Origin of the sequence: Undibacterium sp. MH2W, from assembly GCF_049340215.1 — a bacterium.
Lineage (GTDB): Bacteria > Pseudomonadota > Gammaproteobacteria > Burkholderiales > Burkholderiaceae_D > Undibacterium.
Window position 1 is genome coordinate 1 of the sequence record NZ_JBMPPA010000012.1, and the last position, 84,964, is coordinate 84,964.

Genomic DNA, 84,964 nt, shown 5'->3' on the forward strand with positions numbered 1-84,964 from the left:
CAGATCAGGTATCAGACTGAAGCGCTCAGGCTTAGACGCTCACCATCAGTCGCTTGTCAGTCCCGCATCGTTATGACACTTGGCGTTCAAAATCCAAATCCCACAGCCTCCAATCCTCAGATTCTCAATCGCTCTGACGACCAAGCACTAAGCCACCATATCTTCAACCACGCAGCATTTATTCGTTGAATCCTCCCTCATCCCCCAATTTTCAATTTTTCACGCATTTTGAGAGTAAGTTACCACATCCCATCCACTCAGTCATTCATTGACTAACGTAACACATCCACCGCTTCTTTCGTTCCTGTGCACACTCTTTGACGATCTACTTTAAAGACGTTCACTTCATCGTTCAGCTTTCAATTTGCTGATACCGCTCAGTGAGACTAATCATTCTTTACTTGAATTGGGGGCAATATTAATTCGACCTCATCTTCTAAATCGCCTCGATCGATCAAAAGTCCCACCATTCTTAAACCCTGGCAGTATGGTGTACGTCTACCAATTGCAAAAAATCCACAAACGAGTCGATATTGGCGAGGATTTTATTGAAACTGTAACTCTTTGTCGAAAAGAAAATTTCTGCTTAGTCTCAACAATAAGATATCTCATTTTTCTAAGTAAAAAACGCTTACATCTTCCTCTGGCGACCAGCTGCTCCAATATCGATCTCTCGATATACTAAGTACTGTTACGTAACAAAAAACGGCATTATGTATATTTAAGTATTGCCCTGTCCTGATGATAGTCATAGCTCTCTTTTGTTATGAGCATATTGGGCATTCGTAGTCTTGAAATGAAAGGAGGGAAGCCAGGTAAATAAAATCTCATAAATGTAATTTTGCAAGCCACACAAAAGCAAAAATGGTGTGGATATGCTCGGTAAATTGGCAATTGAAATTAATCATTTTTTATTTAACATTTCTATTAGCGGACCAGCTCGGGTAAGGAACGATTCGTATTGTTTTCCTTTATTCGATTTATAAAAATTTATTGGCAAAGGAGATATGAAACATGTCGAAAATTGCAGTATTGGGAATGGGTGCGATGGGATCTCGCATGGCGAAGGCACTAATTGAGGCGGGACATGTCGTCCATGTTTACAATTTAGTACCGAGTGCATGTGATCCATTGGTAGCCATGGGAGCAATCGCATTTGAAACTCCTAGGCTGGCCGCGAAAGGGGTTGATTTTGCTATTGCTATGGTCTGGGATGATCTTGCATCTGCGAGAGTTTGGCTGGATCCAGAGATCGGTGCGTTGCAATCGATGGAGCGGGGATCAATTGCACTTGAATGTGCAACACTGACAGTCGAACACGTCGCTAAGTTATTAAAGGCAGCAGATTCACATGGCATTGAATTTGTTTCCGCCCCAATGTCTGGCTCTTTACCAGAGGCGGAAAACAAAACCTTGATTTTCACCGCGGGCGCTAAGTCAGAAATCTTCAATAAAGTTGAGCCAATTTTATTGGCAATGGGACAGAAAATAAACTATGCAGGCGATCCTCTTGATGGTGTCTCATTGAAGTTGGTCATTAATAGCAAACTTGCCCTCGAGTACGCAGCGATGGCGGAAATGGTCGCATTTTTAGTTGCTTCGGGTAAAGATGCCAAGAGATATCTGGATATTGCCGCATCCACAGCACCTTTTTCCGCCAGAGGTGTAAGGGAAGCTCGCTATATGTTGGATGGTAACGAAACCGTTCGGGTAAAGATTAGTCAACTGGTCAAAGACTCGTCGAATCATATCGCGCAATGTAAGTCTCATGGTATTGCATGTCCAATGACAGAAGCTGCGCATTCTGTGTTTAAAAATGCTTGCGCCGAGGGGTACGGTGAGTTGGATGCAGCAGCCTTGGCGCGAATCTATCAGGTTGCGCATGCGCATCCTCAAGCAGCGTGATTAACTTCAAACTAGTCTGAAGCTGATTAATGCGTGTGGAGATTGTCAACGCTAGGCCGTTTCAAAAGCATAATAATAAGGGGAAATCTTCTCATATCAGTATCTCTACGGCGGTCTAGATGTATTCCATTTATACCTAGAGAATGATGGTGATACTCATTCTTTAATACCTGACTTTTTGAAAACCCCAAGCTGATGCACGTAGTAAGTGAATCTAATTTGATGGGCAAAAAATAAAGGAGACAAGATGTTCGCTACACCTTCACGACAAGAGCAGATTAAACAGTTAGAGAATGAATGGAAGCAAAATAGTCGTTGGAAAGGGATCGTTAGACCTTATTCCGCAGAAAGAGTGATTTCGTTGCGGGGGTCATTGCAACTTGAGTGTACCCTTGCTCGATACGGAGCCGTAAAGCTGTGGGATATGTTGCAGACCAATCCATATCTGAATAGCTTGGGAGCTTTAACTGGTAACCAGGCGGTTCAACAGGTAAAAGCAGGATTAAAGGTCATTTACTTATCGGGTTTGCAGGCTGCTGCTGATGGTAATAGTAACGGGCAGATGTATCCTGATCAATCCCTGTATCCAGTTGATTCGGTACCGAAGCTTGCAAAAAAAATTAACGCAGCTTTGAAACGTGCCGACGAGATACAGTGGAGTGAGGGGCGAACGGAGATAGATTTTTTTGCGCCAATAGTTGCTGACGCAGAAGGCGGTTTTGGTGGCGTACTAAATGCATTTGAGCTCATGAAGTCGATGATTGAAGCAGGTGTTTCAGGTGTCCACTTTGAGGATCGACTTGCTTCCGTAAAAAAATGTGGACGTATGGGAGGTAAGGTACTTGTACCTACTCGGGAGGCAATCTCAAAACTTGTTGCTGCTCGACTGGCATCTGATGTCATGGGAGTGCCAACGATTTTGATTGCACGGACTGATGCAGAATCAGCGAGCTTGATTACGTCTAATATCGATAAATACGATATGTCATTTTTAACAGGAGAGCGGACGGTCGAAGGATTTTATCGAAGTCGCGCTGGTATAGATCAGGCGGTTTCTAGAGCACTCGCTTATTGTCCTTACGTGGATATGGTTTGGTGTGAAACTGAGAAGCCTGACTTAGATTTTGCAGAAGAATTTGCACGCAGAATACATGCACAGTTTCCGGGGAAAATGCTCGCCTATAATTGTTCCCCGTCGTTTAAATGGAAAAAAAATCTCGACGACGCAACTATTGCTAGGTTTCAGCAAAGTCTCGGGGCGTTCGGTTATAAATTTCAGTTCATTACTTTAGCTGGTTTTCATAGTTTGAATCAGTCAATGTTCGAACTTGCTCATGGTTATGCAAGACGTCAAATGTGTGCTTTTGTGGAACTTCAAGAACGTGAATTCGAATGGACGCGTAAGGGTTTCACTGCTGTAAAGCATCAAAGTGAAGTTGGTACAAGTTATTTCGATTTGGTGACGACCACGATAGAAGAACATGTATCTATCACATCCCTGCACGGATCAATGGATAACGAACAGTTGTTTGAAGATGACGCGTTAGTTTAAATAGTATGTAGTGAGGGCGCGACTTTCGCCCTCACTACATAATCGTTTCGCGGCATATTCGTTTTGATATTTTTCGTATTGCCTTAATAAAAGTGATTTAACGTAAGTACATAAATTCATATAAAAAGAAAAGTTATTGTGTGTCGAATGAAGAGAGTTTTATTTTTGCAGTCGCGAGGTCATACGTTAATTGAAGTAATTATATCTATCGGAATACTAACCATTGGTATTATTGGCGCAATTCATCTTCAGTTAGCCTCTATTCGGGCTGCTCGACACAGTCATTTCTATTCAACAGCAGTCACATTGGCATCTGAACTAACTGAAGAGATTCGATCGAATAGCGATCAGGTTGGATCTGAAAATACCATCGAGCTTTATAGTCACATCACCTTCGATGCCAAACTTGATAGTTCCTCTTCCTCATTACCATCCGGTCATTGTTACAGCTCTTCAGCAAACTGCACCTCATCTATGTTTGCCGGCGCATTTATTTCAGATTGGCTTAAACGTGTCGCTCTCGCTTTACCTGCCGCGAGGGTAGTCGTTTGCAATGACGACGATCCATATGATGCCGCAAAAAATGCGTTGAGATGGGAATGTACGGGCGGCGATAAGGATAATTTAGTGATCAAAATCGGTTGGCAATCGACCAGCGACGATGCATTAACGTCTGAACAGAGGGGGCAAGTATTTCCCCTGTACGCGGCGTCTGTTTTATCTTTTGGCAAGTGAGTATGACGATGGCAATAAAGAGCGCTCACGCATATCAAGTTAATTTTGTTATGCAAGCAGGCATAAGTATCGTCCAGCTGATGATCTCAATCGCATTAGGATTATTGGTCTTGCTTATTGCAATGGCGATGGTTGTAACAACGAAGGTAGCTTTTTCACTTCAAACTGACCTCAGCGATATGCAGGAATCTTCTACTTTTGCCATGGATAATATTGCTCGCTCTTTACGACAAGCGGGTTATCTTAGCTATGATATCTCCGGTACTTCTCAACTATTATCAGCGACTGCGAGCCCAGACATCATTGGACTGGATGCTAGTAGCTTGAGTGCGACGACGACAGACATTTCAACTGTGTTGAAATCAACGGTTAATTCTAGTGATGTCCTAGCAATCCGTTTCTTTGGTGCGGGGAATACTAAAAATGGTGACGGTACGATTCTTAACTGTGCAGGTTTCTCTGTGCCTGCTCCGTTGAGTTCAGAGACTGCAGACGAAGATCGTGGTTGGAGTATTTATTACGTCGCTGAAAATTCAAACAAAGAGCCAGAACTTTTTTGTAAGTATCAGTCAATTAATTCCAAAAGTGGAAATATGAGCTGGAGTGCACAAGCAATTATTAAAGGTGTTGAATCATTTCAGGTTCTCTATGGAATTGATGTGCCAGTGAGTGAATCCAGAAGTATCAAAAGATATCTCAATGCAAATGAAATCAATGCGATGGACGCAGGTTTAGTGTTAACAGGTAATACTTCGATAGAAAAAAGTGCAGACTTAAATCGTAAGACGTTTTGGAAAAAGGTAAATGAAGTGAGGGTGGCGATGTTACTTAGTGGTGAAGCTGGCACCCGTAGTGATTCACTGACGACTACCTATCATTTGTTTGGGGAAGCGTACGCAGCGATCGCTGGTGAAACTGATAAGGGAACGTCGATCAAGGAGATCGACCTGCCTCTTGAAAAGCGAAACCGCTTGAGAAAGGTATATGTCACCACGGTTGTTTTAAGAAATAACTGTGCTGTAGATCCAATTCATCAGACTTGTTTGGCGCCGGTGTAACAAGGGCGTTATGGAATATTGCAAGAAAATCGAGTTGCGGAAGAACATGTCCCTCTCGCCACTTACTATTCGTGAACGAGGTTTTACTCTTGTCATTACCTTAGTGATGCTGATCGTTATTTTGCTATTGAGCTGCTCACTTGCTTATTTGGCTTTGCAGTCGGAGCGGGCAGCGCGTAGCGGCAGTGATCGTTTAATAGCCTTAGCGGCAGCAGAAGCAGCTTTAAGGGATGCTGAGCGAGATATTGACCCTGAGGTGACCGGTGAACGAAGTGCAATCTTTGATGCTTCTTCAAATTTGTATTTTGAAGAAGGATGCGCTAAAGGTGACGGTAATATTTATCAAGGATTATGTCTACCGTCTGCATCTGGGCGTCCACCCATTTGGCTTTCTGTCGATCTTGCCGCTAACTCATCAGACTCGGCTAGCGTCCAATACGGACGATTTACTGGACAAAAAATGGAAACCGGTAGGGGGGTGTTCACCTCTAAATTGCCACGGTACCTCATTGAAATAATTCCAGACATTGAACCAGGTCAGCGAGCGGATATGCGTTCAAAATTTCTTTTCAGAATTACAGCAATTGGCTTTGGCTCTGATCCAAGTACGCAAGTCGTTTTACAAAGTATCTATAGAAAGGTCGCAACGTCGTTATGAAATTCAGAATAGCATTATTAATGTGTAAGTTTCTAAAGACGATTCAGTGGCGCTATTTTTGTTATTTTATTTTTGGCGTTGGACCATCTTGTTGTGCTTTTGCTGGGCCGCCGTTAATTCGCTTGCCTGACGTGCCACTTTACTTTGGCTCGGCCTATGCCCACCCCAACTTACTTATTGACCTTTCAATCGATCTTTCTTCAGTACGGGCTGCGTATCGCAATGCCGATGATTACAGTAGAGCGGTTACGTATCTTGGTTACTTTAATTCGAAGAAATGCTATCAAAATGGTGGGATAAAGCAATTTGCTCTCGTGAGAGAGAATGGAGAATTTACGAGCGATGTTCAAGGTGGATTAACGAAATTTGGTAGTTGGTCAGATTTACAAAATGGCTATTTCTATGCAATAAAAGACGCAGATAGTAACTTTGAATGCGGAGGTGATGCATTCAGTGGAAACTTTATGAACTGGGCTTCGACCTCAAATTTAGATATTTTGCGCTTGGCATTCACTGGTGGCGATAGGGTCGTCGATAACGCTTCACAAACTGTGCTTCAACGCGCATTTTTACCTGCTGATTTTTATAACTCTTCTTTATTCGTAAAAAAAGTTCTTAGCACTACTCCTGGGAAAAGTGCCCCTGAACATGTCACTCCCTATAAAGTGCGCCAACTGTATATCTTCAATTGTGAAAATAGGGTCATGTTCAGCGATAGTGATACAGCAAGTAATTGCACGGCACAACGGACCTTTCCCACTAATAATTCGAAAATAGATACAAAACTCATTGTTTCAAGTGATCGGACACTTGGTGAATTTTTAGTACGTGTACAGGTTTGTGATGCGACAGAGAGCGTTGCTAGAATGGACTTGTGTGCGCTATATCCAAGCGGTAGTTATAAACCTGTTGGTAATATTCAGCGCTATCCCAATTCTATGCGATACGGGGTTTTCGGTTATTTACTTGATTCCGCAAAGACCCGCTACGGTGGTGTTCTTAGAGCACCATTAAAATATGTTGGTAGCACTCAGTTTCGAGCAACAAATAGCTTTTTCCCAGAGCAAAATAACCGGCAAGAATGGGATTTAAATACAGGAGTTTTCCTCGTAAATCCCGAAAAGGATCTCAATGGGAATAGTGGGGTCATCAACTATATTAACAAGTTTGGACGTCGGGGTAGATACAAGTCCAATGATCCACTAAGCGAGCTTTTCTATGAGAGTATCCGCTATTTACAGGGAGTCCCCGCGACGCCGGCTAGTACAGATGGTATGACTGCAGATATGCGAGATAACCTACCGGTCATTACAAAATGGATTGACCCTATTGAAGCGTCTTGCCAACGAAATTATGTCGTCGTTATCGGCGATGCGAATACCCATCAAGATACTTATCTGCCAGGAACACTGTTAGCCGGCGCAAATCGTCCTCGCCGACCAGCTGAGATGATGCAGAAAGATGCGACAGGGAATTTGAAAGTCCCGCCATTTGACGTCGGTCTGCAAACAGGTCTTGTCGCTTCTATGGAGTCCGGCCGGGCATTTGGCAATTCATTTCCTGTTTCTGAATTGGCGAATATTGCTAGCTCGTCTATTGGTGTTGATGCAGGCACCTTCTATATAGCGGGAACCGCGTATTGGGCGCATACGAACAATATCCGACTTGATAAACCAGTCAAAGTGTCTACATTTGCGATCGACCTCGATGACAATGGTAACGGAGAAATAAACAATGTCAGCCGAGCGCAGATTGCTCCGCGCCGATCTCAACTTTATCTTGCTGCTAAATATGGCGGGTTCAATGATGTCAATGGGGATAAAAATCCATTCAAAACTAGGACTAAAGATGGGGTTACTGTTTTTAATAACGATGAGTGGGCGAGCGAGAGCCAATTGGACCCGAATCACTTTTTCCTTGCAGGAGAGCCTCGCCAATTAATTGGCGCAGCAAACGCAATATTTCGCGAGATCGTAACATCTGGAGGAAGTCTCTCAAAAATAGGCATTTCATCAACCGCTGCGAGCGGCAGTCCTTTTATCTATGTCCCTGGGTTTTCTGCAAATAAATGGTCGGGTAAGCTATTGAAGAAAAAACTTGAACCTAGCGCTAGCGAATCACTTTGGGATGCAGGGGAGATATTAACTGGGAATTCGAATAAGAATATCGCGGCGATACCAAGTGTGGAAGATCGAAATATATATACGTCACTGGTAACTTCAGGCAGCTTACTCAAGACGGTACCGTTTCTGTGGAATGGTGGAGTTAACTTCAGTCCGACAGATCAGCTTATATTGAACACTAACCCACACAGCGGCCAATTGGATTATCTTGGTCCAGAGCGGATTAATTTTTTGCGGGGTGATAGAAGTCTGGAGATTGAGGGTGATTCACTGCCTCAATCAACGACACTTTTTAGATCCAGAAGTAGTGTGCTTGGCGACATTGTTAATAGCGCACCCGTGTATTACGGTCCGCCAGCTAAGCACCTTTCTGCGCTAGGTTATTCAAATTTTTACCGCCGCTATCAGAAAAGAAAAAGTGCCGTATACGTCGGCGCGAATGATGGATTTTTACATGCATTCGATGCCGATTCGGGTAAAGAATTATTTGCTTATGCGCCAAATGCGTTGCTCTCTAAACTATCCGCTTTAACAGATCCTGTTTATAGCCATACAGCATTCGTTGACGGTCAAATTGAGGTGAAAGATGTCCAGATAAGAGAGGAGTGGAGAACTATATTGATCTCAGGAATGGGCAGTGGAGCAAAAGGTATTTTTGCCCTCGATGTGACTGAACCTGATAACTTTTCTGGAGGATGGGGAGCATTATGGGAGTTCACGGATAAAACGGATAGTGATATGGGCTATTTATTATCTGTTCCTTTAATAGCAAAGTTTCGTGTTGGTGGAGCGCAAGGCTCCCCTATTTATGCAAACTACGCTGTAATTTCGAGTGGCTATAATAATTACGGAGAGGTGTCAGGGAGCAGCGGTCAAGGTGCGATATTTCTTTTATCCCTTGATAAGTTGCCTAGTGAGCCATGGGTATTAAATGTCAATTATTTTAAGCTCTTGACACCAATTAAAGACACAACGAAGCCGAATGGACTAACCGCGCCCAATATCGCCTATGGCGTAGATGGTGCTGTTGAGCATCTGTACGTGGGAGATCTACAAGGGAATGTATGGCGATTTTCTTCTTTAGGTACTTCGATCAGTCATTTTAATCATGTGCCGATTCGTGTCTTTACGGCTAAGTCACGGACGGGACAAGCGCAGCCTATTACAGTGCAACCTCAGATCGTTCATGCGCCTGGCGGAGGATATATTTTGCTATTTGGTACAGGAAAGTATCTAGAGGAAAGCGATCAGTATCCGTCTGACTACGGTGAAAATTCCTATTACGCTATTTTCGATACGACATTCAACGCAGATGTCGTGACAGGGAGGGAGCAACTGACGCCCCGAGTAGCAACACCGTCTGGTAACGGGTTTAACATTTCAGGAAAAGACTTCACTTATGGTGTTAAGTCACCTAAATCAAAAGGTTGGTATCTTGATTTCCCGAAATCTTCAACGACCGGAGAGCGTATCCATCATGATTTGCCTGGAGTGGTTGCGGGAAATTCCTATGTCTTCAATACAATGATGCTCAATGGCGAATCTTGCGATGTGGGCGGCGGCAGGAAATACGTCGTCGATCTTTTATCTGGCTTGAGCGATACAGAAACTGGTTACCTTTCGTCGATAGGACAGATGAGTCGACCTATAGCGATCAATATGGCGACAACAGTGAGTCAGCGTAGCCCAACCGGAGCACGCAGAGCCACGACAACATACTCACAATACAATCAAGGAATAGTCGGAAGTGAGATGACCCCCTTGTCTGATGTCGTCACTCGCGCTGGGCGCTTGAGTTGGGTCGAAATAGGCAATTTTAAGGAATTACGTAAAGCGACTTTGGTTGAAAAAAATCAGCGTTGAGCGTGATGTTATTTTTCGACTCTTAACACTTTCATCATTCTTTCTACATTAATGTTTCACTATCGACCCCCGTGATTTGAATATGATTTTTTAACTATAAGCCATGTACTGTTATCGACATAAAATAAATAAAAAAAGTGCCATAGGAACGACGCTTCCTGTTTCAAGATTGAAGGGGGTTAGTCTTATTGAACTGATGTTCGCCATTGCGATTGTCAGTATTTTGAGTACAGTCGCCTATGCTTCATACCGATCCAGCATAACAAAAGCAAAACGTGTCGAGGCAAAGAGTGCGATATTTAAAGCGATGCAGCAGGAGGAACGATTTTTTACTCAAAACAATCGCTACGCCAATTTTGGGAGAGAAAGTTCGGATCCAAATGCTGCTGCATTCAAATGGTATTCCGGTGAAACTGAGTCTAAAAGTAGCTACGAATTACGTGCTTTACCTTGCAAAGATGATGAGGTGCAACATTGTATTGAAATCACCGCAATACCTGGAACAACCAATGTCGATGCACGTTTTCACGATGAAGAATGCGGCAGTTTTTCAATGACAAGCACTGGACATAAATCATTTTCTGGCGCTGGAAATAAGGAACACTGCTGGTGAATTTTTTTACTCTAAAGCGAGTAAATCAACGATTGAGTGGAGTATCACTCATTGAGCTATTAGTGTGCTTATGCATAATGTGTTTACTAGTGACGCTCGGTTTGCCAAGCTTTTCGCACTTGATTCAGAGACAAAAATTGAAAGCGACGGCAACCGAGTTTTATGCTGCAGTAAATCTCACGCGAGCGGAGGCGATCAGGCGGTGCGCGCAGGTCAGTCTTATTGCCCTCGATCACAAAGACTGGAATTCTGGCTGGAAAATTATTATTAACGAATCTGATGAACCTAGTAGTAATGATCACATTCTTTTTCAGCATGAACCACTTACAGATACGTATCAGATAACGCACAATTTTACGGATTCTTCACAGACCTACATTTCGTACTCAGGACAAGGTCGTAGCAGAACAAATCTGAGTAGTCAGCAACCTCTCGCCGGTACGGTATCGATGACGTTAGGAGAGATGACGAAAAGAATCAAAGTGAATTTTCTTGGACGCGCTCGCCTGTGTGATCCGACGACTGATATAACTTGTAACGATAGTCAGACAAATAATTAATGCGATGACGTCAAATGAATGCGATTGATGGCGACTTTACTTTGACCTGATCGAACACGGATTGACACTCGTTATCCGGCTATTTTTCTTTAAAGCGCTGATTCAATTTATTGTGTCTGTTTGCTCAGTACAATCAGGTTGCTTTATAGATACGAAATCAAACGTACCCTTCCCAACTCTTAGTGGTAGTTGATGAATGCCACCATGCTAAAGCACATTTGTTGCTTATGTGGTCATTTATGTCACAATAGCTTTGTTTCCTATACCAGCGGTAAATGCGTTAATCATCGCGTCGACTGGCTTAATTGAGTCGGTGTAATGCGGTCAATGCCAACGTGTTGATGAGGCGCTTTCGGTCAAGGGCATTTCTCTTTGTCTTTTCTTTCGTTTTTATGTAGGCACCCATGTCGCCAATGATTAAACCAGGCCTGATTATTTTGCATGGTAACCAGCTCGAAGACCTGCAGGCCGCCGTTTTTACGTGGATTTCCCAATATCCGCTTAATCCACTTGAAAAAGATATTTTCCTTGTGCAATCCAATGGTATTGCGGAATGGTTAAAAATTTCTTTGGCTGAAAATGTAGGGATTTATGCCGCGAATCGGATTGAGTTACCCGGGCGATTTTTGTGGACCGTTTATCGCAGTATGTTAGGGCGGAGTCAAATACCGTCGAGCTCTTTCCTCGATAAGTCACCACTCACTTGGCGACTCATGCGCTTGCTGCCGGAATTGTTGAATGAACCGGATTTTGTCCCTCTAAAAAACTACCTTTTACAGGGTGATCCAGAGCGCCGCTTACAATTAGCAGCGCGATTGGCTGATTTGATCGATCTATATCAGATGTATCGTTCAGATTGGCTCATGGATTGGAGTCAGCAAAAGGATGTTCTTTCACGCGCTAATGGTGATGTCATAGCACTGCCAGATGATCAGCGATGGCAGGCAAAATTATGGCGTGCGATCTTGCAGGATATCCCCGAAGAAGAAAGGCAACTTGGACGTGTTAACGTTCATCGGCGATTCATTGATGCGATCATGTCGGGCGATGCACCACAATCCTCTCTACCTAGGCGCGTCATTTTGTTTGGTGTTTCGGCTCTGCCAAGGCAGTCACTGGAGGCATTGTCAGCTCTTTCTCGCCATACACAAGTAATTCTCGCTGTTCCCAACCCTTGTCAGTTCTATTGGGGGGATATTATTGATGGTCGAGATCTTTTGCTTGCAGAGCATAAGCGTCAGAAACAACGTCGCGGGATAGACTTATCAAGTATTCCCATGTCCGAACTTCATGCGCATAGCCATCCTTTACTTGCAAGCTGGGGGAAGTTGGGACGTGACTTCATACGGATGCTGGATGAGTTTGATCAGGAAGAGCAGACGAGGGAACGTTTTTCTAGTCTAAAACTTGATTTGTTTACTGAGGGTGAGGGAGATCATCTACTGAGCCAAGTTCAGCATGCCATTCGGGACTTGTTGCCACTGAACGAGCATCCTGGTGCAGTCATCGATCAACATGATCAGTCGATCGAGTTTCATATCGTACATAGCCATCAACGGGAGGTAGAAGTTTTACATGATCGCCTATTGACGCTCTTAGCGTCAGAGGGCGAGAGTCAATTAGCGCCGAAAGAAATCGTTGTGATGGTGCCGGACATCACGACGTTTTCGGCTTCAATTCGCGCTGTTTTTGGTCAATACAAAAAGAATGATCGTCGATTTATTCCCTTTGAAATTGCGGATGCATCTGACAGGAAGAATAATCCTTTATTAATCGCAGTCGATTGGCTTCTACACTTACCGCAACAACGTTGTTTGCAGAGTGAAATTTGTGATCTTTTGGATGTGCCTGCTTTGGCTGCGAGCTTCGGGATTGATGAGGAAGATCTCCCAACAATAAAGCACTGGATACAAGGTGCTGGTATCCGCTGGGGATTGGACTCTCAGCACCGAGGGGCTCTTGGTTTAGGTGCTGCTGGAGAGCAAAATTCTTGGTTATTCGGCATCGAGCGGATTCTTCTTGGCTATGCCGTTGGCGCTTTCTCTGATTATCAAGGGATCGAACCTTATCCAGAAATCAGTGGGCTCGATGCCCCGCTGGCTGGCGCGCTGGCAGAATTTATTACCACATTGATTGAATGGAGGTCATTACTGACGGTATCTCGCTTGCCGGAAGACTGGGCAGAGATCGGGCGCAAGTTATTGGATGTTTTCTTTATTGCATCGACAGAAACGGATCGTGTCGTGATTACACGTCTTCATGAGAGCCTCGCTCGGTGGACGGAATTTTGCGATCAAGCACAGTTCATCGAAAGCATACCATTAGCAGTATTCCGAGAGGCTTGGTTGGGTGGTTTGGATGAAACAACCTTGAATCAGCGTTTTATCTCCGGCGGTGTGACGTTTTGTACTTTCATGCCCATGCGTGCTTTGCCTTTCCGTGTGGTGTGTTTGTTAGGGATGAATGAGGGAGATTTTCCACGCAGAGCCAATAAAGTCGACTTTGATTTGCTGGCTCTGCCGGGAATGGCACGACCCGGAGATCGCTCGCGTCGGGATGATGATCGCTATTTGATGCTGGAAGCACTACTGTCGGCGAGGGACAAGTTGTATATCAGTTGGGTAGGCAGAAACATCCGAGATAATTCTTTCCAGCCACCTTCGGTCTTAGTATCGCAATTGCAAGACTATTTATGCGCAGGATGGAAGTTCGATTTATCTTTGCACACGACAGATCACCCGCTTCAACCTTTTAGTGCTAGATACTTTTTTGCGTCGCCCTTGCATCAGATCACTTATGCCATTGAGTGGGGGGCTGCGCATGGCGTCGGCCTCGAAAATCCTTCTGATCATGCAGCAGTGTTAATGACCGAAGAAGATGTACCACCGTTTGAAATCGAGCCCGATTTTCGTCTTAAGTTGAGTGAATTGGCGCGTTTTGTTAAGCAGCCTGTCGCCTATTTTTTTCAAAAGCGATTGAATGTGCATTTTGGCCAGCAACAACTTGCTGGCGATGATGAAGAGCCATTTAGTCTTCATGCACTTGACGAATATCAGTTAGCTGAGCGTTTGATTCTTGCCAGTGCTTCTGACGGGCCAGAAAGTGATGTTGAGAATTACTTGCGCACGAAAACACAAGTCTTGATGAGGGAAGGGTTGCTACCGATCGGATTAACGGGACACACCTTTCAAGAAAAATTAGCAGCAGAGCTCACGCCTGTTCTGGCGGAATATGGGCGATTGCAACAGCTTTTTCCAGCCGCTGCTGATAAAGTACCTTTTCAATTTGAACATCAGGGTATTGTTTTATCAGATTGGATTGATCACCTCCGGTTCGAGGTGCCTAAGGCATCTGAATCTGTTATGCTAAGCTGCCTCTTGCAAACGGTCAGTAAAGTTCTCGATAAAGCAGACAATATTCGTCCCGAAAAACTAATCGATGTATGGATTCGCCAGCTAGCCGCGTCTCAGGCCGGATTGCTTATGACAGTTTATCTCGTCGCGCGTGATGTCACCGTTGTCGTACCTCCACTCGACCCGAATGAATCTACTCAACATCTCGCGACATTGATGATGCTATGGAAAAAGGGATTGGACCAGCTCTATCCCTGTGCATGTAAAACAGCATTAGCGCTCATCACTGATAAAAATCCGCAACAGGTTTATGACGGTAACGTGAATATGGACGGAGAAGTGAAGAGTCCCTATCTTTCTCGTGTGTGGTCAGATTATGCCGCACTGAGTGCGCATCCAGATTGGGAGTCGAGTGCCAAAAATTTATATCAGCCCTTATACGATTGGGCTCGTCAACTCCAAAAAATACCGTTTTCAACGTCCAATACGCACTCGTTAGATGCCGGAGTTTCACTATGAGTCAGACGCTTTATCCTATCTCGTTTCCGCTCTTTGGATCGCGGCTCATCGAGGCGAGCGCTGGTACTGGAAAGACATGGACGATTGCTGCGCTGTATTTACGTCTCGTTCTGGGGCACGGTGGTGATCGCGCTTTTAGAAAGAGTTTGCTTCCTCAAGAAATTTTGGTGATGACGTTCACTCGTGCAGCAACGAGAGAGTTAACAGATCGTATCCGCCAACGACTCTCTCACGCAGCTGCGTATTTTCGCTCGCAAGAATCAGCAACGCCGGACACGGGTGATTCGTTTTTAGATGAGTTGCTCGAAGCATATCCAGATTCGACTGCGCGACAGCAGGCTGCATACCAACTTAGTCACGCAGCCGATGCGATGGATGAAGCGGCTATTTTCACGATCGACGCGTGGTGTCAGCGCATGTTGCGTGAGCATGCCTTCGACAGTGGTAGCTTATTTGATGAAGAGCTGCTTTCTAATGAATCTGCAATGTTAGAAAATGCGGTGAGAGACTATTGGCGTCAGCAAGTTTATCCGCTGAATCGACACGCGTTGAAAATCGTCAATGAGACATGGAAAGATGTAAATGCGTTACAAGAAGCGGTGAAGAAATTATTGCCTCACGCGAATTTAATCCTGTTGGAAGGGTATATTTCTTTAGCTGCACTGATCGCAAAACATGAAACGGAAACAACACAAATTCTTGCGCCGATCAAAGCGGAATGGCGTGGCATTACCGATCAAATAACGACTTGGTTTGCAGAGCAAAGAGAGAAAGCGCCGAAGCAATTTAATGGTAATAAAATGCGTCCTGCGACTTTGCAGAAGTGGTTGGATGCCTTAAAGAATTGGACGCTCAATCCAACTTCGATTTGGCCGGAATACTTTGCAAACATGGCAGAAAAGTTGAAGCCAGAGAGCCTCATTGATGCCTGTAACAAAGGCTATGAGATTATCGTTCCTGATTTTTTTAGACATTTTCCTCAGCTGCAGCACCAACTGGAGCAAATAGACCCCATGTCGCATGTGTTGTATCGCCATGCGGTAACAGCTATTTCTGCCAGCATTGACGTATTAAAATTGCAGCAGAAACAGTATGGATTTAGCGACATGCTATCTCGCCTCAAACAGGCGTTGACGGGAGTGAACTGCGTAACTATGCGCGAACGAGTGATTGATCAATATCCAGTAGCGATGATTGATGAATTTCAAGATACGTCACCCGATCAATATGCGATTTTCGATGCACTCTATCATGTTGAAGAAAATCCTCGCGACATCGGTCTTTTCCTCATCGGTGATCCTAAACAATCTATTTACGGCTTTCGTGGTGCGGATATTTATAGCTACCTAGCTGCCCGTAAAGCGACGGAGGGACGCCATTATCTGCTCGGCACGAATTATCGCTCTACCGTTGGGTTAGTTGACGCTGTGAACCGTGTGTTTGATTATGCTGAGAGCGCATCAGCCAACCCAATGCACGCTGCTGGCGCCTTCCATTTTCGATGTGAGGATAATGACCCTGTTCCTTTTGAACCGGTCAAGGCAAATGGGTTATCTTCACAGTTGAGGATGTTTGACCCCGCAACGCAGTCATCCAAGGTAGCGCCGCCACTACAACTTTTGTATGCGAATAATGGCAAGGAAAACAAAGAAGATGCATTGCATTTCTTCGCACAGCATTGTGCGCAATACATCGTTGAGCAACTGAACTCTCCAGATGCGGGCTTTGAAAAAGAGGGAGGCTTTGAACGCCTAAAGCCGGCCGATATTGCTATTCTGGTGAAGGATCATCATGAAGCGACGGCGATTCGTAGAGCACTTCAGAAGCGTGATGTCGCGAGTGTCTATTTGTCGGACAAAAATTCTGTTCTTCAAAGTGACGAGGCGCACGATATCCTTCGGTGGTTACAAGCATTTGCAGATCCCATGGACCCTGAGCTAGGACGTGCACTCTTCGCGACTAAAACGGTCATGATGCATTTAGCAGAATTGATCGATCTTGTGACAGATGATCTCGTTTGGGAATCACGTCTTGAGCAGTTGAAAGAGTGGCATAGCGTTTGGCAGCGACAAGGAGTACTCGCAGCGATTCGACGCTTTATTTTTGATCTTGCATTACCAGAAAAATTATTACAAACGGTTGGCGGGGAACGACGGTTAACCAATGTGCTCCATGTCGCAGAATTGTTAGAAGCAGCGAGTGAGCAACTGGATGGTGAGCGTGCTTTGATTCGGTGGTTTGCGGAGCAAATTGCCGACGAGGCAAGCAGTAGTGATGAACACATCTTACGCTTGGAGAGCGATGCAGATCTCGTCAAGGTCATTACTATTCATAAGTCGAAAGGGCTTGAATATCCTTTGGTTTTTCTGCCATTTGCAACTTCTACCAGAGTAGTAAAGCGTCCTAAGCAGTTGTTTTTTAAGTACACAAACGCCGATGGACATCCGATGATCGATCTACATTTATCCGATGCGGCGCAAGCGGCTGCGGACGAGGCACGGCTTGAAGAGGAACTGAGATTACTATACGTTGCTTTGACCCGCGCTTCACATGGATTATGGTTAGGTCTATCTTCACACTCGAAAAGCCTGCATGCATCTGCCTTTGGTTACCTGTTAAACGGCGGCAACGCACTGGGAGATGAAGAGCTGCCTGATGCGCTCAGTGCACTGGTGGGAACGTGTGCTGGTATTGATGTGTCGTTGTTAGAAAACGAAGCACAATGCAGTCGTTATGTTGATACAGTACCGCGTTATGCACTTGCCTCCTGTTCTCCATATGATAGTCAATTTGATCGCAATTGGTCAGTGACTAGCTTTTCATCGATCGTTAGAAACATGCAGCAAACTTTTTCTGTTGCACGATTGGAAGACAATAAATTATTTGAAGATGAAGAGATATCACCTCCTGAGTCATTGGAAACATTGGCATGGCATCGTTTTCCACGAGGCGCCATTCCAGGGCAATTCCTTCATGATCAATTGGAATGGATCGCAAATGAAGGTTTTTGTATCGTCTCTGAGCGTAATTTTATTGAGCGTCTTGGTAAGCGTTGTGCACGGGCTGGATGGGATCATCATCTCAATGACATCGCGGAGTGGCTCGTTCACATCGTCAATGCCAGACTTATACCAGTTGGCGCCTCCTTGTTGGATATTGAGCATCTCATTCCAGAGATGGAATTTTGGTTTCCTACTCGCTCTGCACCAGTGAAAGAATTGGACGCACTATGCCGACGACATTTTCTCAATGATGCTCTCAGACAAACGTTAAGCGAGAAGACACTCCATGGGCTCTTAATGGGATTTGCTGATCTTGTTTTTGAACATGAAGGTAAATATTGGGTGTTGGACTACAAATCAAATTCAGTGGCAACAGATGACCATGGTTACCACGATGCTGCACTGGCATCCGCGATGGCATCACATCGATATGATGTACAAGGCGCAATCTATATGTTGGCGTTACATCGATTGCTACGATCGCGTCTTGGTGACGATTACGACCCAGATCAACACATGGGCGGGGCAGTTTTCTTCTTTTTGCGCGGTATCTCTAACGAAGCGACCCATGGCTGTTACCACCTTCCTGCTACCCGTTCTTTTTTAGAAGAACTTGATCAACTTGTTAGCGAGCAGGAGGATTGCAAATGAAAACGAGCGCTGAACTCATTGCGGATATCCAACTACTTGTGGAACAAAAGCACTTGCGTACCCTCGCGCTTGCCTTCGCCCGTTTTATGCGCGATTTGGGAATGAGTAATGTTCACCAGATTTTCTGCGCTGCGGTACTTACCGAAATTGAAGCGAGAGGGCATATTTGTCTAAACCTCGACACTTTTGTGCAAGATCCATGCACACTGCTCGATTGGGAGCCTGCGGTGTGGCAAAAACTGAGTAGTGACTTTGCGTTTCCAAAGACGAAGGAGGGATGGATACTTGCCCTCAGCGCAGGGGAGTTTATTTATGTTGCTCAAACGCATAAGAATCAGGCATCGGAAGACTTTTTATTCGACCTCGCTACAGAAGATCAGCGCCAGGTCATGGTATTACAAAATGACCGCTTATATCTCAGACGTTACTGGCGAGATGAGACGCGCGTCGCGGAATCAGTTCGCCGTAGAGCAAGTTTGGCGACTGATGTGAAGGCAGAGGAGGTTCGTCGCTGGCTTGATATCCTATTCGCCGCAGAGGATGGCACGGATAAAGACGTAACTGATGTCGATTGGCAAAAGCTAGCCTGTGCGATTGCTGTCCGCAGCCATTTTTCTATTATCACTGGTGGTCCTGGTACAGGAAAAACCTACACCGTTGCACGCTTGATTGCATTGATGCTTGCTTTGAGCCATCACCCAGAGCGGCTACGCATTGCGCTCGCGGCACCAACAGGTAAAGCCGCAGCGAGATTAAAGCAGTCTCTGGATAAGGCTTTAACCGGCCTCGCTCAAAAGCTTGGAAGTTCTTTGCCAATGAAAGAAATGAGCTCTCGCATTGGTGCTGCGCGCACACTCCATAGTCTTCTTGGTGCTCGCCCTGATACCCGCCGCTTTCGTCACCATGCGGGAAACCAACTTGATATTGACGTGCTCGTTGTGGATGAGGCCTCCATGATTCATCTGGAAATGATGGCCTCTCTTCTCGATGCTCTACCGGATCGCACCGTGTTGGTACTGCTTGGAGATAAGGATCAATTAGCCTCCGTTGAGGCTGGCGCTGTTCTGGGTGATTTATGCGGTCGCGCTGAAGAGGGCGGATATACGCCGGAGACACTGTCGTACCTTACCGAAACGACAGGCGAGGTGGTTGCCGACATGTTTGCGGGTGACCGAGGTGCCATTGCTCAACAGACCGTGATGCTACGCAAGAGTCGTCGATTTAGCAGTGCAATTGGTGCCTTAGCCCTGGCAGTCAATGATGGCAATATAGAAACGGCAACATCGTGCTTTGATCAAGGTGATGAGACATTGCAATGGATGGTGCATGCAAAACAAGCGCAATTACTTATGCTGTGTTGCGACGGCAGGTCAGGCGCTGAGGGTGGATATAGTGCCTACTTAACATTGATTCAAGACATGCCTGAGCAAATCTCGACGCACAATATCGATCGATCAGCTGAAATCGAAGCGAATTTCAATCAATGGGCTACGTCGGTTTTGGTTGCTTTCGATCGGTTCCGGGTCTTATGCGCGCTCAAAGAGGGTGAATGGGGTGTTAATGGATTAAATACTGCCATCGAGCAAATGTTGCAAGGGCGTGGACTTCTCAAGCGCGATAGCGACTGGTATCGCGGTCGACCGGTGATGGTTACTCGCAATGATTACAATAATCAAGTGTTTAATGGTGATATCGGGCTCGCATTGCCGGATGTTCATCGTCACAAACCGATGCGTGTCTATTTTCATGAAGGTGATCGGTTGCGTAGTATTCTTGCGTCCAGACTGAGATATGTTGATACGGCTTATGCGATGACAGTGCATAAATCTCAGGGATCGGAATTTTCTCATACCGTGCTGGTGTTGCCACACGACTCCTCACCAGTTCTTACTCGTGAGTTGGTGTACACCGGTATTACACGCGCGCGTGACGCCTTCACACTGGTGAGCCCCGTCAACCAGATCTGGCGCAAAGCGTTGTCACTTAAAACCCAAAGGGAGAGCGGGTTGATGTCTGTATTGCATGTTTCCGAGCAGAAGTAATACCTAGACGACATGTTTTGCGTGTTTGATACAACATCTGTGATTTGTTACGTTGGCTCAACATCAATAAAAGATAAAAATCAGCACGAAATGCGCCAAAATAGCGGGATATTGGCTGGATAACGCCTCAACACTGAAAATTATTTGAAAGAAGTTGTAAAAATTGTAAATTTTCTAGGCGCAAGGCATTTGCAATACGTTGTTTTAATTATAAAATGACACGCTGTGCGAATCCAGCATGGACATCAGTTGTATCAGCTCAGTTATCAGGGATGTAGATGACGTGTATCAACACTTAGCAATTCCCTTTAGTTGCGCCAGGTAAAAAAGAAGATAACGAGAATATGAGTAAAAATAACACCACACTGATTAATGCCAACAATAACGGTATGCCACGCCATATCGCGATTATTATGGATGGCAATGGTCGGTGGGCGACGAAGCGCTTTTTGCCGCGTTTTGCCGGCCATGCCAAAGGGGTTAAAACAGTTAATAAAGTCGTCGAAGCCTGCGTAAATCGCGGCATCGAGTACTTAACTCTTTTCGCTTTCAGCTCTGAGAACTGGCGCCGTCCTCCAGATGAAGTCTCGTTGCTGATGCAACTCTTCAGGAAAGTATTGATTGGCGAGATCCGTAAAATGGGCGAAAACAATATTCGACTCAAAGTGATCGGCGATCTCAGCAAGTTTGACAAAGATCTGCAAGAGCTAGTTCGCACGGCAGAATCCGAAACCGCAGCCAACACTGGTCTGACACTCACTATTTGCGCTAACTATGGCGGTCGGTGGGACATTATGAATGCGTGTAGTAAATTAATCGCCTCGGGTGTCAAGCAAGAAGACATCACCGAAGACCAATTAAGCTCACATTTAGCAATGGCATACGCGCCAGATCCGGATATGTTGATCCGTACCGGCGGTGAAGCACGCGTTTCCAATTTTTTGTTGTGGCAATTGGCCTATTCCGAGTTTTATTTTACCGATACCTTTTGGCCTGATTTTGGTGTCGATGCTTTGGACGAGGCGATTGTTTCGTTTCAAAAAAGAGAGCGTCGTTTCGGTAAGACCAGCGAGCAAGTGCAAGCGAAATAAGCGCGTGTCTGCAGAGTGGCGAGGGCTTAGCTACTCTGCTGTGAGTACTATGTATTCGTGCAGGCTTCATTGGAATGGTGTTTCAGCAATGATAGCAGGAGCGTTTGTTCATCAGCCTGTCATACGAGGTCAGTATGATAGGGAGGAATAAAAAGTAATGGCCGGTTTAAGTGCTATACTGAGTGTTCATTAATTGAACGCATTTTATTTTTTGGTGACAGTCTGAGCGTTGTCCTGCTAACCCTTTTAATTTGAGCATATAGGTGCTCGATTGCTTAGTGGGTCGTGGGCAATCATTGAAACAGGTCTGTCGGATCAGTAAAGAACAAGCATTGGATGCAAGCAAGCATGTATCGCCGACAAATTGATGACGAAGATGCGTATCTTGAAGTGATGCGCTTGCTGGAGACAAACCCACACATGTCTCAGCGTGAAATCGCTGCTGCGTTGGGTGTGAGTTTAGGTAAAGCCAATTACTGCCTCAAAGCCTTATTGGATAAGGGTTGGCTGAAAATGCAAAATTTTCAAGGTAGTAAAAATAAGCTGGCTTACGCCTATTTATTGACGCCAAAAGGCATCATAGAAAAAAGCGAAATCACAGCGCGTTTTTTAAAAAGAAAAATGCATGAATATGAAAACTTACGCTCGTTGATTGAAGTGTTGCAGGCCGAGGTCAAACAAAAGTAGTTTGAAAAAAAGCAAGCGTACAAAGAAGGATAAAGTGAATGTTAAAAGTATCTCCAGTAATCTTGTGTGGTGGCTCCGGAACTCGCTTATGGCCGTTGTCGCGGTCTGGTTTTCCTAAGCAGTTTCTAGTTTTATCTGGAACAACAAGTTTGTTTCAGCAAGCGGTTGAGCGCGTTAATGCGATCGCAGCAGATGATATTCAAATCGCTGAAACGCTTGTGGTAACTAATGAAGAACATCGGTTTTTAGCGCTCGATCAATTGCGAGAGTTAAAAGCAGTAAGCGCAACCTTGTTACTTGAGCCTGTTGCACGGAATACAGCGCCAGCACTGACACTCGCTGCCTTGCGCGCAGTCGAGCAAGGTGAGGATCCTATTCTTGTCGTTACCCCTGCCGACCAAACCATTACCGATCCAGTTGCCTTCACCTTAGCGTTGCAGCACAGCACTCGCGCTGCTGCAACTGGTGCAATCGTCATTTTGGGAATTACGCCAACTGCCCCTGAAACAGGATACGGGTACATTAAACATCAAGGTGACGTAAAGACGTTTGGCGAATACAGCGTGGCACAGTTTGCGGAAAAACCGGATGCAGGGACAGCGCAACAATATCTCGATAGTGGTAACTATTGCTGGAATAGCGGCATGTTTGTTCTGCGTGCGAGCTCTTGGTTAAAGGCATTGCAGCTTTTCCGACCAGATATCGCAACAGCGACTCAAAACGCATGGAATGAACGTACGTCTGATGCGCAATTTATTCGTCCCGGTAAAGCGACTTTTGCCAATATTCCAAGCGAATCGATTGATTATGCAGTGATGGAGCAATGTCCTGGTTCAGAGATAGCCATCAATATGGTGCCTCTCGCTGCGGGTTGGAATGATCTCGGTGCTTGGGATGCGGTCTGGCAAGTTGGTGTACAGGATGCCAATGGTAACGTGATGCAAGGTGATGCATTTCAGGCTGACACGACCAATAGTCTCATTTATGCATCAAGCCGCTTAGTCAGCGCGGTTGGTGTTGATAACCTCGTCATCGTGGAGACTGCGGATGCGGTTCTGGTTGCTGATCGCAGTCAAAGTCAACATGTTAAAAAAGTCGTTGCCATGCTTGAAAAGAGTGAGCGTGGTGAGCATACGCTGCACAGAAAAGTTCACCGTCCTTGGGGATGGTATGACAGTATTGATGAAGCAGATCGCTTCAAGGTCAAGCGCATCAACGTTAAGCCAGGTGCTAGCTTGAGTCTTCAAAAACATCACCACCGCGCTGAGCATTGGATTGTTGTTAAGGGGACAGCTGAGGTCACGTGTGGCGAAAAAGTTATTCTTCTCACTGAGAATCAGTCCACTTACATCCCTCTTGGTGAGGTGCATCGCCTTAAAAATCCTGGTGCGATACCACTCGAGATTATTGAGGTTCAATCTGGGAGTTATCTGGGTGAGGATGATATTGTGCGCTTTGAAGACACATATGGACGAATAAAGGTTTAATAAATATGAATAAGCAAGCAAAAATATATGTTGCGGGACATCGTGGAATGGTCGGCTCAGCGATTGTTCGTACTTTGAAGGGGCTGGGTTATGTCAATATTGTTACTAGAACACATGCAGAGCTAGACCTTACAAATCAATTACAAGTAAGAGAGTTTTTTTTGACAGAAAAGCCTGACTACGTTTATCTAGCTGCTGCAAAAGTAGGCGGGATTCATGCGAACAACACCTTTCCAGCCGAGTTCATTTATCAGAACTTGATGATGGAGGCGAACGTAATCCACGAGGCTTTTTCCTTTGGTGTGAAGAAATTGCTTTTCTTGGGCTCAAGTTGTATCTATCCAAAATTAGCAGCTCAACCAATGGCAGAAGATGCACTACTGACTGGAACTTTAGAGGCAACTAACGAGCCTTATGCTATTGCTAAAATTGCCGGTATTAAACTTTGTGAAAGTTACAACCGTCAGTATGGCGCTAGCCACGGAATTGATTTTAGAAGTGTAATGCCTACCAATCTTTATGGACCTGGAGATAATTACCATCCTGAAAATAGTCATGTTATTCCTGCGCTAATACGAAGGTTTCATGAGGCTAAACAAGCTTCTTCGCCATGTGTCACCATTTGGGGAACTGGTACTCCCAGAAGAGAATTTTTATTTGTTGATGACATGGCTGCAGCGAGTGTCCATGTAATGAATTTAGCCAAGGAAATTTACGATGGGCAGACTTCTCCAATGCAGAGCCATATTAATGTTGGATATGGTGATGACGTTACGATTAGAGAGTTAGCTGAAACGATTGGAGATGTAGTGGGCTATCAAGGAAATATAGAATTTGACTCATCCAAACCTGATGGCGCTCCAAGAAAATTAATGAATAGCAATCGCCTGGCATCTCTTGGTTGGCAAGCAAAGGTTAATTTGAAAGATGGATTGGTAGTTGCGTATAACGATTTTTTAGTTAACCAAAATATATTGAGAAATCATTAAAAAGAATTGGAATTTTAAAAATGATAAATGAAAAAAAAGTTGCGCTAATAACCGGTATCACCGGTCAGGATGGTTCCTACTTAGCAGAATTATTATTGGAAAAAGGCTATGTGGTTCACGGTATTAAGAGACGTGCAAGTTCGTTTAATACACAGCGTGTCGACCACATATATCAAGACCCTCATATCGAGAATGCAAATTTTAAATTGCACTACGGTGATTTGACGGATACAAGTAATTTGATTCGAATTGTGCAAGAAACACAACCGGACGAAATATATAACTTAGGTGCGCAAAGTCATGTTGCGGTAAGTTTCGAGAGTCCTGAATATACGGCAGACGTGGATGCGATGGGAACGCTGCGCTTGCTTGAAGCGATCCGCATCCTTGGTTTAGAAAAGAAAACTCGCTTTTATCAAGCATCAACTTCAGAGTTATATGGATTAGTACAGGAAATTCCCCAAAAGGAGACGACCCCTTTTTATCCACGTAGTCCATATGCGGTTGCGAAAATGTATGCTTATTGGATTACAGTGAATTACAGAGAAGCATACGGTATATACGCGTGTAACGGAATTTTGTTTAATCATGAAAGCCCTCGTCGAGGAGAAACTTTTGTTACACGGAAAATTACTCGTGGGCTTTCAAATATCGCTCAAGGTTTAGAGAACTGTCTTTACGTTGGTAATATGGATGCTCTCCGTGATTGGGGACACGCTAAAGACTATGTCCGTATGCAATGGATGATGTTGCAACAAGACAAGCCCGAGGATTTTGTTATAGCTACAGGTTTTCAAATTAGTGTGCGTGACTTTATTAAGTTGTCAGCTAAGGAACTTGGTATTACTTTGGAATTTACTGGTGCTGGAGTCGATGAGGTCGCGACGGTTCTAACTGTTGAAGGTGACTCTGCACCGTTTGTTAAGCCAGGTAATATCATCGTTAAAGTCGATCCTCGTTATTTCCGTCCAACGGAAGTTGAAACTCTACTTGGTGATCCAACTAAAGCAAAGCAAAAGTTAGGCTGGGTTCCGGAAATTACAGTAAATCAGATGTGCGCTGAAATGGTGGCGTCTGATTTGAGTGATGCTAAGCGTCACGCTTTATTAAAAAAACATGGTTTCGAAACACGCGTTAGTTTTGAATAAATTTAAGCAATAACTTATCGGGGACTTATGCTCAGATTTTTTCGAAGATTCTTTTACATTTTATCGAATCGATTTAACAAGAAAAATTCGATTTTATCTGAGTACGTCTCGCAATTGGCGATTAGGGGACAAGGTATTCACATTCAAACTGGTACTCGGGTTGATGCACATTCGCTAATTGAAAGCTATACATACATAGGGTGTTATTGCTACATCACAAAATCTAAAATTGGTCGTTACGTTTCAATTGCGAACAATGTTTCGATCGGTCAAGGCGAGCATGATCTGAAGCGAATTTCCACTTCAAGTTTATTTTATAACAATGCTTGGGATAACCTTACAAGTGGTGAGTGCGAAATTTGTGATGATGCCTGGATTGGTGTTGATGCCGTGATTTTGCGTAATGTCCGAATAGGCATTGGTGCTGTCGTTGCTGCAAATGCCGTTGTTACAAAAAATGTACCTGATTACGCAGTTGTTGCAGGCGTGCCAGCACGAATTATAAAGTACCGATTTTCTCAAGAGAAAATAGAAAAAATTAAAGCCTCTCAATGGTGGAAGTTGGAGATTGATGACGCGAAACTGAAACAAATCGAATTGGAAAAGGAGTTGTCTCAATAATGAAGCTTGCTAGTCTTAGAGGTATGGCCTTCGCGAACAATGAGATTTTTAACTCAAAAAATCCCAGCAATAGAGATAATTGCTTTGAACCCTACATTTTTCTTCGAGATGAAATGAAAAATGCTGGAATTATTTTAAATACATGTGATTTAAATGATAATTCTCAAGTTGATTTAGAGATTCACCATGATATTCAAGATGTTAGCTCATCGAACATTCAATATTTGCTGATGTTGGAGTCCCATTTAATTGCAAAGAAAAATGGGGAGTCAGTTAACTGGGGTAAATATCGTAAAGTATTTACGTGGAGAGACGATCTTGTTGATGGGCGTAAGTTTATTAAGATTAATATTCCTAATCCTATTTTAGTTCCAGACGTAGATGGTTGGGGGCAGCGAGACAGGTTCTGCGCACTCATTGCTGGAAATAAATCGTTATCATTTTTTGATGTGAGGGATCTTTATACCGAACGGGTTAAAACAATTCGCTGGTTCGAAAAAAATGCTATAGACGATTTCGACTTATATGGTGTGGACTGGGATATTCCGCCACCCCCAGTTGGAAGGTTTCGCAATGTGCACAGAAAATTCTGGAGGAAAGTTACCTCATTTGTGCGATTGAATCCGTTTCCTAGTTACAAGGGGCGAGTTAAAAATAAGCGAGATGTTTTACTGAAGACTAAATATGCTATTTGTTATGAGAACGTCAGAGATCTACCAGGATATATAAGCGAAAAGATTTTCGATTGTTTTTTTTCGGGCTGTGTCCCGGTTTACTGGGGTGCTAATAATATCGTAGATCACATACCTAGTGATTGTTTTATAGATAGACGAAAATTTTCAAATGAATCTGATCTATACAAACATCTAAAATCCCTTACTGAAGAACAATTCGTTTTTTACCAAAATAATATTGTAACTTTTTTAAGAAGTGATGCAGGTAGGAAATTTGGGGCTAAATTTTTTGCGGAAACTATTGTCAATGCGATAGTTCAAGACCTTGAGTGCTAAACGTGATTTATTAATTTTGGGCGGTGGGCGATTTGTAACTGCGGGTTTGGGGCTTGCAACGGTAAGAGCTGTAACAACGTATTTAACACCTGCCGAATATGGACAGTTTGCCATTCTTGTCGTAATTCAGTCATTTTGTGGGTTATTTTTGATTAATCCACTAGGGATGTATCTAAATCGCCATACACATGAGTGGTGGGATGATGGCACATTGCTCTCTCGACTAAAAAGCTATAAATGGTACATTTTTTCTGTTTCAGTTATCGGTTGTGCGGTTAGCATTGGGATGTCAAAAACGAATCTACTGCCTCAAATAATTGCTACTGGGATAACAGTTATTGTGATGGTAAACGCCATAACTTGGAACTCAACATGGGTACCGCTTTTGAATATGGTAGGACTTAGATCTCAATCAGTGCGTTGGGCGTTGGTCTCTAGTGTATTTGTATTAATTTTTCCTATTTCAATATGTTTATATTTACCAACAGGGTTGGGTTGGTTTGTCGGTCAAGCACTTGGATATTCTCTGGGCGCTTATCTTGCAAGGCGGTCATTTCTGCGAATTTTATCGGTCAGGTCTACAGAATCTAAGGATGTGGACTTTGATTGGAAAGACGTCTCTGCTTATTGTGTGCCATTAGCCTTAGGTACCGGCTTTATGTGGATGCAGCAAAGCGGATATAGGTTAATCGTTGAGCATTATTGGGGGCTATCTGCCCTCGGGTATCTATCTGTAGGCTTAATGTTAGCAGGTCAAATTTGGTCGCTCGTTGAGTCTTTAGCGCAACAATTTTTGTACCCTTTGTTTTATAAGCGTATTGCAAATTCTGATGAGCCCTTAAAAGGGGAAGCTTTCTCGGACTTACTAAATGTGCTCGTTCCTATCTATGTAATCCTCGCGGGGGCGGTGTTCTTAGCTGGTCCATATTTATTGAAGGTATTGGTTTCTTCACATTATGCCGGTGCAGGATCATTCTTTCGGTTCGGCGTTGGTATAGAGTTTTGTCGTGTGGTTGCTAATCTCCTCAGCAATGCTGCACACGTAACAAAAAGAACGCAAACTATAGTTCTGCCATATGCAGTTGGAGCTATTGTCTCGTCTATTTTGTTGTTGTTCACAGGGGCCTTGCAAAAGGATATATTTTTTGCTGCGATTTGTTTGCTCATTGCAGCAACTTTTGTCCTTATTGTAATGTGGGTAATTATGTCTCGGCAAATCATTGTACATATAGAGCAAAAAATGTGGGGAGCGTCGTTTTTTTTGACATGCATATTTCTGATTTCTGCATTTTTTCTTTCTGTTCCAGGCTCATGGATCGAGGTATTTTTTGTTTTAATATCCATCGCTGTTATAAGTTGCTTAGCCCTGTATTTTTTTCTAAAAGCCAATAGGTCGTTGCAAAGATTAATTTTTATCGATTTAAAAAATGGGGTTGCGCAAGAATGATTATTGTTGAAGTGATTGGCGGTCTAGGCAATCAAATGTTCCAGTATGCGCTTGGACGAGCATTGAGTTGCCAGCAAGGTGATGCAAGGCTGATGCTCGATACATCTAAATTTGAAACCTATAACCTTCATAATGGATTCGAACTCAGTCGAATTTTTACCGGAGAGTTTAAACTCGCCAGTAATAGAGATATAAACGAAGTATTGGGGTTCCGATCTATACCAATTGTCCGGAGACTTTTATCTGGTAATCGATTTTCCCAATTTCGAGGAAGTAATTTTGTTGTCGAGCCTCATTTTCATTATTGGCCCGAAATAAAGAATGTAACTTCTGACAGTTATTTGGTCGGCTATTGGCAATCAGAGAAGTATTTCAAAACAGTCGAAGATATTTTGCGGCAAGATTTTACTTTCAAGATACCTTTATCCGATAGGAACGAATTAGTTTTATGTGACATGCGCAAACAACCAAGTATTAGTTTGCATATCAGGCGCGGCGATTACGTCCAGAACGCGAACACACTTGCGACTCATGGCGTTTGCTCGTTGGAGTATTATCGTTCTGCAATAGGATTGATTTTAGAGAAGGTGAATAACCCTAAGTTTTTTATTTTTTCTGATGATCAAAATTGGGTAAAAGAGAATTTGAAAATTGATCACCCGTGCTCATATGTTGACCACAATAAAGGGGGCGAAAGTTACAACGATATGAGACTTATGAGCTTATGTGATCACCATATTATTGCTAATAGCTCGTTTAGTTGGTGGGGAGCATGGCTTAATCCTAGTCGATCCAAAATTGTTATTTCTCCAAATAAGTGGTTTGCGTCTACACGAAATTTAACGGTCGATCTTTGTCCTTCGGATTGGATTAAGTTATGAATCTGGCCTCGCTCGAAACCAATCACATTTTAATTATTTTTCGCGGTAATCTTTTTGCAGCACACTCAGTTCCTCAGTTTATTCCAATGTTGGCACGTAAATTAGTCGCCGTTGGATATTTGGTAACGGTATTAAGTAGTGATGCCAAGCTTTGTTTAGATATGCCACGAGATGTGACGTTTGAGAACCAAGATTTTTTGGAAATTGAAGATTTGCAAGGCTATCTAAGCAAGTTTGATCAATTAATTTATTTAGGCTATGAGACTTTTATTGCTACATCCGAAGAATCTTGTCACACGGAGTTCATACGTAACTTATCTACTATTTCAAAGCTGTTCATAAATGCGGCTAATCTAGGGAAAAAGGTGATTTTCTTTTCTCCCGGTAGCGCGGTCTATGGTGAACCCAAGGAATTACCGTTGGTGGAAACACATGAATTAAATCCTCTAAATTGCTATGGATTTACCTCGTCTCAGATTGAACAGTACGCTTCATTTCTTGCTCGAACGAATAATTTTCGCTTTGTTTGTCTTCGTCAGTCGAATGTTTTTGGAATTGGTCAAAGACCTTTTTCTGGGCAGGGATTCATACCCACCGCGATTGCTACTATTTTGAAAGGCGAGTCGGTAAAAATATTCGGACAGGGCGATGCGATTAGAGACTACATTTATATTGACGACTTGGTTTTAGGTGCATTTGAAGTTATTAAAAATTCGGAAATTACCGGAATATATAACTTGGGTACTGGGGTTGGAGTCTCGACAACTGACATTATTTCAGAACTAGTTACTCTTATGAATGAGGTAAATTTTGAAGTAAAGGTAGTGCGACTGCCTTTAAATTCGATAGATGTCAGCGCAAATATTTTAGACTCCAGAAAAATACATAAGGAAATAGGTTGGTGTGCTGCAACCACACTTCCCGAAGGTTTGAGGCAAACGAGGGACTGGATAATGGCAGAGGGTTTATGACAAATAAAATAGATAACGCGAATTTGGACGAGAACCTTTTGGTAACAGTTGCTATGCCAGTTTACAATGGGGCTCAATTTTTAACCGAAGCGATCGAATCAATACTTGCTCAGAGTATGAAATCGTTTGAATTCATCGTTATTGATGACGGCTCATCTGATGCATCACTAGAAATTTTGAAGAAATATCGTGATATTGATCCGAGAATAAAAGTATTTAGTCGAGAAAATAGAGGGGTTGTATTCACTCGTAATGAGTTGATAGAAAGGTCGGCAGGGAAATTCATTGCATGGATGGATCAAGACGATATAAGTTTACCGGATCGTCTAATTAAGCAGGTTGAACTAATGGAACGGACAAACGCAGATATTTGCGGATGTCATTGGATTGTAATAAACGAAGATGGTAAGTTCATAGACACGCGATTGGTGCCTTTGGAAACCGATAGCTTTGTTATCTGCTTAGCAGAAACGGTGCCATTTGCACATGGTTCGGTCATGATTCGAAGGCAGTTCGCTATAGAAAAGTCGCTTCGTTACGGATCACGGAGGTATGCAGAAGATTATGATCTTTGGATTAGATTTTTTGAAGCAGGTGCTGATTTTGTAAATGTTAACGATTTTCTTTTTAAGTACCGAGACTACTCTACTTCCTTATCAAAAAGAAAAATTCAAGAATTGATGTCTGATACAAGGGCTCTTAAGCTTGGGTTCATGAAAAGAAATTCAGGTATTTGCGTAGATTCGATAACTAAACTTTCCAAAAGAACTCGTTCGTTAAGTTTATTTGAAAGGGTTAATTTAGTAATCGCTAGTTTCAGATTATCCAAACTGACGAAGTCGCTACTCTTTGTTGAAACAATTAAATCTTCCAATCGACGTAGTGTTGTTACTGCACTTTTCGAATTGCTCAGGTGACTTTAAGTAGAGGATGTAAATTTATGGGATGGTTGCGGTTTCTGTTGGCATTTAGCGTTATGTGGACACATGCCGATTTGCCACATGGATTTTCGGGAGATTTATGTGTCACGGTCTTCTTTGCTATTTCAGGTTTTTATATGGCTCTAATTTTGGAAGAAAATAGTAGCTACAAATCAATAAAAACCTTTTATATTCAGAGGATATTACGTATTTTTCCAACATATTTGTTCGTTTTGTTTTTAGCCATAATTTTCATAGGCATACAAATTCTCAATGGTGATCAGCTTATCTATAGTCGTTATTTGTCTGAGCTAGCCCATCCTGTAACAGTAACGATTTTTTGGATCGCGTCACAGTTATTTATTCTTGGGCAAGATGCCATATGCTTTTTTGGTATTGATCAGTTTGGAAAAATAATATTTGAGCCATCGTTGACACTCGCAAGTAGCTCTTTTTCGCAAACAAATATAATTCCGCCAGCATGGTCGCTATCAGGAGAATTATTTTTTTATGCATTAGCACCTTTTGTCTTAAGAAGGTCGATAGTGTTTATTTCTTCGCTTCTGTTATTAAGTGTTGCTACAAGACTGACATTGGCAAACCAGTTTGATTTCGTTAGTGATCCTTGGGCAACGAGATTTTTCCCAAGCGAGTTTTGCTTTTTTATGGCTGGTGCATTAGGTTACAAGCTAATTACGGCGAAAAGTGAAATTAGAGATGGAGCCAAGTATTTAATTTATTTATTATTAGTAATGGTTTCTGTGAGTGCACTTAGCGTTACAAAATGGACTCATTCAAACAGTAAGTTCACGTCGTTTGCGGTGCTCTTTATCGTATTTGTATTAATTAGCGTAATTCCCTTCTTGTTTTCCAAAACTAAAAATAGTCGCATTGACAGACAGATAGGAGAAATCTCTTTTCCTCTTTACGTTTGCCATATTTTAGTATTTCAAGTTGGACACTACTTCTTTCGAAAATCTACGATGGTCGATTTATCGCTCGTTAGTGTAACGATGTTATTTGCAGTAACAATAATTTATTGTGTTGATCAACCAATAAATAATTTCCGACATTCTTTGCTTGCCACAAAAAATAATTGATATTGAAAAGCGATAATGCTTTTTTGCAAGTAGATAAGTTAACCGCATTAGAAAAGAATTATGGGATGTTGCGAATAGGTATGTTGACACTTATATATTACGTCGAGTTGTTTTGGTTGTTTATTGACACAGTTAGTGGTTTCTTTCAAAACAATGGGATTTTGTTTGCTGGCCAAACAATTGCAGCATTATTTCGGATTTTTGTATTTGGTTTATTAGTCACTATTGTTGTTAGATATTTCAATATTATAAAAAAAACCCCATTATTCTTTCTCGCTTTTGTTGCCTTACTTATACCAATTCATGCAGTCTTATATGAAATGGATCTGCCAGAAATACTCACGAACTTTCAATTTCAATTAAAGATGTTGATGTCGATATTTTTATATTATGTTTTGTATATTCAAATGAAGACACGTGCGATTTCAGCTTTACAACTTAAAAATATTATTGTTTTCAATAGCGTCGTTTTAGTTGTTAATGTCTACCTTGGAATATTCGGAATAGGTTTCGGAAGTTACGGAGAAGATGCCCTGGGCGAACAATTGGGAAGCAAGGGATTTTTTTATGCCGGGAATGAAGTGTCTATTACCTTAGTCGCGATTTATGGACTCCTATGCTATCAGTACAGAGAAACCTTAAAAAAATATCTATGGAAATTTATTTTCCTAATTTTAGTTTTTTTTGTGGCGTCGATTAGCTTATTAAGTAAAACGGCGATGCTAGGGTTTGTTTTGATTACTCTTTTTTCTATTCATCGATTTTTATCTCTACGAAATAAATTGAAAGTAATGACTTTCTCTACGTTGTCATTGCTCGCTACTGTAAGTTTATGGATGCCTATTTTAGAGGTTGCAATTGACCGTTGGTTATTTCATTTAGATATTCACTCAGACCTAATCTACTTTATTACTAGTGGGCGCTCTGAGCGGATCGGAGATCTTGGCAATCTTATATTTAATGCTCCGTCGGTATTGTCTTTGGTGTTCGGCTATGGATGGATTGCAGAGAAAGGGCGATTTTCATTTGAAAATGATTTTTTTGATGCGATAGGTGTTTTCGGTCCACTTGGCTTAGCATTCTCTCTAACTTGGATAGGTTGGATGATCTCGGGATTTAAAGTTTATATCCAAAAAAGGTCAATTAACGGAATATTTACGGGATATGCGATGCTTATTATTATATTAATTAGTTTTATTGCAGGCCACGTTCTTATGTCTGTTATGGCTGCACCATTTGTCGCTTTGGTAGCATTGGTTGTCTCAAAATATTATCCATCGGAGCTGAGTTGAAAAAAAAGGTAACGTCAAGTTCGGTTAGTGGCTGGGCATTTGTTGCGAACATGTTCCCATCAATCGAGTCACCTTCTTACGGCGCTTTTATTCAGCGTTCATTGGAGGATTTAAAGAGGCATGGTCTTTTAATTCAAGGTCTTTATGTAATTGCAGGACGAAAAAAAGGTTTTAAAAAATTTATCGCATATTTATGTCACATGTTGCGGATAAGTTTCATGATTTTCCGCCCAAGTATAGGCAACATTTATTTGCACTACGCATCGCATCACTGCTTACCGATCGCGTTTGCAGCAAGGATCTTAAATAAAAATGTTGTGGTGAATATACATGGTGATGATTTGGTTGTAACTGACACCGCTCGGCGTCGGATGATGATGCTAGGGCAAGCGACGTTAGTGAGATACGCAAAAATAATTGTTGTTCCATCCCTTTTTTTTAAAGAAAAATTAATTGAGCGTTACCCAAATGTTTGTATTGGCAAGATAATCATTTCACCATCGAGCGGCATTGATACAAAGCGGTTTTCACCACAGGAAAGAGTTGGTGGAAATTATTGGTTGAAAAATTGTATTTCTAAGAATGAACGCAGAGTTGATTTTGGTTACGTTGGCAGAATTGAAGAAGATAAGGGGTGGGCAGTATTGGTAGATGCGATCGTTGAATTATCAAAAAATACAGACCAGTCTATTCGGCTTAGTTTATGGGGAGAAGGAAGCGAAGTTGACTTATTGAAATATAAAATTGATAATTCTCCTCGCGGATTATTTCGTTATATGGGAGCCGTCTCCCCTGATAAAGTCGCCGATGTGCATCGAGAGTTTGATTTTCATGTAGTTCCCTCGTATCGTGAAAGTTTAGGGTTGTCGGCACTCGAGGGGATGGCTGCGGGCCATGTTGTAATATGCTCGCGCATTCGCCCGTTCACTGATTTTGCAAAAGAAAAAAGCGATGTACTTTTTTTTAATCCTGGGGAATCCGAAAGCTTAAAAATTGTGCTTGAGAATTTGTTGAGTTTTCCGCCTGATTTAATGCAAGAAATTTCATGCAATGCAATGAATTTGGCAAAAAAATTTGACCGCGCGGTTGTATCTACAAGCTTAGTAAATTTCATTAAGGAAGTCATTGATGACGGCAATTCGATTTAAGAATGTACTATTTCGAGGATTAACTAAGCAAATTTTGCTTGAGGAAGATAGTCAACTAAAAATAATAGTTACTGTTAATGCGGAGTTCATTATTCACGCAAATAAAGATCCTGAGTTTAACAAATTAATTGCAGAAAATTTTGGTACTTTTGATGGTCAAATTCCTTATATCCTAGCAAAGCGTAAATTTAAAAATGTTTTTTTTGAAAAAATATCAGGATCGAGTTTTATCTACGATATCTGCGAATTTTCGAAAAAAAATAACAAGAAAGTTTTTTTGCTAGGTGGACATTTGGACTCAAATTCCAAATCTGTATCGATTTTGAGTGAAAGATACCAGATCGAGGTTTCAGGTTTCTCACCAGATTACATGCCATATCCTTTCGAGGCTAAACATGATGAGGCGATTATCGAAAAAATTCGTCATTTCAAACCTGATTTTCTGCTGGTTGGTTTTGGTGCGAAAAAACAAGAAATGTGGATTAACGATCATAAGGAACAATTATCTGAAATTGGAGTGAAATGGGCGGTTGGTGTAGGGGGGACTTTTGAATTTGTGGCAGGAACGATAAAGCGCGCTCCATTGGCAGTGCAGCGGGCAGGGTTAGAGGGGGTATATCGACTCTTCCAAGAGCCAAAACTTTTCAGATTTAAAAGATTGATTGCAAGCATGGCAATTTTCGCGATTAAATGAGTCGAAAATCTGTAATGCAATCTAAGATAAATGGTTTTATTGTTTTAAATTCATCCAGATTTAATACTATCTTTGCATACACCACAAATGACAAAAAGAGACGCATCTATTGATTTACTAAAAGCATTAGCGGTCAGTTTAGTTATTGTTGGTCACGTTATTCAATACTTTGTTCCGAATTATGACAATTCCACATTATTTAGGTTGATTTATTCCTTTCACATGCCACTTTTTATGGTTTTGAGCGGATATTTTGCAAGACCAGGTAAATCTACTGATATGAAAATAAAATTCGAAAGGATTTTTCTTCCATTCGTTATATGGTCTCTAATTTGCATTTACGCTCGATATTTACAATCCCCCAATTCAGGTGATTACAAATATCTAATGAACCACATTGTTGCAGTTTTTTTTAGTCCTGATGATGGCGGCCTTTGGTTTCTGTGGGTATTGTTTTTAAATTTCCTCGTCTTTTATTTTTTAACGGAGAAGAATCTATTAGTTTGCTCATTTGTAATATTGCTCTTTTTGTACTTAGTTGGTTTTTTGACTCATGGCACGAATATCCTTGGGTTGGCACTATTTAAATGGTATTACCCATTTTTTGTCTTTGGTTACTACCTTCGAGCAAATTTGAGCATTTTTGATAAAAAACTTAAAACTCGTGAGCTACTTTTTGTTTTGATTGTTACATTGGTTTTATTTAACCAGTGGGAACGGGTAAGTATAACGACGCTATTTGGTTTTCAAATAAATGGGGCGATCAGTCGTAATTTAGTTACATTGTTTATCAAACTGCTGGTCGCAGTTGGGTTTATCGTAATTATTTTTTCGTTGAGAACTAAGGTTCACTCCTTTTCATACTTCCGCTTTTTTGCGGTCAATTCTCTAGGATTTTATGCATTACAATTTCTGATTTTAGATGCATTATTAAAATTGCAAATTTCCTTCTTTAAGGAAAATCTATTCTTAAATTGCTGTGCGATAATTTTTATTACGTCATCCTTTTGTATCTTTTTCATATACCTATTGAATAAATGGAATTTTACGCGGCACTATTTTCTTGGAAAGGCATAGTTGTAACGCTCCATTAATACAATGCCATGTATGGTCAAAATTCTTGAGGCAAAATCATTTGCAAAACGAGTACAGAAGTAAGCAAGACTTGAGTTGCAAAGATTGAGATCATTGGAATATCGAAGGCGATAGAAGCTGGCACATTGGACAACAATGCTTTTCGGGGCTATTGGTTTTCTCAAGGAGCCAATCTTCAAAGAAAATTTATGTGTATTGTTACAGAAGCAGTCTACATAAAGCCCCTTAAGAACCAGTAGGAGGATAATCGTGAGGTCTTGAATAACAACGAGCGCTGATTAGGGGAAGTTTGCTCCCAGGCTGCGAATATAATTGATGACGTTAATCTCTTTGCTAGTGCCGTTATATTAATATTTTTGACCGTGTTGCCTATGTTAATTGCCTCCAAACTCTCTATGTGTTCTGGCAGTTCATGACATTATTTTATGTAATGTTTAATATTTGGAATCGACATCTGGAAGCAAATTTTATGGCGGGGGTGGTGAGCTACTTTGGAGAATTGTTGTGTTCGAAATTTGTGAAGTAACAACTATTCGTAACTAAAGTGCATCGAGCTGGTTCTTTCACTTTTCCGTCATTTATTCCGCTGCCGAAGGAGTATTTTATCTGTACAGCCGAAAGCTTTTTGATAGGGGGACTGCTGCATCGTCGTATGCTCTTAACGTGAACTCCCTGCTATATAAGCGACAACTGCATTGCATGACTGTCTCCGAATTATTGATATGACTTTATTCCCTTACTGCGTTTTATTTTTGTGGTTTAAAGGTGTTTTCGAATATTCCGGATGTATTTTTGCGGTATTGTAATTTGATAACTTGCTTTTTACTTATGTGTTTATTTTGTGCTAGTTGGGTTTTTATGCCATGATTGTGTGTTAACGATTTAAGCACTAGACGCCTGCTGATGAAAGTACAGTATGTGCTGTCGAAAAAAAACGCGTGACATTAGAATTTTGGTGTTTCAACTGAATGTGCAAATATCGGCAATGACAAGGTCCTGTGCCTACATTCTGTTATACAAATTTCGTAGTTGATTTTTTATTTTTACTCTCTTAAAAGTACTTACTTATGCACCGAACAATGAAGAGTACGCTTCCTATTTTTGCCATCCTTGCTGCGACCAATGTTTTTGCGCAACAAGCTGAATTTAATAATCAAGATACGAAGAATGCTGGTGATTTTTCTGTCAATGCGCCAGAGACAGCTAAAACTCCCCGTATTACTAATCAACCCCTAAACCAGACTAATAACGGGAATGTTGATGCAATCAATGGCAATGTCATGAATTCTCGCATCGATGCCAAAGATAATGGTCAAGTTGGTAAATATTACCCAAACCAAAAGCCTGAAAAAAGTGAGTTTCAAAGCTTTATTCAATATGCAACTGGTAAGAAGCTAACGCAATTCGGCTCTGACTTTTTCTCAAATACACCCTCCAGTTTCGCTCCAGTGCAAAATACACCTCTGCCCTCCGATTATATTTTGGGTGCGGGTGACGAAGTTATGATTCGTGCATGGGGGAGTGTGGATATTGATTACAAGGCGACGGTGGATCGAAATGGTACTATCAATATCCCGACTATTGGCACAGTAACGCTGGTTGGGGTTAGAGCAGCCGATGCTGACACTGTGATCAAGTCTTCTATCTCTAGGTTATATCGTGATGTGGCTGTGAGCGTTACCTATGGCCGTTTGCGGGCGATTACGGTGTATGTTGTCGGGCAGGCGAAGAAGCCGGGCTCATATACTGTGTCTGGATTCTCAACTCTGGTCACTGCATTGTTAGCGAGCGGTGGGCCAAATGCAGTCGGTTCTATGCGTAACGTGCAAGTAAAGCGCGACGGGAAATTAGTTGGTAGTTTGGATTTGTATGCCTTTATCGCTAAGGGTGATAAGAGTCATGACGTCAAATTATTGGATGGCGATACAATCTACATCCCACCTGCATCCGCACATATCGCTCTTGTTGGTAAGGTGAATACACCAGCGATTTATGAATTGAAGTCACCTAATGAGACCTTGAGTAGTATTTTGGACATTGCAGGGGGGTTGCCTGTTGTTGCCGATCCGCGTCGTGCATTTTTAGAACGCATTGATCCTAATAAATCTCAGCCACGAAGTGTGGAAGAGTTTAACTTGAACAGAGTAGGATTAAACAAGACTTTAAAAGATGGCGACATATTGTCGGTGTCCTCGATTACGCCAGAGTTTTCCAACGCGGTGACATTGCGCGGTAACGTTAGTCAACAAATCAGAGTGCCTTTTACACCAGGTATGCGTGTACGGGATTTGATTCCTAATCGAGCGATGTTGGTGACTCCGTCTTCTGTTGCTCGTCAAAATTTAGAGGGGAAAAATATTAATGATGCAATTGAACTTTCTGCTGACGATGATCAGGTCAGACTTCAAGGTAAGACTCAAGAAGTGAATTCAATTGCGGCAAGAATTGGTAGTCAAGTTGATGAAGTTAACTGGGAATATGCGGCTGTAGAACGTATAAATCATGAGACGCAAGTAGTAAGTCTCGTATCATTTAATCTGGGCAAAGCTATGGATGATGTCAACAGTCCGGAAAATATTGTTTTGCAGGCCGGTGATACGGTGACTATCTTCTCGCAAAATGACATCCAGGTTCCTTTGGCGAAGCGTAAAGTGTTTGTTCGAGTAGAAGGTGAGGTCAATGTTCCCGGCGTGTACCAAATGTCGCCAGGTGAAACTTTGCCGTCTTTGATTGCAAAGGCTGGGGGAACCACATCGAACGCTTACTTATTTGGTACAGAATTCTATCGCGAACAGGTGCGTAAAGAACAGCAGGCTAATTTGGAAAAAGCAATTCGCCGCTTGGAGTCGCAAATGCGCTCTGAGAATGCCAAGGCGGTAGCAAATGATTCGGGTGGTCAAGACGCTGCAACCGTTGCTGCTAAATTGAAAGTAGCACAAGAATCAAGTGCACTAGCAATTGCGAAAATGCATGAACTTAAAGCAACTGGACGCATATCATTTGGTCTTGGGGCCGACGATGATAGTTTTGATAAATTGCCGCCACTGAAGTTAGAAAACGGTGATCAGTTAGTAATCCCAAGTCGTCCTGATTTTATTCATGTCTTTGGTGCTGTGAACCAGGAATCGTCAATGATTTGGCAGAGAGGTAGTACGGTCGATCGATATCTTGAGGTGGCTGGTCCTACCTCAGAAGCAGACATGGATAATATTTTTGTCTTACGTGCCAATGGCACAGTACTGTCATCCACTGGCCGCGGTTGGTTCTCTAGTGTGAAATCATCGAAGTTAATGCCAGGCGATAGTATTGTGGTGCCAGAGCGTTTGAACAAAGAGTCTGCTTATAAAACTTTTACTAACGGTCTGAAAGATTGGGCGCAAATTCTTTCCGGATTTGGTATCAGTGCTGCAGCAATTAAGAGTTTGAGACAATAATTATGGCTGAAAATAATCAAAATGTAACTGAACCGATAAGTCAGGGTGGTGAAGTTGGGATACTGGATATTTTGCTGGTATTGGCAAAACACAAAAGAAAAATCTTGTTTTTTCCGGTAATTTTTGGATCAATTGGCTTGATATATAGTTTGTGCATAACCCCAACCTACAAAGCGAGTACTACAATCTTGCCGCCACAGCAAAGTCAATCAACCGCATCTATGATGTTAAGTCAATTGGGTGGTTTAGCTGGAGGTGCTGGGGCAGCTTTGGGTATCAGAAACCCGAATGATTTATATATCTCATTGCTGAAAAGTCGTCTACTAACGGATAATTTAATCCGGCGATTTCATCTTGAGAAAGTTTATGAATCAAAAAAAATAGAGGAAACTCGTGCGCGATTGATTGGTAGCGCCGTGGCTACTGCAGGTAAAGACAATATAATATCCATCGAGGTTGAAGATAAAGATCCGAAACTTGCAGCTTCATTGGCAAATGCTTATGTTGAAGAGTTAACGAATTTAACCAACAAGTTTGCATTGACTGAGGCATCTCAGCGTCGCGTTTTCTTTGAGAAGCAATTGGAATTAGCGAAGGATAAGATGATTGCTGCCGAATCAGCCTTATCCTCCGGTATTGATAGTCACGGGATGTTGAGTGTCGATGCTCAAAGTAAAGCTGTTTTGGAAACAGTTGCGCGTTTGCGTGCGAACATCTCTGCTAAAGAAATCCAACTCAAGGCGATGGAGGCTTTTGTTACGCCAAATAACAATGAATACAAGCGGTCCAATCAGGAGCTGCTCGGTATGCAAAACGAGTTAGCTAAGTTGGAAAATGGATCTGGTTCGAATACTGCCTCGAAGTTGAATTCGGAATTGCATGCAAGCGAAACTGCTTCAAATCCAAGGAAATTGACTGCAGCGGATACCAGTAATATCCAGCTATTGCGCGATTTTAAGTATTACCAAACTTTGTATGAAATGTTATCAAAACAATATGAAGTTGCGCGTTTAGATGAGGCCAAAGATATTCCTTTGATTCAAGTATTGGACAAAGCAGTTGAGCCTGAACATAAGTTCAAACCACAGCGCGCATTGTTGACGATATCAGCCTCAATTTTCGGTTTGATCTTAGCTTTGGTTGTAGCATTTGTTTTGGAAATGTTTAATCAACAAAGGTCTGCAATACAATCTGAAAAATGGCGTCAAATTAAATCAATGCTTAAATTTTTTTAGGCGATAAATTTACTTTTAAACGTATTTGATACTCTTCCAGGTAGCCTGTTATTGTCATAACAGGCTTTTTAGTCTTTAAAGAGCGATATAGCTAATGTATATCGATAAAAATAATATAAGACAAATTCATTAATTAATTTATCTTGAGGTTCTTTATATGATTTTTGTAACTGGCGGCGCAGGTTTTATCGGCGCGAATTTTGTGTTGAGCTGGCTGGCGCAGTCTGATGAGTCGGTGTTGAACTACGATAAACTGACTTATGCTGGTAATTTGAATAATCTCACCAGCCTTAGCAATGATGATCGTCATTTGTTTGTGCAGGGTGACATTTGTGATGGTGAGAAGCTTGCCGCATTGTTTGCAGAGCATCAGCCGCGTGCCATTTTGCATTTTGCAGCGGAAAGTCACGTTGACCGTTCCATTCACGGTCCGGCAGCATTTGTTACGACGAATGTGAATGGGACTTTTACACTGTTAGAAGCGGCACGTGCTTACTGGAATACGCTTGATGCGGAAAAGAAAGCCGCCTTCCGCTTCTTGCATGTGTCAACCGATGAAGTGTATGGCACTTTGTCTGCGGAAGATCCTCCGTTCACTGAAACAACGCCTTATGCACCGAATAGTCCCTATTCTGCATCGAAGGCAGCATCTGATCATTTGGTACGTGCGTATCACCACACGTATGGTTTGCCAGTATTGACGACGAATTGCTCGAATAACTACGGTGCATATCACTTCCCTGAGAAGTTAATTCCATTGATTATTACCAACGCTCGCGCAGGTAAAGACTTGCCTGTGTACGGCGATGGTCAGCAAGTGCGTGACTGGTTGTACGTGACGGATCATTGTGCGGCAATTCGGCGTGTGCTGGAGGCGGGGCGCGTTGGTGAAACGTATAACGTTGGTGGCTGGAACGAACAAACGAACCTGAGTGTGGTGCACACCATTTGTGATTTGCTCGATGAGCTGCAAGCGAAACCACAAGGCAGCTATCGCGACCAAATCAAGCACATCACAGATCGTCCAGGTCATGACCGTCGCTATGCGATCGACGCCCGTAAGATTGAGCGTGAATTGGGATGGAAGCCTGCTGAGACATTTGAAACGGGCCTGCGCAAGACAGTGGAGTGGTACCTCGCGAATGATGCGTGGGTGGCACAAGTACAGTCCGGTGAATATACCAAATGGGTTGACCTGCAATATAAAAATAAGGAACAAGCATGAGTTTTACACCTTCCTCACGTAAAGGAATTATCCTCGCTGGCGGGTCTGGTACACGTCTGTATCCGGTGACAAAAGCCGTATCAAAACAACTGTTGCCGGTCTACGATAAGCCAATGATTTATTACCCACTGACATCACTGATGTTAGCTGGTATGCGCGATATTTTGATTATCTCTACGCCACAAGATACACCACGCTTCGTTGAGTTATTAGGTGATGGCTCGCAATGGGGGATCAATTTGCAGTATGCCGTACAACCATCTCCTGATGGTTTGGCGCAGGCATTCATCATCGGTAAAGAGTTTGTTGGTAACTCGTCATCGGCGCTGATCCTAGGCGATAACATTTATTATGGTCACTATTTTGAACCTTTGTTACGTAGTGCGGATGCGCGTGAAAAAGGTGCAACCGTATTTGCCTATCATGTGCATGATCCAGAGCGTTACGGTGTTGTTGATTTCGATGCGAATAAACAAGCAATCAGCATCGAAGAAAAACCACTCAAACCCAAATCGAATTATGCAGTAACAGGCTTGTATTTCTATGACAACCAAGTATGCGATATTGCTGCGAATATTAAACCATCTCCGCGTGGTGAGTTAGAGATTACTGACGTGAACAATGTCTACCTCAAACAAGGTGAACTCAATGTTGAGTTGATGGGGCGCGGTATGGCATGGCTTGATACGGGAACACACGAGTCTTTATTGGAAGCTGGCCAGTTTGTGGCAACAATTGAAAAGCGTCAGGGGCTGAAGGTGGCTTGTCCTGAAGAAATTGCATTTCGCCGCCATTATATTTCAGCGTCTCAGCTCGAGTCCCTTGCACAGCCTTTGAAGAAAAACGAATATGGGCAATACTTATTGCGCCTCCTTGAGAAAAAATCTTTTTAATTTATGAATGTTATTCCAACTAATTTGCCTGAAGTATTAATTATCGAACCAAAAATCTTTGGCGATGAGCGGGGCTATCTTTACGAAAGTTTTAACGCCAAAAAATTTGCTGAATTGACAGGTGTTGATTTGCAGTTTGTTCAGGACAATCACTCCATGTCGGCAAAAAATATTCTTCGTGGATTACACTACCAAATCAAGCAAGCGCAGGGGAAGCTTGTGCGAGTTGTATCTGGAGAAGTGTTTGATGTTGCAGTGGATTTACGAAAGAGTTCTCCGCGATTTGGACAATGGACTGGCGTTTATCTTTCGGCTGAAAATAATAAACAGATGTGGATCCCACCAGGCTTCGCCCACGGCTTTGTCGTCACCAGCGACAAAGCAGAGTTCCTGTACAAGACGACCGATTACTGGGCGCCCGAGTTTGAACGGAGTCTGATGTGGAACGATCCAGCCATTGGAATTGAATGGCCGATCACGGAAGCGCCTGTTTTGTCTGGCAAAGATCAGGTCGCAAAGCTATTAGCTGATGCCGAGGTCTTTGCATGAAAATTTTGCTCACTGGCACCACTGGGCAACTTGGACACACCTTGTTACCGCTCTTGAATACGCATTTCGAGGTGGTCGCTCCCACAAGACAAGAGTTAGACCTAAGTGATGCTGCTGCAATTGAAGCATTCGTCGCCGAATGTCAGCCGGATCTGATCATTAATCCCGCGGCCTATACTGCAGTGGATAAGGCTGAAACAGAATCGGATGTGGCACATGCAATTAACGCTGTTGCCCCAGCTGTTTTCGCGCAGCAGGCGAAAAAACTGGGGATTGGGTTAATCCATTTTTCGACAGATTACGTCTACGACGGTAGCTTGCGCGATGCCCAAGGAGGATTGCCACCGTACACTGAGGACGCGCAGACAAATCCGCTCAATGTCTATGGCAAAACAAAGTTGGCTGGTGAGCAGGCAATTATTGCCAGCGGTTGTAACTATTTGATTTTCCGCACGAGTTGGGTGTATTCGACGTTTGGTAAAAACTTTTTACTGACCATGTTGCGCTTGGCAAATGAACGCGATGAATTACGTGTAGTGAATGATCAGTGGGGGGCGCCGACCTCTGCAAATAGTATCGCCAATGTGACCGTGAACATCGTTGGGCAGTTATTGGCAGCGGAAGATGCAGCACAGTGGTGGGCATCGCATCGGGGTATCTTTCATTTAACCACCCAAGGTCGAACAAGTTGGTGTGGTTTTACAGAAGAAATTGTGCGTCTGGCAGCCACGACGGGTCGTCTCACGAAAGCTGCACCAAAAGTGATTGGTATTCCTGCTGTGGAATATCCGACGCCAGCGAAAAGACCAACGAACTCTTGTTTGGATACGACTTTGCTCTCAACAACGTTTGGCGTTGACATTCCCACTTGGGATGGTGCCCTCGCAGACTGCTTAAAAATTACTTAAGCAGGCAACGAACATCGTTTGGTGATGTAGCCAAGTTAATCAGGCTTCAATATCCTTGATTGGCCACATTCTGTAGTTGAACGAAAGAGTGGCTGAGGGATCATTTTAGGGGTCGCATTGTCTCCATGTCTAGGGAATCAAGACAATGCGATGCAGCACCCCTCATCACATTGAAACTGGCGATTAAAGTCAAGCCGACGTCGTAACAACATTGCCAGTATGCGTTGCACCCTGAATATTGTTGCTCAGATTTTGCAGGAATGTGGTGAGGCTGGCGCTGTTGCCGGTTTGCCCTTCAGAGGCTAACAAGTTGTTAAAGTTTGATTGCAACGCAGCTATCGTTGAATTGGAGCTGCTAGAAGTATCGCTACCGGTACTTGTGCTAGCGCTGCCGTTAGAACTGCTGCTGCCACTGGCAGAGCTTAATTGTTGAATCAATCCTTGCAGGCTGCTTTCCAATTGGCTTGCACCGCCGCCGTGATGATGGTGATGTCCACTGCTACCACCCGTGCTTGTGACAGCGCTGGATGCGTTTGTGCTAGCGGAGCCGCCGCTGGTCGTATTTCCACTTGCTTGAGTCCCATTTTGAGCTTGCAGTGCGGCAAATAAGCTTTGCTCAAATGCTGACAGTGTTTGTTGTGTGTTGCTTGAGTTGGATGTTGAAGTTGCAGTTGAGCTACTTGTGGAAGTGGTTCCTGAACTCGATGTTGTTCCTGTTGATGTGGATGCACTTGCACTCAGAGATGCGAGCGCTTGACTAATGGCATTAGCGAAACGGCTTTCTCCGCCACGCACGCCTTGTGCATCGCCATCTTGGTCAACGTTCTGACGTTGGCGGCCAAGATATTGTGTTTGAGTGACGGATGTGTTGGAGCCTAATGATGAAATAGACATAGTTTCTCCTTGAAAATATCAATTGAGTGTTGCCTCACAATGATCGGTTGGGGCGTCATAACGTTATACTCAGTCTATCGACAGGTTAAATCAAAGAATAGAGGGCATTTATTCACTTTCTTGTATGTACATGTATCGATGAACGAAAATGCGCTATATTTCGAAACATATTACATGCAGATGGGAAATGTTAGACTTTGGGTATAGTGGAAGTGTCCTCCCATTTCTGAGGAATATTGTTTCCTCACTGCTCTTTTTTGGTTGCCTCATTTATCTATTTTCGTGCGGCAAAAGCACGCTGTTAGCATCAACATGTCTGCCTCTCAATCTTTCTCTTCACCATTGCCCACACGCGACGGTATTGCACCGAGCTACATATGGATTCCCGAAGGGCAATGGCCTACGCTGATCGCTTTTTTAGTAAGTCATTTTCCTGTTGTCGCGGAGGCTATTTGGTTGTCGAGAATGGAGAAAAAAGAAGTCGTTGATCAGGCCGGAAATGTGTTGAACGAGAGGAGCGTTGTAAAGCGCGGTATGTGCATTTTCTATTATCGTGAAATTGAACATGAGACGCCGATCCCCTTTGAGGCACGTGTCTTACATCAAGACGAGCACATCATCGTTGTCGATAAACCGCATTTTTTACCTGTGACGCCGGGAGGTCGATTTTTGCGTGAGACGTTGTTAGTGCGCTTAAAAAAGCAAACGGGTCTTGCTCATTTAACGCCCATTCATCGATTGGATAGAGAGACAGCGGGGGTGATGTTGTTCTCCCATCAACCGTTATCAAGAGGTGCGTATCAGTCGCTCTTTCAGCAGCGTGTCGTAAGAAAAATTTACCATGCGGTAGCGCCGTCGCTGTCGCATCTCGTGTTCCCATTGGTGCATCGGAGTCGCATGGAGGAGGGCGCGCGTTTTTTGGTGATGCAGGAGTCAGCAGGAGCGCCGAATTCTGAAACCCACATCGAACTAATCAAGGATTATGGTCGATTAAGTCTCTATCGACTTTCGCCATTGACTGGCAAGAAGCATCAATTGCGCTTGCATATGGCAAGTCTTGGCGCGCCGATTCTGAATGATGGTTTTTATCCCAACGTTTTGCCATGCAAGGGCGATGACTTTTCTGCGCCATTGCAATTATTGGCTAAATCAATATCGTTTATTGATCCTATTACTGGGGAAATGCGCCAGTTTCGTAGTGAGCAGGAGCTCGCTGTGCCTGATTTCGGGTCATGTTCAAATATAGTCTAGGCTTCGCACGCCGACAAATCTATTGACAGAGTAGGCCTTGCCAGCTATGATGTTGGTCTTCGGAGTGTGGCGCAGTCCGGTAGCGCACCTGGTTTGGGACCAGGGGGTCCAAGGTTCGAATCCTTGTACTCCGACCAGAATAAGTAACAGTCTTTAGTCATTGCTCAATAGTGATTGGTTAAAGATTAAAGTAGTAAGCAATAAACCGTTTATACGGTTTATGCTAAAAATAGCAAAGTTTTTCGGAGTGTGGCGCAGTCCGGTAGCGCACCTGGTTTGGGACCAGGGGGTCCAAGGTTCGAATCCTTGTACTCCGACCAAAATAAAAAGGGATGTTGATGAATTCAACATCCCTTTTTTCATTTCCCCATTGTCATTGCGTCCGTGTGTATAGTTACCATCGGCACCTGTAAAACGGTAAAATGTTGGTTTTAACTTTATCCGCATGCAGATGTCGCTTGCTTGCAATGTTCGCAGACGACACGCGGTGCAATATATCCCATGACAGTTCGTACCCGATTTGCTCCTAGTCCTACTGGTTATCTTCACGTTGGCGGTGCCCGTACCGCATTGTTTAGCTGGGCCTTTGCCCGTCATCACGGCGGCACCTTTGTATTGCGTATTGAAGATACAGATCTGGAGCGTTCCACGCCAGAGGCTGTGCAGGCTATTCTTGATGGTATGAATTGGTTAGGGCTTGCTCACGACGAGGGTCCGTTCTATCAAATGCAGCGTATGGACCGATATCGTGCCGTCCTTGCAGAGATGCTGGAGAAGGGTACGGCATATTACTGCTACTCATCGCAAGAAGAGGTGGAAGCGATGCGTGAGCGTCAGCGTGCTGCTGGTGAAAAGCCGCGTTACGATGGTACTTGGCGTCCAGAGCTTGGCAAAACGTTGCCAGCAATTCCAGAGGGTCGTCAGCCAGTCATTCGCTTTAAAAATCCTCTTGAAGGCGATGTGAGTTGGGATGATGTGGTTAAAGGTCGTATTACGATCAACAACCGCGAGCTCGATGACTTGGTGATTGCGCGTCCTGATGGCACGCCAACGTACAACTTCTGTGTGGCAGTGGATGACTGGGATATGCAAATTACTCATGTTATTCGAGGTGATGACCACGTCAATAACACGCCACGCCAAATCAATATTCTCAACGCATTGGGCGCAACGCTGCCGCAGTATGGGCATGTGCCGATGATTCTCGGAACTGATGGTCAAAAGTTATCAAAGCGTCGTGATGCTGTCAGCGTCATGGATTACTTTGACAAAGGCTATCTGCCGGAAGCGATGCTGAATTATCTGGCGCGCTTGGGTTGGAGTCATGGTGATGACGAGATCTTTAGTATGGAGCAAATGTGCGCTTGGTTTGATCTTTCACACTTATCCGGATCTGCCGCGCAATTTAATCCTGAAAAATTAGCGTGGATTAACAATCACTACATCAAGGCCGCAGACAACCAACGTTTGGCGGATCTCGTACGCCCGCAGATGGTAAAAGATGGTGCTGAATTCGCTGGTGCACCTGATTTGGCGGCAGTCATCGCGCTATTGAAGGAACGTGCGAACACTACACTAGAATTGGGGCAGGCAGCGATGCTGTTTTATCGTCAGCCAGCCGCAGAGGCATCTTTATTGCAGCAGCATGTCACTGAGGCGGTATTGCCAGCGTTGCGTCAGTATGCCGAGTCTTGTAAGACAGTGGAGTGGAACAAAGCAGCATTGTCGGCGACGTTAAAGCAGGTGTTAGCTGATCATGGATTGAAAATGCCACAATTGGCAATGCCACTGCGTTTATTGTTGACGGGTCAGTTGCAGACGCCATCGATCGATGCGGTTGTTGAGTTATTTGGTCGCGATGTCGTGTTGCAGCGACTCAATGCCATTGCCGCGTAAAGAATCGTTATTGATTGTCTTTCTAGAGGCGATGAGGGCTTTACATTGGAGCATTCATCGCCTATAATCTCGCTTCTGTTCTGCAAGGGGGTATAGCTCAGCTGGGAGAGCGCTTGCATGGCATGCAAGAGGTCAGCGGTTCGATCCCGCTTACCTCCACCAAAAAATTGGTGGTTGTATCAGAACAGAAAAACTTGCTGTCCCCATCGTCTAGAGGCCTAGGACATCACCCTTTCACGGTGAGTACAGGGGTTCGAATCCCCTTGGGGACGCCAATAAATTTTTATTGTGGACAGCAAGTAAAATGCAGGTGTAGCACAGGTCAGTAACAAGGACAGAATATGTCCCCATCGTCTAGAGGCCTAGGACATCACCCTTTCACGGTGAGTACAGGGGTTCGAATCCCCTTGGGGACGCCATTTTTATCCATTTGCGTCAATGCAAATGTAGGTCAGTAACAAGGACAGAACATGTCCCCATCGTCTAGAGGCCTAGGACATCACCCTTTCACGGTGAGTACAGGGGTTCGAATCCCCTTGGGGACGCCAAGTAGCAATAAAAAAGCCCGCTCTGCGGGTTTTTTTATGTCCAAAGTTGTTGTCTAGCGGTGCATTCGCCTCTCCCCAATGTCCAGCGCAATAGAAAAATAAGTCAATCAATCCTCCGCCGAAGCGAAGGAGATTTCAGGGAATGATGCCGTACTATGGATCTGCGTATCGACGTGATATCGAAATATGCTCGGTGCACGTCTCCGTTTTAACGCTTACCTTGGTAGATTTTGTCAAACTCAGCACCATCATCAAAGTGTTTCTTTTGCGCTTGTTTCCAATCACCAAACACTTCATTGAACGTAAATAAATTCACTGGTTTGAAGTTCGCAGCATACTTCTTGGCTGCTTTTTCTGAGCGGGGGCGGAAGAAGTGCTTTGCAGCGATATCCTGACCTTCTTCAGAGTACAGAAATTGCAAATACGCTGTCGCTACTTTACGTGTTCCAATCCGGTCAACGACTTTGTCGACGAGCGCGACAGGAGATTCTGCGAGAATTGAATATTTTGGATAAACGATATCGTAGTTGTCACCAAACTCTTGTCTGACCAATTGCACTTCATTTTCGAAGGTAACAAGTACGTCGCCGATCTGGCGCTGCGTGAAGGTGGTTGTCGCACCGCGACCACCAGCATCTAACACAGGTACGTTCTTGAACAAGCGTCCGACGAGATCTCTGGCTTGCGCTTCGGTGCCACCGCTCTTGATCACCGATCCCCATGCAGCAAGATACGTGTAGCGACCGTTCCCAGATGTTTTTGGATTAGGAACAATGACGGAAACGCCCGGTTTGCCTAGATCGTCCCAGTTAGCGATATGTTTGGGGTTGCCTTTTCTGACAAGGAAGACCATGGTGGAGTAAAAAGGTGCAGCATTATTGGGGAATGCTTTGGCCCAATTCGCTGAAAGTAGACCCTTCTCAGCAATTGCATCGATATCGCTTGCTTGGTTCATGGTGACGACGGATGCATTGAGCCCATCGATGACGGAGCGAGCTTGTTTGCTCGAGCCTCCATGGGATTGATTGATGACAATTGTCTCGCCAGTCGTTTTTTTCCATTCGGCGACGAATGCTGGGTTCACTTCTTTAAAAAACTCTCGTGTAACATCGTAAGAGGCATTAAGTAGTGGCTCTGCCGCATTTGCAGCAGTTGTGACACCCGAACAAGCGATCGCGATACCGGCAAGCATGCCAAGCATCAGGCGACGTTGCGGTGATCTGTTGATGGTCGTGGAAGCGGGGTACTGATTTCTTTTCATGGCTGAGATGCTCCTGAGTGGTGACGCGTTATGTTGCTTATAACTTATATATTTGCCAAGAACATTATTCTTCTATTCTTAGATTTAATTCCTATTTGTGGCTGCACGTTTTATCGATCATCGAAAAAAACGTCATATCAATAACTGAAAAGATTCTACTACCAACGATTTGAAAAAAATTTTTCTTTTCGATAACTTTGTTACACTATAAGCCTCTTTTTGAAGACTGATGCGTTATGAAAACTTTCACCTCATTTTCAGCAAAAATCACTGCACAGCTCGTAGTTGGTCTCTTTGCTGGCGCCACAAGCTTGACCTTAGCGCATGCAACCGACACATCGTCGGCTTCACAGCAGGTCGCGCACGTCGGCGGTATTGATTGGCGCAAAGATAACAACCTCGATGCTGCATTCGCGCTGGCAAAATCAAGTAACAAGCCTTTATTTCTATACTGGGGGGCGGTCTGGTGCCCACCGTGTAATCAAGTGAAAGCGACTATTTTTAATCGTCAAGAATTTATTGAAAAGTCTCGTCACTTTATTCCTGTGTATCTGGACGGCGATAGCCCTAGCGCACAGAAATTCGCAGCACAGTTCAAAGTACGTGGCTACCCAACAATGATTCTGCTGAAACCGGACGGCACCGAGATTACTCGACTACCAGGAGAAGTTGATTCTGAGCGTTATTTGCAAGTATTGACACTGGCGTTAAATACATCCGTATCAGTGAATGACACTTACAAATCGGCGATTGCTGGTGGAAAAAATGTGAAAGCAGAAGATTGGCGCTTGTTGGCTGATTATTCGTGGGATGACCCTGATCAAAAACTGGTTAATGCCAAAGAGGTACCTGCGACGCTGTTGCGCTTAGCTGAAGTGTGTCCGCCTGGTGTCACTGCAACGCGGCTATACCTGAAGGGCTTATTCTCTTTGGCGACAGCAGAACCTTCTGCCACAAGTGGCGTAAAGCTCGATAAGGCGCAGGCGTTAGCGAAATTATCTAAAGCTTTATCCGATCCACGTGTTGCTCACGATAACCTCGATTTGGTCACTGGAGCAGCCGCGGAGCTGACGGCGTATTTGACTGCAGCGCAATCATCACAACGCACAACGCTAGTTACCGTCTGGAACCAAGCCTTGGTGAAACTTTCCGATGATGTAACGATCTCCAAAGCTGATCGACTTGGTGCGGTGATCGCGCAAGTGTCGCTGGCGAAGCTCGATAATGCCAAAATCCCCGCCACTTTACAGGCCGATGTCAAAAAACGTGTGCAGGCGATTGATCAGGCTACGACAGACGCTTATGAGCGACAATCGGTTGTGCACGCCGCTGCTGAAGCCTTAGGAAGTGCTGATTTATTGGATGATTCGGATGCCCTGTTAAAGGCTGAACTGAAGCGCTCCCATTCGCCGTACTACTTTATGTCGACGCTCGCTAGCAATGCCAAGAGGCGCGGAGACAAAGCCACAGCCTTGAATTGGTATGGACAGGCGTACGATGCATCGAAAGGGCCTGCAACGCGTCTTCAATGGGGCGCGAGCTACGTGACTAATTTGGTCGATTTGGCACCGACTGATGATGCCCGTATCGAACGTACTGTGACCAGTGTTTTTACAGAATTATCAAAAACAGAAAATGCGTTTTATGAGCGGAATCGTGCATCGTTAGATCGCATCGGGAAAAAGCTCATCGAATGGAACAAGGACGGAAAGCATCAAGCCGTGTTTCAGAAGGTGCATGTCCAATTGGATGGCATATGCGCAAAATTACCAGCAGGTGATCCACAAAAAGCGACGTGTCAGTCAGTGTTAACCAAATCCTGACGCAAACGGGAAATAAGAAAATAAAAAATGCGACCGATGTTAATTGGTCGCATTTTTTTTATTGCTGTTTGTATTGGCGTATCAGAAGCTCGTCGAAATCCCTGCGAACAAGGTGCGACGTGCACCGTATTGTGGTGCTCCAACGCCGACGCCTGAACCGTCACGCAACAGATATGTTTTATCGAAAATATTCACCAACGAAAGACGCCCCTCGACATCGCCAATTGGCGTTTTTTTCCAAGTATGAACAAACGCCGCATTGAATGTCGTGTAAGGATCGAGTGCTGCAGAATTGGGGGTGCCACCTGCTGGGGTTTTGCGTAAGCCACTACCATATAAGAAATCGCCGCTGATCTGAGAATCACCAAAATGATAATGCACACCGCCAGAAACGGTATAGGTTTGGTTATGGTCAACGTAAATGTAATGGCTGGCGATATACGCTAACTCATCCGGCTGAAATAATGACTGGCCTGAGATGATGTTGGTTGCTTGGGCTTTTTGTATCGAGGTATTGAGGAACATGCCCCAATTTTTCTCGTTATAAACAGCGGACAACTCAAGTCCCTTGGCAAACCCTTTTGCATAATTGAACGGCGACAGAATCAACGCCTGACCAAACTGGCCTTCATCGAGCATATTGGTAATATTTTTGTAGTACGCGTCGGCGGTCAGGCTGAGATTGTCATTAACCTTATGACTGATGCCGACGTCAAAATAATGAGTTCGTTCTGATTTGACGTTAGACGAAGTGGCAATGGCAGGTGCTGTTGTCGTGTTCGCATAAAGATTGATGCTCTCTTGCGATGCGAGTTCTTGTGGCGGTGGTGTGAAATAGCGTGAATAGCCAGCGTGGAATGCGGTTGCCTCGCTCACTTTATATGCCAGATTGACACGTGGGCTCCATTGTTGCTCTTCAACGAAGGCGGATACGCGATCAAAACGAACACCGTAGTTGATCGTCAGTGGTTCAGAGATATGCCATTCATCTTGGGCATAGAGACTGTAAATTTTCCCCACTTTACTGGAGTCATCGACGATAGTGATCGGTGTCGTTGATGTCTGATTGCCAGACGCATCCGCAGGGAAGGTGCCAACCGTGTTATTACTTTCGGTCGTTTGACGGGTATATGCAAAACCAGTTCTGAAGGTATGCTGTTGGTTGATTTTATAACTGACGTCGCCTTGTAATCCTGCTGATGAGTTAGTCCGTGTCGTATCAGAAGAAACGCCGTTATAGACAAGATCTCCAATTGCATCGGGCGTGTAATGTAATGCAGAGTATTGTTTGAATCCAGATAATTGGAAGTTTAATGCGCCGAGATTTTTTTGATAGGAGAGAACCACAAACCGGTTCTCCTCATGCTGGTTTTCATCCAGTTGAGATGACGCTAATGTGCTCGTGCCAGCTGCGGCGTCGCTGACGCCTGCCAACGAAAAACCTGGGGCTTGTGAGGGATTATTCGGAATTTGGAAACGACCAACGTAAGTTCCAAACATCATACCAAGACGGGTATCGTCATCGAGGTAATAGGAGAGGTTGCCGAACGATTTGGTCTGTTGTGTCTTGTCATGGATGGCGGATTTGGCGGGTGTTGGATTTTCAATGCCTAATTCGTTCGACAAATAGCTGCCCGAAAGATAGTAATTGAAGGCACCAACGGTACCAAAAAATTCAGCACTTGGATTGTAATAGTTGTTGCTGCCAACTAAAACGCCAATACGGCCACCTGGTGTTGTGTGACCTTCTTTGGTTTGGATATCAACGATCCCTGCCGTACGCAAGCCAAACTGCGCGGGTAGGGCGCCGGTCATGAAGTCAGTTTCGTCGATCTGACGGGTATCGATCGATTGACCGAAGCCTGTGATACTTTCTGGTAACTGAACGCCGTTAATCCGGTACTGAACGTTACCGTGGTCATCACGAATATGAAGGCTACCAGACGCTTTAGAGTCTTGCGCTACGCCAGGCAAGCGCAACAACACTTCATCAAAGGGCGTTGAATCACCTTGGCTCAGCGCATCAACCATGTGGTGATCAATGGCATAGACGGTCGTGCCGATCTTTGGTGATAAATCTATCCTCGCGCTTTTCAGATGCGCAGAAGTGACCTCAACAGTGGAGATCGGCTGATCGTTGCTGCCAGTCGCTGTAGTGACAGGATCTGCAACGGCCTCTTCGTTACCCGCGGCCACCGCGAAACTCGTCGCTGTTGCGAAGAGGCCGGCGATCAATAAAGGAAGTGGGCGTAAGCGGAAAGAAGCGTTGAATGCTTGCGTTGTCATGGTGAGCCTTTTCTTAAAGCGAATTTCTTATTTAATAGATGGTGGTCAGCAAGATGGCGACCTCCGAAGGGCGCTCGTTCTGGCTAACTGGTTATTTTTGAAAATGGATACGCGTTAAATGTTGTCCGCAAGTGGTGGTCATGCTGATGATGCAGCGAGCATCACCAGTATCGTCATCACTAGGCGGTCGTTGTTAACGTGTATGGGTCAAGCAATTTAGGCGGTCACAGGTGGGCCGCAGCTTGGTGGGAGAAGGGATGGTTGGCGAAAGCTGATCTGGTGTACTTGTTTTGCATACAGTGTGTACACAAGCACATGGATGGTCACAAGCGCGACAGCGGCTGGTGTGACCAGATCAAGTTTGTCTGATACGGCGCTACATAACGAGCAGGCCTGATCTTCAATCGAGTTTGCGTGATGATGTGTTGCGGCAGTAGAGATGAGCAGAATAAAGCTCAATGCCGCAAAGATGGCGATGCCAGCTTTCCATGTACGAGCGAACGCCATTCTCATCAGGGCCAGAGAATGACCTTGATGTGATTGTCTCTGCCTGCTTCGCGCAGAAGGAGAAAACGGGTTACGCGACATAAAAAAGTGGGGCTCCGTCAAAACATGACTAATATTTGTGGTTGATCAGCGTAATCAATGCCATAACGATGCGCATCCGCTGAACAAGCTGCGCTTAGACACGTACCGCGCCTAAGAGTTCCGTCTATTTTAAAATAAATTGACCGATCGTAGAAACTGGATCGAGTCTCTTTATATTTAATTTGAATATCTAAGTGAATTTATATGATTGGAAGAAATGAAGCTTTTTCGATAATATCGCCTTCTGTCATTTTCAGGTGTAAATATCAGTGATACGTATTGAGCAAGTTCAGAAGTTTTATCAGGTAAGTCGAGAGGTTGCAGGTGTAGAGGTTCATGCCTTACGCGACATCAATCTTGAGATAGAGCAAGGAAGTATTTTTGGCATTATCGGACGTTCAGGTGCAGGTAAAAGTACGCTGTTACGGACCTTAAATTTATTAGAACGCCCCACATCAGGCAAGATTCTGATTGATGGCGCCGATATTACGCAATTTGATGCTGCACAGTTGCATGGATTGCGCCAACGCGTAGGGATGGTGTTTCAACATTTCAATTTGTTGAGTGCCAAGACCATCGCCGAAAATATTGATTTCCCGCTCAAACTCGCGGGAACCTACACAAAAGACGAACGCAGAAAGCGCGTCGACGAATTACTTGCCCTTGTCGGTTTGTCCGACCAACGCGATAAATATCCAGCGCAACTTTCCGGTGGTCAGAAACAACGAGTGGGTATTGCACGTGCGCTTGCCAACTATCCCACATTATTGCTCTGTGATGAGGCGACATCGGCGTTAGATCCCGAGACCACGCAATCCATTTTGCGCCTGCTCTCAGAGATCAATCAACAATTAGGTCTCACTATTGTGCTGATCACGCACGAAATGCAGGTCATTCGCACGATCTGTGATCAGGTGGCGGTCATTGATGCGGGGGAAATTGTGGAAATGGGCGATGTGGCTGATGTGTTTTTACATCCACAGCATCCTGTGACACAAAGCCTTGTCGCTGAAAATCAGGCATTAGACCTTGATTTGGTGCAGTTAAGTCGTGAGAAGCAGCGTGGGATTTTGGCGCGTCTGACGTATGTTGGCGCGGCAGCCCATGAGCCGATTCTAAGTCGTGTCGCTGCGCAGACGCAGCTGCAAATGGTGATTTTGCAGGGAACAATTTCTCGGATTAAAAATACACCGTACGGACAACTGTTGGTGGAGTTAATTGGTACAACAACAGAAATTGATCGGGTACTCGCCTCACTTCGCGCAGAAGACGTGAGAGTGGATCTGATTGATGTCAACGGAGGGACGGTGTAATGGATTTTTCAAATATTGACTGGGAAGATATTGCCCAAGCGACGTTAGACACGTTGACGATGACGGGATGTTCGCTGTTTTTTACCATACTGTTGGGTTTGCCACTGGGTGTACTGTTGTTTGTGACAGGTAAAAAGCAGTTGCTCGAGCAACGGGGGATTTATGCGCTCTTGTCGGTGATCGTGAATGTGTTGCGCTCGGTGCCGTTCATTATTTTATTGATCGTATTAATTCCCTTCACCTTATTTTTGGTCGGTACTTCTCTTGGCGTCCCTGGGACGATTCCTCCGCTGGTCATTGGTACAACGCCATTCTTTGCACGCTTGGTTGAAAACGTTTTACGTGATGTCGATCGTGGAATTATCGAGGCGTGTCAAGCGATGGGAGCGAAAACGTATCAGATCATTATTCATGCGTTGCTCCCAGAAGCATTGCCTGGGTTGATCGCTGCAGCAACAGTGACAACGATTGCGCTTGTGTCGTATGCGGCGATGTCGGGTGTGATTGGTGGTGGTGGATTAGGTGACCTTGCACTGCGTTTTGGATATCAACGTTTTCAGACGGACGTGATGGTGGTCACGGTCGCTATTTTGATTGTGTTGGTGCAGGTCTTGCAGTTTGCCGGAGACAAGTTAGTTGCACGATTTACGCGTAAGTAGTTTTCGCTGTACTTTTGATGTTCTTTTGTCGTTCTTTTGATGTTTAGCTGTTTTTCTCTCAATAAAAATAAGGATTAGTTCCATGAAGCTCTCTTTTCAACAACAATTTAAACGTCGCCTGACCTTGGCGGCAGTGGCTGGTGTCGCTGTGGCAGGTTTGTTTGCTGCGCCAGTTTCTGCATTCGCAAATGACGTGTTAACGATCGCGGCAAGTCCCGTTCCGCATGCAGAAATTTTGGAGTTCATCAAGCCACTATTAGCCAAAGAAGGCGTGGAGTTGAAGGTCAAAGTATTTACTGATTACATTCAACCCGCAGTGCAGGTCAATGAAAAGCATTTAGATGGTAACTTCTTCTTGCATCAACCTTATCTCAATGAATTCAAGAAGAGTCACTCTAACGATATCGAAGTTCCAATCGCTAAAGTTCATGTCGAGCCGTTTGCGGCCTACTCGTCCAAATACAAAAAAGTAGCCGACATTCCAAATGGTGCAACCGTTGCGATTCCAAACGATCCATCGAACTCGGGTCGCGCATTGTTATTGTTAGCGAAACAAGGACTGTTGACGTTGAAGGATCCGACGAATATTTCTGCAACCAAAAAAGATATCGTCGCTAATCCAAAAAATCTGAAGTTCAAAGAATTGGAAGCCGCTACACTGCCACGCGTGTTGAATCAGGTTGATCTGGCATTGATCAATACTAACTACGCGATTGAAGCCAAGTTGAACCCAGTCAAAGATTCGTTATTTATTGAAGATGCGAACTCGCCTTACGCTAATCTCTTGGTTGCTCGTGATGACAACAAGGATAGTCCTGCATTCAAAAAGTTGGTTGCCGCTTTACATTCACCTGAAGTGAAGAAATTCATCGAAGAAAAATATAAGGGCGCAGTTGTTCCAGCCTTCTAATGTTGCTGATCATCGTTCTTAGGGTGATGATCTCTCAATAAAAAGACATAAAAAAGACATAAAAAAGATATAAAAAAGACATAAAAAAGACATAAAAAAACCTGGCCACGTAAGTGGACAGGTTTTTTTTTACGACTGCCGCTGAACGATGAACGCTCAGCGTTGGGCGTTTTATTAGTTACGTACGACGCGTTTGTATTCGTTAGTGCGTGTATCGATTTCGATCACGTCATCTTGGCTCACGAACAGTGGAACTTGAACTGTGTGACGGTGTGCTTCGATCGCGTTTTCGATTTTTGCTTCTTTCAATACGTTACCAGAAGTGTTGCCTTTGACTGCTGGCTCAGAGTACACCACTTGGCGTGCGATTGTTGTTGGCAATTCGACGGAGATTGCTTTGCCATCGTAGAACACCGCTTCGCATTCCATACCGTCTTTCAGGTAATGCAATGCATCGCCCAAGTTTTCTTCTTCGATTTCGTACTGGTTGTAATCAGCGTCCATGAATACGAACAATGGATCAGCGAAGTAAGAGTATGTTACTGGCTTTTTATCCAGAACAACGACGTCGAACTTGTCATCACCACGGAAAACAGATTCTTGTGGGCTGTTAGTCAGAAGATTTTTCATCTTCCATTTGTAGGTGAAGCCCGTGCGGCTAGAACCGTTAACGTCAGAGCGCAAAACGATCATAGGCTTGCTATCGACCATAATAATGTTGCCAACACGAATTTCTTTTGCAGGTTTCATAGTAAATATACGTAAAAAGGTGATTGCATAAAAATCATCTGTTGCCTACTGGTAAAAGCCCTGCAAGCCCACGTCCGATTGAATTTGAGAATACGGTAAAAATTAACCGCACATTTTACCCCATTTTTGTGCCGTAATTAAACAAGAGTAGCGGCAAACTTGAGTAAATTCGTACTGAAATCGCCATTTTTGCGCATTTCGTGCTCCCATACCGTGCACATCTCGGTAATGTGGGGCAATTCTTTCAGTAAAGTACGACTGACCTCGGTCCACTGGTCATGCGCCGTTTCAGCCTCATTCCACATGAGGGCTAGTTGATTGAGATTCTCCGTTTTAGCGGTATAGCGGTGCAAAAAAGCCTTGAGTTTGACATGGTGGAGGTTTTCATCTTGCGGATAAATATGCCAAATAAACGGCTTATTCGCCCACTGGGCACGGACAAATGAGTCCTCACCACGGACAAAATTGACATCACATGCCCACAACAATCGGTCGTAGTCTTGTTGCGGTAAAAAAGGGATGACTCTCAGTGTGAGTGATCCGCGTGTTGCAGAGGCGCCAACCTGCGCGGCTTGCCCTAAAAATGACGTAACAGTCTCTGTTGCGACCCCTTCAGGTACAAGGCAGATGAGCGGTGTGTTGCTCTGTTGCCATGCGCTCAACAGCGAGGCAACAGGGGCGTGTGGGTAGCAAAACAGAGACACTTTAAGCTGCTGCTGTTCGGCCTTGGTTACGCCAATGCGTGAGAAAAAACTGGCGACTTGCTCGGTGTCCGCCAAAAATTGCTGGCGCTGGACGCTCAGATCTTGCTCGACCATCAGTCCCCCCGTTTTATTGGTAAAGCCGGGGAAAAAGAAATATTTCGTTAATGAATAAGAGGGGTGTGGCGAGGGGAGTGTGTGGCAACCTTCCACCCATTCTTCTGCACTCAATCCTTCAAAATTGAACCAGAGAGGGCGTTTTTCGCGTTGTGCCATACTCGCGATATAGCCAGGTGGTATGTCGCATCCAAAAAATTCGATGACGATGTCTGCGATGTCTTCTGCGGTGAATGTGCCATGTTGATCCCGCCAATGGGTCACCTGTACGCCTGCAACGGTTTGTTGATCCTGGTGTGGATCGATTTCTGGACAGATACGCCGGAAACTGACCAAGTCGTCGACCCAGAGGGTGACGGCAATGGCGTGTTCGTGTGCGAGTTGTCGGGCAAATCGCCAGCAGATACCGATATCACCGTAATTGTCGACGACCTTGCAGAAGAGGGCGAGCGTTGTCGTTTGTTGGGGCTGTTGTTGCATAAAGATAAAAGAATGAAAGTGGCATCGCCGTCTTTGCGATGAGCATGGCATGCCACAACAAGGTTGATGTCAAAAAAACGAATTGACTGACGTTGGTTACACGAATTGATTCTTCCACTCACGTAATACACCAAAGTTGGCTGCCTCGTCACTCGCATCCGTCAAATTTCTTTCGTGTAACAGACGATGAATCACAGTGGCTTCTCGACTCCGCAGAAAAGGGTTCGTCGCACGCTCAAGGCCGATGTTGCTTGGAACGGTTGGTAGTCCTTGGTCTCTTTTCTCTTGCTCACGCTGCAGACGGTCACGCAAGGGGTGGTTGTCTGGCTCAACGGCGAGCGCGAAGCGTAGGTTTGAGAGGGTGTATTCATGGGCGCAATACACTGCCGTCTCGGATGGTAAGCGACTTAACTTATCCAGTGAGTGGAGCATTTGCGCTGGCGTTCCTTCAAATAATCTGCCGCAGCCACCCGCAAAAAGCGTGTCACCCGAAAAAAGCCACCGCTGATCGGGGGCATAATAAGCAATGTGACCTGCTGTATGACCGGGGACGTCAATGACCTCAAGCTGTAGATTGACATCAGTAAGGACAATGCGCTGCCCCTCTGAGAGCGGATGAGTCACCGAAGAAATGCCATCGTTGGCAGGCCCGTAGACGGGAATTTTCTGATCATCTTGATGATCTTTTAGTAATGCTGATACGCCACCGATATGGTCTGCATGGTGGTGTGTCAGTAAAATGGCAGATAATGTCAGATGGTGTTGGCGTAGCGCATGTAATATAGGGGTTGCGTCACCCGGATCGACCACAATGGCTTTGCTCCCGTTGTGGATGATCCAAAGGTAATTATCCGCAAATGCTGGAATTGTCAAAATAGTCAGAGGGCTGTTCATAGACACATGGAAACAATGGAAAAGAACATTATAGACCTCGCCGCTTGGTTAGAGTCACCCGTTGGTCGCTATGTGCTGGACTGGGAGCAAGCGCAGCTAGCAAGGCTGACCGTTGATATTTTTGGCTACAATGCGCTGCAAATTGGTATGCCGCAGATTGATGGTCTGGCGGCGAGTCGTATGCCGAACCGCTGGTTGACCGATTCTGCTGTGCACGTTCATGCTGGGGGCACATTCAAAACGCCAGAGCGTCAGGTCGTGGTCGCGCATGACTTTTCTGAATTACCCTTTGAGACGCAAAGTATTGACCTTATCATTTTGCCCCACGTGTTGGAATTCACCGACGAACCGCATCAGTTATTACGGGAGGTGGAGCGGGTCTTGATTCCGGAAGGGCGCGTGATTATCACTGGATTCAATCAGACGAGTTTCTGGGGTGCAAGGCAACTCGCTGGACGTATGAACGACCATTATTTTTTGCCGCAAGAAGGTGAATTTATTAGCTTTACGCGGATGAAAGATTGGCTGAAGCTATTAAGTATGGAAATTGGTGAGCATCGTTTTGGCTGCTATGTGCCGCCGTGTCGCTCCGAAAAATGGCTGCAACGCTTTCATTTTATGGAAGATGCTGGAAAAAAATGGTGGCCGTATTTTGGCGCTGTGTATATGGTGCAAGCAGTAAAACGTGTTCGGGGTATGCATCTGATCGGACCCGCATGGAAGCAAAAGCGCTTGGCGCGCGGTAATGCGGTGGCGGTGGCGAATAAAGTAAAAACAAAGCAAAAATAAAGCAAAAATAAAGCAAAATAAGTATGGATAAAATTGAGATTTATACCGACGGCGCATGTAAAGGCAATCCTGGTGTGGGAGGCTGGGGCGCGTTATTGGTTGCGGGTAACAAAGAAAAAGAACTCTGTGGTGGCGAGAAAGATACCACCAATAATCGCATGGAATTGATGGCGGTGATACAAGCGCTTGGCGCGCTAAAACGCCCCTGTGAGATCACGCTGCACACAGATAGTCAGTACGTCCTCAAAGGCATAACGGAGTGGATCAGCGGCTGGAAAGCGAAAGGTTGGAAAACCGCATCTAAAGCTCCGGTCAAGAATGTTGATCTATGGCAAGCCTTAGATACGGCGCAATCTACCCATAAAATCGAGTGGCGGTGGGTCCGTGGCCACACGGGCCACCCTGGAAATGAGCGCGCCGATCAATTGGCGAATCGGGGTGTTGAAAAGGCGCTGGCTGGAGAGATTTGAGTACCTACCACATTGCGTTGATATTGCTTGAAGTTACTTATCCAGCGTTACTCATTAAAGAGAAACAGGCGTAGCCAGAATGAACAGTTTTATGCGAGAACGCGAAACCACTCGTCCCTATAGTCTGAACAAAAGACGACGTCTGACGATGCTTGCACTATTGGTGCCTGCACTGAGTTTTGCGAGTCAGGGCCGTGATGAGAGCAGCGATCAGGTTGGTGATCATAAAGCGATACCCTTATTGATCTGGCAGTTAACAGATCAAATGAATCAACCGCTTCCAGCCAAACCGGTTATCCAGCGCCTCGTGGATTATTTGAGTCAAAAGTCTGGGATTCATTTTCGCTTACAGGGATACCCTTGGAATCGTGCCTTAAAACTTGCCAATGAAGGTGTTGCGCCAATCTGGGGATTATCGGTGACGCCACAACGCGCGCAACATTTTGTATACTCGCACGCGATTTATGAATCCAATGTCTGGATGTTGGTCAATAAATCGTTTGCGACCCCCATCCCCAATCTCGCAGCGTTGGCGGGCAAGCGTGTCAGTATTTTTCGCGGTGTATCCTATGGCGCAGAGTTTGATGCTGCGAAAAATCACTTATTTCAGGTGGAAGAGGATAGTGACAACCTGCGCGCTCGCGTCGCAAAATTGCTTGCTGGGCGCTGTGATGTCATGCTTTACGCAAATCACCATCGTAATGTGGAGCAGGTCATACTTGAATTGAAAGAGTCTGGCTTCGACCCGCAACAACTCAAGGTCTTAGATAATCCTTTGTTAAGCGAACCAGCCTATATTGCGATTTCGAAAGAAAAAATCGCAACGTTTCCAATGGAAGAGCTTAATCGTGTGATTGATGCTGGTCGGCGCAATGGTGAAATCATGCGCTTATTGCGGGATTGATCGCCCTATTCGAAGAGAAATCGTTACGCTCAGCTACTGCTACCGCAGCTACTACCGCAACTACTGCCACCACTGCTGCCGCAGCTAGACCCACAGCTGGTTCCGCCATGTGAACTGCTACAGTCAGTGGTATGACCGCTGTGAGCGCCGCCGCAATGAATAGCGTCTGTTGAAGTGCCACCGGAAGTCGGTCCCAAAAAAAATCCTGTATCAGATGATGTATGTTTTCCCCTAGCGAGAGCGCGTTGACGCAGGATGTTGTAGTTGTGCTCGTTAAGTAGACCGAGTGCGAATAATGCATTAGGTTGAAAACTTTCTGGGAAGATCATGCTTCCCTCGGGAGTGCCGTATGCACTGATATTTCTGAAGCCCAATTTTCCTGAGTGATGTCGATAGGCATAACCGTTCGGCATATGGAGTTGCGCATCGAGACGGAATAAGGTGGGTACTGCCGTGCTGAGATCTGAAATGCGATCCTGTTTTCGGGCTGCAACCAAGCATGCGGCTAAGGCGTGATCGATGCCGCCTCCCATCTCTGTTTCATCCAAATGAGGGATCGTACGGCCAAAGTGCTTGTAGCAATACTGGTCGAGTGAGATGGAGGAATAGTGGTTCCAAGCATGCCATACAGAATCAGCCGCCTTGGAGGGAAGTGCGCAGGCAAGTGGACTTTGGGCGACGCAATCAAAAAAACGGATTAAGCCCTCACTGGCTTGGGCGAAAAAAAAGGCATCCTGTGGAATGCCCGGGAATTCTGCAGGAGCCGCTTTTTGCCAGTATAAAAACAAGCCAGTCGGTAGGTCTCTTAACTTGTCTTCATAGCGTGACGTGCGAATAAAGTGCTCGGCACGATGTTGCTGCCATTGTTGACGTAGTGATTTGATAAACATGTCATCTCCTTTGTTGTTGTTTTTGTTCCTTCATCATAGGAGGTATTTATCGCAGTTCTATCAGGAAAACTACGTATTCAACGGTGGTGCGGTTGTCAATTAAGATTGCAGTTCTGTTTGTAATCGATCTAAAAACTGATGTACATGGTAGGCATCCACCAAACCATGATGCACGAAGGTTCCCACCGGCATCATCATTTTTTCATTCTGCATTTCATATTTTCCAACGGAAATCTTAGGGACGCTATCCTTGCCGTCTAATTGTCGTGCGTGGGTAATGCCACTGAAATGAATCCACGGCATGGCGGAGAAATGAATAACGTCATTACGTGCACATTCATCGTTAAAGCATAATCCACTGCGCTCTTTGACGGATTGCATTTGGCGCGTTGCTTGTGCGCTAAATAAAGCAAAATCCTCTTCGAAATAGATCGGGCAAAAACCAAACGTATGATCATCGCGACTGACTGTCGCGTTGACATGAATGCGATGGTAGTCAACGACCTGCTGATCTTCGATGCGATATCGCATGGCGTCGGTATGATTGATCGCGATCAGCGTTTTATGCAGATAGTATAGAAAGAACGATTGTTGCTCCTGCTTACACCATCTATAGGCACGTGTACAGTCGACATTAGCAATAATTCCATGAAATGGTTCGTCCATCGCTGAGAAAAACGCGAAATGTTCGGCACGGTTCCAAGAGTGAAGATCAACGATTTTTTTCATGATGACTGAGTGATATACAGGATCGCAAGATGATACCTTGAGTGATGCGCTCTTGCTGGCGCAGAAGGATAAAAAATGGGGATAGTCAGACTATCCCCATGTAGTACTCAACGAATAAGATCAGTAGAATCGATACCGATATCAGCGCATCGCTGTAATCATTTGTTCCAACTTGACGGTGTCAGCACAAAATGCACGGATGCCTTCGGATAACTTTTCTGTCGCCATCGCATCTTCGTTTAACAGGAAACGGAATACCTTTTCGTTCATGTCGATTTTGGCGATATCTGATTGCAACGCCAGTTCGGTGCTCAGTTTTTGCGTCACGGCGCTCTGTGAGTCGGCTAACTTTTGTAGTAAATCAGGACTGATCGTCAATAAATCACAGCCTGCCAATTCCAGAATTTGGGACGTGTTACGGAAGCTCGCGCCCATGACTTCTGTTTTGTAGCCAAATTTACGGTAGTAAGAGTAAATCCGTTTGACCGACAGAACACCTGGATCATCCGCGCCGAAGATCTCTTGGCCCGTTTTTGCTTTGTACCAGTCGTAAATTCTTCCGACGAAAGGAGAAATCAGTTGCGCGCCTGCTTCAGCGCATGCAACTGCTTGTGCCAAGCTAAACAGCAAGGTCATGTTGCAGCGAATGCCTTCTTTTTCTAGTATTTCGGCCGCACGAATGCCTTCCCACGTTGATGCAATCTTGATCAAGATACGGTCACGAGGAACGCCAGCCGCTTCGTACATCGCGATTAATTGGCGACCTTTTGCCACTGTCGCTTCCGTATCAAATGAAAGACGGGCATCTGTCTCTGTTGAAACACGACCAGGAATTTCGTTTAAGATTTGCAGGCCAAAGGCGATCAACAAATGATCGATGGTTTCATCAATCGATTTGCCTGCGGTATCAGCGACCGCTTTTTCAAGTAAATGCTTGTACTCTGGTTTTTGTACCGCTTTTAAAATCAGAGACGGATTGGTTGTCGCATCTTTGGGGGTGTAAGCCTTGATTGCCTGAAAGTCGCCTGTATCGGCGACAACAGTGGTGTATTGCTTGAGTTGTTCTAGTTGATTCATGGTGTGGTCGATCTCAAAAACGTCAGGGGTTAACTTCAACGATCGGTGATCCTGCAACGATATCACCAATCACGGCCGCTTCAAAGAAGCCGCCCTCTCGGAAAATGGCTAATACATTCTCTACAGCACTCGCATCACAGGACACTAAGAGCCCGCCGGATGTTTGCGGGTCAGTGAGGAGGGCTTGTTGTGCTGGGGTAATGTCACTGTGCAATCTGACATCGGTGCCATACGCGGCCCAATTTCTGCCTGATGCACCTGTCACAAACCCATTGGTGGCTAATTGTTCCACGTTGTTCAAGAGCGGAATATCCTTCATCCGCAAATGGGCTTGTACGTTTGCACCACGGCAGACTTCCAATAAATGACCAAGTAAGCCAAAGCCTGTCACATCAGTCATCGCATTGACGCCAGCTAATTGCGATAAGTGTTGGCCGGGACGATTAAGTTTCGTGGTGCTCGCAATCATGCTGGCATAGCCGGCTTCATCAAGGGCTTGCTTTTTGAGGGCAGCGGATAAGATGCCGACACCTAAGGGTTTTCCTAAAATTAATCGATCACCAGGTTTAGCATCGGCATTGCGTTTGACTTTAGATGGGTGGATCAGTCCCATGACGACCAGGCCATAGATTGGCTCAACGGAGTCAATGGTATGACCGCCGGCAATCGGTATGCCTGCTTCAGCACAAATCGACTCGCCGCCTTGAATGATTTTGCCGATCACATCCAGTGGCAATTGGTTGATCGGCATGCCAACCAATGCGAGTGCCATAATGGGGGTGCCACCCATGGCATAGACATCTGAAATTGCGTTCGTTGCTGCAATTCGGCCGAAATCAAACGGATCATCCACAATCGGCATGAAAAAGTCAGTCGTTGCGATCAATGCTTGTTCGTCATTGAGTTGGTAGACTGCGGCGTCGTCGGAGGTTTCGATGCCGACCATCAGCGCTTTGGGCACAGGGAAACCAGTCGATTTTTTCAGAATTTCAGACAAAACGCCTGGCGCAATTTTGCAGCCGCAGCCGCCACCATGAGAAAACGAGGTGAGACGAACGGGTGTTTCATGTGATGTTGTCATAGAACATGTATGGTGAAATCAAAGAAATGATTATACGCCCGGCGCCGTCTTGGTGGATGTCGTGTTGAAAAGTGAATAAGTATAAAAAAAGCGACCACCGAAGTGATCGCTTTTTCATGATATTGCTTATCTAGTAATGGCTATAACAGATCAGTAGTCGCCAAATGAACGGCGTGTGCTACCTTCGTTAGAGCGATTACCTTTGTAGCCGCCGCTGCCTTCTTTACGTGGGCCAGAGCCTGTACCGTTGCCGGCGCCTGCTGGCTTGCTGAAAGAACGTTGACCTGGTTTGCTGCTACCAAAGTTGTTACCTGTTTTGCGGCTATCGCCTGGTTTCCAGCCACTTGGCTTACGCGCTGTGGAAGAGCGGGATGGTGCTGCTGTTTTCTTTGGTTCAAAACCTTCGATCACATCGACAGGAATCAACTGCTTAGTGAAGCGTTCGATACGTTTGACGTGCATGCTTTCTGCGTGGTTGACCAAAGAAACCGCCAAACCTTTACGACCTGCACGACCAGTACGACCAATACGGTGAACGTAGTCTTCTGGGAACTTAGGCAAGTCGTAGTTGAATACGTGAGTGATGCCTGGAACGTCGATACCGCGAGCAGCAACGTCTGTTGCCACTAAAACGCGAATTTGACCGCGACGCAAGCCATCTAATGTACGGTTACGCGCACCTTGATGCATGTCGCCGTGCAATGCTGCTGCAGCGAAACCGGCAATGTTCAGGCGATCAGCGATGGTATCTGCATCACGCTTTGTTGCTGTAAAGACGACGGCTTGATCGACAGAAACGTCACGCAACAGGTGATCGAGCATGCGATTTTTGTGCGACAAGTCATCCACAAAGTGAACTTTTTGTTGGATGTTTTCGTGCTTGCTTGCAGAGCCAGCGATTTGAACGATCAACGGTTCAGTCGTGATGCGTTTCGCCATGTTACCAACGACGCCGTCCAACGTAGCGGAGAACAACATGGTTTGACGTGTTGGTGGTGTTGCGGCAACGATTTTTTCGATGTCGTCAATAAAACCCATGTCCAACATACGATCCGCTTCGTCCAGTACCAGCATTTGCAGCTCGGAGAAGTCGATTTTGCCGGATTCCATGTGGTCGATCAAACGGCCTGGTGTTGCCACCAAAATTTCTGGATTGCGGGACAATAATTGCATCTGTTTTGGGTAAGGCATGCCACCCAGAATGGATACGGCTTTAATACGGCGGGAGTACGCACTGTATTTGTCTGTGGCTGTTGTGACTTGCAACGCCAGCTCACGTGTCGGAGTCAAGACCAACATTTTTGGCTTGGCAGCGACGAAACGTGGACGATCGCCACGGGAGCGTGCAGATTGGCGTTCTTGGTTTGGTGTTTTGCTGTTGTCATAGCTGACAACTTCAGCGGAAATCAATTTGTGCAAAGCTGGCAGCATGAATGCTGCTGTTTTACCGGAACCAGTTTGGGAGGAGACCATCAGGTCACGACCCTGAATCGCGGCAGGAATGGCTTGCTCTTGAACCGATGTTGGCTTGGTGTAGCCAGAGTCAGTCAATGCGCGGATCAGGTTAACGTGGAGGCCTAGTGCTTCAAAACTCATGGAATTCTTTCGTAAAAATTTAGCGCGATGCAAACGTAACGCGCGCAAAAATGCAGCGCCAACCAAACGAAATGAACACAGAAAATCCAACTACGGACGACAATGAGATTTCGGCACAAAAGCTTTGCGCCGGGATGATGTCTTTGGTGAATCTAGACATGCAGGGCGGGAGGGCTTTTACATGCACCATCCGATCCGGATGTGCACAGGCTTGCGATGCTACAGTTCTTTTTGCTGCGATTTATTGCGGTGCAAAAACGTGATGATACATGATTTCGACAAAAACCGCACTTTTTTTTGACGACAAGCATTATTTATCAAGAATGGAGGGGGAGTTATTTTATTTGCATGTCTTTTGCCAAGCTAGGTCAAGGGCACCATTTGTCTGAAAAAGAAAGCGATGCGCCATCCATCCTTGTGCAAATAAACTGAGTACTTGATCGTAATAATGGTTCGTTCTTATCGGTTGGGCTTGCAGTCGCATTTGTTGTTGCTGCAAGGCGGTTGTATTTTTGCTTGTTTGCAAGAAGGGCAGGAGGGCCGCCGAAAAGCCACTTGAACCGGTGTTTTTGACTTCCCCCGTTTGAATGTTGATGAATTCAGGCGGATAACCTTTTTTTTCCGTGAGTGTCGCCATTGGCTGCAAGGTTTTGAGTAAGGTGGGGCGATCGCTATCTTTGTCTGCCAACATACCCGTCCATAAATACACGCGAATTGCATTGTAGCCGCCGTTGCCTTGCTCGGCCCCTTGCAGGTCGGGCATGAAGCCCTCGTTTGCATGGTAATGAATCCAGTCCGCGGTATAGCCTTTCGGCGAGGCGCCCAGAATCACTTTTAATGAGGAAGCCTGTAATTTTTTCCAGCGGGGGTCTTTGTCGGTGTGGTCAAACCAACGTAAGAGTTGCAACGGGCTATAGCTCGGATTGAGTTTCCATTGATTATTGCCCAGCGCAAATCCTTGCGGTCCCGGTAGTAGGGTTAATCCTAAGTTCGGTATCTCTGCAGTTTCTTCGTTGAGAATGCGTTTGGCGAGCAAGATGGAGAGCGCAGTATAACGCTTGTTACCCCATACCTCTCCTGCAATACTTAAGGTATAGGCGATCCATAAGTCGGCATCGGCGGCGGCATTTTTATCAATGATGCCCCAACTGTTGTCTGACCGCTGCCCCCACTGCCAGGCTGGAAGGTGACTGGTTAGATCGCCTTCTGCTAAATTATTTTCTGTCCACTTGAGTAGATTCTGAAATGTGCCTTTATCATTGGCTACCAATGCGAAAAACATGGCATATGCTTGGCCTTCGGATACCGTTGGTTTGATGCTTCCACTCAGGTCAACGACGCGTCCGTCAAGAGTGATAAACGTTCGTTTAAACTGTTCCCACTCTGGCCATGTGACAACGCAGCCTGTGTTTTCTGCCACAGAGCACGTTGTGCCTAGCATCGCTACAATAGCAAAAACGATATGAATTGTCCGTTTTGCGGAAAATGGAAGGCGAAACATAGTCGTTAATGATTGAAATGTCATCATAGGTTTGTTTGAGTAATCCTAGGTGGCCTGATACGATGCGTGTCAATAAAATCTCGCTGTCAGTGCCGATGGGCAAAAATGTATCAGACTACAGTGTAGTCGATGGAGAAAATTTTGAGAGCAAAAAAGCTAGTTTTAATTACAATATTTTTGTCGTTGTTTAGTTTGTCAGCTGGCGCGTATGCGGAGACGATTTCAGTTGCGGTTGCAGCGAACGTTCAATATGCATTTGACGAGTTACGTGCGGCGTTTAAGCAAGAGACAGGAAACGATGCTGTCGGCACTATCAACTCATCGGGGAAGTTTGTTGCACAGATTAGTAATGGTGCGCCATTTGATGTCTTTGTTTCCGCTGACATGGAATTTCCTGAAAAGCTTTACAAAGATGGCATGACCACAGCAGCACCAAAAGTCTATGCGTATGGCGCTTTGGTGGTGTGGACGACAAAAAACATCGACCTAACACAGTGGCAGGCTGCATTGACTGCGAATCAGACGACCCACATTGGCGTTGCCAACCCTAAAGCGGCCCCTTATGGGCGTGAGACGATCAAGGTGTTTAATGCGCTTAAACTAGAGCAGAACTTGCAGCCTAAGCTGGTGTTTGGTGAGAGCATCGCACAAACAAATCAATACATCTATTCCGGGGCTGTTGACCTTGGTTTTACTGCGAAGTCAGTGGTGCTGTCCCCTGAAATGCAAGGAAAAGGCAAGTGGGTAGATGTACCAAAAACACTCTACCAACCGATCGCGCAAGGAGCAGTTGTCCTCACTTATGGGCGAGACCATCATGCCAAAACGGCGCAGCAGTTCTATGATTTTTTATACTCTGCTAAAGCGCGCGCTATTTTTGAGCGGTACGGCTATCTTTTGCCATGAACCGCCTTCAGGGTGTCATTTTCGCAGTAGAGGCGCATGGCAGTGTTGCACTCGTCGACGTCTCTGCTGGTCACCTTTCTTTGTCGGCGACGCTGTTAGGGAATCCTTTGCAACTCGCCACGTGGGCATCTGGGCAACGTGTAAGCGTCATGTTTAAGGAAACAGAAGTCGCTATTGCCAAACAGTTGTCGGGTGGCATCAGTCTACGTAACCGTATTCCAGGGCGCATCCTGCATATCGATGGCGGACAGATTCTGACGCGAATTCTCATGGCAGTTGATGGATTGGTGCACGAATCTTCTCAGGATGCTGTAACAATCAGTGCCGTGATTACGACCCGATCAACACAACGACTGCAATTAGCTGTTGGCGACCTCGTGGAGGCATTGATTAAGTCGAATGAAATGACCATTCAGTCTTCCTCAGAGATGGGGGTGGTGTGATGAATGATCTCGATTGGCAACCACTTTGGCTAACATTTAAATTGGCAACGGTGACGACTTGTTTGTTGATGGTGATTGGTGTTCCGCTGGCCTATCGCATTGCCCTCACCCAAAGCAAACTGAAACCGCTGTTCGAGACCTTGGTCAGTATGCCGTTAGTGTTGCCACCTTCTGTGCTGGGGTTTTATTTGTTATTGGCATTTAGTCCGCAGCAGGCATTCGGGCACTGGCTTGAGCATTATCTGCATCTTAAATTAGTTTTTAGTTTTGCTGGATTGGTCATCGGCTCGGTGATTTTCAGCTTGCCGTTCATGGTGCATCCGATACAAGCCGGGTTGCAAAACCTACCGCCCAATTTACTTGAGGCCTCACGTACCTTAGGGAAGTCCGATTGGTACAGTCTCAGACACATTCTCTTGCCTAATATTAAGCCTGCACTGTTGACCGGTGTTGTGTTGAGTTTTGCCCATACCATTGGTGAGTTTGGGGTTGTATTGATGATCGGTGGCAATATTCCTGGTGTCAGTAAAGTGGCGTCGATTGCCATTTATGACGAAGTGGAAAGTCTTAACTACGCAGCCGCGCATGTCTACGCTGGGGTGCTCTTTGCATTAAGTTTCAGTATTTTGCTGATCGTTTATATGCTCAATCGTCGTCATGCGTATTTAGTCCGTTCTGGCATGGTGAGCTCATGATCAAGATGGCATGTCGTAAAGCATTGCATGCGTCAACAGGACGTGTGCAGTTAGATGTCCAATTGACGATTGAGCGTGGTGCGTTCGTTACTTTGTTTGGTCCCTCTGGCGCGGGTAAAACAACAGTGTTGAGGATGTTGGCAGGACTAGTTCATCCCGATAGCGGCACCATTGAAGTGGCGGATAACGTATGGTTTGATGACCAAAAACGTCTTGCCGTCCCTCCACAACAGCGTACGCTCGGGATGGTGTTTCAAGACTACGCTTTATTCCCCAATCTCAGTGTCGCAGACAATGTGGCCTATGGGATGACTACGGCGTCACATCGAAAGAAAGCGTCGAACGTTGAGGTTGATCGGTTGTTAGCGGCCAGTGGGCTTGTGGAATTAAGAGATCGATTTCCCGCCAGTCTATCGGGAGGTCAGAAACAACGCGTTGCGCTGGCACGTGCCTTGGGACGCGCTTTGCAAACCGCCCAGGATGGAAAGTCGCCGCTGCTTTTGTTGGATGAACCCTTGTCTGCTCTCGATAATGCGATGCGTGCACAGTTGCAAGATGTGGTGTTGGCGTTACATAGAGAGTATGGGTTGACCACCGTCTTAGTGACCCACGATATCGCTGAGGTATTTAAATTATCGCAGCACGTCTTTGTGATCGAAGCGGGGCGTATTGTGCGCTCGGGTTCGCCATCCTCTGTTTTTTTACAACAGCAACGACAAGGCAGCTTGCAGTTGCAAGCGCAGGTGCTGGCAGTGCGTCAAGAAGAGGTGGTGTATATTTTATCTTTACTCGTGGGACAGGATATTGTGGAGGTGATTGCGGATAAAGAAGAAGCGGCCCACTTACATCCTGGCGATGTGATCTCGATTGCCACGAAAGCGTTTAGCCCAATGATTTTTACGGCGAACGCCGTTCGGTAAATAGAAAATAAAAAAAGCTGCCATGGCAGCTTTTTTTTCGATATCGTTGATACGATACGTTGGATTACTGATTGTAAGACTCAGCGTTCAGACCCATGACGTGGGAGAAGCCACCGTCAACATACGTAATCTCGCCAGTAATGCCGTTGGCCAGATTAGACAACAAGAAGGCCGCAGTATTACCGACATCTTCAATGGTCACATTACGGCGCAGAGGAGCGTGTTCAGCGACGAAGCCTAAGAGCTTACCGAAGTCTTTAATGCCACTGGCTGCCAAAGTTTTGATCGGGCCAGCAGAAATGCCGTTGACGCGGATACCTTTTTTACCCAGATTTTCGGCCAGATAACGTACAGAAGCTTCTAACGATGCTTTTGCCAGACCCATGGTGTTGTAATGCGGAATCGCACGAATCGCACCCAGGTAGGACAGTGTCAATAACGATGAATCTTCACGCAACAGTGGCAGAGCTGCTTTTGCCATTGCTGGGAAACTGTAGGCAGAGATGTCGTGTGCAATGCGGAATGCTTCACGGGAGAAACCGTCGAGGAATTCACCAGCAATCGCTTCACGCGGTGCAAAGCCAATAGCATGAACCAAACCATCGAGGTGATCCCAGTGTTGTCCGAGATCTTTAAACACCGCTTCGATTTGCTCATCGCTGGCAACATCGCAATCAAACACTAATTTGCTATCAAATTCTGCAGCGAAATCGGTGATTCTGTCCTTAAAACGATCACCGACATAAGTGAACGCCAGCTCAGCGCCTTCGCGCTTGCACGCCTGTGCAATACCGTAAGCGATAGAGCGGTTGGACAGCAGCCCAGTGATCAGAATTTTTTTGCCTTGCAGAAATGCCATGTTGACTCCAGGTATTTTCGTAGTATTGATGCGGCTCACAGGACGGAAAACCTCCAAAAGCCGCATCAATACTACACTGTGGTTTTTGCTAACGGTAACTTCATTAGCCTAGATACGTTTCAAATGTGTTTCTTTGCCGCTGGTATTTGCAGTCGTCTGCAGATGGTGATTGCTCCCGATTAATCGGATTCACGACAATAGGACGGAATTGTAGTTGTTAAGCGCGAATCGGGCAAATAATAAGTTCATCATCTTGAAACAAATAATTTCAAAATAGCAAATAACGCGATCATCTTGGGTATGCCGGTACGATGGATGTATCGATCAATGAATCCGATGATCTTCGCTCTTCTATCCACGTGTTAAAACGCACGCCCGTCCGATTTTTCGACGATTGAATAGAGTCCTGAAGGCGCTGCGTATCCTTTCGCCGTTCGCCATTCATTACAAAACAAATCGCATTGCGTTGAGTAGAGCACCAGGTAAAATGGCGCCACCCGTATGCCGTTCGCCGTATGAGCGGTCATCCATCACGGTTTCAGTTTCCTGCGTTAGGGCTAAGAGATCGTCTCCTAATATCCTGAAAAGCGATTCATCAAAGCGCATCACATTGAGAGGCGCTTTGATCTTGCCGTTCTCAACCCAAAAACAGGCAAAACGCGTCATGCCTGTGATGCGGCAATGTGCGCGATCAGAAAAATTCAAATACCACAAATTACTAATGTAAATGCCCGTTCCCAACCGTTGTAGTACCTCAGTCATTGGCATCGTACCTGGTCGCATACGGAGAGACTTCGCCGATTCATCATCAGTGCAACCATTGCTTTGAATGCCGTATTCTTTTGCGGTTCGCGGTGCAATCATGCTTCCGCATAGTTCGCCAGCACGAATGAGCTCGATGTGGTCAGGCTTGATAAATCCTTGAGGTTGAAAGACAGGCTCCAGACCGGCGGTACTGTCTTCGCTGAGATAAATATCGGAATGTAAGCGGACATCCCCGCTGTGTAAGCGTCGCAAACAACTTTGATGGGTGCGTAACGATTTCTCAGAGAAGCCACCCCAATTGAGCATCATGAGCAATTCATTGAGCGCTGTCGGGGTCAGGTACACACGATAGCTTCCGGGAGGAATGCTCATTGCTGGTAATGCCAGTTGTGTTAGTTGCTCTTTGGCCGCCAGAAATTTTTGTTGAAATTCGGTGGCGTTCCATGCAAAACCAGCGTAGTTCGATTTGACCGCTTTATCGCAGGCATAAAATAAACTCCAATCGAAATTCACATTATGTGTTTCGAACCAATTATGTTGACCAAAAGAATTCGCAAAGCCTCGGTATTGACTCCCCGTCGCAAGGATACCAACCATATCGAGTCCATTTGCTGCATCGAGAATTTGCAGCACCATATCTTCGGTGGAGGGTAGCGTTGATGCCTGTTGATGCTGCGTAGAATGGATGTCAGTGGCAATGAGTAGATGGGGATCTTCAGGGAGATCCTGCAATTGCTCTCGTAACATCGTCACGGTCTCTTGCAAAGCAAGACAGTCCTGCTCCCACTCTGTGCTTAGATGAAAACTGCTACTTGCATGACGGCGACCGATGAGTAGTTGTAGTCGTAGATGACATTGCCGTACATGACCCGGTTGCCTAATAGCGCTACGATTAAACCGAACGAAGTCGGTCTCTTCCGCCGAAAGCCAGCACGTGAACTGCTCGGAAGAGCTGATTTGACTCCGCAGAAATGCAGATAGCTTATGAAAATAATCTTGCATTACGCGCCCCCTCCAAACACATCAACTTGACCGAATAAACAGGCGGGCGAAGCATGTCCTACCCGTATTACCTGTGAGGGCTCACCCTTGCCGCAAAATGGTGTTCCCATCACTGCATAGGTTGAGGCATCACCCATCATTTTGAGTGAGCGCCAGAAACTTTCAGAGATGCCACGATAGTTGGGGTTTTTCACTAAACCTTTACGTTCTCCGTTCACAATCAGTTCACCGTATTCACAACCAAACTGGAATTTATTACGAGAGTCATCAATGGACCATGAGACGTTGGTATTCATCAGCACCCCATTTTCGATCGATGCAATCATCTCGGATAATGTACTGTGCCCAGGTTCAATATTCAAATTCGCCATTCTGTCGATCGGCGGCCGGTTCCAATCACACGCCCGCGAATTGGCAACACCAGCCAATCCTGCACGGGCCTGCGAGAGCGTACCGCCGAGGGGACGCTGTAAAACACCGTCTTTAATGAGCCATGTTTTCTCAACGGGAGTGCCATCATCATCCCAGCGATACGATGCGAATTCTTCATCTCTCTCCGGGTCATAAGTCACATTCAGCAGCGAAGAACCGTATTGAAAATGTCCAAACATTTCCGGTGTCACGAAACTGGTTCCAGCAAAGTTGCGCTCATCCCCAAGAATGCGGTCAAGCTCTAAGGGATGACCAATTGATTCATGAATTTGCAGCATCATTTGCTCTGGTAGAAGCAACAAATCCATTCGACCAGAGGGACAGTTCTGTGCACTTAACAATGCAACCGCCTCCTGCGCGACACGAATTCCAGCGCCGTAAAACCCGGAACGCTCGAGGATATTGATGCCACCCTGCTGACAAAAGCCGTTGTATTGACCGCCGAGTGTTCTGGTTTGCGTCTCCGTTCCTTCATGCGCGGTGACACTGAGATTAGGAATGAAATAATCAAAGTGTTGATAGATATCCGCACCATGGCTGCTAAAAAACCATTGATCTGTATGGGTTGTGGAGATGGCGGTACCCCAGTCAACGATGCGGTCATCGATTTTACAGGTGCTTGATTCTTGCATTAACAGTGCAATCATATCGGCTCTGGACCAGGGTATCGCTGTTGGTCCGTGGTAATGTCCTTTGGCCGATGATTGGGGGAGGGCGCTGAAATTCGTTACGGATTTTCCAGCACTCATCGTTGCCCAGTCCCTTGCGCGCGTGATCGCTTCTTGGATGCCGCCGCGAGATAAATCGCTGGTTGCTGCATACCCATAGCCACCTTGATGAATGACCGAAATCATTGCGCCATGGCTGCGCGCTGTTGACAACGGTTGCAAGATATCTTGTCGCACACTCATGTGTTCCGAACGCTCATCAACGATACGCATCGAGCAAAAATCGACCGATGGCAGCACTGCATTGAATATTTTTTTGACAGATTCCAATTGCTACTCCTTGCGCTGATGAGCGAGATCGATTTCTATTGCATATCGGTGACAGTGCATTGCGATGATCACCTCAGGCGTGCTGCAAGCCGCGTGGGATCGCACCAAGCAATGTTTTTGTGTAGGTTTGCTGCGGATGGTGATACAGATCATCGGCATTAGCGAGTTCAACGACTCTCCCTTTGTTCATCACCATGACTTGGTCGGCAATGTATTTCACCACCGCCAGATCATGTGAAATGAAGATGTAAGACATCCCAAACTCTTCTTGAAGATCTTGCAGTAAATTGAGTACCTGTGCTTGCACCGACACATCCAGAGCAGACACCGACTCATCACACACCAAGACCTCAGGCTTCATTGTCAAGCATCGTGCAATCGCAATACGTTGACGCTGTCCACCAGAAAATTCATGGGGGTAGCGATGGAATGCCGTCGAGGGTAATCCCACTTTATCAAGAAGTTGTTGCGCCATTTTTGCGCGTTCGGCGTCGGTTTGTCCAATCTCATGAATGCGCATCGGTTCCATTAAGATTTGGCCGATGGTAAAGCGCGGATTGAGAGAGGCATACGGATTCTGAAAAATAATCTGAATGCGACGTTTGTACTGCAAAAATTCTTTATTTGACATCGACAGAATATCTTTGCCATCAAAGATTGCCTGACCACTTGTTGCCTGATGTAGTCGTAACAAACTCAATCCAACGGTTGTTTTTCCAGATCCGGACTCGCCTACGACGCCCAGCGTCTTTCCTCGGGCAAGTTTGAACGACACTTGATCCACTGCTTTAAATTCTTTTTTTCCAAACAAGCCTTCCCGAGTAAAAAAGCTCTTACTCAGATTTCTGACGTCGAGAATAATTTCTTCATCACCACGAAGCCCACGGGTGCGCTCTTCTTGTGGCGGAAGTTCTCCGTGATTGTCCATGAAATCGCTGATAACCGGTAAGCGCCATGGACGATGATCCAAGCTCGGACGGCAATGTAAAAGCGCTTGTGTGTAAGTATCTGCAGGGCGTTCAAAGATTTGCTCAACCGATCCCGCTTCACGGATCTCGCCATGGCGCATCACGATGACATGATTGGCAATCTCACCCACCAGTGCCAAATCGTGCGTGATGAAAAGCACAGACATCTGGCGCTTAATACGTAGGGCGTTAATCAAATCAATAATCTGTTTTTGAATCGTGACATCCAGAGCCGTCGTCGGTTCATCTGCGATTAATAATTTCGGTTCGCAGGCGATAGCCATGGCAATCATCACGCGTTGCTGTTGCCCACCAGATAGTTGGCTTGGGTAAGCGTCGACTTTGCGTTGAGGGTCAGGTATGCCGACTTCTTCCAATAACTCAATCGCGCGGCTACGTGCTTGCTGAGCATTCATCTGCATGTGCAGCTGTAAGACTTCAGCGATCTGAAATCCGACGGTAAAGACGGGATTGAGAGACGTCATCGGCTCTTGGAATATCATCGAGATATCTCTGCCACAAAGCTGACGTCTTTCTGCGAGACTCATATCCAGCAAGCTTTTTCCTTCGAAGACAATCTGACTCTCCGAGGCAATACGCGATGTGTCGACGGGTAATAAACCCATCACAGCAAGCGAGCTGACCGATTTGCCGCTGCCGGATTCGCCGACTAAGGCGACGGTGGTGTTATGCGGGATCTCAAATGAAATCCCTTTGACAGTTTCAACGTATTCTTTCTTTGACACTCGAAACGACACTCTTAGGTTGTCGACCTTGAGCAAAGCAGGGGACGCTGGTTCGATAGTTTTCATATGGATCCTTATTTCAGCTTAGGGTCGAGGGCGTCACGCAAGGCGTCGGTAAATAAAGAAAAAGCAGTCACCAAGACGGCCATTGCCATTGTTGCTGCAACAAGTTGCCACCACTTTCCGAGAATGAGTTCATTTTGAGCCTCATTCAGCATGCTGCCCCAAGAGACCGTTCCGACAGGGACACCAAATCCCAGAAAACTGAGAATCACTTCCGATTTGATAAAACCCACCACCAAAATCGATACCTGAACCAATGCGACATGGCTCACATTCGGAAAAATATGAATAAACATCTTGCGCCAGTGTGATGCGCCGATGGCGTCTGCTGCCCAGACATATTCGCGTGCCTTGTGCTTCATGTACTCTGCGCGCATCAATCGGAATGGCCCCGTCCAACCTGTGAATGCCAGAATCAGAATGATGGTCGAGATCCCTTTTTGTTGCAGTACGGCGGCAACTGACAAAATCAATAAGAGGTAAGGGATGGAGGTGAATATGCTATAAAACCAGTTAAACAAATCATCGACTCGTCCACCAAAATAACCTGCAACCGCACCAAATAAGGTGCCGAGTAAGGTCGCCAAGAAGGCAGCGATAATGCCAACAAGGATCGAGGTTTCAGCTCCTTTGATGGTTTTTTTAATGATGTCATGTCCCCATTTATCGGCACCAAATGGCAGAGTTGCGGCACGAATCGTCGTCGCTGCTTTACCCGATTTCGCCAACGCGATACGTATCTCACTCATTTCTTTTTCGAGGGGGTCGACAATGCCATAGTCTTCAGTGACGACACCGGACTCCGCGTGTTCTTGATGTCGCAAGCTTTTGATGACATCTCTGAGCGGATCCAATGGATTATCCGTCCCAGAAATCGACGTTTGACTCGATTGTTTAGCTTGCTTTACGTCTGTCGCGTCACTGATTGCATCCTTGCTGACAGTAAAAGTCGGTGGTGCATACGAGATGCCTGTTTCCACCTCCCAATCTGCGGCAATGACGCCGATGGATGACAGAAAAATAGTGACAAGAAACGCGACGACAATCGCGAGCGCGATCATTGCGATGTTGTCGGCACGCAGACGACGCCATGCGAGTGCCCACAGCCCCGGGGATGATTGAGGTTGTGCTGCTACGCTGACGTGAGAAGTTTGTTGAAGCGATGGATTCATGCTGTAGTCCTATTTCAATTGAACGCGTGGATCGACTGCTTGATACAGAAGATCGGTCAATAAATTAAAGATCATCGTCGCTGCAGCAACGTAGACCGTGATTGCTTTAATGACAGGGAAATCACTTCGTTCTACGGCAAGAATAACTTCGCGGCCAATGCCAGGGATCGAGAAAAATCGCTCGATCAAAAATGCGCCAATCAATAACGCAGGAAGATTGAACATGACATACGTAATGATCGGAATGGCTGCATTTCGCAAAACGTGGACCCATTTGATGCGATGTTCAGAGACGCCTTTTGCACGCGCAGTGCGGACGTAATCTTGATTGACTTCATCCAAAATAAACGTACGGAACAAACGCAAGCTTGGTGCAACGCTCACAGCGAGGCCGATGAGGATCGGTAATGCAGAGAATTTAAATAAATTTTCTGCGAAGCTTTCTCCCCAGCCTTGTACTGGGAACAGGCTGAATTGGTAAGCGAAGAAGTATTGTCCAACGATGATGTAGACCAAAATACTAATAGACATCCCCATCGTGCAGGCAATCATGACTGCGCGATCAGTGAAGGAGCCACGACGGAAGGCAATACCTAATGCCAGCGCGATTGCCGTGAGCGTCTCTAAAATCGTTAGCGGTAATAGAATGGCCATCGATGGTCCAAGACGCGTCAGAATAATGGAGGAGACTGGCTCACCAGTACTCCAACTATTTCCAAAGTCAAAGGTTACGATTTGCTTTATAAAAATCCATAGTTGGATGTAATAAGGCTGATCGATGCCTAATTGTTTTCGGATGTTGGCAATTTGGGCAGGGTTGGACATCTTGCCAGCCAAAATATAAGCGGGATCGCCACCCACCCAGTTAAACAAGAAAAATACCAGCAAAATAACGCCGAGCATTGTCGGTGCCATTTGCCATAGGCGGCGGAGGATGTAAGCAATCATTGGAAGGTCTCGCTGTCAATCTGAGTGTGATACATGTTTTTATTCATTGTCGTTTCTTGCGAATGGGCATCGTCATCCGAGATCAAATGCCACACGGCGCTATTCTTTTTTACTTATTTTTATCGATATCGATAAACATCCACTCGGTCAGCATGACAGGATGTTTTTTGAATCCGATCACCCGTGGTTGCGAGAGCATGTTCCGGTAACGTGCGTACCCAAGTCGTTGTGCTGAGTAGACTTCCATAATGCGTGCCATCTTGTGATACAGCAGGTCGCGTTCTGGTCCGGCGGGTAACTTTAACGACTGCTCATATAACTGATCGTATTCGGGAATCGCAACGCAACCGTTATTGTTGAGATGAATATTGGCGCCATAAAAGAGCTGCATAAAGTTGTCGCCGTCCGGATAATCAGCGATCCAAGGGGAGATGCGCTGTGTCAGGTGGCAATCTTTTTCGGCCTTGAGAATTTCTGCGAAGGGGCGGAAATCAACGTTCATACGGATGCCGATACTGTCATACGTTTTTTTCCACACTTCTGCTTGCAAATGTCCGCGAGATTCGGTTTGTGATGTGTAGTTAATCTGAAATGGCTTCCCATCCGGTAAATTACGGTAGCCGTCTGCGCCTCTTTTGTAGCCGAATTTATCTAATAGTGCATTCGCGGCGACGGGGTCATATTGGATGCTGCTTTTATACTGAGGGTCATGACCGACGACACCTGGTGGAATAGGATACTCCAGTGGAACTGCCTCGCCGTTTTCAACGATACGGTTTTCGTCGTCAACATTGTGGGCCATCGCAATCGCGCGCCGAAGTGCAATTTTCTCTTTCGATAAGCCACCAAAAACCGGGTCACGCATATTCCAGTAATACACAGTGAGCTCCGGGTCGACGATGCGTGAGAGCTGAATACCTTTTTGTTGAAATTCTGGTTTTAATTTACCATCCCGGAGAACTTGGGGTGCCAGTCCACCGTATAACTGAAATTGGTCGACTTCATCTTTCTGGAAAGCCAGTAGACGAGATTGGTCTTCGAGAATGTCACTAACAATAATGCGTCCAATTTGAGGCAGTCGCTTCCCCTGCATGGCTGCCGTAATTTTCTGATCTTCTGAATTATTCCCACCTTGAAAGTTCCAATAGACGGGACGATAGTTTTGATTGGCGTCGAGCACAATCTTTGAACCACGCACCCACTCTGTCACTTTAAAAGGCCCGGTTCCAACCGGATTAGCCATCACCAGCCCCTGCTGGTCTTGGTATTTTTCAACGACTTCACGTGCGACGGCCGAAGTCGCTGGGTGCGAAAATATCATCGTCAAATTAAAATCTGGCCGTAATAAGTGAAGGCGTAAGGTGTATTTGTCTAACACCTCGATGCCAGGAATTTTTGCGTCGTAATCGAATTTGCCAGTTTTTTTCGCTTTCGCGACTAAGTCATCGAGGCCGATAATTTTTTGCTCAAACAGCCAGCTATGTGCAGATGCGGTTCGAGGATCCATCAGACGTTTAATCGAATAAACGTAGTCGTTAACAGTTAATTCCCGCTTTTTGCCCTTAAACGCATCGTCCTCGGTGAACAGAATCCCTTTTTTCAATTTGATCGTAAAGGTTTTCCCATCGGGCGAAATGTCCGGCAAGCCATCGGCGGTTTGTGGAATGATTTTGGCTGGACTTGCCAGATAGTCATAACCATACAAACGTTCAAATACCACCTCGACAATCGCATGTGAGTAGGTATCTCTCACTCCGATAGGATCAAACCCCGTTTCCGCTACTGGGAATATCGTCCGAAATACCTTACTCGGATCCGCAAAGGTGGGAGGATTTGTCGCAGAGCCAGTCGCTTTCGCATCTTGTGCGAAGACTGCCATAGGAGCGCTAACGCAGAGAGTCAATCCTAACAAGGCAGCGATGGTACGACGTTGAAGCGCTTCTAAAGCCGAACGAGGGGGAACGAAAAGTGAATGCTTTTGCTTGAATGAAACATTGAAATTCATGCGACGGATACTCCTGCTTACCTGTTTCTGATGAACGTACGTGACGAATGCGTCGTTACCTTAACTGATGTTTGGTTTGCAAGGGCGTTTGGATACATATTTTTCATTTTTTTACTTGCACTGAAATTGGGCAATTTTTATTGAATGAAGTCGATTAAGGGGATTTTTTGAAATCGGCTGCGACTTTTTATGCTGTTCTGCATTAATGACGGTGATGTGCGCAACAAAATTTCACCCCGTTTTATTGTTGCATAGTACATAAAAAGAAATTTTATTTGCTTTAGTCAATTAATTGGCAAATTTCAAGGAAACGAGACGAATAAGAAGCATCGATGCACCAAATTTATGCTGCATGGCACAAAAATATGCATTTCCTTTTATTGCTTTTTTTTGGCAAAATGCGCTCTGTTGTTTTTCGGCGAATTTTGAAGTCCAAAGTATTGACAGTGAGTGTCATGAAATGGTTTTATGCGCCTTCGGAAATTTTTTGGCCTAAAAATTTTCAGAATAAAACGCAAAAATAAAGTTTATTTACACTGAGTTACATCGAATAGTCGGTGGTAACGTTTGACCGGGTCAAGTGTAATCAGAAAAGCGCTGAAACGGCATTTATTGTCGTTTAATCTCGCTCCTCGTTGATGTGAGTAGACGCTAAGCTGTTTTATCGACTTATTTAATGACAAAAAATAAGCAATTGCGAGTAGTAATTACCATTTAGAATAAGATGTAGAATTTTTGTTATTGCCTGCCAATCCATATTCTGCAAATTGTGCGATATGAAATGAGAGGTTTGCAAAATTGTGTGAGTCGTTTTTGCTAAAAAGCATGACTTATATTTTGGTGTTTCCTCTATAAGTAAATTAATAAATGGTTTTGCGGTGCAATGTTTAATTTGTGTCCCGAACAGAGCTCCGTAACATTTATAATTATTTTTTTGTGTGAGACGTTTTGACTTGAGTCAAATAGTAGAAGTAGAACTTGTGGTTCGGGAGGAGTTTTAATGGATTTTTCAAATCGCCAGCAAGAGCCGGGTAAGAAGTTCCTCGGCATGGGGCTGGTTTTAGCATTTCACTTAGTGCTGTTGTATGCGCTGCTCAATGGCTTAGGGACAAAGATCGTACAGATCATCCAAAAGCCAATGGAGACTAAAATCGTGGAAGAGGTAAAACCTCCGC

67 protein-coding genes and 6 tRNA genes are annotated in these 84,964 nt (G+C 45.0%); 53 read left to right on the forward strand and 20 right to left on the reverse strand.

Annotation, left to right across the window (positions count from 1 at the left end; all coding sequences use genetic code 11):
* The 34 genes from ACO0K2_RS18850 to rfbD form a co-directional block, all read left to right on the forward strand.
* Positions 1-189 (forward strand): hypothetical protein (locus tag ACO0K2_RS18850; protein ID WP_423021608.1); only part of this gene is annotated, 189 nt, incomplete at its 5' end.
* A gap of 825 nt (positions 190-1,014) precedes the next feature.
* Positions 1,015-1,905 (forward strand): NAD(P)-dependent oxidoreductase, encoded by an 891-nt coding sequence (locus ACO0K2_RS18855; protein ID WP_423021609.1) that lies wholly within the window; start codon positions 1,015-1,017, stop codon positions 1,903-1,905.
* 247 nt (positions 1,906-2,152) lie between these two features.
* Positions 2,153-3,457, forward strand: a complete 1,305-nt coding sequence (aceA, locus tag ACO0K2_RS18860) for an isocitrate lyase (RefSeq protein WP_423021610.1) — start codon at positions 2,153-2,155, stop codon at positions 3,455-3,457.
* A 147-nt stretch (positions 3,458-3,604) separates the two neighbouring features.
* A complete protein-coding gene (gene pilV, locus ACO0K2_RS18865; RefSeq protein WP_423021611.1) occupies positions 3,605-4,192 on the forward strand; it encodes a type IV pilus modification protein PilV in 588 nt (195 codons plus the stop codon).
* 2 nt (positions 4,193-4,194) lie between these two features.
* Complete coding sequence (locus tag ACO0K2_RS18870; protein WP_423021612.1) at positions 4,195-5,250, forward strand: PilW family protein; 1,056 nt, start codon at positions 4,195-4,197, stop codon at positions 5,248-5,250.
* Between the two features lie 10 nt (positions 5,251-5,260).
* Positions 5,261-5,908, forward strand: a complete 648-nt coding sequence (locus ACO0K2_RS18875) for a pilus assembly protein (protein ID WP_423021613.1) — start codon at positions 5,261-5,263, stop codon at positions 5,906-5,908.
* Positions 5,905-9,894: a pilus assembly protein gene (locus tag ACO0K2_RS18880; protein WP_423021614.1), complete on the forward strand. Its 3,990-nt coding sequence runs from the start codon at positions 5,905-5,907 to the stop codon at positions 9,892-9,894. Before ACO0K2_RS18875 ends, ACO0K2_RS18880 begins: the two co-directional genes overlap by 4 nt.
* Before the next feature lie 103 nt (positions 9,895-9,997).
* Positions 9,998-10,507 (forward strand): type IV pilin protein, encoded by a 510-nt coding sequence (locus tag ACO0K2_RS18885; protein ID WP_423021615.1) that lies wholly within the window; start codon positions 9,998-10,000, stop codon positions 10,505-10,507.
* 77 nt (positions 10,508-10,584) lie between these two features.
* Positions 10,585-11,067: a pilus assembly FimT family protein gene (locus ACO0K2_RS18890; protein ID WP_423021616.1), complete on the forward strand. Its 483-nt coding sequence runs from the start codon at positions 10,585-10,587 to the stop codon at positions 11,065-11,067.
* Positions 11,068-11,471: 404 nt separating this feature from the next.
* On the forward strand, positions 11,472-14,939 hold the full coding sequence (gene recC, locus ACO0K2_RS18895; protein ID WP_423021617.1) for an exodeoxyribonuclease V subunit gamma: 3,468 nt from the start codon (positions 11,472-11,474) through the stop codon (positions 14,937-14,939).
* The gene (recB, locus tag ACO0K2_RS18900) at positions 14,936-18,592 is read left to right on the forward strand and encodes an exodeoxyribonuclease V subunit beta (protein ID WP_423021618.1); all 3,657 of its coding nucleotides are present in this window, start codon (positions 14,936-14,938) and stop codon (positions 18,590-18,592) included. Before recC ends, recB begins: the two co-directional genes overlap by 4 nt.
* The gene (gene recD / locus ACO0K2_RS18905; protein WP_423021619.1) at positions 18,589-20,634 is read left to right on the forward strand and encodes an exodeoxyribonuclease V subunit alpha; all 2,046 of its coding nucleotides are present in this window, start codon (positions 18,589-18,591) and stop codon (positions 20,632-20,634) included. Before recB ends, recD begins: the two co-directional genes overlap by 4 nt.
* 344 nt (positions 20,635-20,978) lie before the next feature.
* A complete protein-coding gene (locus ACO0K2_RS18910) occupies positions 20,979-21,725 on the forward strand; it encodes an isoprenyl transferase (protein ID WP_423021620.1) in 747 nt (248 codons plus the stop codon).
* A gap of 348 nt (positions 21,726-22,073) precedes the next feature.
* Positions 22,074-22,412, forward strand: a complete 339-nt coding sequence (locus tag ACO0K2_RS18915; protein WP_423021621.1) for a MarR family EPS-associated transcriptional regulator — start codon at positions 22,074-22,076, stop codon at positions 22,410-22,412.
* 38 nt (positions 22,413-22,450) lie between these two features.
* Positions 22,451-23,899: a mannose-1-phosphate guanylyltransferase/mannose-6-phosphate isomerase gene (locus ACO0K2_RS18920; RefSeq protein ID WP_423021622.1), complete on the forward strand. Its 1,449-nt coding sequence runs from the start codon at positions 22,451-22,453 to the stop codon at positions 23,897-23,899.
* A 5-nt stretch (positions 23,900-23,904) separates the two neighbouring features.
* On the forward strand, positions 23,905-24,888 hold the full coding sequence (gene fcl, locus ACO0K2_RS18925; protein WP_423021623.1) for a GDP-L-fucose synthase: 984 nt from the start codon (positions 23,905-23,907) through the stop codon (positions 24,886-24,888).
* A 20-nt stretch (positions 24,889-24,908) separates the two neighbouring features.
* A complete protein-coding gene (gmd, locus tag ACO0K2_RS18930; protein WP_423021624.1) occupies positions 24,909-26,036 on the forward strand; it encodes a GDP-mannose 4,6-dehydratase in 1,128 nt (375 codons plus the stop codon).
* Positions 26,037-26,063: 27 nt separating this feature from the next.
* Positions 26,064-26,657: a hypothetical protein gene (locus ACO0K2_RS18935; protein ID WP_423021625.1), complete on the forward strand. Its 594-nt coding sequence runs from the start codon at positions 26,064-26,066 to the stop codon at positions 26,655-26,657.
* The gene (locus tag ACO0K2_RS18940) at positions 26,657-27,667 is read left to right on the forward strand and encodes a glycosyltransferase family 10 domain-containing protein (protein WP_423021626.1); all 1,011 of its coding nucleotides are present in this window, start codon (positions 26,657-26,659) and stop codon (positions 27,665-27,667) included. Before ACO0K2_RS18935 ends, ACO0K2_RS18940 begins: the two co-directional genes overlap by 1 nt.
* Positions 27,657-29,114 carry a lipopolysaccharide biosynthesis protein gene (locus ACO0K2_RS18945; RefSeq protein WP_423021627.1) on the forward strand — a complete coding sequence of 486 codons (1,458 nt, stop codon included), beginning with the start codon at positions 27,657-27,659 and terminating at the stop codon, positions 29,112-29,114. The genes ACO0K2_RS18940 and ACO0K2_RS18945 overlap by 11 nt, the downstream gene beginning before the upstream one ends.
* Complete coding sequence (locus ACO0K2_RS18950; protein ID WP_423021628.1) at positions 29,111-29,995, forward strand: alpha-1,2-fucosyltransferase; 885 nt, start codon at positions 29,111-29,113, stop codon at positions 29,993-29,995. Before ACO0K2_RS18945 ends, ACO0K2_RS18950 begins: the two co-directional genes overlap by 4 nt.
* Complete coding sequence (locus tag ACO0K2_RS18955) at positions 29,992-30,966, forward strand: NAD-dependent epimerase/dehydratase family protein (protein WP_423021629.1); 975 nt, start codon at positions 29,992-29,994, stop codon at positions 30,964-30,966. The genes ACO0K2_RS18950 and ACO0K2_RS18955 overlap by 4 nt, the downstream gene beginning before the upstream one ends.
* Entirely contained in the window at positions 30,963-31,883 is a 921-nt protein-coding gene (locus tag ACO0K2_RS18960; protein ID WP_423021630.1) for a glycosyltransferase family 2 protein, read from the forward strand. Before ACO0K2_RS18955 ends, ACO0K2_RS18960 begins: the two co-directional genes overlap by 4 nt.
* 23 nt (positions 31,884-31,906) lie before the next feature.
* Complete coding sequence (locus tag ACO0K2_RS18965; RefSeq protein WP_423021631.1) at positions 31,907-32,986, forward strand: acyltransferase family protein; 1,080 nt, start codon at positions 31,907-31,909, stop codon at positions 32,984-32,986.
* Between the two features lie 2 nt (positions 32,987-32,988).
* A complete protein-coding gene (locus ACO0K2_RS18970) occupies positions 32,989-34,278 on the forward strand; it encodes a hypothetical protein (RefSeq protein WP_423021632.1) in 1,290 nt (429 codons plus the stop codon).
* Positions 34,275-35,426, forward strand: coding sequence for a glycosyltransferase family 4 protein (locus ACO0K2_RS18975; protein WP_423021633.1), 1,152 nt, complete (start codon positions 34,275-34,277; stop codon positions 35,424-35,426). The genes ACO0K2_RS18970 and ACO0K2_RS18975 overlap by 4 nt, the downstream gene beginning before the upstream one ends.
* A complete protein-coding gene (locus ACO0K2_RS18980; protein WP_423021634.1) occupies positions 35,407-36,120 on the forward strand; it encodes a WecB/TagA/CpsF family glycosyltransferase in 714 nt (237 codons plus the stop codon). Before ACO0K2_RS18975 ends, ACO0K2_RS18980 begins: the two co-directional genes overlap by 20 nt.
* 87 nt (positions 36,121-36,207) lie before the next feature.
* On the forward strand, positions 36,208-37,197 hold the full coding sequence (locus ACO0K2_RS18985) for an acyltransferase family protein (protein WP_423021672.1): 990 nt from the start codon (positions 36,208-36,210) through the stop codon (positions 37,195-37,197).
* Positions 37,198-38,294: 1,097 nt separating this feature from the next.
* The gene (locus ACO0K2_RS18990) at positions 38,295-40,649 is read left to right on the forward strand and encodes an SLBB domain-containing protein (protein ID WP_423021635.1); all 2,355 of its coding nucleotides are present in this window, start codon (positions 38,295-38,297) and stop codon (positions 40,647-40,649) included.
* Positions 40,650-40,651: 2 nt separating this feature from the next.
* Positions 40,652-41,884 (forward strand): GumC family protein, encoded by a 1,233-nt coding sequence (locus ACO0K2_RS18995; RefSeq protein WP_423021636.1) that lies wholly within the window; start codon positions 40,652-40,654, stop codon positions 41,882-41,884.
* Positions 41,885-42,041: 157 nt separating this feature from the next.
* A complete protein-coding gene (rfbB, locus tag ACO0K2_RS19000; protein ID WP_423021637.1) occupies positions 42,042-43,109 on the forward strand; it encodes a dTDP-glucose 4,6-dehydratase in 1,068 nt (355 codons plus the stop codon).
* On the forward strand, positions 43,106-44,002 hold the full coding sequence (gene rfbA / locus ACO0K2_RS19005; RefSeq protein ID WP_423021638.1) for a glucose-1-phosphate thymidylyltransferase RfbA: 897 nt from the start codon (positions 43,106-43,108) through the stop codon (positions 44,000-44,002). The genes rfbB and rfbA overlap by 4 nt, the downstream gene beginning before the upstream one ends.
* 3 nt (positions 44,003-44,005) lie before the next feature.
* Positions 44,006-44,551, forward strand: coding sequence for a dTDP-4-dehydrorhamnose 3,5-epimerase (gene rfbC / locus ACO0K2_RS19010; protein ID WP_423021639.1), 546 nt, complete (start codon positions 44,006-44,008; stop codon positions 44,549-44,551).
* Positions 44,548-45,459 carry a dTDP-4-dehydrorhamnose reductase gene (rfbD, locus tag ACO0K2_RS19015; RefSeq protein WP_423021640.1) on the forward strand — a complete coding sequence of 304 codons (912 nt, stop codon included), beginning with the start codon at positions 44,548-44,550 and terminating at the stop codon, positions 45,457-45,459. Before rfbC ends, rfbD begins: the two co-directional genes overlap by 4 nt.
* Positions 45,460-45,648: 189 nt before the next feature.
* Here rfbD and ACO0K2_RS19020 read toward each other — a convergent pair whose 3' ends face one another.
* Positions 45,649-46,353 carry a hypothetical protein gene (locus ACO0K2_RS19020; protein ID WP_423021641.1) on the reverse strand — a complete coding sequence of 235 codons (705 nt, stop codon included), beginning with the start codon at positions 46,351-46,353 and terminating at the stop codon, positions 45,649-45,651.
* Between the two features lie 312 nt (positions 46,354-46,665).
* Here ACO0K2_RS19020 and ACO0K2_RS19025 point away from each other — a divergent pair, with 312 nt between their 5' ends.
* The 8 genes from ACO0K2_RS19025 to ACO0K2_RS19060 all read left to right on the forward strand — a co-directional run bounded on the left by ACO0K2_RS19025 (position 46,666) and on the right by ACO0K2_RS19060 (position 50,048).
* Positions 46,666-47,604, forward strand: coding sequence for an RluA family pseudouridine synthase (locus ACO0K2_RS19025; protein ID WP_423021642.1), 939 nt, complete (start codon positions 46,666-46,668; stop codon positions 47,602-47,604).
* Positions 47,605-47,664: 60 nt separating this feature from the next.
* Positions 47,665-47,741 (forward strand) — tRNA-Pro (locus ACO0K2_RS19030).
* Between the two features lie 106 nt (positions 47,742-47,847).
* A tRNA-Pro gene (locus tag ACO0K2_RS19035) sits at positions 47,848-47,924 on the forward strand.
* A gap of 181 nt (positions 47,925-48,105) precedes the next feature.
* On the forward strand, positions 48,106-49,500 hold the full coding sequence (gltX, locus tag ACO0K2_RS19040; protein WP_423021643.1) for a glutamate--tRNA ligase: 1,395 nt from the start codon (positions 48,106-48,108) through the stop codon (positions 49,498-49,500).
* Between the two features lie 86 nt (positions 49,501-49,586).
* Positions 49,587-49,662: transfer RNA gene (locus ACO0K2_RS19045), tRNA-Ala, on the forward strand.
* Positions 49,663-49,699: 37 nt separating this feature from the next.
* Positions 49,700-49,775, forward strand: a tRNA-Glu gene (locus ACO0K2_RS19050).
* 68 nt (positions 49,776-49,843) lie between these two features.
* Positions 49,844-49,919, forward strand: a tRNA-Glu gene (locus tag ACO0K2_RS19055).
* A 53-nt stretch (positions 49,920-49,972) separates the two neighbouring features.
* Positions 49,973-50,048, forward strand: a tRNA-Glu gene (locus ACO0K2_RS19060).
* A 208-nt stretch (positions 50,049-50,256) separates the two neighbouring features.
* Here the strand turns inward: ACO0K2_RS19060 and ACO0K2_RS19065 are convergent.
* Positions 50,257-51,249 carry a sulfate ABC transporter substrate-binding protein gene (locus tag ACO0K2_RS19065; protein ID WP_423021673.1) on the reverse strand — a complete coding sequence of 331 codons (993 nt, stop codon included), beginning with the start codon at positions 51,247-51,249 and terminating at the stop codon, positions 50,257-50,259.
* A gap of 296 nt (positions 51,250-51,545) precedes the next feature.
* On the opposite strand from ACO0K2_RS19065, the gene ACO0K2_RS19070 reads away from it, so the two are divergent.
* Positions 51,546-53,132, forward strand: coding sequence for a thioredoxin family protein (locus ACO0K2_RS19070; RefSeq protein WP_423021644.1), 1,587 nt, complete (start codon positions 51,546-51,548; stop codon positions 53,130-53,132).
* An 81-nt stretch (positions 53,133-53,213) separates the two neighbouring features.
* On the opposite strand, the gene ACO0K2_RS19075 is transcribed toward ACO0K2_RS19070, so the two are convergent.
* Both ACO0K2_RS19075 and ACO0K2_RS19080 read right to left on the reverse strand, forming a co-directional pair.
* Complete coding sequence (locus ACO0K2_RS19075; protein ID WP_423021645.1) at positions 53,214-55,418, reverse strand: TonB-dependent receptor; 2,205 nt, start codon at positions 55,416-55,418, stop codon at positions 53,214-53,216.
* A gap of 216 nt (positions 55,419-55,634) precedes the next feature.
* Positions 55,635-55,925: a hypothetical protein gene (locus tag ACO0K2_RS19080; protein ID WP_423021646.1), complete on the reverse strand. Its 291-nt coding sequence runs from the start codon at positions 55,923-55,925 to the stop codon at positions 55,635-55,637.
* 350 nt (positions 55,926-56,275) lie between these two features.
* Between ACO0K2_RS19080 and ACO0K2_RS19085 the strand changes: the two genes are divergently transcribed.
* The 3 genes from ACO0K2_RS19085 to ACO0K2_RS19095 all read left to right on the forward strand — a co-directional run bounded on the left by ACO0K2_RS19085 (position 56,276) and on the right by ACO0K2_RS19095 (position 58,888).
* On the forward strand, positions 56,276-57,319 hold the full coding sequence (locus ACO0K2_RS19085) for a methionine ABC transporter ATP-binding protein (RefSeq protein ID WP_423021647.1): 1,044 nt from the start codon (positions 56,276-56,278) through the stop codon (positions 57,317-57,319).
* Entirely contained in the window at positions 57,319-57,978 is a 660-nt protein-coding gene (locus ACO0K2_RS19090; protein ID WP_423021648.1) for a methionine ABC transporter permease, read from the forward strand. The genes ACO0K2_RS19085 and ACO0K2_RS19090 overlap by 1 nt, the downstream gene beginning before the upstream one ends.
* An 82-nt stretch (positions 57,979-58,060) precedes the next feature.
* Positions 58,061-58,888 (forward strand): MetQ/NlpA family ABC transporter substrate-binding protein, encoded by an 828-nt coding sequence (locus ACO0K2_RS19095; protein WP_423021649.1) that lies wholly within the window; start codon positions 58,061-58,063, stop codon positions 58,886-58,888.
* A gap of 174 nt (positions 58,889-59,062) precedes the next feature.
* On the opposite strand, the gene ACO0K2_RS19100 is transcribed toward ACO0K2_RS19095, so the two are convergent.
* The 3 genes from ACO0K2_RS19100 to gloB all read right to left on the reverse strand — a co-directional run bounded on the left by ACO0K2_RS19100 (position 59,063) and on the right by gloB (position 61,830).
* On the reverse strand, positions 59,063-59,638 hold the full coding sequence (locus ACO0K2_RS19100; RefSeq protein ID WP_423021650.1) for an elongation factor P: 576 nt from the start codon (positions 59,636-59,638) through the stop codon (positions 59,063-59,065).
* Between the two features lie 137 nt (positions 59,639-59,775).
* Positions 59,776-60,936 (reverse strand): elongation factor P maturation arginine rhamnosyltransferase EarP, encoded by a 1,161-nt coding sequence (gene earP, locus ACO0K2_RS19105; RefSeq protein ID WP_423021651.1) that lies wholly within the window; start codon positions 60,934-60,936, stop codon positions 59,776-59,778.
* A gap of 96 nt (positions 60,937-61,032) precedes the next feature.
* Positions 61,033-61,830: a hydroxyacylglutathione hydrolase gene (gloB, locus tag ACO0K2_RS19110; RefSeq protein WP_423021652.1), complete on the reverse strand. Its 798-nt coding sequence runs from the start codon at positions 61,828-61,830 to the stop codon at positions 61,033-61,035.
* 6 nt (positions 61,831-61,836) lie between these two features.
* On the opposite strand from gloB, the gene ACO0K2_RS19115 reads away from it, so the two are divergent.
* The 3 genes from ACO0K2_RS19115 to ACO0K2_RS19125 all read left to right on the forward strand — a co-directional run bounded on the left by ACO0K2_RS19115 (position 61,837) and on the right by ACO0K2_RS19125 (position 63,993).
* Positions 61,837-62,619 carry a class I SAM-dependent methyltransferase gene (locus ACO0K2_RS19115; protein WP_423021653.1) on the forward strand — a complete coding sequence of 261 codons (783 nt, stop codon included), beginning with the start codon at positions 61,837-61,839 and terminating at the stop codon, positions 62,617-62,619.
* A 23-nt stretch (positions 62,620-62,642) separates the two neighbouring features.
* The gene (gene rnhA / locus ACO0K2_RS19120; protein ID WP_423021654.1) at positions 62,643-63,089 is read left to right on the forward strand and encodes a ribonuclease HI; all 447 of its coding nucleotides are present in this window, start codon (positions 62,643-62,645) and stop codon (positions 63,087-63,089) included.
* Positions 63,090-63,168: 79 nt separating this feature from the next.
* Complete coding sequence (locus ACO0K2_RS19125; RefSeq protein WP_423021655.1) at positions 63,169-63,993, forward strand: substrate-binding periplasmic protein; 825 nt, start codon at positions 63,169-63,171, stop codon at positions 63,991-63,993.
* Between the two features lie 29 nt (positions 63,994-64,022).
* Here the strand turns inward: ACO0K2_RS19125 and ACO0K2_RS19130 are convergent, their stop codons facing one another.
* The 6 genes from ACO0K2_RS19130 to bcsZ all read right to left on the reverse strand — a co-directional run bounded on the left by ACO0K2_RS19130 (position 64,023) and on the right by bcsZ (position 70,894).
* Entirely contained in the window at positions 64,023-64,883 is an 861-nt protein-coding gene (locus ACO0K2_RS19130) for a hypothetical protein (RefSeq protein ID WP_423021656.1), read from the reverse strand.
* A gap of 99 nt (positions 64,884-64,982) precedes the next feature.
* Entirely contained in the window at positions 64,983-65,612 is a 630-nt protein-coding gene (locus ACO0K2_RS19135; RefSeq protein WP_423021657.1) for a CatA-like O-acetyltransferase, read from the reverse strand.
* Positions 65,613-65,753: 141 nt separating this feature from the next.
* Positions 65,754-66,689, reverse strand: a complete 936-nt coding sequence (gene tal, locus ACO0K2_RS19140; RefSeq protein ID WP_423021658.1) for a transaldolase — start codon at positions 66,687-66,689, stop codon at positions 65,754-65,756.
* Between the two features lie 22 nt (positions 66,690-66,711).
* Positions 66,712-67,770 carry a selenide, water dikinase SelD gene (gene selD / locus ACO0K2_RS19145; protein WP_423021659.1) on the reverse strand — a complete coding sequence of 353 codons (1,059 nt, stop codon included), beginning with the start codon at positions 67,768-67,770 and terminating at the stop codon, positions 66,712-66,714.
* A 150-nt stretch (positions 67,771-67,920) separates the two neighbouring features.
* Positions 67,921-69,366 carry a DEAD/DEAH box helicase gene (locus tag ACO0K2_RS19150; RefSeq protein WP_423021660.1) on the reverse strand — a complete coding sequence of 482 codons (1,446 nt, stop codon included), beginning with the start codon at positions 69,364-69,366 and terminating at the stop codon, positions 67,921-67,923.
* Positions 69,367-69,706: 340 nt separating this feature from the next.
* A complete protein-coding gene (bcsZ, locus tag ACO0K2_RS19155) occupies positions 69,707-70,894 on the reverse strand; it encodes a cellulose synthase complex periplasmic endoglucanase BcsZ (RefSeq protein ID WP_423021661.1) in 1,188 nt (395 codons plus the stop codon).
* A gap of 114 nt (positions 70,895-71,008) precedes the next feature.
* Here bcsZ and modA point away from each other — a divergent pair, with 114 nt between their 5' ends.
* Genes modA through ACO0K2_RS19175 form a run of 4 tightly spaced genes read left to right on the forward strand, consistent with a single transcriptional unit; the run spans position 71,009 to position 73,831 of the window.
* Complete coding sequence (gene modA, locus ACO0K2_RS19160) at positions 71,009-71,773, forward strand: molybdate ABC transporter substrate-binding protein (RefSeq protein WP_423021662.1); 765 nt, start codon at positions 71,009-71,011, stop codon at positions 71,771-71,773.
* Positions 71,770-72,216, forward strand: coding sequence for a TOBE domain-containing protein (locus ACO0K2_RS19165; RefSeq protein ID WP_423021663.1), 447 nt, complete (start codon positions 71,770-71,772; stop codon positions 72,214-72,216). Before modA ends, ACO0K2_RS19165 begins: the two co-directional genes overlap by 4 nt.
* Entirely contained in the window at positions 72,216-72,911 is a 696-nt protein-coding gene (gene modB / locus ACO0K2_RS19170; protein ID WP_423021664.1) for a molybdate ABC transporter permease subunit, read from the forward strand. Before ACO0K2_RS19165 ends, modB begins: the two co-directional genes overlap by 1 nt.
* On the forward strand, positions 72,908-73,831 hold the full coding sequence (locus tag ACO0K2_RS19175; RefSeq protein ID WP_423021665.1) for an ABC transporter ATP-binding protein: 924 nt from the start codon (positions 72,908-72,910) through the stop codon (positions 73,829-73,831). The genes modB and ACO0K2_RS19175 overlap by 4 nt, the downstream gene beginning before the upstream one ends.
* A 64-nt stretch (positions 73,832-73,895) precedes the next feature.
* Here ACO0K2_RS19175 and fabI read toward each other — a convergent pair whose 3' ends face one another.
* The 7 genes from fabI to ACO0K2_RS19210 all read right to left on the reverse strand — a co-directional run bounded on the left by fabI (position 73,896) and on the right by ACO0K2_RS19210 (position 83,789).
* Positions 73,896-74,690 carry an enoyl-ACP reductase FabI gene (gene fabI / locus ACO0K2_RS19180; RefSeq protein WP_423021666.1) on the reverse strand — a complete coding sequence of 265 codons (795 nt, stop codon included), beginning with the start codon at positions 74,688-74,690 and terminating at the stop codon, positions 73,896-73,898.
* Between the two features lie 444 nt (positions 74,691-75,134).
* Entirely contained in the window at positions 75,135-76,457 is a 1,323-nt protein-coding gene (locus tag ACO0K2_RS19185; RefSeq protein ID WP_423021667.1) for a metallopeptidase TldD-related protein, read from the reverse strand.
* Positions 76,457-77,830: a TldD/PmbA family protein gene (locus ACO0K2_RS19190; RefSeq protein ID WP_423021674.1), complete on the reverse strand. Its 1,374-nt coding sequence runs from the start codon at positions 77,828-77,830 to the stop codon at positions 76,457-76,459. The genes ACO0K2_RS19185 and ACO0K2_RS19190 overlap by 1 nt, the downstream gene beginning before the upstream one ends.
* 130 nt (positions 77,831-77,960) lie before the next feature.
* A complete protein-coding gene (locus ACO0K2_RS19195) occupies positions 77,961-79,667 on the reverse strand; it encodes an ABC transporter ATP-binding protein (protein ID WP_423021668.1) in 1,707 nt (568 codons plus the stop codon).
* An 8-nt stretch (positions 79,668-79,675) separates the two neighbouring features.
* Entirely contained in the window at positions 79,676-80,836 is a 1,161-nt protein-coding gene (locus ACO0K2_RS19200) for an ABC transporter permease (protein WP_423021669.1), read from the reverse strand.
* A 9-nt stretch (positions 80,837-80,845) separates the two neighbouring features.
* Positions 80,846-81,784: an ABC transporter permease gene (locus tag ACO0K2_RS19205; protein WP_423021670.1), complete on the reverse strand. Its 939-nt coding sequence runs from the start codon at positions 81,782-81,784 to the stop codon at positions 80,846-80,848.
* 109 nt (positions 81,785-81,893) lie between these two features.
* Positions 81,894-83,789 (reverse strand): ABC transporter substrate-binding protein, encoded by a 1,896-nt coding sequence (locus tag ACO0K2_RS19210; protein WP_423021671.1) that lies wholly within the window; start codon positions 83,787-83,789, stop codon positions 81,894-81,896.
* Positions 83,790-84,964 lie beyond the last annotated feature (1,175 nt).

Bases quoted from the DNA above. Each gene is read 5' to 3' on its own strand.
- pilV (WP_423021611.1), top strand. From the start codon at position 3,605: ATGAAGAGAGTTTTATTTTTGCAGTCGCGAGGTCATACGTTAATTGAA.
- ACO0K2_RS18955 (WP_423021629.1), top strand. From the start codon at position 29,992: ATGAATCTGGCCTCGCTCGAAACCAATCACATTTTAATTATTTTTCGC.
- ACO0K2_RS19100 (WP_423021650.1), bottom strand. From the start codon at position 59,638: ATGAAACCTGCAAAAGAAATTCGTGTTGGCAACATTATTATGGTCGAT.
- aceA (WP_423021610.1), top strand. From the start codon at position 2,153: ATGTTCGCTACACCTTCACGACAAGAGCAGATTAAACAGTTAGAGAAT.
- tal (WP_423021658.1), bottom strand. From the start codon at position 66,689: ATGAATCAACTAGAACAACTCAAGCAATACACCACTGTTGTCGCCGAT.
- ACO0K2_RS18875 (WP_423021613.1), top strand. From the start codon at position 5,261: ATGGAATATTGCAAGAAAATCGAGTTGCGGAAGAACATGTCCCTCTCG.
- ACO0K2_RS18935 (WP_423021625.1), top strand. From the start codon at position 26,064: ATGCTCAGATTTTTTCGAAGATTCTTTTACATTTTATCGAATCGATTT.
- ACO0K2_RS18995 (WP_423021636.1), top strand. From the start codon at position 40,652: ATGGCTGAAAATAATCAAAATGTAACTGAACCGATAAGTCAGGGTGGT.
- ACO0K2_RS18870 (WP_423021612.1), top strand. From the start codon at position 4,195: ATGACGATGGCAATAAAGAGCGCTCACGCATATCAAGTTAATTTTGTT.
- ACO0K2_RS19205 (WP_423021670.1), bottom strand. From the start codon at position 81,784: ATGATTGCTTACATCCTCCGCCGCCTATGGCAAATGGCACCGACAATG.
- gloB (WP_423021652.1), bottom strand. From the start codon at position 61,830: ATGAACAGCCCTCTGACTATTTTGACAATTCCAGCATTTGCGGATAAT.
- ACO0K2_RS19165 (WP_423021663.1), top strand. From the start codon at position 71,770: ATGAACCGCCTTCAGGGTGTCATTTTCGCAGTAGAGGCGCATGGCAGT.
- ACO0K2_RS18960 (WP_423021630.1), top strand. From the start codon at position 30,963: ATGACAAATAAAATAGATAACGCGAATTTGGACGAGAACCTTTTGGTA.
- ACO0K2_RS18910 (WP_423021620.1), top strand. From the start codon at position 20,979: ATGAGTAAAAATAACACCACACTGATTAATGCCAACAATAACGGTATG.
- ACO0K2_RS19020 (WP_423021641.1), bottom strand. From the start codon at position 46,353: ATGTCTATTTCATCATTAGGCTCCAACACATCCGTCACTCAAACACAA.
- rfbA (WP_423021638.1), top strand. From the start codon at position 43,106: ATGAGTTTTACACCTTCCTCACGTAAAGGAATTATCCTCGCTGGCGGG.
- ACO0K2_RS18920 (WP_423021622.1), top strand. From the start codon at position 22,451: ATGTTAAAAGTATCTCCAGTAATCTTGTGTGGTGGCTCCGGAACTCGC.
- rfbD (WP_423021640.1), top strand. From the start codon at position 44,548: ATGAAAATTTTGCTCACTGGCACCACTGGGCAACTTGGACACACCTTG.
- selD (WP_423021659.1), bottom strand. From the start codon at position 67,770: ATGACAACATCACATGAAACACCCGTTCGTCTCACCTCGTTTTCTCAT.
- ACO0K2_RS19190 (WP_423021674.1), bottom strand. From the start codon at position 77,830: ATGCGTATCGTTGATGAGCGTTCGGAACACATGAGTGTGCGACAAGAT.
- ACO0K2_RS19195 (WP_423021668.1), bottom strand. From the start codon at position 79,667: ATGAAAACTATCGAACCAGCGTCCCCTGCTTTGCTCAAGGTCGACAAC.
- ACO0K2_RS19175 (WP_423021665.1), top strand. From the start codon at position 72,908: ATGATCAAGATGGCATGTCGTAAAGCATTGCATGCGTCAACAGGACGT.
- ACO0K2_RS19070 (WP_423021644.1), top strand. From the start codon at position 51,546: ATGAAAACTTTCACCTCATTTTCAGCAAAAATCACTGCACAGCTCGTA.
- ACO0K2_RS18980 (WP_423021634.1), top strand. From the start codon at position 35,407: ATGACGGCAATTCGATTTAAGAATGTACTATTTCGAGGATTAACTAAG.
- recD (WP_423021619.1), top strand. From the start codon at position 18,589: ATGAAAACGAGCGCTGAACTCATTGCGGATATCCAACTACTTGTGGAA.
- ACO0K2_RS19200 (WP_423021669.1), bottom strand. From the start codon at position 80,836: ATGAATCCATCGCTTCAACAAACTTCTCACGTCAGCGTAGCAGCACAA.
- recC (WP_423021617.1), top strand. From the start codon at position 11,472: ATGTCGCCAATGATTAAACCAGGCCTGATTATTTTGCATGGTAACCAG.
- rfbC (WP_423021639.1), top strand. From the start codon at position 44,006: ATGAATGTTATTCCAACTAATTTGCCTGAAGTATTAATTATCGAACCA.
- ACO0K2_RS19025 (WP_423021642.1), top strand. From the start codon at position 46,666: ATGTCTGCCTCTCAATCTTTCTCTTCACCATTGCCCACACGCGACGGT.
- ACO0K2_RS19135 (WP_423021657.1), bottom strand. From the start codon at position 65,612: ATGAAAAAAATCGTTGATCTTCACTCTTGGAACCGTGCCGAACATTTC.
- rnhA (WP_423021654.1), top strand. From the start codon at position 62,643: ATGGATAAAATTGAGATTTATACCGACGGCGCATGTAAAGGCAATCCT.
- gmd (WP_423021624.1), top strand. From the start codon at position 24,909: ATGATAAATGAAAAAAAAGTTGCGCTAATAACCGGTATCACCGGTCAG.
- ACO0K2_RS18880 (WP_423021614.1), top strand. From the start codon at position 5,905: ATGAAATTCAGAATAGCATTATTAATGTGTAAGTTTCTAAAGACGATT.
- earP (WP_423021651.1), bottom strand. From the start codon at position 60,936: ATGCAACAACAGCCCCAACAAACGACAACGCTCGCCCTCTTCTGCAAG.
- ACO0K2_RS19080 (WP_423021646.1), bottom strand. From the start codon at position 55,925: ATGGCGTTCGCTCGTACATGGAAAGCTGGCATCGCCATCTTTGCGGCA.
- gltX (WP_423021643.1), top strand. From the start codon at position 48,106: ATGACAGTTCGTACCCGATTTGCTCCTAGTCCTACTGGTTATCTTCAC.
- ACO0K2_RS19065 (WP_423021673.1), bottom strand. From the start codon at position 51,249: ATGCTTGGCATGCTTGCCGGTATCGCGATCGCTTGTTCGGGTGTCACA.
- rfbB (WP_423021637.1), top strand. From the start codon at position 42,042: ATGATTTTTGTAACTGGCGGCGCAGGTTTTATCGGCGCGAATTTTGTG.
- ACO0K2_RS18990 (WP_423021635.1), top strand. From the start codon at position 38,295: ATGAAGAGTACGCTTCCTATTTTTGCCATCCTTGCTGCGACCAATGTT.
- ACO0K2_RS18940 (WP_423021626.1), top strand. From the start codon at position 26,657: ATGAAGCTTGCTAGTCTTAGAGGTATGGCCTTCGCGAACAATGAGATT.
- fcl (WP_423021623.1), top strand. From the start codon at position 23,905: ATGAATAAGCAAGCAAAAATATATGTTGCGGGACATCGTGGAATGGTC.
- ACO0K2_RS19210 (WP_423021671.1), bottom strand. From the start codon at position 83,789: ATGAATTTCAATGTTTCATTCAAGCAAAAGCATTCACTTTTCGTTCCC.
- ACO0K2_RS18965 (WP_423021631.1), top strand. From the start codon at position 31,907: ATGGGATGGTTGCGGTTTCTGTTGGCATTTAGCGTTATGTGGACACAT.
- ACO0K2_RS19185 (WP_423021667.1), bottom strand. From the start codon at position 76,457: ATGCAAGATTATTTTCATAAGCTATCTGCATTTCTGCGGAGTCAAATC.
- ACO0K2_RS19125 (WP_423021655.1), top strand. From the start codon at position 63,169: ATGAACAGTTTTATGCGAGAACGCGAAACCACTCGTCCCTATAGTCTG.
- ACO0K2_RS19075 (WP_423021645.1), bottom strand. From the start codon at position 55,418: ATGACAACGCAAGCATTCAACGCTTCTTTCCGCTTACGCCCACTTCCT.
- fabI (WP_423021666.1), bottom strand. From the start codon at position 74,690: ATGGCATTTCTGCAAGGCAAAAAAATTCTGATCACTGGGCTGCTGTCC.
- ACO0K2_RS18915 (WP_423021621.1), top strand. From the start codon at position 22,074: ATGTATCGCCGACAAATTGATGACGAAGATGCGTATCTTGAAGTGATG.
- ACO0K2_RS18885 (WP_423021615.1), top strand. From the start codon at position 9,998: ATGTACTGTTATCGACATAAAATAAATAAAAAAAGTGCCATAGGAACG.
- ACO0K2_RS19095 (WP_423021649.1), top strand. From the start codon at position 58,061: ATGAAGCTCTCTTTTCAACAACAATTTAAACGTCGCCTGACCTTGGCG.
- ACO0K2_RS19150 (WP_423021660.1), bottom strand. From the start codon at position 69,366: ATGAGTTTTGAAGCACTAGGCCTCCACGTTAACCTGATCCGCGCATTG.
- ACO0K2_RS18890 (WP_423021616.1), top strand. From the start codon at position 10,585: ATGTGTTTACTAGTGACGCTCGGTTTGCCAAGCTTTTCGCACTTGATT.
- ACO0K2_RS19090 (WP_423021648.1), top strand. From the start codon at position 57,319: ATGGATTTTTCAAATATTGACTGGGAAGATATTGCCCAAGCGACGTTA.
- ACO0K2_RS18985 (WP_423021672.1), top strand. From the start codon at position 36,208: ATGACAAAAAGAGACGCATCTATTGATTTACTAAAAGCATTAGCGGTC.
- recB (WP_423021618.1), top strand. From the start codon at position 14,936: ATGAGTCAGACGCTTTATCCTATCTCGTTTCCGCTCTTTGGATCGCGG.
- ACO0K2_RS19130 (WP_423021656.1), bottom strand. From the start codon at position 64,883: ATGTTTATCAAATCACTACGTCAACAATGGCAGCAACATCGTGCCGAG.
- ACO0K2_RS19115 (WP_423021653.1), top strand. From the start codon at position 61,837: ATGGAAACAATGGAAAAGAACATTATAGACCTCGCCGCTTGGTTAGAG.
- bcsZ (WP_423021661.1), bottom strand. From the start codon at position 70,894: ATGATGACATTTCAATCATTAACGACTATGTTTCGCCTTCCATTTTCC.
- ACO0K2_RS18855 (WP_423021609.1), top strand. From the start codon at position 1,015: ATGTCGAAAATTGCAGTATTGGGAATGGGTGCGATGGGATCTCGCATG.
- modB (WP_423021664.1), top strand. From the start codon at position 72,216: ATGAATGATCTCGATTGGCAACCACTTTGGCTAACATTTAAATTGGCA.
- ACO0K2_RS18950 (WP_423021628.1), top strand. From the start codon at position 29,111: ATGATTATTGTTGAAGTGATTGGCGGTCTAGGCAATCAAATGTTCCAG.